87 protein-coding genes, 3 tRNA genes, 4 rRNA genes and 1 pseudogene (2 of these 95 only partly in view) are annotated in these 115343 nt (G+C 59.6%); 45 read left to right on the forward strand and 50 right to left on the reverse strand.

The genetic code is table 11. From position 1 onward, the window contains the following. Positions 1-710: the 5' portion of a CitMHS family transporter gene (locus AAGQ88_RS00540; protein ID WP_285422720.1), read on the reverse strand. The gene continues 598 nt to the left of window position 1, outside the view; the window shows 710 of its 1308 coding nt (coding positions 1-710); the start codon lies at positions 708-710; its stop codon lies off the left edge, out of view. A gap of 322 nt (positions 711-1032) precedes the next feature. Here AAGQ88_RS00540 and AAGQ88_RS00545 point away from each other — a divergent pair, with 322 nt between their 5' ends. Then, complete coding sequence (locus tag AAGQ88_RS00545; RefSeq protein ID WP_342654153.1) at positions 1033-1449, forward strand: GFA family protein; 417 nt, start codon at positions 1033-1035, stop codon at positions 1447-1449. A 71-nt stretch (positions 1450-1520) separates the two neighbouring features. On the opposite strand, the gene AAGQ88_RS00550 is transcribed toward AAGQ88_RS00545, so the two are convergent. The 10 genes from AAGQ88_RS00550 to AAGQ88_RS00595 all read right to left on the reverse strand — a co-directional run bounded on the left by AAGQ88_RS00550 (position 1521) and on the right by AAGQ88_RS00595 (position 11391). Continuing rightward, complete coding sequence (locus AAGQ88_RS00550) at positions 1521-3482, reverse strand: DUF4105 domain-containing protein (protein WP_342654154.1); 1962 nt, start codon at positions 3480-3482, stop codon at positions 1521-1523. After that, positions 3479-3799, reverse strand: a complete 321-nt coding sequence (locus tag AAGQ88_RS00555) for a DUF2388 domain-containing protein (RefSeq protein ID WP_093466710.1) — start codon at positions 3797-3799, stop codon at positions 3479-3481. Before AAGQ88_RS00555 ends, AAGQ88_RS00550 begins: the two co-directional genes overlap by 4 nt. A 36-nt stretch (positions 3800-3835) precedes the next feature. Beyond that, the gene (locus AAGQ88_RS00560) at positions 3836-4141 is read right to left on the reverse strand and encodes a DUF2388 domain-containing protein (RefSeq protein WP_342654155.1); all 306 of its coding nucleotides are present in this window, start codon (positions 4139-4141) and stop codon (positions 3836-3838) included. A 105-nt stretch (positions 4142-4246) separates the two neighbouring features. Beyond that, the gene (locus AAGQ88_RS00565) at positions 4247-4564 is read right to left on the reverse strand and encodes a DUF2388 domain-containing protein (RefSeq protein WP_093466714.1); all 318 of its coding nucleotides are present in this window, start codon (positions 4562-4564) and stop codon (positions 4247-4249) included. Positions 4565-4938: 374 nt separating this feature from the next. Continuing rightward, entirely contained in the window at positions 4939-5154 is a 216-nt protein-coding gene (locus AAGQ88_RS00570; RefSeq protein ID WP_342654156.1) for a DUF1127 domain-containing protein, read from the reverse strand. A 319-nt stretch (positions 5155-5473) separates the two neighbouring features. Next, a complete protein-coding gene (locus tag AAGQ88_RS00575) occupies positions 5474-6967 on the reverse strand; it encodes an acetyl-CoA hydrolase/transferase family protein (RefSeq protein WP_342654157.1) in 1494 nt (497 codons plus the stop codon). A 189-nt stretch (positions 6968-7156) separates the two neighbouring features. Beyond that, entirely contained in the window at positions 7157-8602 is a 1446-nt protein-coding gene (locus AAGQ88_RS00580; RefSeq protein ID WP_342654158.1) for an NAD(P)(+) transhydrogenase (Re/Si-specific) subunit beta, read from the reverse strand. Next, the gene (locus tag AAGQ88_RS00585; protein ID WP_093466722.1) at positions 8602-8925 is read right to left on the reverse strand and encodes an NAD(P) transhydrogenase subunit alpha; all 324 of its coding nucleotides are present in this window, start codon (positions 8923-8925) and stop codon (positions 8602-8604) included. Before AAGQ88_RS00585 ends, AAGQ88_RS00580 begins: the two co-directional genes overlap by 1 nt. A gap of 11 nt (positions 8926-8936) precedes the next feature. Next, entirely contained in the window at positions 8937-10058 is a 1122-nt protein-coding gene (locus tag AAGQ88_RS00590) for a Re/Si-specific NAD(P)(+) transhydrogenase subunit alpha (RefSeq protein WP_342654159.1), read from the reverse strand. Between the two features lie 436 nt (positions 10059-10494). Next, positions 10495-11391, reverse strand: coding sequence for a LysR family transcriptional regulator (locus tag AAGQ88_RS00595; protein WP_342654160.1), 897 nt, complete (start codon positions 11389-11391; stop codon positions 10495-10497). Positions 11392-11564: 173 nt separating this feature from the next. Between AAGQ88_RS00595 and AAGQ88_RS00600 the strand changes: the two genes are divergently transcribed. The 8 genes from AAGQ88_RS00600 to rrf (AAGQ88_RS00635) all read left to right on the forward strand — a co-directional run bounded on the left by AAGQ88_RS00600 (position 11565) and on the right by rrf (AAGQ88_RS00635) (position 19998). Beyond that, on the forward strand, positions 11565-12746 hold the full coding sequence (locus tag AAGQ88_RS00600) for an acyl-CoA dehydrogenase (RefSeq protein WP_342654161.1): 1182 nt from the start codon (positions 11565-11567) through the stop codon (positions 12744-12746). A gap of 11 nt (positions 12747-12757) precedes the next feature. Further along, entirely contained in the window at positions 12758-13978 is a 1221-nt protein-coding gene (locus tag AAGQ88_RS00605; protein WP_342654162.1) for a CaiB/BaiF CoA-transferase family protein, read from the forward strand. A 596-nt stretch (positions 13979-14574) separates the two neighbouring features. Further along, positions 14575-16111 (forward strand): 16S ribosomal RNA (locus tag AAGQ88_RS00610). Positions 16112-16175: 64 nt separating this feature from the next. Further along, a tRNA-Ile gene (locus tag AAGQ88_RS00615) sits at positions 16176-16252 on the forward strand. A 26-nt stretch (positions 16253-16278) separates the two neighbouring features. Next, positions 16279-16354, forward strand: a tRNA-Ala gene (locus tag AAGQ88_RS00620). 256 nt (positions 16355-16610) lie between these two features. Then, positions 16611-19503 (forward strand): 23S ribosomal RNA (locus AAGQ88_RS00625). A 157-nt stretch (positions 19504-19660) separates the two neighbouring features. Next, a 5S ribosomal RNA gene (rrf, locus tag AAGQ88_RS00630) occupies positions 19661-19776 on the forward strand. Positions 19777-19882: 106 nt separating this feature from the next. Further along, positions 19883-19998: ribosomal RNA gene (rrf, locus tag AAGQ88_RS00635) — 5S ribosomal RNA — on the forward strand. The 16S, 23S and 5S rRNA genes sit together here with 2 tRNA genes alongside, the layout of an rRNA operon. 169 nt (positions 19999-20167) lie before the next feature. Here rrf (AAGQ88_RS00635) and AAGQ88_RS00640 read toward each other — a convergent pair. From AAGQ88_RS00640 to AAGQ88_RS00705, 14 genes are all read right to left on the reverse strand, one after another. Further along, positions 20168-22591: a TonB-dependent siderophore receptor gene (locus tag AAGQ88_RS00640; protein WP_342655721.1), complete on the reverse strand. Its 2424-nt coding sequence runs from the start codon at positions 22589-22591 to the stop codon at positions 20168-20170. A gap of 168 nt (positions 22592-22759) precedes the next feature. Beyond that, positions 22760-23755 carry a FecR family protein gene (locus AAGQ88_RS00645; protein WP_342654163.1) on the reverse strand — a complete coding sequence of 332 codons (996 nt, stop codon included), beginning with the start codon at positions 23753-23755 and terminating at the stop codon, positions 22760-22762. 10 nt (positions 23756-23765) lie between these two features. Beyond that, positions 23766-24266 carry a sigma-70 family RNA polymerase sigma factor gene (locus AAGQ88_RS00650; protein ID WP_285423663.1) on the reverse strand — a complete coding sequence of 167 codons (501 nt, stop codon included), beginning with the start codon at positions 24264-24266 and terminating at the stop codon, positions 23766-23768. A gap of 139 nt (positions 24267-24405) precedes the next feature. Next, the gene (locus tag AAGQ88_RS00655; RefSeq protein WP_342654164.1) at positions 24406-24894 is read right to left on the reverse strand and encodes an SRPBCC family protein; all 489 of its coding nucleotides are present in this window, start codon (positions 24892-24894) and stop codon (positions 24406-24408) included. A gap of 40 nt (positions 24895-24934) precedes the next feature. Next, entirely contained in the window at positions 24935-28387 is a 3453-nt protein-coding gene (locus tag AAGQ88_RS00660) for a non-ribosomal peptide synthetase (protein ID WP_342654165.1), read from the reverse strand. Continuing rightward, entirely contained in the window at positions 28384-29328 is a 945-nt protein-coding gene (locus AAGQ88_RS00665; protein WP_342654166.1) for a diiron oxygenase, read from the reverse strand. The genes AAGQ88_RS00660 and AAGQ88_RS00665 overlap by 4 nt, the downstream gene beginning before the upstream one ends. 48 nt (positions 29329-29376) lie before the next feature. Then, positions 29377-30153: a DUF3050 domain-containing protein gene (locus AAGQ88_RS00670; protein ID WP_093467950.1), complete on the reverse strand. Its 777-nt coding sequence runs from the start codon at positions 30151-30153 to the stop codon at positions 29377-29379. Positions 30154-30883: 730 nt separating this feature from the next. Continuing rightward, entirely contained in the window at positions 30884-31639 is a 756-nt protein-coding gene (locus AAGQ88_RS00675; RefSeq protein ID WP_093467953.1) for an alpha/beta fold hydrolase, read from the reverse strand. Between the two features lie 172 nt (positions 31640-31811). Then, complete coding sequence (locus AAGQ88_RS00680) at positions 31812-32555, reverse strand: GntR family transcriptional regulator (RefSeq protein ID WP_285423657.1); 744 nt, start codon at positions 32553-32555, stop codon at positions 31812-31814. A 431-nt stretch (positions 32556-32986) separates the two neighbouring features. After that, entirely contained in the window at positions 32987-33991 is a 1005-nt protein-coding gene (locus AAGQ88_RS00685; RefSeq protein WP_285423656.1) for an aldo/keto reductase, read from the reverse strand. Between the two features lie 233 nt (positions 33992-34224). After that, positions 34225-35400, reverse strand: coding sequence for an MFS transporter (locus AAGQ88_RS00690; protein ID WP_342654167.1), 1176 nt, complete (start codon positions 35398-35400; stop codon positions 34225-34227). Between the two features lie 229 nt (positions 35401-35629). Further along, positions 35630-36451 (reverse strand): ABC transporter substrate-binding protein, encoded by an 822-nt coding sequence (locus AAGQ88_RS00695; protein ID WP_093467964.1) that lies wholly within the window; start codon positions 36449-36451, stop codon positions 35630-35632. Between the two features lie 22 nt (positions 36452-36473). Beyond that, positions 36474-37238 carry an amino acid ABC transporter ATP-binding protein gene (locus tag AAGQ88_RS00700; protein WP_285423676.1) on the reverse strand — a complete coding sequence of 255 codons (765 nt, stop codon included), beginning with the start codon at positions 37236-37238 and terminating at the stop codon, positions 36474-36476. Positions 37239-37274: 36 nt separating this feature from the next. Beyond that, complete coding sequence (locus AAGQ88_RS00705) at positions 37275-38153, reverse strand: amino acid ABC transporter permease (protein WP_342654168.1); 879 nt, start codon at positions 38151-38153, stop codon at positions 37275-37277. Between the two features lie 309 nt (positions 38154-38462). On the opposite strand from AAGQ88_RS00705, the gene AAGQ88_RS00710 reads away from it, so the two are divergent. Next, entirely contained in the window at positions 38463-39428 is a 966-nt protein-coding gene (locus AAGQ88_RS00710; protein ID WP_285423654.1) for a LysR family transcriptional regulator, read from the forward strand. 124 nt (positions 39429-39552) lie between these two features. On the opposite strand, the gene AAGQ88_RS00715 is transcribed toward AAGQ88_RS00710, so the two are convergent. From AAGQ88_RS00715 to AAGQ88_RS00730, 4 genes are all read right to left on the reverse strand, one after another. Continuing rightward, positions 39553-41997 carry a TonB-dependent receptor gene (locus tag AAGQ88_RS00715; protein WP_342654169.1) on the reverse strand — a complete coding sequence of 815 codons (2445 nt, stop codon included), beginning with the start codon at positions 41995-41997 and terminating at the stop codon, positions 39553-39555. A 132-nt stretch (positions 41998-42129) separates the two neighbouring features. Beyond that, complete coding sequence (locus AAGQ88_RS00720; protein ID WP_342654170.1) at positions 42130-43095, reverse strand: FecR domain-containing protein; 966 nt, start codon at positions 43093-43095, stop codon at positions 42130-42132. Then, positions 43095-43601 carry a sigma-70 family RNA polymerase sigma factor gene (locus AAGQ88_RS00725; protein WP_285423651.1) on the reverse strand — a complete coding sequence of 169 codons (507 nt, stop codon included), beginning with the start codon at positions 43599-43601 and terminating at the stop codon, positions 43095-43097. The genes AAGQ88_RS00720 and AAGQ88_RS00725 overlap by 1 nt, the downstream gene beginning before the upstream one ends. Before the next feature lie 210 nt (positions 43602-43811). Beyond that, positions 43812-44504 carry an HAD-IA family hydrolase gene (locus AAGQ88_RS00730; RefSeq protein WP_342654171.1) on the reverse strand — a complete coding sequence of 231 codons (693 nt, stop codon included), beginning with the start codon at positions 44502-44504 and terminating at the stop codon, positions 43812-43814. 228 nt (positions 44505-44732) lie between these two features. On the opposite strand from AAGQ88_RS00730, the gene AAGQ88_RS00735 reads away from it, so the two are divergent. After that, positions 44733-46220 carry a YdgA family protein gene (locus AAGQ88_RS00735; RefSeq protein WP_342654172.1) on the forward strand — a complete coding sequence of 496 codons (1488 nt, stop codon included), beginning with the start codon at positions 44733-44735 and terminating at the stop codon, positions 46218-46220. Positions 46221-46292: 72 nt separating this feature from the next. Here AAGQ88_RS00735 and AAGQ88_RS00740 read toward each other — a convergent pair whose 3' ends face one another. The 14 genes from AAGQ88_RS00740 to tssA form a co-directional block, all read right to left on the reverse strand. Beyond that, positions 46293-47423 carry a mechanosensitive ion channel family protein gene (locus tag AAGQ88_RS00740; protein WP_093467984.1) on the reverse strand — a complete coding sequence of 377 codons (1131 nt, stop codon included), beginning with the start codon at positions 47421-47423 and terminating at the stop codon, positions 46293-46295. 170 nt (positions 47424-47593) lie between these two features. Further along, positions 47594-47989, reverse strand: a complete 396-nt coding sequence (locus AAGQ88_RS00745) for a hypothetical protein (protein ID WP_342654173.1) — start codon at positions 47987-47989, stop codon at positions 47594-47596. Between the two features lie 59 nt (positions 47990-48048). Further along, positions 48049-48336: a hypothetical protein gene (locus AAGQ88_RS00750; RefSeq protein WP_342654174.1), complete on the reverse strand. Its 288-nt coding sequence runs from the start codon at positions 48334-48336 to the stop codon at positions 48049-48051. 9 nt (positions 48337-48345) lie between these two features. After that, positions 48346-52716: an RHS repeat-associated core domain-containing protein gene (locus AAGQ88_RS00755; RefSeq protein WP_342654175.1), complete on the reverse strand. Its 4371-nt coding sequence runs from the start codon at positions 52714-52716 to the stop codon at positions 48346-48348. Positions 52717-52746: 30 nt separating this feature from the next. Continuing rightward, positions 52747-53181, reverse strand: coding sequence for a DcrB-related protein (locus tag AAGQ88_RS00760; RefSeq protein WP_342654176.1), 435 nt, complete (start codon positions 53179-53181; stop codon positions 52747-52749). 27 nt (positions 53182-53208) lie between these two features. Then, positions 53209-55152 (reverse strand): type VI secretion system tip protein VgrG, encoded by a 1944-nt coding sequence (locus tag AAGQ88_RS00765; protein ID WP_342654177.1) that lies wholly within the window; start codon positions 55150-55152, stop codon positions 53209-53211. A gap of 60 nt (positions 55153-55212) precedes the next feature. Beyond that, positions 55213-57891, reverse strand: coding sequence for a type VI secretion system ATPase TssH (gene tssH, locus AAGQ88_RS00770; protein WP_342654178.1), 2679 nt, complete (start codon positions 57889-57891; stop codon positions 55213-55215). Next, on the reverse strand, positions 57884-58963 hold the full coding sequence (tssG, locus tag AAGQ88_RS00775) for a type VI secretion system baseplate subunit TssG (RefSeq protein ID WP_342654179.1): 1080 nt from the start codon (positions 58961-58963) through the stop codon (positions 57884-57886). Before tssG ends, tssH begins: the two co-directional genes overlap by 8 nt. Next, on the reverse strand, positions 58927-60786 hold the full coding sequence (tssF, locus tag AAGQ88_RS00780) for a type VI secretion system baseplate subunit TssF (RefSeq protein WP_342654180.1): 1860 nt from the start codon (positions 60784-60786) through the stop codon (positions 58927-58929). The genes tssG and tssF overlap by 37 nt, the downstream gene beginning before the upstream one ends. Beyond that, positions 60783-61295 (reverse strand): type VI secretion system baseplate subunit TssE, encoded by a 513-nt coding sequence (gene tssE, locus AAGQ88_RS00785; protein WP_342654181.1) that lies wholly within the window; start codon positions 61293-61295, stop codon positions 60783-60785. Before tssE ends, tssF begins: the two co-directional genes overlap by 4 nt. A 290-nt stretch (positions 61296-61585) precedes the next feature. Then, the gene (locus AAGQ88_RS00790; protein WP_285423639.1) at positions 61586-62074 is read right to left on the reverse strand and encodes a type VI secretion system tube protein Hcp; all 489 of its coding nucleotides are present in this window, start codon (positions 62072-62074) and stop codon (positions 61586-61588) included. Between the two features lie 72 nt (positions 62075-62146). Continuing rightward, positions 62147-63640 (reverse strand): type VI secretion system contractile sheath large subunit, encoded by a 1494-nt coding sequence (gene tssC / locus AAGQ88_RS00795; RefSeq protein ID WP_342654182.1) that lies wholly within the window; start codon positions 63638-63640, stop codon positions 62147-62149. Positions 63641-63655: 15 nt separating this feature from the next. After that, on the reverse strand, positions 63656-64186 hold the full coding sequence (tssB, locus tag AAGQ88_RS00800; protein WP_342654183.1) for a type VI secretion system contractile sheath small subunit: 531 nt from the start codon (positions 64184-64186) through the stop codon (positions 63656-63658). Positions 64187-64286: 100 nt separating this feature from the next. Further along, entirely contained in the window at positions 64287-65303 is a 1017-nt protein-coding gene (tssA, locus tag AAGQ88_RS00805; RefSeq protein ID WP_342655722.1) for a type VI secretion system protein TssA, read from the reverse strand. A 393-nt stretch (positions 65304-65696) separates the two neighbouring features. On the opposite strand from tssA, the gene tagH reads away from it, so the two are divergent. The 12 genes from tagH to tagQ all read left to right on the forward strand — a co-directional run bounded on the left by tagH (position 65697) and on the right by tagQ (position 82840). Then, complete coding sequence (gene tagH, locus AAGQ88_RS00810; protein WP_342654184.1) at positions 65697-67046, forward strand: type VI secretion system-associated FHA domain protein TagH; 1350 nt, start codon at positions 65697-65699, stop codon at positions 67044-67046. A 51-nt stretch (positions 67047-67097) separates the two neighbouring features. Further along, on the forward strand, positions 67098-67601 hold the full coding sequence (tssJ, locus tag AAGQ88_RS00815; protein ID WP_342654185.1) for a type VI secretion system lipoprotein TssJ: 504 nt from the start codon (positions 67098-67100) through the stop codon (positions 67599-67601). Positions 67602-67616: 15 nt separating this feature from the next. After that, positions 67617-68951, forward strand: a complete 1335-nt coding sequence (gene tssK, locus AAGQ88_RS00820; RefSeq protein ID WP_342654186.1) for a type VI secretion system baseplate subunit TssK — start codon at positions 67617-67619, stop codon at positions 68949-68951. A 6-nt stretch (positions 68952-68957) separates the two neighbouring features. Further along, entirely contained in the window at positions 68958-70271 is a 1314-nt protein-coding gene (locus tag AAGQ88_RS00825) for a DotU family type VI secretion system protein (protein ID WP_342654187.1), read from the forward strand. Continuing rightward, positions 70268-73771 (forward strand): type VI secretion system membrane subunit TssM, encoded by a 3504-nt coding sequence (tssM, locus tag AAGQ88_RS00830; RefSeq protein WP_342654188.1) that lies wholly within the window; start codon positions 70268-70270, stop codon positions 73769-73771. Before AAGQ88_RS00825 ends, tssM begins: the two co-directional genes overlap by 4 nt. Then, positions 73768-74418 carry a type VI secretion system-associated protein TagF gene (gene tagF, locus AAGQ88_RS00835; protein WP_342654189.1) on the forward strand — a complete coding sequence of 217 codons (651 nt, stop codon included), beginning with the start codon at positions 73768-73770 and terminating at the stop codon, positions 74416-74418. The genes tssM and tagF overlap by 4 nt, the downstream gene beginning before the upstream one ends. Further along, positions 74419-75150 (forward strand): protein phosphatase 2C domain-containing protein, encoded by a 732-nt coding sequence (locus tag AAGQ88_RS00840; protein WP_342654190.1) that lies wholly within the window; start codon positions 74419-74421, stop codon positions 75148-75150. A gap of 11 nt (positions 75151-75161) precedes the next feature. Next, positions 75162-78185, forward strand: a complete 3024-nt coding sequence (locus AAGQ88_RS00845) for a protein kinase (protein ID WP_342654191.1) — start codon at positions 75162-75164, stop codon at positions 78183-78185. Beyond that, the gene (locus AAGQ88_RS00850; RefSeq protein WP_342654192.1) at positions 78185-78901 is read left to right on the forward strand and encodes an ABC transporter ATP-binding protein; all 717 of its coding nucleotides are present in this window, start codon (positions 78185-78187) and stop codon (positions 78899-78901) included. The genes AAGQ88_RS00845 and AAGQ88_RS00850 overlap by 1 nt, the downstream gene beginning before the upstream one ends. Beyond that, complete coding sequence (locus tag AAGQ88_RS00855) at positions 78901-80103, forward strand: FtsX-like permease family protein (protein ID WP_342655723.1); 1203 nt, start codon at positions 78901-78903, stop codon at positions 80101-80103. The genes AAGQ88_RS00850 and AAGQ88_RS00855 overlap by 1 nt, the downstream gene beginning before the upstream one ends. Then, the gene (locus tag AAGQ88_RS00860) at positions 80096-81826 is read left to right on the forward strand and encodes an SUMF1/EgtB/PvdO family nonheme iron enzyme (RefSeq protein ID WP_342654193.1); all 1731 of its coding nucleotides are present in this window, start codon (positions 80096-80098) and stop codon (positions 81824-81826) included. The genes AAGQ88_RS00855 and AAGQ88_RS00860 overlap by 8 nt, the downstream gene beginning before the upstream one ends. An 84-nt stretch (positions 81827-81910) precedes the next feature. Further along, complete coding sequence (gene tagQ / locus AAGQ88_RS00865) at positions 81911-82840, forward strand: type VI secretion system-associated lipoprotein TagQ (protein ID WP_342654194.1); 930 nt, start codon at positions 81911-81913, stop codon at positions 82838-82840. A 292-nt stretch (positions 82841-83132) separates the two neighbouring features. Here tagQ and AAGQ88_RS00870 read toward each other — a convergent pair. Then, positions 83133-83209, reverse strand: a tRNA-Arg gene (locus AAGQ88_RS00870). Between the two features lie 341 nt (positions 83210-83550). Here AAGQ88_RS00870 and gabD point away from each other — a divergent pair. From gabD to AAGQ88_RS00890, 4 genes are all read left to right on the forward strand, one after another. Then, positions 83551-84993, forward strand: a complete 1443-nt coding sequence (gabD, locus tag AAGQ88_RS00875) for an NADP-dependent succinate-semialdehyde dehydrogenase (protein WP_285423623.1) — start codon at positions 83551-83553, stop codon at positions 84991-84993. Positions 84994-85290: 297 nt separating this feature from the next. Then, on the forward strand, positions 85291-86571 hold the full coding sequence (gene gabT / locus AAGQ88_RS00880) for a 4-aminobutyrate--2-oxoglutarate transaminase (RefSeq protein WP_342654195.1): 1281 nt from the start codon (positions 85291-85293) through the stop codon (positions 86569-86571). A 154-nt stretch (positions 86572-86725) separates the two neighbouring features. Beyond that, positions 86726-87949: an HDOD domain-containing protein gene (locus AAGQ88_RS00885; protein ID WP_342654196.1), complete on the forward strand. Its 1224-nt coding sequence runs from the start codon at positions 86726-86728 to the stop codon at positions 87947-87949. 194 nt (positions 87950-88143) lie between these two features. Then, a complete protein-coding gene (locus AAGQ88_RS00890) occupies positions 88144-88584 on the forward strand; it encodes a hypothetical protein (RefSeq protein ID WP_342654197.1) in 441 nt (146 codons plus the stop codon). A gap of 48 nt (positions 88585-88632) precedes the next feature. Here the strand turns inward: AAGQ88_RS00890 and AAGQ88_RS00895 are convergent, their stop codons facing one another. Further along, complete coding sequence (locus AAGQ88_RS00895) at positions 88633-89610, reverse strand: sensor domain-containing diguanylate cyclase (protein ID WP_285423620.1); 978 nt, start codon at positions 89608-89610, stop codon at positions 88633-88635. Between the two features lie 298 nt (positions 89611-89908). Beyond that, the gene (gene desA, locus AAGQ88_RS00900) at positions 89909-91093 is read right to left on the reverse strand and encodes a delta-9 fatty acid desaturase DesA (protein WP_342654198.1); all 1185 of its coding nucleotides are present in this window, start codon (positions 91091-91093) and stop codon (positions 89909-89911) included. Between the two features lie 177 nt (positions 91094-91270). Between desA and dibA the strand changes: the two genes are divergently transcribed. The 6 genes from dibA to AAGQ88_RS00930 all read left to right on the forward strand — a co-directional run bounded on the left by dibA (position 91271) and on the right by AAGQ88_RS00930 (position 97662). Beyond that, entirely contained in the window at positions 91271-93193 is a 1923-nt protein-coding gene (dibA, locus tag AAGQ88_RS00905) for a phosphodiesterase DibA (RefSeq protein WP_342654199.1), read from the forward strand. A 289-nt stretch (positions 93194-93482) separates the two neighbouring features. Next, positions 93483-93665, forward strand: a complete 183-nt coding sequence (oscA, locus tag AAGQ88_RS00910) for a sulfur starvation response protein OscA (protein WP_081565193.1) — start codon at positions 93483-93485, stop codon at positions 93663-93665. Between the two features lie 99 nt (positions 93666-93764). Beyond that, a complete protein-coding gene (locus AAGQ88_RS00915; protein ID WP_342654200.1) occupies positions 93765-94775 on the forward strand; it encodes a sulfate ABC transporter substrate-binding protein in 1011 nt (336 codons plus the stop codon). Between the two features lie 188 nt (positions 94776-94963). Beyond that, positions 94964-95785 (forward strand): sulfate ABC transporter permease subunit CysT, encoded by an 822-nt coding sequence (gene cysT, locus AAGQ88_RS00920; RefSeq protein ID WP_285423617.1) that lies wholly within the window; start codon positions 94964-94966, stop codon positions 95783-95785. Positions 95786-95796: 11 nt separating this feature from the next. Beyond that, on the forward strand, positions 95797-96669 hold the full coding sequence (cysW, locus tag AAGQ88_RS00925; RefSeq protein WP_342654201.1) for a sulfate ABC transporter permease subunit CysW: 873 nt from the start codon (positions 95797-95799) through the stop codon (positions 96667-96669). Positions 96670-96672: 3 nt separating this feature from the next. Beyond that, complete coding sequence (locus tag AAGQ88_RS00930; protein ID WP_285423616.1) at positions 96673-97662, forward strand: sulfate ABC transporter ATP-binding protein; 990 nt, start codon at positions 96673-96675, stop codon at positions 97660-97662. A gap of 68 nt (positions 97663-97730) precedes the next feature. On the opposite strand, the gene AAGQ88_RS00935 is transcribed toward AAGQ88_RS00930, so the two are convergent. After that, positions 97731-98267, reverse strand: a complete 537-nt coding sequence (locus AAGQ88_RS00935; RefSeq protein ID WP_342654202.1) for an Mpo1-like protein — start codon at positions 98265-98267, stop codon at positions 97731-97733. A gap of 137 nt (positions 98268-98404) precedes the next feature. On the opposite strand from AAGQ88_RS00935, the gene AAGQ88_RS00940 reads away from it, so the two are divergent. Next, the gene (locus AAGQ88_RS00940; RefSeq protein ID WP_342654203.1) at positions 98405-99082 is read left to right on the forward strand and encodes a Crp/Fnr family transcriptional regulator; all 678 of its coding nucleotides are present in this window, start codon (positions 98405-98407) and stop codon (positions 99080-99082) included. A gap of 12 nt (positions 99083-99094) precedes the next feature. Here AAGQ88_RS00940 and AAGQ88_RS00945 read toward each other — a convergent pair whose 3' ends face one another. After that, the gene (locus AAGQ88_RS00945) at positions 99095-100102 is read right to left on the reverse strand and encodes an AraC family transcriptional regulator (protein ID WP_285423613.1); all 1008 of its coding nucleotides are present in this window, start codon (positions 100100-100102) and stop codon (positions 99095-99097) included. Positions 100103-100213: 111 nt separating this feature from the next. On the opposite strand from AAGQ88_RS00945, the gene AAGQ88_RS00950 reads away from it, so the two are divergent. The 4 genes and pseudogenes from AAGQ88_RS00950 to AAGQ88_RS00965 all read left to right on the forward strand — a co-directional run bounded on the left by AAGQ88_RS00950 (position 100214) and on the right by AAGQ88_RS00965 (position 104095). Continuing rightward, entirely contained in the window at positions 100214-101296 is a 1083-nt protein-coding gene (locus AAGQ88_RS00950) for a fatty acid desaturase (RefSeq protein WP_342654204.1), read from the forward strand. Between the two features lie 273 nt (positions 101297-101569). Beyond that, a complete protein-coding gene (locus AAGQ88_RS00955) occupies positions 101570-102151 on the forward strand; it encodes an alpha/beta hydrolase (RefSeq protein WP_285423611.1) in 582 nt (193 codons plus the stop codon). 132 nt (positions 102152-102283) lie between these two features. Beyond that, positions 102284-103099: pseudogene (locus AAGQ88_RS00960) on the forward strand (sigma 54-interacting transcriptional regulator); the annotation flags it as partial. A 207-nt stretch (positions 103100-103306) separates the two neighbouring features. Beyond that, on the forward strand, positions 103307-104095 hold the full coding sequence (locus tag AAGQ88_RS00965; RefSeq protein WP_342654205.1) for a MetQ/NlpA family ABC transporter substrate-binding protein: 789 nt from the start codon (positions 103307-103309) through the stop codon (positions 104093-104095). Positions 104096-104471: 376 nt separating this feature from the next. On the opposite strand, the gene AAGQ88_RS00970 is transcribed toward AAGQ88_RS00965, so the two are convergent. After that, positions 104472-104624 (reverse strand): hypothetical protein, encoded by a 153-nt coding sequence (locus AAGQ88_RS00970; protein WP_285423609.1) that lies wholly within the window; start codon positions 104622-104624, stop codon positions 104472-104474. Positions 104625-104888: 264 nt separating this feature from the next. Here AAGQ88_RS00970 and AAGQ88_RS00975 point away from each other — a divergent pair, with 264 nt between their 5' ends. The 4 genes from AAGQ88_RS00975 (at position 104889) to AAGQ88_RS00990 (ending at position 108807) form a co-directional block, all read left to right on the forward strand. Further along, positions 104889-105785: a TauD/TfdA family dioxygenase gene (locus tag AAGQ88_RS00975; RefSeq protein ID WP_342654206.1), complete on the forward strand. Its 897-nt coding sequence runs from the start codon at positions 104889-104891 to the stop codon at positions 105783-105785. A 69-nt stretch (positions 105786-105854) separates the two neighbouring features. Next, positions 105855-106697, forward strand: a complete 843-nt coding sequence (locus AAGQ88_RS00980) for an ABC transporter ATP-binding protein (RefSeq protein WP_285423673.1) — start codon at positions 105855-105857, stop codon at positions 106695-106697. 136 nt (positions 106698-106833) lie between these two features. After that, positions 106834-107700, forward strand: a complete 867-nt coding sequence (locus AAGQ88_RS00985) for an ABC transporter permease (RefSeq protein WP_285423607.1) — start codon at positions 106834-106836, stop codon at positions 107698-107700. Between the two features lie 87 nt (positions 107701-107787). After that, positions 107788-108807, forward strand: coding sequence for an ABC transporter substrate-binding protein (locus AAGQ88_RS00990; RefSeq protein ID WP_342654207.1), 1020 nt, complete (start codon positions 107788-107790; stop codon positions 108805-108807). A 377-nt stretch (positions 108808-109184) separates the two neighbouring features. Here AAGQ88_RS00990 and AAGQ88_RS00995 read toward each other — a convergent pair whose 3' ends face one another. Continuing rightward, the gene (locus AAGQ88_RS00995) at positions 109185-110351 is read right to left on the reverse strand and encodes an AAA family ATPase (protein WP_285423605.1); all 1167 of its coding nucleotides are present in this window, start codon (positions 110349-110351) and stop codon (positions 109185-109187) included. 159 nt (positions 110352-110510) lie between these two features. Here AAGQ88_RS00995 and AAGQ88_RS01000 point away from each other — a divergent pair, with 159 nt between their 5' ends. The 3 genes in view from AAGQ88_RS01000 to AAGQ88_RS01010 are tightly spaced (each overlapping or abutting the next) and all read left to right on the forward strand, a layout consistent with a single transcriptional unit that may run on beyond the window. Next, on the forward strand, positions 110511-111638 hold the full coding sequence (locus AAGQ88_RS01000) for an efflux RND transporter periplasmic adaptor subunit (RefSeq protein ID WP_342654208.1): 1128 nt from the start codon (positions 110511-110513) through the stop codon (positions 111636-111638). Then, on the forward strand, positions 111635-112705 hold the full coding sequence (locus AAGQ88_RS01005) for an efflux RND transporter periplasmic adaptor subunit (RefSeq protein WP_342654209.1): 1071 nt from the start codon (positions 111635-111637) through the stop codon (positions 112703-112705). The genes AAGQ88_RS01000 and AAGQ88_RS01005 overlap by 4 nt, the downstream gene beginning before the upstream one ends. After that, positions 112702-115343, forward strand: the 5' portion of a protein-coding gene (locus AAGQ88_RS01010) for an efflux RND transporter permease subunit (RefSeq protein WP_285423602.1). It continues 496 nt past the right edge of the window; only the first 2642 of its 3138 coding nucleotides appear in the window; it begins with the start codon at positions 112702-112704; the stop codon falls past the right edge of the window. The genes AAGQ88_RS01005 and AAGQ88_RS01010 overlap by 4 nt, the downstream gene beginning before the upstream one ends.

The raw sequence follows: 115343 nt of genomic DNA on the forward strand, positions 1-115343 counted from the left end.
GCTGCGTTGAACCAGATCAGCTTGGGACGGCGGGCGTCCGGGAACTGCGAAACGCTGATCTCGCTGTGGTCGACTTCGTCGCCCGGCAAATGCAGCTCGCCCAGACGCGCACGCTCGCGTTTGCCGTAAAAATAGGCGATTACCAGAATCGCCACGACACCCGCCAGCATGGCCGGGATCATCGGCACGAAAATGTCCGACGGGTCGACGTGCAGGGCGCTGGCAGCACGGGCGGTCGGGCCGCCCCACGGCGTCATGTTCATGACACCACCGGCCAGAATGATCAGGCCGGCCATGATTCGCGGGCTCATGCCCAGGCGGCTGTACAGCGGCAGCATCGCGGCGACGCAGATCATGTACGTGGTGGCGCCGTCGCCATCCAGTGACACGACCAGCGCCAGCACTGCCGTGCCGACGGACACCTTGACCGGGTCGCCTTTCACCAGCTTGAGGATTTTGCGCACGGCCGGGTCGAACAGGCCGGAATCGATCATCAAGGCGAAGTACAGAATGGCGAACATCAGCATCACGCCGGTCGGCGCGAGCTTGGTGATGCCCGAGAGCATCATGGGGCCGATGTCCGAGGCAAAGCCGCCGAACAGGGCGAAGACGATTGGAACAAGGATCAGGGCGATCAACGCCGACAGGCGTTTGCTCATGATCAGGTACATGAAGGCGACGACCATGGCGAAGCCGAGGAAGGTCAACATAGCAATACTCCAGCGTTACGCGAGGTGAAAAAGACGAGACGAAGTCATCAGCTCAGAACGAGCGGCGCGTGGAGTTGGGGGGCGAGCGAGGGGTACATCGCAGTGCAAGCAAGCATCAGAATCACCTAATTGTTGTTGTAGATGGGCCGGCGAACGTCAAAAGACGTCCGTTCTGGCTACCGGTCTGTCGCCGGCGATGACGGGATGCTAAAGGGATAAGCTTTCAGCCAGCTTTCGCGGGTGATACGTCGCACGCTGGACAAAAAATGAAGCGATTGGCTTGAGCGGCAGTCACATCCTGAACCAAGTCGGGAGAACATCCATGAATGAGATGCACACGGGCGGCTGCCATTGCGGCAATTTGCGTTATCAGTTCGAGGCGCCGCTGTCGGATATTGCCCACTGTCACTGCTCGATCTGCCGACGCACCTCCGGCGGAATCGTCGTGACCTGGATCACCGTGCCGCTGGACGCGTTCAAGTGGTTGGCAGGCAGTCCTGCGGCTTACGATTCCGGTCCGACATGTGTGCGTTATTTCTGCAACAACTGTGGGGCACAGGTCGCGCTGTTCAGCCGCAACAGCCCGCAGACCATGGACGTGACCATCGGCACGCTCGATCAGCCGGAGCTGGCGCCGGCTGCCCGGCATATCTGGACTGACAACCGCCTGCCCTGGCTGCATCTGGACGAGCACCTGCCGGGCGAGCCGGAAGAAACGGCGGCCCATCGCTGCGGATGAGCGGGCTCAGGGCTAACGGAGAGGTTGCGGTTTTCCGATCGCCAGCACGCTCACCCTTGGCGCTCAAGCTGTCACGGCAACTCCAGTCCGCCCGCAGCTTTGTGCAGTGCGCGCAGATGTTCGCCCACCTGCTTGAGGTTTTCATCGGTGGCGGCGATCTCAGCGGCGCGATCAGGCTCCAGCAGCGCTCGCACTTCCGTGTCCAGATCGCCGGTCAGCCGCTGCAGCTGCTTTTGCCGCTGGGTGCTTTCTTCTTCCAGCCGTTGCCACTCGCCTTGTTGCGGAAGGCCATAACCGCCGCTGCCCAGCAGTTCTGCCGGGCGACTCAAGAAGCCGCTGTTTGCCAGAATGTCCTGCAACGTTCCAGTGGCTTTGGAGACGCCGTTGTCCTTCTTCTCCACCGCGCTCAGATAACGCTGCTTCACCTCATCCTGCGCGAGCAAGAGCTGACGACGCTGAGCCGCCTGTTCCAGCAGCAGCATTGCGGCGCTGGTCCGCAGGTCGGCCTTGGCAAAGTAAGGCTGGCGCTCCTTGGCAGGCAATGTCAGCCAGTCCTCGACGGTGGTTTGCTTGACGTCCGTGGTTTTGCGCAGCACATCGAACATCGCCTGATAGCGGTCGCGATACGAGTCGAAGCGATACCCCAGGCGCAGGGCTTTCTTCTGATCGTCGAGCACACTGGTGTCGGCCAGCCCTCGCCCTTTCAACACTTCCAGCAAGCCGTTGGGCATGATGCTGTCCAGACCGACCAGACGTGGATCGTTCGTACCGCTGCGCAGCAACTTCAGATTCTCTACCGCGCAATTGTTCGACAGGAACCAGTAATTGCCGTCGTACGCCCAGTGCATTTCAGCGGCATGTTGCACCAGCCCGTCTATTTCTTCGCGAGACAGCTTGAGTGGCACTGACGCCAGGCTGCGAAGCTCGGTCTTGGTGTATTCGTCGATGACCTGACCCAGTGGCAGCACGAACAGCCGTGAAGGATAGGCGCCCGTCAGACCACTCCAGCTGGACAGCTGCAGGTCATTGACGAAGGCGCGATAGGACAACACCAGATGCTGATCAAGATCGAGCCGGCAATCCGGGCCACGTGGCCGGCCGGGTTTGCAGATCACCAGACGCAACATGCTGTGACCCCAGCGACTCACCAGGTTCTGATTGGCTTCGGCCAGCAGATAGTCCACTTCATAGACGCGCTCGGGGTCGAGCTTGCCGAGCGGCTCGCGGGCAAAATCGTTGCCGGCATTCAAATACGGGTAAGACGTGGGGCAGTCATCCTTCGTGGCAGGCGCCCAGTCGAACTGCTTTTTGTAGTAGTCATACAGTGCCGGTCGGCGGCAGGCGTACGCCGGATCGAGCAGAAAATACTCCATGTTCACTGCCACGAACTCCAGCGGACTGCTGATTTCGTAGATATCAGGGCTTCGGGCGACCTGGCCGTTGCGCTCTTCGCGATCCCCTCGCCGTCCGACGTACTGTGGCCAGCCGGCCAGGTCCAGCAGTCGCGGGTCGTCGCTGAGCGTGAAGCGCCGTTCGGTCTGTCCTCGACAACTGTCACGCAGACCGATCTTACCGACGCTGTTGCCCTGCCGCGCGCACGCAATGATCAGCTTGCGTTCCTCGGGTGACCAGAGCTGGGCGTGATCGTAAATGTGGGTCAGTTCATGCAGAACCGTTGCGAGCATTTCTTCGCGCACGGTGCCGTGGGGGCGATTGGTTCGGGTGGTGGCGGCGCTGCCGTCGGTCAGCCCCGACAGCAGACGCTGATTGAGGTCCAATCGATACGGGCCGTCCGCGCGTCCGTAGGCATTGGACGGCATGTCGTCGGTCCAGTGGACTTCGACCTTGCGATCCAGTTTGCTGACGAACATCGGCGGCAGAGCGGCCATTGCTTCATCCAGCAGCGCCTGGCTGGCTTTCTGTTGTGCAGCATCAAGCCCGTCGGTGTGCAGCGACAGGCTCAGGTCGGCGAAGGCGCTCGTGCAGATCAGCGAGAGTGCCGACGCCAGCAGCCAGGCGGCAACGCGCCTCACAATGCGAGAATGGCTTCAGCGAGGTCCTGATCACTTGCATTGCGGGCTTCTGGCAGACGCTCGCGCAGCGTCGCGAATGCGGCGTCCAGTCGGGCAGCGTGAATGTTGCCATTGCTGGCCACATAGCTGGCGGCATCGTCCTGGGCTTCGATCACCATTTTCCAGTTACGCACCGATGACGTGGTGTCCGAGGTGAAGTCGACGCTGCGGCCAAGCGCGCGGACAACGATGTTACTGGTGGCTTTGAGGGTTTGCGCGTGCGCGACATCGGTCAGCAACAGCAGGCCGAGGGCGGCGGCGATCAACGGGGTACGCATGGAACGGCTCCAGAATACAGAAGGTGCAAAAAGTGACTATTGGACGAGGATTGCCTGCGCCAGTTCAAGGTCGCTGGCATGAAGTTTTGGCTGGGTCTGGCGCAGATACATCAACGCCGATTCCAGCTGTGCTCCTCGCAGTTGGCCTTCACTGGCAATGAACGCTGCTGCATCATCCTGGGCGGCAAGTATCAGTTTGTTATCGAAAGGCCCGGTCGTCACCTGGCTGGTGGCGTACCCGCTTTTGATCAGGCTTTGTGTGGTTGTGTCGAATGCTTGAGCCTGGCTGGTACACATCAGGCTGGCAGTCATCGCAATCAACAGGCGAGACAATGAACGCATGAGTCTTCGGTATCGGCAAAACAAGTGGCAAGGCTAGCGCAACACCCGGGCCAGAGCTAGTGCGAACGCTCGGGTGTGCTGGTTCGAAGCTGTCGCGATGCTGAATCAGATAGCAAGAATTGCCTGAGCCAGTTGTGCGTCGGACGCCTGCAAGCCGGGTGCGATTTCACGAATGTGCTGGAACGCGCCTTCAAGCTTCACGCCGCGGATTTCGCCCTGACTGGCCACGAAGCTGGCCGCGTCATCGCGGGCAGCCAGAACAATCTTGTCATCGTGAAAGGACGAAGAGATCTTGGAGGTTGCATTGGACGATGCATCCAACGCGCGAACGATGGTGTCAGTCGTCACGACGAAGCTGGAAGCCTGGACGCCGGTAGCCGCGATGGCGAGAACTGCAGCACTCAAAAGATGAAGGCGGGACATACGTAGACTCCAGTGAACAGATTCAATGACCGCATGAGCAGATGGCGTGCGATGAGCAAGCCTGCGCAGGCGGCGGTTAAGAAGGTGCTGCAAGACTAACGTAACGAGCGGAGGTGGAATAGCAGGGCGAAATGCCACATGCCGTCACCGTGCAATACAGAATGGTTGGAGCGCACACCAGATGAAATTGTACGGGTCTATTGAGTAGATAGTTCAACTGTATCGGTTATTGCTTAGGCGCCTGGAGAATCACAGCAATCGATGAAAGAGCCCTGTAAATGACAAGACCCGTCGCAGTTGCCTGCGACGGGTCTTGTTTGAACAATTCGGGTTGCTGGTGAGAGGCTCGTAGCCTGGGACCAGCAGACGCTTACTTAGCGCCAGAACGGCTTGCTCAGCTCTTCGTAGCGCTGGGATTCGCTGATACCGGCGTCGGCCAGCAGACGAGCATCCAGACGGGCCAGTTGATGGCGGCTGGACAGGCGACGCTGCCAGAGCATCAGGTTGGCGAACACGCGCAGCGGCAACGAGGCTTGAGCGGTTTTTGAGGTGTCTTCGTAGAACAGTTCGGAACTTACGGTGCGTTCCATGGTGCTTCTTCCTTCCGCTTGTGGCGGGATTAGATAGTGGCTTGATTGGTGACAATCTTCCTCTCGTTGCCCCTCTCTCTCCAGACACAGTTCACTTGTATTGTGCTGCTCCAGTTAACTGTGATCAGGCACTGTTTTGTTCGGATTTGGGGCAACTGTATGGGTCGGCACACTATTGGTGCATTTCCTGCGCAGTAATGATGAAAAGAGGGATTTCGGAGGGGAAAATGACCGGTACAGCAGAACAGTTTTTGAATTATTTCCGTTCAGTTCGTTGAAGGTGGCGACGAAAGGTCGTCGTCACCTCCAAACTGTTTTCTCACACGGCCAGCATGCGACCGGTTTCTTCAAGGTTCAGGTGCCAACTGAGTGCGTCGCGCAGTACATGTGGCGTGTGGCCGCCGATTGCACAGGCTTTACGGAAATAGTCGTTCAACGCCTCGCGATACGCGGGGTGGACGCAGTTGTCGATGATCACTCGCGCCCGCTCGCGGGGCGCCAGACCGCGCAGGTCCGCCAGTCCGATCTCTGTCACCAGAATGTCCACATCATGCTCGGTGTGATCCACGTGGCTCACCATCGGAACCACGCTTGAGATCGCGCCGCCTTTGGCAATGGACTTGGTGACGAAAATGGCAAGGTGGGCATTGCGCGCGAAGTCGCCCGAGCCGCCGATCCCGTTCATCATCCGGGTGCCACCCACGTGCGTGGAGTTGACGTTGCCGTACAGGTCGAACTCCAGGGCCGTGTTGATGCCGATGATGCCCAGGCGACGCACGACTTCAGGGTGGTTGGAAATCTCCTGAGGGCGGAGCAACAGTTTCGATCTGTACTGCTCAAGATTGTTGTAGACCGCGTCATGCTTGCGTTCGGACAGGGTCATGGAGCAGCCCGAAGCGAAGTCGAGCTTGCCTGCTTCGAACAGATCGAATGTGGAGTCCTGCAGCACTTCGGAGTACATCGCCATGCCATGGAACGGCGAGTCGATCAGGCCGGTCATGACTGCGTTGGCGATGGTGCCCACGCCTGCCTGCAGCGGCATCAGCTGGTTGGTCAGGCGATTCTGGCGCACTTCGTTCTTGAAGAATTCGACCAGATGTCCGGCGATGGCCTGGGTATCGCTGTCGGCGGGCAGTACAGTTGAAGGTGAGTCGGTCTGGTCGCTGAAAACGATCCCGACGATTTTCGCTGGGTCGATCTTCACGGCCTGGCTGCCAACGCGGCTATCGGCTTTGAGTACGGGAATTGGCAGCCGAGTCGGCCGGTACGTCGGTATATAAATGTCATGGAGCCCTTCGAGCTCCAGCGGCTGAGCGATGTTGATCTCGACGATCACCTTTTCGGCCAGGATGGCGAAGCTCGCCGAGTTGCCGACCGAGGTGCTGAGCACCAGGTGGCCTTCTTCGGTGATCGCCACGCACTCGATGACCGCGATATCGACCGCCTTGATCTGGCGATTGCGCAGTTGCTCAACGGTGTCGGACAGATGCTGGTCGATGAACATGACCGTGCCGTCGTTGATAGCCTTGCGCAGCGTATTGTCGACCTGAAACGGCATGCGACGGGACAGCACGCCCGCTTCAGTGAGTTGTTTGTCCAGATCATTGCCCAGGCTGGCGCCGGTCATCAGGCTGATTTTCAGCGGCGACGCCTTGGCTCGTTCGGCCAGCGCTTTGGGCACAGCCTTGGCTTCACCTGCGCGGGTAAAGCCACTCATACCGACGGTCATGCCGTCCTTGATCAGGGAAGCGGCATCTGCCGCGCTCATTACCTTGCTCAGCAGCGAAGGCAGACGGATACGTTCACGGTGCATGATGTTCTTATCTCGGGACGAGGATGCGAGTGAGCAGTCTAGAGAGTTGGTGTTTTTTCGTCCCGCTACCAAGGTCGCATTCGAGGCCTCTAATTAGCGGGTTTCAGAGCAAAACACTTTTACGCCAGATGTAAAAAACCCCCTGCGCCAGAACGCGCCGGGGGTTCTCTGTGGAGCGGGCCAGAGCGTTTACTCGACGGCTTTGACCATGTCTTCGATGACCTTCTTGGCGTCGCCGAAGACCATCATGGTTTTGTCGAGGTAGAACAGCTCGTTATCCAGACCTGCATAACCGCTGGCCATGGAGCGCTTGTTGACGATGATCGTCTTGGCTTTGAAAGCCTCCAGGATCGGCATGCCCGCGATAGGCGACTTCGGATCGTTTTTCGCAGCCGGGTTGACCACGTCGTTGGCGCCCAGCACCAGCACCACGTCGGCCTGGCCAAACTCGGAGTTGATGTCTTCCATTTCGAAGACCTGATCGTAAGGCACCTCGGCCTCGGCGAGCAGTACGTTCATGTGCCCCGGCATGCGACCTGCGACGGGGTGAATCGCGTATTTCACGGTTACGCCGGCATGGGTGAGTTTCTCGGTCAGCTCTTTGAGCGCGTGTTGAGCGCGCGCTACCGCAAGGCCGTAGCCAGGCACGATGATCACCGTGTCGGCATTGGTCAGCAGGAAGGTCGCGTCATCAGCCGAACCGGATTTCACCGGACGTGTTTCTTTCGCCCCATCTGCTGCGCCAGCATCTGCTGCGGCGCCGAAACCGCCGCCGATCACGTTAAAGAACGATCGGTTCATCGCCTTGCACATGATGTAGGACAAAATCGCACCGGACGAACCCACCAGCGAGCCTGCGATGATCAGCATCGAGTTGTTCAGCGAAAAGCCGATACCCGCCGCCGCCCAGCCCGAGTAGCTGTTGAGCATCGACACGACCACAGGCATGTCCGCGCCCCCGATCGGGATGATCAGCAGCACGCCGATCACGAATGCCAGGATCAGCATGACGCTGAACGCGAACAGGCTGCCCGTGAACATGAAGGTCAGGCCGAAGAACAGCGTGGCCAGGCCGAGGATCAGGTTCAGCTTGTGCTGCCCGGCGAACTGTACCGGTGCTCCCTGAAACAGGCGGAACTTGTATTTGCCCGACAGTTTGCCGAAGGCGATGACCGAACCGGAAAACGTGATCGCACCGATGGCCGCGCCGAGGAACAGTTCCAGGCGGTTGCCGGTAGGGATCGAGTCGCCCAGGTGCTGAACGATGCCCAGCGACTGAGGCTCGACCACGGCCGCGATGGCAATGAACACCGCCGCCAGACCGATCATGCTGTGCATGAAGGCAACCAGCTCCGGCATCTTGGTCATTTCAACGCGCTTGGCCATGATCGAACCGGCCGTGCCACCGACGAGCAGACCCACGACGATGTAACCGATGCCTGCGCTGGCGCCGTCGGTGGACAGCGCAGCCAGTTTGAACACCAGGCCAATCGTCGTCAGCACGGCCAGGCCCATGCCGAGCATGCCGAACAGGTTGCCGCGACGCGAAGTGGTCGGATGCGAAAGGCCTTTGAGCGCCTGAATGAAGCAGATCGCCGAAACGAGATACAACAGGGTGACGAGGTCCATGCTCATTACTTCGATACCTCGTCTTTCGTTTTAGGCGCTTTCTTCTTGAACATTTCCAGCATGCGGCGGGTGACCAGAAAGCCACCGAACACGTTAACGGCCGCCAGCGCGACCGCCAGGGTGCCCATGGTCTTGCCCAGCGGGGTGACGGTCAGCGCGGCAGCGAGCATGGCGCCGACGATGACGATCGCCGAAATGGCGTTGGTCACGGCCATCAGCGGGGTGTGCAGCGCAGGGGTGACGTTCCAGACCACGTGGTAGCCGACATAGATCGCCAGCACGAAGATGATCAAGTTGTAGACGCCATGAGAGATCAGCATGTCTTCCATTGTTTTTATCCTCAGCCGTTCTTGCGGACGATCTGGCCATCGCGGCACATCAGGCACGCGGCGACGATGTCGTCTTCGAGGTTGATCTCGAACTGTCCTTCCTTGGTGAAGACCAGCTTCAGGAAGTCCAGCAGGTTGCGTGCATAAAGAGCAGAAGCGTCTGCCGCGACCAGCGCTGGCAGGTTGGTGTGCCCCACGATCGTGACGCCGTGCTCGATCACCACCTGGTCAGCCACGGTCAGCGGGCAGTTACCGCCCTGGGCTGCCGCGAGGTCAATCACTACCGAGCCCGGTTTCATCTGCGAGACCGTCTCGGCACTGAGCAGCACCGGCGCCTTGCGACCCGGAATCAATGCTGTGGTAATCACGATGTCCGCCTGCTTGGCGCGCTCGTGAACGGCTACGGCCTGACGCTGCATCCAGCTGGCGGGCATCGGTCGTGCGTAACCGCCGACGCCGACCGCGGCTTCGCGCTCTTCGTCGGTTTCGTAAGGCACATCGACGAACTTGGCCCCCAGCGATTCGATCTGCTCCTTCACTGCCGGACGCACATCGGACGCCTCGATCACTGCACCAAGACGCTTGGCGGTCGCAATCGCCTGCAAGCCAGCAACGCCCGCGCCCAGGATCAGCACGCGAGCAGCCTTCACCGTCCCTGCGGCGGTCATCAGCATCGGCATGAAGCGCGGATAGTGATGCGCGGCCAGCAGCACCGATTTGTAGCCGGCAATGTTGGCTTGCGAAGACAGGACGTCGAGGCTTTGCGCGCGCGAGGTGCGCGGTGCAGCCTCTAGGGCGAACGCAGTAATGCCGCGCTCGGCCATCTTGGCGATGATCTCGTTATTGAACGGGTTGAGCATCCCGATGACGACAGTGCCGGACTTGATCAGCGCCAGTTCACTGTCGCCAGGTGCGACGACCTTGAGGATCAGCTCGGCGCCGAAGGCATCGGCAGCGCTGCCAATCGATGCGCCTGCCGCTCCATAAGCGCTGTCCGTCACGCTCGCAGTAATGCCTGCGCCTGACTGGACAGTGACCTTATGACCCTGGCCAACGAGCTTCTTGATGGTTTCCGGAGTTGCAGCAACCCGAGTTTCACCGGACTGGGTTTCTAGAGGGACTCCAATGTGCACGTCAAATCTCCTGCGTGATCTTTTTATCTTTTAAAAATAGGCCAGCGCGCTGCGGATGGCGCGTCTGGGGCAGCGATCACCACGTCCCCGCCAGACAAGACGGGGGCGCGGCATTTTGCAGGGGGAAATGTGGGGCTTCAAGGAATTCTGTAACGCGACGTGTATTTAACTACAAGTCACCCTGTGACCGTTTGACGCAACAAATCGCTACAGGCCGTACAGTTAAAGGCGTTGAGCGACTTCAGACGCGCTCGAAGTTTTTTTCGTATTGATGGGAAGAATGGCTGTAAATAACGCTGAAAGCCACGTGCCATAACGCGTACAGCCCGTTTTGTATTCACAACGGAAGTGTTTCTAAAATGCGACATTGGCAGATATATGTAGTCTTTGACTCTGGCTGACTACAGGGTCAGGAAAGATCGAAATCAGCTCCGAATCAAGGCAGGGCGTAGGTTTCAGCCTGATGCACAAGCCAATCGCGGAAGGCCTTTAATGACGCAGATTCGACTTTTCGCTCCGGGATCATCAGGTAGTAAGCTTTTACGCTCGCTAGCGCTCGGGCATTAGCGATCACCAAGCGCTTTTCTGCCAGCTCCCGCTGGATCAGAAAGGGTGGGATCAGCGCCACGCCCATCTCATGCATGGCCGCCTGTGCGAGCATGGAGAATAGTTCGTATCGCGGCCCTGTCATGTCTCGCGCGACGTTTAGGTCCATCGAGTTAAACCATTGTCGCCACGCGTAGGGACGCGTCGTCTGCTGCAACAACGGCATATCGGCAAGTTCGCGCGCGCTGAACTGTGCCTTGTGGCCAAGTAATTCAGGACTACACACCGGCATCGGGTTTTCACTCATCAGCCGATGCGATTCCGTACCTGACCAGTCGGCATCTCCGAAGTAGATAGCTGCGTCGAACTCGGTGTCGGCAAATAGAAAAGGCCTGGTGCGATTGGTCAGGTTGATCGTCACGTCTGGATTTTTCTGTTGGAAATCCTTCAGCCTCGGAAGCAGCCACTGCGTTCCGAAGGTCGGCACGACTGCCAGTTCGATGACATTCGCACCCTGATGCCCCATCACCGATAACGTGTCGCGCTCCACCGCGTCGAGCTGCGTGGCGACGCGTCGGCTGTAGGAAAGGCCCGCCTCTGTCAGCTTGACCCCTCTGCGCGATCGTCGGAACAGCTCCACGTTAAGGAATTCTTCCAGGCTGCCTATCTGTCGGCAAATGGCGCTTTGGGTGAGGGAAAGTTCGTCAGCGGCCTTGGTGAAGCTTTCGTGCCGGGCGGCTGCTTCAAAGCTGATGAGAGCGGCGGTGGATGGGATTCTGCGGCGCATGTACGTCTACCTCACTCATCAGGACCGTAAATGGCCATTTAAATTGTTTCGGAGTGAGAAATTAGCACAACACTGTTCGAAATCGTCGTTTGCCGTCTACCGAGTCCAGGCCTAGGATCAATTCACGACTTTTCCGGCATCGTCCGGAAGCATCACTCAGCGAGGAGAACGTCATGGGCGGCAAGGCAAGCTTCAACTGGATTGATCCGCTGTTGCTGGATCAGCAGCTCACCGAAGAAGAGCGCATGGTTCGTGACAGCGCCGAGCAATTCGCCCAGGACAAGCTGGCCCCTCGCGTCCTCGAAGCGTTTCGTCACGAACAGACCGATCCGGCGATCTTTCGCGAGATGGGCGAGGTCGGTTTGCTGGGTGCGACCATCCCTGAGCAATATGGTGGCAGCGGCCTGAACTACGTCTGTTATGGCTTGATTGCGCGGGAGGTCGAGCGCATCGATTCCGGCTACAGGTCGATGATGAGCGTGCAATCCTCGCTGGTCATGGTGCCGATCAATGAGTTTGGCACTGAGGCTCAGAAGCAAAAGTATCTGCCGAAGCTGGCGTCCGGCGAATGGATCGGGTGCTTTGGCTTGACCGAGCCCAACCACGGCTCGGACCCGGGCGCGATGATCACCCGTGCCAAGACTGTCGAAGGCGGTTACCGCTTGACCGGTAGCAAGATGTGGATCACCAACAGCCCGATCGCTGACGTGTTCGTGGTGTGGGCCAAGGATGATGCTGGCGACATCCGTGGCTTCGTTCTCGAAAAGGGCTGGCAAGGCCTCAGCGCTCCGGCGATCCATGGCAAAGTCGGCCTGCGTGCGTCCATCACTGGCGAGATCGTCATGGATAACGTGTTCGTCCCAGAAGAAAACATTTTCCCCGACGTGCGAGGTCTGAAAGGCCCGTTCACCTGTCTGAACTCCGCACGTTACGGCATTTCGTGGGGTGCGCTGGGCGCTGCTGAGTTCTGCTGGCACACCGCCCGCCAGTACACGCTGGATCGCCAGCAATTCGGTCGCCCATTGGCAGCCAATCAGCTGATCCAGAAAAAGCTCGCTGACATGCAGACTGAGATCACACTGGCGCTGCAGGGTTGTCTGCGTCTGGGGCGCATGAAGGATGAAGGCACTGCTGCGGTCGAAATCACTTCGATCATGAAGCGCAACTCGTGTGGCAAGTCTCTGGATATCGCGCGTATGGCTCGCGACATGCTGGGCGGCAACGGTATTTCAGATGAGTTCGGCATCGCGCGTCACTTGGTCAATCTTGAGGTGGTGAACACGTACGAAGGCACGCACGATGTTCACGCGCTGATTCTGGGCCGTGCGCAGACCGGCATTCAGGCCTTCTATTAAGGAGACCAGCCATGGGCGCGCTATCGCATTTGCGTGTGCTGGATCTCTCCCGCGTGTTGGCCGGGCCATGGGCAGGGCAGATCCTCGCGGACCTCGGCGCTGAGGTCATCAAGATCGAGCGTCCCGGTAATGGTGACGATACGCGTGCCTGGGGGCCGCCTTTCCTGAAGGATCCTCGCGGCGAGAACACCTCTGAGGCTGCTTATTACCTTTCTGCTAATAGGAACAAGCACTCTGTCACGGTCGACTTCACCCGTCCTGAGGGTCAGAAACTGGTGCGCGAGCTCGCAGCAAGGTCTGACATCGTCATCGAGAACTTCAAGGTCGGTGGGCTCAAGGCATACGGTCTGGATTACGCGTCGTTGCAGGCGCAGAACCCGAGGCTTATCTATTGCTCAATCACCGGCTTCGGGCAGACCGGGCCTTATGCCAAGCGTGCCGGCTACGATTTCATGATCCAGGGGCTGGGCGGGCTGATGAGTCTGACCGGACGTCCAGAGGGCGAGGACGGCGCAGGCCCCGTGAAAGTGGGCGTCGCGCTGACGGATATCCTCACCGGGTTGTATTCGACGTCGGCGATCCTTGCAGCGCTGGCGCACCGGGATCAGGGCGGCCCAGGTCAACATATTGATATGGCGCTGCTCGATGTACAGGTTGCGTGTCTGGCGAACCAAGCGATGAATTACCTGACAACCGGCACTCCTCCTCGGCGCCTCGGCAATGCTCACCCGAACATCGTGCCTTATCAGGATTTTCCTACGGCAGATGGCGATTTCATCCTAACGGTTGGCAATGACAGTCAGTTTCGCAAGTTCGCTGAGGTCGCGGGTCAGCCTCAGTGGGCAGACGACCCTCGGTTTGTCACGAACAAACAACGTGTCGCGCACCGCGCCGAGCTGATTCCCCTCATACGCCAGGCCACGGTATTCAAGACCACCGCGCAGTGGGTCGCCGCTTTGGAGCTTGCCGGCGTGCCGTGCGGCCCCATCAACGATGTGGCGCAGGTATTTGCCGATCCTCAGGTTCAGGCGCGAGGCTTGAAGGTTGAACTGCCTCATTCCCTTGGTGGTGTTGTTCCGCAGGTTGCCAGTCCTATTCGCCTGTCCGAGACGCCTGTCGAGTATCGCCGGGCTCCGCCGCTGCTCGGCGAACATACCGAAGACATCCTCACTAGAGTGTTGGGACTTCAAGAAGCGGAAGTTGCGGCGCTGCGGGAAATCGGAGTGTTGTAGCTTAAGTAATGATCGAGTGTCTGCTGCTCTCTATATAAACAGCTGCAATCACCTGAAATCACAGCTTTTTTGCCTATTTCATAGAAAATTCAAATTAGGTGTTGACGCCCCTCTCAATGTCTCTATAATTCGCCCCACTTCCGGCGCAGACGAAACGGAAAACTCCTTGAGATTCAAAGAGTTAGACGAAGTAAGCAGCGCGGAGGGGCTTCGGTTCAGGTCACTGAATCGGCAGCGGTGAAAAAGGTGGTTGACAGCAGATTGTAACGCTGTAGAATTCGCCTCCCGCTGACGTGAGACGCCAAGTCGAACGAAGCGCAAGTGGTTGAAGTTGCAAAGGAAACTTTGAAAACTTCTGAAAATAACCGCTTGACAGATGATGAGGACGCTGTAGAATGCGCGCCTCGGTTGAGACGAAAAGCTCTTGACCAACCGCTCTTTAACAACTGAGTCAAGCAATTCGTGTGGGTGCTTGTGTCGTAAGACTGAAGTCGCAAGATTATCAGCAACGCAAGTTACTCCACGAGAAATCATGGTTTAACCAACGATTGCTGAGCCAAGTTTATAGGGTTTTCTCAAAACCCGATTGCAGTATTGAACTGAAGAGTTTGATCATGGCTCAGATTGAACGCTGGCGGCAGGCCTAACACATGCAAGTCGAGCGGATGAAGGGAGCTTGCTCCCTGATTCAGCGGCGGACGGGTGAGTAATGCCTAGGAATCTGCCTGGTAGTGGGGGACAACGTCTCGAAAGGGACGCTAATACCGCATACGTCCTACGGGAGAAAGTGGGGGATCTTCGGACCTCACGCTATCAGATGAGCCTAGGTCGGATTAGCTAGTTGGTGAGGTAATGGCTCACCAAGGCGACGATCCGTAACTGGTCTGAGAGGATGATCAGTCACACTGGAACTGAGACACGGTCCAGACTCCTACGGGAGGCAGCAGTGGGGAATATTGGACAATGGGCGAAAGCCTGATCCAGCCATGCCGCGTGTGTGAAGAAGGTCTTCGGATTGTAAAGCACTTTAAGTTGGGAGGAAGGGTTGCTGATTAATACTCTGCAATTTTGACGTTACCGACAGAATAAGCACCGGCTAACTCTGTGCCAGCAGCCGCGGTAATACAGAGGGTGCAAGCGTTAATCGGAATTACTGGGCGTAAAGCGCGCGTAGGTGGTTTGTTAAGTTGAATGTGAAATCCCCGGGCTCAACCTGGGAACTGCATCCAAAACTGGCAAGCTAGAGTAGGGCAGAGGGTGGTGGAATTTCCTGTGTAGCGGTGAAATGCGTAGATATAGGAAGGAACACCAGTGGCGAAGGCGACCACCTGGGCTCATACTGACACTGAGGTGCGAAAGCGTGGGGAGCAAACAGGATTAGATACCCTGGTAGTCCACGCCGTAAACGATGTCAACTAGCCGTTGGAATCCTTGAGATTTTAGTGGCGCAGCTAACGCATTAAGTTGACCGCCTGGGGAGTACGGCCGCAAGGTTAAAACTCAAATGAATTGACGGGGGCCCGCACAAGCGGTGGAGCATGTGGTTTAATTCGAAGCAACGCGAAGAACCTTACCAGGCCTTGACATCCAGTGAACTTACCAGAGATGGTTTGGTGCCTTCGGGAACACTGAGACAGGTGCTGCATGGCTGTCGTCAGCTCGTGTCGTGAGATGTTGGGTTAAGTCCCGTAACGAGCGCAACCCTTGTCCTTAGTTACCAGCACGTTATGGTGGGCACTCTAAGGAGACTGCCGGTGACAAACCGGAGGAAGGTGGGGATGACGTCAAGTCATCATGGCCCTTACGGCCTGGGCTACACACGTGCTACAATGGTCGGTACAGAGGGTTGCCAAGCCGCGAGGTGGAGCTAATCCCACAAAACCGATCGTAGTCCGGATCGCAGTCTGCAACTCGACTGCGTGAAGTCGGAATCGCTAGTAATCGCGAATCAGAATGTCGCGGTGAATACGTTCCCGGGCCTTGTACACACCGCCCGTCACACCATGGGAGTGGGTTGCACCAGAAGTAGCTAGTCTAACCTTCGGGAGGACGGTTACCACGGTGTGATTCATGACTGGGGTGAAGTCGTAACAAGGTAGCCGTAGGGGAACCTGCGGCTGGATCACCTCCTTAATCGAAGACTCAGCTTCTTCGCAAGTTCCCACACGAATTGCTTGATTCATTGAAGAAGACGATTGGGTCTGTAGCTCAGTTGGTTAGAGCGCACCCCTGATAAGGGTGAGGTCGGCAGTTCGAATCTGCCCAGACCCACCAATTACCGGTGCACCCTGTAGCGATACGGGGCCATAGCTCAGCTGGGAGAGCGCCTGCCTTGCACGCAGGAGGTCAGCGGTTCGATCCCGCTTGGCTCCACCATTACCGGTGTTCGGTGGTACCGCGGTACAGACAGTTGTCCTGTGTAGAGCTTAGAAATGAGCATTTGCCTCGCAAGAAGGCGGAATGTTGATTTCTGATCTTTGTCAGAATCGTTCTTTAAAAATTCGGGTATGTGATAGAAAGATAGACTGTGATCCACTTTCACTGGTGGTGATCAGGCTAAGGTAAAGTTTGTGAATGCAAACTTTCGGCGAATGTCGTCTTCACAGTATAACCAGATTGCTTGGGGTTATATGGTCAAGTGAAGAAGCGCATACGGTGGATGCCTTGGCAGTCAGAGGCGATGAAAGACGTGGTAGCCTGCGAAAAGCTTCGGGGAGTCGGCAAACAGACTGTGATCCGGAGATGTCTGAATGGGGGAACCCACCTAGGATAACCTAGGTACCTTGCACTGAATACATAGGTGCATGGAGCGAACCAGGGGAACTGAAACATCTAAGTACCCTGAGGAAAAGAAATCAACCGAGATTCCCTTAGTAGTGGCGAGCGAACGGGGACCAGCCCTTAAGTTGATTTGAGATTAGCGGAACGCTCTGGAAAGTGCGGCCATAGTGGGTGATAGCCCTGTACGCGAAAATCTCTTGTCAATGAAATCGAGTAGGACGGGGCACGAGAAACCTTGTCTGAACATGGGGGGACCATCCTCCAAGGCTAAATACTACTGACTGACCGATAGTGAACCAGTACCGTGAGGGAAAGGCGAAAAGAACCGCGGAGAGCGGAGTGAAATAGATCCTGAAACCGTATGCGTACAAGCAGTGGGAGCCCACTTTGTTGGGTGACTGCGTACCTTTTGTATAATGGGTCAGCGACTTATTTTCAGTGGCGAGCTTAACCGAATAGGGGAGGCGTAGCGAAAGCGAGTCTTAATAGGGCGTCTAGTCGCTGGGAATAGACCCGAAACCGGGCGATCTATCCATGGGCAGGTTGAAGGTTAGGTAACACTGACTGGAGGACCGAACCGACTACCGTTGAAAAGTTAGCGGATGACCTGTGGATCGGAGTGAAAGGCTAATCAAGCTCGGAGATAGCTGGTTCTCCTCGAAAGCTATTTAGGTAGCGCCTCATGTATCACTGTAGGGGGTAGAGCACTGTTTCGGCTAGGGGGTCATCCCGACTTACCAAACCGATGCAAACTCCGAATACCTACAAGTGCCGAGCATGGGAGACACACGGCGGGTGCTAACGTCCGTCGTGAAAAGGGAAACAACCCAGACCGTCAGCTAAGGTCCCAAAGTCATGGTTAAGTGGGAAACGATGTGGGAAGGCTTAGACAGCTAGGAGGTTGGCTTAGAAGCAGCCACCCTTTAAAGAAAGCGTAATAGCTCACTAGTCGAGTCGGCCTGCGCGGAAGATGTAACGGGGCTCAAACCATGCACCGAAGCTACGGGTATCACCTTCGGGTGATGCGGTAGAGGAGCGTTCTGTAAGCCTGTGAAGGTGAGTTGAGAAGCTTGCTGGAGGTATCAGAAGTGCGAATGCTGACATGAGTAACGACAATGGGTGTGAAAAACACCCACGCCGAAAGACCAAGGTTTCCTGCGCAACGTTAATCGACGCAGGGTTAGTCGGTCCCTAAGGCGAGGCTGAAAAGCGTAGTCGATGGAAAACAGGTTAATATTCCTGTACTTCTGGTTATTGCGATGGAGGGACGGAGAAGGCTAGGCCAGCCTGGCGTTGGTTGTCCAGGTTTAAGGTGGTAGGCTGAAATCTTAGGTAAATCCGGGGTTTCAAGGCCGAGAGCTGATGACGAGTGTTCTTTAGAACACGAAGTGGTTGATGCCATGCTTCCAAGAAAAGCTTCTAAGCTTCAGGTAACCAGGAACCGTACCCCAAACCGACACAGGTGGTTGGGTAGAGAATACCAAGGCGCTTGAGAGAACTCGGGTGAAGGAACTAGGCAAAATGGCACCGTAACTTCGGGAGAAGGTGCGCCGGTGAGGGTGAAGGACTTGCTCCGTAAGCTCATGCCGGTCGAAGATACCAGGCCGCTGCGACTGTTTATTAAAAACACAGCACTCTGCAAACACGAAAGTGGACGTATAGGGTGTGACGCCTGCCCGGTGCCGGAAGGTTAATTGATGGGGTTAGCTAACGCGAAGCTCTTGATCGAAGCCCCGGTAAACGGCGGCCGTAACTATAACGGTCCTAAGGTAGCGAAATTCCTTGTCGGGTAAGTTCCGACCTGCACGAATGGCGTAACGATGGCGGCGCTGTCTCCACCCGAGACTCAGTGAAATTGAAATCGCTGTGAAGATGCAGTGTATCCGCGGCTAGACGGAAAGACCCCGTGAACCTTTACTATAGCTTTGCACTGGACTTTGAATTTGCTTGTGTAGGATAGGTGGGAGGCTTTGAAGCGTGAACGCCAGTTTGCGTGGAGCCATCCTTGAAATACCACCCTGGCAACTTTGAGGTTCTAACTCAGGTCCGTCATCCGGATCGAGGACAGTGTATGGTGGGTAGTTTGACTGGGGCGGTCTCCTCCTAAAGAGTAACGGAGGAGTACGAAGGTGCGCTCAGACCGGTCGGAAATCGGTCGTAGAGTATAAAGGCAAAAGCGCGCTTGACTGCGAGACAGACACGTCGAGCAGGTACGAAAGTAGGTCTTAGTGATCCGGTGGTTCTGTATGGAAGGGCCATCGCTCAACGGATAAAAGGTACTCCGGGGATAACAGGCTGATACCGCCCAAGAGTTCATATCGACGGCGGTGTTTGGCACCTCGATGTCGGCTCATCACATCCTGGGGCTGAAGCCGGTCCCAAGGGTATGGCTGTTCGCCATTTAAAGTGGTACGCGAGCTGGGTTTAGAACGTCGTGAGACAGTTCGGTCCCTATCTGCCGTGGACGTTTGAGATTTGAGAGGGGCTGCTCCTAGTACGAGAGGACCGGAGTGGACGAACCTCTGGTGTTCCGGTTGTCACGCCAGTGGCATTGCCGGGTAGCTATGTTCGGAAAAGATAACCGCTGAAAGCATCTAAGCGGGAAACTTGCCTCAAGATGAGATCTCACTGGAACCTTGAGTTCCCTGAAGGGCCGTCGAAGACTACGACGTTGATAGGTTGGGTGTGTAAGCGCTGTGAGGCGTTGAGCTAACCAATACTAATTGCCCGTGAGGCTTGACCATATAACACCCAAGCAATCTGCGACTCGGACGAGCACAGATTGCGGTGACTGTGAAGACGACACGCACCGAAAGTTTGCAACACACAAACACAAAACACCTGATCACATACCTGATTTGCTGAAGCGCGGCCCCTGGCCACGGTTCGGTACCCGAATTTCTTGACGACCATAGAGCGTTGGAACCACCTGATCCCATCCCGAACTCAGAAGTGAAACGATGCATCGCCGATGGTAGTGTGGGGTTTCCCCATGTGAGAGTAGGTCATCGTCAAGATTGAATTCCAGAACCCCATTTGCGAAAGCAGATGGGGTTTTGTTTTAAGTGAAGGTCATAGAATTTCGCTGACACGTTACCCAGTAACGGATCGGCAACAGAATTTCTTGACGACCATAGAGCGTTGGAACCACCTGATCCCATCCCGAACTCAGAAGTGAAACGATGCATCGCCGATGGTAGTGTGGGGTTTCCCCATGTGAGAGTAGGTCATCGTCAAGATTAAATTCCAGAACCCCATTTGCGAAAGCAGATGGGGTTTTGTCGTTTCTGGATCAAGAATACGTGTCAATCCGACAAGCGATCAGCACGTTGAAACCGTAGCGTGCAAAGCCGATAAAAAGGCCAGCCCCCGCGCTCGGGAGCTGGCCTTGTACAGCGAGGCGGCGTTTTAGAATTGATAGCTGACGGTCGCGCTAACGTTGCGCTCCTCGCCCACGTAACAGAAGTTCAAGCTTGCACAGGAAGCGATATAGGATTCGTCGGTGAGGTTATTGGCATTGAGCCGCACATCGACGCCTTTAAGTCCCAACTTACCCAGGTCGTACCCCATCGATGCATCCCAGAGCACGTAGGAGGGCACCGTCATCGTGTTTTCCGCATCGACCCAGCTTGAGCCCACATACCTCAGCCCGCTACCCAGCCGCAGTCCATCAAGGACTCCGCTGCTGAATTTGTAGTCGCCCCAAACCGATGCCATATGCTTGGGGGCCTGCGTGGGCGAATGGCCTTTGTTGTCGGTCTCGCTGACAGTGCTCGGCATCGATTTCGAATAGTCGATGTCGGTTAAGGTGTAGCTGCCCAGTACTTTGAAGTTGTCGGTCAGTTGCATGTGCGCTTCAAGCTCCAGACCTTGAGAGCGGACAGCACCGATCGCGCGGTAAAAGTTTTCCTGAGGGAGCTTGGTTGCCAGGTTTTCCTGATCAATGCGAAACACCGAAGCGGTGAACAGATTGTCGGTACCGGGCGGCTGATACTTGATACCCGCTTCCCACTGCTTGCCGTCCGTAGGGGCCAGAGGGTTGCCGGCGCTGTCGGAGTAAGAGTTCGGGTTGAAGGATTCCGAATAGCTCAGGTAGGGCGCGATGCCATTGTCGAACAGGTAAAGCACGCCAGCGCGGCCAGTGGTCTTGGTGCGCTTGTCGTTGATTTCTGTTCCTTGCGGGCGACCGGCTTCAGTTATCCGATTCTCGTCAGAGGTTTCGACCCAGTCATGGCGCAGTCCCAGGGAAAAGCGCCACTTATCCCATTCGATCAGATCCTGTGCATACGCTCCCGTCTGCTCAAGGCGACGCAGATAACTGGTCGGATCGAAATAGGTAATCTGCGAATCGCCATAAGCCGGATTGAAGGCATTGATCGGCTCCAATGAACCGCTTTGCCAGTCGACCACAGTCTTGCGGCGTTGATAATCCGCGCCGAACAGCGCTGTGTGTTTCGCCGAACCGGTGAAGAACTCGGCCTGCAGCATGTTATCGACGATGTATGAATGCAGGTGTTCATTAGCGCCTGAGTAGTATCGATTGAGTTCGTTGCTGGTCGGCGTGGTCCAGCCATAGCTGTAGACCTGATCCAGACTTACCTTCGAATCCAGATAGCGGAAGTTTTGCCGCGCAGTGAAGACATCATTGAATCGGTGTTCAAACTGATAGCCGACGGACTGCTGGTCGCGGCTATACCCATCGACACCAGGTTCACCTTCGAAGAAGTGCTCGGAGATGCGCTGACCGTTGCGCTGATGCAGTAAACCGTCTGCCGGGTTGCCGCCGTGGTAGCCACCCTCAGGGTCGTGCTGCAGATAGGCTTGCAGGGTCAACGACGTGTCTTCGGTGAAATCGATGCTCAGCGTCGGAGCGAGCGCGTAGCGTTTTTCCTTTGTGTGGTCGAACTGCTTGTCAGATTTATCTGTCAGCCCTACCAATCGGTAAGCCACGCGCTTGTCCTCATCAAGTGGTCCGCTGAAATCGAAACCGACGCCGCTCTGATTGTTCGAGCCTACTGTTGCCTGAATCTGATGATAAGGCTCGTAGAGAGGCTTCTTGCTGGTCAGGGCCACCAGTCCGCCCGGCGAACTGCGGCCGTAGAGGACCGAAGACGGGCCTTTCAGGATGTCGACGCGCTCGAGAAAATAGGGATCGACCTGCATCGTGCTGTATGTGCCGCTGTCGCCCATGGACTTCAGGCCGTCGAGGTAGATGTTGTCAACCGAGCCGTCGTTGAAGCCGCGCATCGCTACGTAGTCGTAACGATGGGTTGCGCCGTATGGATTGGTCAGTACACCGGGCGTGTAACGCATTGCCTGAGCCACCGTCTGCGAGCCTTGGTCATTCATCTGTTCGCGGGTGACGACCGACACGGATTGAGAAGTCTCCAGAAGCGCTGTGCTGGTTTTCGTGGCGATCTGACTGTGGGTTGCGTTGTAGCCCTCCATGCTTCCCAGTGCGTTACCCAGCGCGAACCCGCGCACGTCGGTGCTGGGCAACGACATGGCTTCGCCCTCGGTTCGATGCAACACATAACTGCTGCCGTCCTGGCTCACAGCCTGCAAGCCACTGCTGCCAAGCAGAATGGCCAAAGCCTGATCGACCGAGTAGCTGCCCTGCAGACCCGGAGAGTGTGCGCCGGATGTCTGATCAGGGGTGGCCGAGAGCGTGATGCCAGCCTGGCGCGCGAACTGGTTGAGCGCCTCGTTCAGCGGTCCGGCCGGGATCGAATAGCTGCGCGCCGGACGCAAGACTGCCGCCGATTCCTCGGCCAGCGCATGAAGGGGCAGTACGCAGGTGGTCAATGTGGTCGAGAGCAACGCGGCGCGCATGGCGGTATGCAGCGCGGAGGGTTTGACGTTGGCGTGGCAAGCATTGTGGGTATATAGGCGCTGCGGTGTACGTTGAAGCCGGGTCATTGCGCGATTCCGTTCAAGTCGGTGAAGAGGAGGGTGCTGATCTCTAAGCCGAACCGGGGAGCGAAACCCGCCAAAATATTTTTATGCATTGCGCTGCAGCGTGACCCACCACCGAGTGCGGTATTGCAGACGGACAGGCAGCGTCTGTGGGAGGACCGCCAGCAGCTTGTCGGTGTCTTCGAGCCGGAACACGCCTGACAACCGCAGCCCGGCGATATCCTGATCGCACGCCAAGTGTCCACGGCGATAGCGCGAGACCTCGGCCAGAAAGTCGCCCAGACGCATATCTCGGGTCACGATCAATCCATCGGCCCAGGCACCTGGTTCCATGTCCAGATGAGGCAGCGCATCGGCACGCTGCTCTGTCAGCGAATAGCTTTCTCCGGCCTGAATCGTGATCGCAGAAGCGCCGGGCGACCGAAGACGCACACGCCCCTCGATCACGCTCACGCGTGTGTGGTCCGATTCCTGCCGCACGACAAAGCGCCCTGACTGGCCTTCGAGCACGCCATGCTGACAGCTGACCAGAAGCGGGCCGGGCGCAGGATGTTGTGCGCCGACTGCACAGGTGACGAGGATCTCGCCCTTGGTCAGCTGGATAAGCCGTCGCGTCGCGCTGAAGTCCTGATTCACGGCGCTATCGGTATTCAACTGCAGCCGGCTGCCGTCGGCCAGTTGGAAACTGCTGTGCCGGCCGATCTGTGTTGCGAAATCAGCCGTCCATTGCTGCCACGGCGTGACATCGCGCGCGATCCAAGCGCTTGAGCCTGCGACCAGTAACCCCGTAAGCAGCTTCATTGCCTGCCGACGGCCCATGCGCTGCGCGCTGTTTTCCAGTGCCTCGAAGGCGACGCCGCCCGAAGGCAGCGCCTGAAAACGGTGCTTGAGGTCGACGTTGAGCGACAGCACGCGCTGCCAGGCACATTCATGGTCGGGATGCGCGCCGCGCCACTGTTCACAGCGCTGAATCACCCGGGCACTCGCGGCCTGGTTGTTCAGGCGCAGCATCCATTCGATGGCCTGGCGAACAACGGCGGCAGAGGGCTGGCGATTATCCCGCGCGGGAGAAGGATTCATTGATCACGACTCACGATGCGTAACGCAGCAGATAACAGTGGTACAGGGCATCGGCGACGTAGCGCTCGACCGAACGTAGTGAAATACCCATCTGTTCGGCGATTTGTTGGTGTGTCAGCCCTTCACACTGAGCCAGCAGAAAGGCACGACGTACCTTGGGTTTGAGGCCGTCGAGCATTCTGGCGATGCTTTCCAGCAGCTCGAACACCAGCTCGCGCGATTCGGGCGACGGCGTTTCGTGCGCGGGAATGTTGGCCAGCGCTTCGAGATAAGCGCGCTCCAGTTCTTCCCGACGCCAGTGATCGATCACAAGGCCGCGCGCGACGGTGCGCAAAAATGCACGCGGTGTCTTCAGCTCGAGTAGCTCGCTGCGAGTGAGCAGACGCAGGAAGGTGTCCTGTGCCAGATCCGCCGCATCGGCGGCGTTACCGAGCTTGCTGCGCAGCCAGCCGTTGAGCCAGCCGTGGTGATCGCTGTACAGAGTGCGCAGCGTTGCGTCGTGAGAAAGCATGAAGCTGCGCCGTCCCAGCGCCATTCAAATGATAATTAGTCGCATTGTGGGAAGCGCCGTCATATTTTGCAACTGTCTATCCAAACGGCAAGGCCCCACCCGGCGCGAAGCCGGGCGGGGCAATCAGCCAGCGGGTTGATCACTCAAAGATTTTTTTGACGTTGCCCATGGCGTCATCAGCAAAACCCTGCAAAAAGCTCTGGAACTCAGCAGCGCTTGCAGGGTTGCCCTCGGCAGGCTCGGCGATGATTGTCCAGGTCGCCTTGCAGCTGTGGTCTGCCACGGGAACGACCGTCATCGACGCCCAGAGATGGCGGACACCCAGGTTGTTATGGATCGTCGTCCAGGTCATCGAAAACGCGCGGTCGTCGCGCGAGTTCAGCTGCTCGACCACTTCCAGGCCACCCTCTTTGAATATCTTGTGACGTACAGATCCAACGCCTTCGCCGATCACGCTGATGCTGGCCAGCGCCGGGATGAATTTCTCGAAACCGCCGAAATCGCCAACGACCTTCCACACATCAGCGGCGGGCGCTGCCACTTGCACGGATGAAATCACCGGCGTGCCGTTCGGGTTGGTGATGAGCGTGTCGGGCTTGAGGTCGCTGGGTGTATTGATTGCGTTCATGTCGTTCTCCATTGCGTGAGTAGGTGTTGCGGTGGAAGGATCAGATGAAGTCGATTTCTTTCAGGTAATCGCACCCCTTGCGCAGCAGTGCCGGGGTTTTCTGGGGATAGCGCTCGCCCATGCGCTGAACGCCCGCCTCAGCGTTCTGATAGGCGATCATCGAGATGTCTCCGATGTCCTCCTCAAAGCCGTCGAGGTAGAAACCCAGCACGCCAAACAGCGCGTTGTGGCTATCGACGCGGTTCAACTGCGTCTGCCAGTGCGCAACGCTGACCATCTCGAATTCACTGCCGGCTTCTCGAAATGCGCTGACGTAGCTGTTCCAGCTCAGAGGTTCTGGGTTATGCAGGTTGAACACCGCGCGGGTCGGCTGATAACGGCTGCTGTGGAAACCGATGAACCGGGCAAGGAAATCCACCGGCATCAGGTCGAAGGTCATCGAGAACTCCGGCACCTGACCCAGTTGCATCGAGCCTTTGAGCATCAGCATCAAACGGTTCTTGTGTGGCTGACAGACGCCAGTGACGCTGTTGAAAGCGATGTTGCCGGGGCGGTAGATGTTCACCCATGCGCCTTGCTCGCGAGCGTGTTGCAGAATCCGCTCGGCCACCCATTTGGAAAGGTTGTAGCCATTTTTGATGTAGATCGGCGGCGTCTCGGCGGCCGGTGCCTCCAGCACATTGCCCGCGCTGTCGACGGCACTGGAAGCTGAAAGGGTCGAGACGAAATTGAACACCTTTTTACTGCGGCCCTCGCACAGCCGAAGGCACTCGAAGATGGGCGCAACATTGTCTCTGGCCAGCGTCTCGTAGTCCTGCACGTGGTTCACGTTGGCAGCGTTGTGGACCAGCGCGCCGAATTCGCGATCCAGTCGTTCATACACTTCGTCACTGAGCCCCATCTGCGGGCGGGTGATGTCGGCCGCATAAACGCGCACCCGGGACAAATCCAGATGCTCCAGGCGGTTCTCGCGCAGGGATTGCACGAAGCGATCCTGCGCCGTCATTGCGCCGCTTTCGCGCACCAGACACGCCACTTCCGTCGCGCCCCACGCCAGCAACGCTTCGACGATGTGAACGCCCAGAAAACCGTTTGCCCCGGTGACGATGACTTTGTGAACATCCCCCAGCCTGTCGACCGGCAACACGGCAATCTCGACCGGTGAGTTGGCGTCTTTGATGGCCTGCGGACTGACTGTCCACGCTGACGAGCCATCGCTGTCGAGCAGCGACGCCAGATTCACCAGGGTCGGCGCTTCAATGAAGCGGTTGATCGGAATGCTGCGTCCGAAGTGCTCACGAATCCCGAGCAGCATTTGCGAGAGCAGGATCGAGTGGCCACCGAGGTTGAAGAAGCTCTCGTCGGTTGAAATATCACCGGGCGGCAGTTCCAGCAGATCTGCCCAGAGCGTCAACAACAGCCGCTCATTCTCGTTTTCAGGCTGACGAAGCGGCGCTCGCTCGAGCATGTTGACCGGTAACTGCAAAAGCGCTTTACGATCGATCTTGCCGTTGTTGGCAAACGGCATTTTCGCCAGCTCCGTATAAGCCGCAGGACGCATGTAGTCAGGCAAGAGGCGTTCGACATGGGCCTTGAGCAGCGGGCGTGCAGCGTCCGGCTCGACACCGTGCGGCTGCGCAAGAAACGCCAGAATCCGTCGCTGTTCATCGACCACCACGGCCACCTGCCGATACAGCTGACTGTCGCGCAGGCAATGCTCGATTTCCTCGGGCTCGACCCGGAATCCGCGAATCTTCACCTGATTGTCCCGACGCCCGGACAGCTCGATCCCCTCGGTTGTCCATTTGCCGATGTCGCCGGTGCGATAAGCGCGCAGGCTCTGCTCGCCGCCCACGTCGATCTGCACGTAGCGCTCTTCGGTCAGCGCTGGATTGTGGATGTAGCCCAGGCACACGCCAGGCCCGACGATGTACAGCTCGCCCGAGCTGTGATCGGTAACCGGTTGCAGCTGCTCGTCCAGGATCAGCACCTGACTGTTGGCGATGGGACGGCCCAGATTGCGGTTACTGCTGCCCGGCTGGAATTGTCCGGCAGTGATCAGCACCGTGGCCTCGGTGGGACCGTAAAGGTTGTGGAATTGGCACTGCGCGGCCAGACGATCGATCACAAATGGCTCGCAGACATCGCCGCCGGTGCAGAGGTGTTCAAGCTTGAGCGGCCGGTCGGTCGGCAGAATGCTCAGTAGCGCGGGGGGCAGAAACGCATGGCTGAGATGCTGATCCAGCAACTCGACCAATTGCAGCGGATCGCGGCGCTGGTCTTCGCTGGCGACTACCAGTTCGGCGCCGCTGAGCAGGGTCGGGAAAATGTCGATCACCGACGAGTCGAAACTCAGCGTCGAGAACTGCAGCACGCGGCTGTGCTCGGACAGACCGACATAGTCCGCGTACCAGGCCGTGAAGTGGCTGAGATTGCGCTGACTGAGCATGACCCCCTTCGGGTGGCCCGTTGTGCCGGAGGTGTATAACGCCATGCAAGGCGCGTCGCTTTCCGGATGCCGTTGCATCAGCGACTGAGGCGTCGGGGTGGCATCGATGTCACTGATGTCCAGCCCTGGCAGGCATTGACCGGCCAGCGGATGTTGCCCGTCGTGCAGCAGCAGGCAGGCCCCTGAGTTGTCCAGAATGTACTGCTGGCGCTGCAGCGGCTGGCTGGGATCGAGCGGCAGATAAACGGCGCCGCTTCCGAGAATGGCCAGAATCCCCGCAAACAGCGCGGTAGATTTCGGCAGGCAGATCCCGACCACCGGCGGTTCGCCAGCGGACGACGTGATCAACGTCTGCATGCGCTTCTGGATCGCGATACTGTGCGCGCGCAAGCGGTCATAGCTGATGCGCTCACCGTCGACGGTCAGCGCGATTCGTCCGCCGAAACGGCTGAAGCTGTTGTCCAGCCGCGTGACCAGAGGCTGCTGCGCAATGCTGAGCAAATGCGGCTGCGCGGTCTGATTGGAGCGATGCTCGAATGCCAGCCGGTCAAGCCGTTGCAGACTTTCCTGCCATTCACTGTGAGGTGGCTCGACGCGCGCCAGGCGGGTGAAGTGTTCAGGATCCCGAGAAAAGCGGCTGACCAATAACGCCACGGTTTCAATCAGCATTGCCGTGGCCGCGTCGGCCAGCATGCGACCGTTGCCTGACGATTGAGGCGCCACAGGCTCGCGGACGATCAATCGTTGCGCGGTTGCCGAACCTGCCCAGCACAGCAACTCAAGACACGGCAGACCGGGTTGAAGACCGGCTGTCACGCCGACTCGCAGTCCCAGATGAACGTCCGACCCGATCGCTTTGATGACGGCGTCCGCAGCGTCGAGGGTGCCGTCCTCGATAACGATCGAAGCCTGGCGCAACGCGGTCTGTTCCAGTGGGTGGGTGTCGTTCAGCCGGTGAATGAGATGCCCGTGGGCATCCAGTTCTTCGCTCAGTTCGGCCATGGCGCGGCTGCGGCCAATGAGGACGATCTCGAGGCGTTTCATTGCACGCCTCCTGCCGGCAGATAGTCGGCCAGAGCGTGTTGCACGCAAGCGGATTCAAGCATCGAGCTGGTTCTGAAAAACCGCACGATGTTGCCCACCAACGGGTGATGGCGATTGATCGGGAAACTCATCGCCTGGGTTTCGTCCTTCAGCGCCTGCTTGATCGTCTCATCAATGGGCAAGCTGTCGATCAGCACGAAATCGAAGGACTTTTGAATGTCGTTGGTCAGATATTGAGCAATGAATACCGGCATGATCTGCGCGATGGTCTGCTTGTCCTGCTCAGGCGCGGCGTGCCAGTAGATGCGGACCAGCCGGGCCCAGAAGCCTGAGTGGCGCCCCTCATCGAGCAAGTGATCGGCCATCAGGCCTTTGATCGATTGCTTTACCGTGTCGTCCTTGGCGAACGCGGCAACATCATTGGTCACCGTATTTTCGGCAATGGCAACGCAGATCAGCTCCACGGCGCTGCGCAAGTGGTCCGGCGCCAGATCGAGCGCTGCGGGAATGGCTCGGCTGAGTTCGATCTCCAGCGGCAACTGAATCGGCTGGATGCCGGTCAGTGCGATGGTTTGCTGCATGAAGTCCATGGCAACCAGCGCGTGATAGTCCTCGTCCACCACCACTGTCATCGCGTCATAGCGGCAGGCGAATGGAAAACGGATCGCGAAGTTGTCCTTGGCGATGCTGCGCGCAGTTCTGTCGACGATTTCCGTCTCGAAAATCACCACGTCGTTGATGAACTTGTACAGGCTCTGAACCAGTGCGAAATCGCGCAGTTGAGGGCATTCACGGGTGAACGTTTCGCTGAGCACCAGCGGCTGGCGGCTCAGCGGGTAGATGAGTTTTTCATCATTTTCGACGATGCGGCGCGGGCGAGTGCGGATCGTTGCACGGCCTTCCCAGGCATCGACGAAGGACAGGTAGTCTTCGGCTTTCATGATGTCATCCTTGTGTGGAGAACGAAGGGAACTGACGCAGCGAGAGGGTCATGCGCTGACCTCCCGCGCCGGCTCGCGCATGCTCACGCGCAGCGCGTCCCACAAGGCCAGGCGGCTTTCCACTGCAGTGATGGCGGCGTCGTAGACCTCAAGCTCACGTTGCGCGTCACCGTCCACTAACCGGTCCAGCAGGGACTCGGCGGCAGGGCCGTGATCTTCGGAATCCACCTCGATATGGCGTTCCAGGTAATAGCGAAAGGTCGGTGCCTGATTGGCGGTAATGCCCCAGTCGTCGAGAATGCTCTGAAACATCTGTGGGATAACGCTCTCGCGCCCATGCAGAAAAGCAGCCGCCACTTTGTGGGCAGGCGCGTTGAGTGCGATGTCGAGCGTGTCCTTCACGAAGCGGGAGGCCGCTCGGTTGGCGCCCACGCTGTCCAGCGCCGTTTCGTAATGCACGCCCTCTTGTTGCAGCGCCACGAAACGCTCGACCCGTGCTGTGCTGGCGCCGACTTCTCGCATGGCGTCCAGGTACAGCTCGAAATGACTGTAATGGCCATGATCCAGTCGGTCGTCGGACTCCTCGCCCAGCACGATCTCGTTGATCAGCCGTGCGGCTTTCGGATCCTTGGGTGGAAGCCAGGGCAACTGCGTGCAACTGAGCTCCTGCTGCAAGCGTTTGGTCAGCGACATGAAATCCCAGACGGCGAAAACGTGTGCCTCCATAAACCGTCTTAGAACATCCAATGAATCGATTTCGGAAAATATCGGGTGCGAGCTTAGTTCCGATTTCTTGCGCGATAGAAGTTGCTTTTGTTCGTTCATGTTGACGTCCTTGATAGTATAAATATGCCTCGCGTCGGCCATTGTTTTTGCCATGTCATTCAATGTTCGAGTCATGCGGTTAATACGGGGCATGATTGACTGAACATAAACTTTCGGCGAGCCGGGGCCGCGAACGCTTACTTCGTGAATGGTTGGTACTACAGCTTGGAAGCCCTTGTTTTACAGGTGTTGGCGCTCTTCGGTATGCGGGGCCGGATAAAAGGTCCGCAGGTTTGCAGGGCGACGAGAAAACGTTAATGCACTTTCAAATAAGTCTGCAAACACTTTTTCACACTTTTTTTAATAACCCTAATTCACGCATGAAGTGGGCTGATAAAACTTTAATAAAAAGTTTTATTGGGTCGAGCGCCGCCCTTCCAACTTATTAGAGTCAGAATGGAAATAATGAACGAATACCTCGTTCAGAGCTGCGCTTTTACTGAACAATCGGATTAGGGATTTTTTTTGGTCTGGGCAACGTGAAGGGCTTCCTCCATCGTCCCGCCCAATGCATTGCTCCTTTTCGCAGCTCCATGACGAACGCGTTTGCGGAAACCGACTGCAGACCGGTCCACCGCTCGAGTTTGCCTGAAAGACGAGAGTGCGCCGCATGGCGGCGCGCAGAAATCACTGAGCAGGAAATTCAGGATGTGGGGAAGCGAGCCTCCTGGACATGAGGCTTGCCAGGGAGGAGGGTGAACCGCTGCAGTCGCAGGCCGGCCCGGAATTGTCAGTTGCTGAGCAATCCCAGGTGGGTATTGATGATGTGAAGGAGCCGGTTACGTTGGGATTTGAAGAAGTCATTGGTGCCGGGAAGCTCGATCAGCTCGAACTCGCGACGGGTGAAGCTGCGCCAGTTCATCATGCTGGCGGCGGTGTCGATCTTGTCGTCGCTGCCATAAAGGGCCGTCAGCGGAATGTCCAGGTCCTCGTCAGGGCAACGGGACCAAAGCTCCGCGAGTTTCAGATCGTTGCGCACCATTGGCTCGAACAATGCCATCAGCCGTTTGTCCTGAAGGGTCGTCTGCGGCAGCAGCCCGAGTTTGATCAGTGCCTGGATGAAATCATCCTTGGGCAGCGTATGCAGATAGGGCGACGGCTGCTGGCTGTCCGGGCTGCGGCATCCGGCGATAAAGAGGTGGCGCGTCATGTTCGGGTATTGAGCCTGCGCCAGCCTCGCCATTTCATAGGCGACCCTTGCGCCAAAGCTTTGCCCATAAAACGCATGCGGCTCATTCAGATAGGGCTTCAGAGCTAGGAAAGTGTCCTCGATCAATGGCGCCCATTGATCGTAGGGCGTTTCCTTGCGACGGCTGCCATGTCCAGGCAGGCGCAGTGTGACCAGTTCGATGTGATCGGCGAGGCTGTTCGACCAGTCCCGAAACTGCTCTGGATCGCCGCCGGCGCGGGGAAAGCAGATCAGGCGCGTCCTGACAGGTTGTCCGGAATTGACGACCATCAACCATTTGTTCTTTACGGCGTACACAAGGCTTCCCCAACCTGCCGGGCAGGCTTTTTGAGTGGGGCCGGGTCCTTCGGCGCGAGCGCCGACCAGCAGCGCTCGGTATCCCCGTGCCTCATGCGGTCAGGCGGGCTGACCGCAAGCAGGGGAGCGATAGAGGGAGGGTAAGCAGTCGCCGCTCACTCCCGTTGAACCCTCACTGAGCGAGGGCGCGCTTCCTTGACGCCGTGGCGGGTCTGGCGACTTCCGCTGGACGGTCTTTGAGATAGGTGTTGATCGCTTCCACACCGCGATTGAGGTGATGAGTCAGGGCGTCGACGGTTGCAGCCACATCGCCTGATTCAGCCAGCTGAAGCAGATCCAGGTGGTCATGCTGAGACAACTTGCCCAGATTCATGTACTTGAGATTGAAGCGCAGAAAACGCTCCTCCTCGTTCAAGCCGTCTTCGACGAGCTTGAGCAGCCTTTTATTCGTAGCGCGCGAGTACAGCGTCATGTGAAACAGGCGATTGAACGTGCCCATTTTCGTGTAGTCGGTTTCGGTTTCGAGCTGTTCGATGTACTCACGAGCCTTGCCGATGTCCTCTGCGGTGAGCAACGGAATCGATTGGCGCAACGCCTCTGACTCCAGCAGGATGCGCAGGGCGTAGGCGTCGGTCGCGTCTTCGTTGATCAGCGGTGCGACCACGGCACCTTTGTGGGTTTCTACCCGCAGCAGCGATTGCGCTTCGAGCTGGCGCAATGCTTCGCGCACGGGCATGCGGCTGACCCCGAACAGCGTCGCCAGTTCTTGCTGACGCAGCGCGATACCCGCTGGAAGACGGCCATCGAGAATTGCGCTGCGCAGCTTCTCCTCAATGACAGCACGTGCCAGATGAGCAGGCGGCTGTTCGTCGCCCAGCGTTTCCCGCAGAAATTGTTCTTTCTCAGTCCTGCGCATCGACTAATTCTTCTTCCATTGATCAGGCTTTGGATCCAATAGAACACTAGATTCCTCAGCGAGCGTTGTCAAACCTTGAAACAGGTTTACTGGCCCGTCGGGCGCGGCATTCTACAAGGCTTTCTGGCAGTCATGTGCGTGCGTTGTTTCCTCTCGGGAAAACCATCGCGCGACGGAAATCAGGCGCCAATGCGTTGATTATCAACGCTTGCACGCACAGCCCATCAAAGTCATTGAATCGCAAGCCAATGATCGCCAGATGCCAGTATTCTCGCTTGATTGGTGGGCTTTCAGCGAGTACCTCTGGTCGATCCTTGACCAGCTGGAAGAATGAGTGGGAGCAGAAGTTGTGGCAGGCGTTCAGGCAGGACCGGCGGCAGGTTGGGAATGGGCTGCCGCCAGTAAGTCGCAGGCTGTCAGGCGTGGCCGGGTTACACGTATCGGCCGGTGACGAAGTGCTGCACGTCATTGAAGCCTGGCGTCGAGGCGTGGCCCGGTGTCACCAGCGAATCGATGAACGCCTCGTCCTCAGCCGTGATGTTCACCGACAGGGCCTTGGTGTAGCTGTCCCATTGATCTTCGGTGCGTGGCCCGACGATAGCCGACGTCACTGCTTGATTGTTCAGAACCCAAGCGATGGCGAATTCGACCAGACCGACGCCTTTGTCTTTGGTGTAAGCCTGTAGTTTCTGCGCGATGTGCAACGACTCCTGGCGCCATTCGGTTTCCAGAATGCGCTTGTCCTGACGCCCGGCGCGGGTGCTGCTGTCGGGCGTTACGTCGGGCGCATATTTGCCGCTGAGCACGCCACGTGCCAGCGGGCTGTAAGGCACTACGCCCAGACCGTAGAACTTGGCGGCAGTGATCTGCTCAAGCTCGGCCTGGCGGTTGACGATGTTGTACAGCGGCTGGCTGATCACCGGCTTGTCGACACCCAGACGCTGGGCGACGTTGACCACTTCGGCGATGCGCCAGCCACGGAAGTTGGACACGCCCCAGTAGCGAATCTTGCCTTCGCGGATCAAGTCGCCGATCGCCGAAACGGTCACTTCCAACGGCGTGCTGTGGTCTTCCTTGTGCAGGTAATGAATGTCGATGTAATCGGTATCGAGCCGGCGCAGGCTTGACTCGATCTCGTTGAAGATGTGCTTGCGGTTGAGCCCGCTGGTGTTGGGAGCCGTGTTGCCTGAGCTACTGCCGACCTTGGTGGCCAAGACCCATTCACTGCGACGTTTGGCGATGGCTTCGCCGACGATTTCTTCCGAGCGTCCGGCGTTATAGACGTTGGCCGTGTCGATGAAGTTGACGCCCTGATCCCATGCCTTGTCGATGATGCGCAGGGATTCTTCAGTGCTCGTCTGCACGCCGAACATCATGGAGCCCAGCGTCAGCGTCGATACCTTGAGGCCGGATTGGCCAAGAATGCGGTGATTCATTGCTCGATATCCTTTTCGTCAGGAAGTGGAAATCAGGACAGTCTGGGTCAGGCTCGCAAGAGGTCTTGTAAAGGCCATTCAGACCGACAGCTCTGGGCCGGACATACTCGCCTGTTTGTGACGGATTTGAAAAGTGACAATTTTGCTCCGATCCGATCGTGCAGGGGCGTGGCTTGTCCCGCGAGCATCTGTTCTACAACGACGTTGTCGCCGATCCTGGAGACGCCGCGCTCCTACAAGTAAGTCGCTGGCCTTGCGTTGCGCCCCGCCAGAAAACACAGCGTTCCGCCGACCGCCGTGAGGCACGCGAGCACATAAAACATCGTCGGCGCGGGCGCGTTGATTAATAAGTAACCACAAATGACCGGGCTCATGGCGCCCCCGAAGGCGGCCAGGTTTTGCGCGCCGAGATAGCTGCCGCGCAGATGCTCAGGCGCGATGGTGTCGACAAACAGATATTCGGCCGGGTAGATGATCATTTCCCCCAGCGTGAACACGAACATTGCCACGCACCAGGCAAGCGTCGTGTGGGCGAAGCTAAAGCCGATCAGGCCGATGGCGAACAGCGCCGTGCCCAGGCAGATCCAGTAGGGCAACTGCTCGCGCTTGAGGAAGCGACCGATCTGATACTGCATCAGGATGACGGTCACTGCGTTGCAGGCCAGTACCGCCGAGAGGATCTTGAGCGCCTGCTCCGGGGTGTGAGTGACCAGCAGGAACTGCGACAGATAGAGCGTGTAACGCCCATGCACAATCGTGCTGAGCAAGCTGCCGCCGGTGAACAGAATCAGCGTGCGATCGTTTTTCAACGTGATGAGCGTATCGACGAAGCTGCGCGGCGGGTTCTCTCGATTCCCCGTGGTGGGCGGGATGCCGATCATGAGAAAGACGCTGACGAATGCAATGGCGCTGGCGATCAAGAACGGTGCCAGCGGCAATTGCCCGGCGATCACGACGCCGAGCATCGGGCCTGTCGCATAACCGATATTGGTGAGCGTGTATCGCAGCGAAAACACCTTGGCCCGTTGGCCGATGGGCAAATTCTCGCTGATGATCGCTTTGGAGCCGATCAGAAACAGCGCTGAAGCGGTTTCAGTAATGACCAGCGTCAATGTGGTGAGGTAGACATCGTGGGCGAAGGTCAGCAGCGTGAACCCGACCGAGCTTGAGAGCATGGCGAGGATCAGCAGTTTGCGCTTTTCGAGCCGATCAATGATGTAGCCGCCATACAGCCCGAGCAGCGTCGCGAGGAACACCGCCACGCCCATCAGCAGCCCGACGTCCTGCTGATTCAGGCCGAGCCGGGTACTGAGAAACAGCGTCAGCAGAGGGCTGGTCATCGCCCGGCTCATGACGATGGTGAGCGAGCAGACCATCAGCCGGCGAATGACGAGGGAGTAGGTGGCCACTGTTGTTCCTATGTCCTTGTCCAAACCTTGGCACGACAGGCGACGCATGCCTCAGCGGCTCGCCCGATTGTCGGCGGCCTGGAGGCTGGCGTGGCCTTGAAGGCGCAGGCCTGCTCACGATCGCAATGGGTCAGATACGCAGGGGTTAAATGACACCACGCCATCGCGGGCAAGCGCGCTTCTACCGGCATCGTCGTGCGAAATCGTCCGTGTGGGCTCGCGCCGTTGCTTACTTGCCCTGATTCATCTCGATCTTGCTCACGGCGCCGTGCTCAAGATCCCACTTCTTCAGGATCTTGCCGTAGGTGCCGTCGTCAACCATTGACTGCATCGCTTCGGCGATGGCTTTGGCCAGTTCCGGATTGGACTTGCTGACGCCAAGCCCGGTGAACTGTTTGGATATCGCCACGCCGAGCGGCTTGTACGTGTCCTTCTCCTGAGACATGAGGTACGGAAGGGTTTCGCTGCCTTGCATGGCCGCATCCAGACGACCCTGACGCAGCTGCGCGCGGGCGTCGGCCGAACCTTCCGAACCGCTGACGACGATGGCTGGCTTGCCCTTCGCTTCGCAGTTCTCCTTGCTCCACGCGGCAATCTCCGCCGGCCATGTGGTGCGACGGCTGGTCCCGACTTTCTTGCCACACAGGTCTTCAGGCTGATTCAGCTCGGTATTTTTGGTCAGCGTGTAAAGCTGCGGGCCGCTGGTGAAATAGTCGATGAAGGTTACCGACTTCTGACGCTCGGCAGTGTCGGTCATGCCCGACAGAATGATGTCGAAACGCTTGGTGACCAGACCGCTGACCATCTGCTCGAACGCGGTTTCCTGCCACGTGACTTTCACGCCCAGGCGCTCGGCGAGGGCGTTGCCCAGATCGACGTCCAGACCGGTCAGCGTGTTGGTGCTGGTGTCCTTGAAATCCATCGGCGGGTAGTTCGGCACGATAGCCGCGGTGATTTCGCCTTTGTCCTTGATGCTGGCCGGCACTTGCGCGAATGCCGAGGTGGAAGCCATCAGGCCGAGGAGCAGCGAGGGGATGATGATCTTTTTCATGGTCGTTCTCGTTTGTTCTGGTTTAGGTGCGAACGGCAGAAATAAAGCTTTGGGTTCTTGGGTTTTGTGGACTTATTAGAATGTCTTCGGGGCTTCCGGCCTCCACAATCTGGCCGCCGTCCATGAACACCATGCGATTGGACACTTCGCGGGCGAAGCCCAGTTCATGGGTCACGACGATCATCGTCATGCCGCTCTGTGCTAGGTCGCGCATGACCGACAGCACCTCGCCCACCAACTCTGGATCGAGGGCGGAAGTGGGTTCGTCGAACAGCATCAGTTTGGGACGCATCGCCAGCGCCCGGGCAATCGCGACGCGTTGCTGCTGGCCGCCGGACAGTTCGACGGGATACGAGTGACGCTTGTCCGCCAGGCCGACGCGAGCCAGCAACTCGACCGCCTCGTCGTGAGCTTCCTTGGGCGATCGTTTGAGCACCTGAATCGGCCCTTCGACGACGTTCTGTAATGCCGTCATGTGCGGAAACAGGTTGAAGCGCTGAAACACCATGCCGGTGCTCAGACGCTGGCGCGCGATCTGTGCGTCGGTCAGTTCATGCAGCTTGTTGCCGACGATGCGATAGCCGACCAGCTCGCCGTCGACCCACAGGCCGCCCTTATCGATCTTTTCCAACTGATTGACGCAGCGCAGCAACGTGCTCTTGCCCGATCCCGAGGGGCCGATGATGCACAGCACTTCGCCTTGCTCGACCTCGATGCTGACGTCTTTGAGGGCGTGGAACTGGTCGTAGTATTTGTTCAGGCCGACAGCTTTGACGATGCTTCTCATGTGACTTTTGTTCATGGGGCAGCTCCTGGGCCTGACTTACGAACGCTTGCCGGCGCCGCGCGCAAAACGCAGCTCCAGACGGCTTTGGCCGAACGACAGCACCGTGACCACGGCCAGGTACCAGATCCCTGCGACGATCAGCAGCTCCATGACCCGGGCGTTGGCGTAATAGATGTTCTGCGCGTTGTGCAGCAATTCGGAATACTGGATCACGCTTGCCAGACTGGTCATCTTGACCATGCTGATGAATTCGTTGCCCACCGGCGGAATGATCACCCGCATGGCCTGGGGCAGAATCACCCTGCGCAGCGCTTGCAGGCGTGGCATGCCGATCGACTTGGCAGCCTCGTACTGACCGGTGTCCACCGACAAAAGCCCGGCTCGCACGACTTCGGCGGTGTAGGCTCCCTGGTTGATGCTCAGCCCCAGCAGGGCCGCGACGAAGGGCGTCATCAGGCTCACGGTGTCGAGCTGAAACACGCCAGGAATACCCATCACCGGGAAGATCAGCGCCAGGTTGAACCACAGCAACAGTTGCAGGATCAGCGGTGTGCCGCGAAACAGCCAGGTGTAGGTAATCGCCACGTAGCGCAGGATAGGATTGGCCGACATGCGCATGATCGCAGTGATCACGCCGATCACCACGCCGAGGATCATCGCCAGAATGGACATGATGATGGTGTTGAGCAGCCCCCACAGAATCGCCTGTGAGGTGAGGAATTGGCCGATATAGGCCCACTCGATCTGCCCGTTGGCGAAGGCGCGGGCCAGTCCGGCCAAGGCAACGACGATCAGCGTGGCAAAGAAAATCCGTCCGTAATAGCGACGCGGGACGTGCTCGTATTGAGTGATGTCGAACTCGTTTTCAGTCTTCTTGCGTTCGGCTTGCAAACGTTCCGCCTGGTTCTGGTTCATGGTGAGTCTCCGAAGCTGTGTGCAGGCCGCGCATGATCATCCGCAGCGAAGGCGAGGTCCGGGCATCAAGGGGCGGCGTGAACACGCACCTGAGGCGGGGCATTCGCTGAGGATCCAGGGCAGTTGAGCGTTGCGAGTCCTGATCGAAGTGTCAGGTTTATTATCGTTAGAGTAAGGCCCGGTTCACTGAGCAGGGCGTCGAGCGGATGGTTGCCAATCGCCATTTTCTGTGTTCTTTATTATCTATCGGGCATGTTTTTGTTGTGGGGCAAAGCCTGTTGAATATAACGGGCGAGGTAAATAAGCATTATGGAAACTCCACTTTCCACTTCTGGAAACTTGCCATCCAGACCGGGAAACCGTCCTGCGCTTACTCTGAGCGGGATGGACTTCAAGCTGCTTCGGGTGTTCCAGGCGGTGGTTGAAGCGGGAGGATTCAGCGCTGCGCAGAACGAGCTGAACGTGGGCCTGGCAGCGATCAGCAAGCAGATTTCCGACCTTGAGATTCGCATTGGCATGCGCCTCTGCACCCGTGGCCGGGAAGGGTTTCATCTCACCGAGGAAGGCAAGCTCGTCTATCAGGCGGCCATCGAACTATTTGCCTCTGTGGACAGTTTCAGAGACCGGATAAGTTCGGCGCAGAACGAGTTGATTGGTGATCTGAGTATTGGCGTTATCGACAATACGCTGTCCGATAAAAGTTCATCGTTAATTAACGCGCTCAGAATAATGCACGACGAAGCGCCAAAAGTAAGATTGCGTCTGCAAGCGTCGCAACTCGATGAAATCGAGCGGGGCATGGTCGAGGGGCGGTTGAGTCTTGGCATCGTGCCGGTTTATCAGCGCCGCGAAGAATTCGATTATTTCGAGCTCTATGAAGAAACATCCCACGCCTATTGCGCACAGGGCCACCCGCTGTTCGAGGCCGACGACAGCACGCTGGATATCGACAGCCTGCGCCACTGTCAGGTGGTCAATCATCGCTACGCGATCCATCGCGACAAGGCCAGTTTCGTCAATCACGACAGTCAGTCCGCGTCGGCCTCGCAGGTGGAGGCCGTCGCAATGTTGATCCTGACGGGTCGGTTCATCGGCTTTCTGCCCGAGCACTACGCCCAGCCACTGGTGCGCGATGGGCAGTTGCGCGCGTTGCGCCCTGATCTCATTCACCTGAGCACGCCTTTCAACCTCATCCTGCGCCATAACGCTCCGCGCAGCCCGTTGGTCAAAGCCTTCGCACAGGCGCTTGGCGTGGATCTGAAACGGCTGGTTTGAAGCTGATGGCGTGCGCGCGCACCCTGAGCACGGTCTCCGGTTGCGCTGGATTCTCGACGCCGGCAAGCAAGCCGGAGCGCGTCGGGAATCCCGCTCAGAGAGCTGCGGGACTTGCGCTCAAGGCTTAGAAATCAACGGTCGCCGACACCTTCAACGTCCGCGGCTCACCTTGGGTCAGGTAGTTGTTGGCGGTCGATGCGGAGGCCCAATACGCTTTGTTCGCGACGTTCTCGACGTTGGCGCGCAGCGTGATGTATTTGTCGTCCGCCTTGAAGCCATAACGCGCGCCGAGATCCACCCGCGTCCAGGACGGGATGCTCAAGGTGTTGTCGGCATTGACGTACTCGCCGCCGGTGCGCAGCATCCGCCCGCTCAACGCCGCGCCTTCGATGCCCGGCACATCCCAGTCGGCGCCCAGGTTGTACTGGAAGCGCGGTACGCCGGCCGCGCGATTGCCGTCGGTGGCACCGCCGCTGGTTTTGTCGAGTTCGGTGTGCATGAAGGTTGCACCGGCCAGCAGACGCAAGCCGTCGACAGGCTCGCCGAAGACGTTCATCTCGACGCCTTTGTTGACTTGTTCGCCGTCGACGCTGAATACATTGCTGCGGCTGGTCGAGCTGTTGGGCTGCTCGATGCGGTACACGCCCAGCGTTGCACCGTAAGTGTCCCCATCAAACTTCACGCCCGCTTCAACCTGTTTGCTGCGCTTTGGCGGAAACACCTCGTTGGGATTCGCGGCGCTGGCGGGCGACGTTGGCCCCTGGGCCAGGCCCTCAATGCGGTTGGCGTAGAACGACACATTTTCCCAAGGCTTGACCACCAATCCATACACCGGGGTGGTGATGGATTTGTCGAAGGACGGATTACGCGCCCCGGACGACGTGTTCCACGAGTCGATTTCCATCGTCTGCCGACGCACACCCACGGTCAGCAGCACCCGATCATCGATGAACCCCAGCGTATCGGACACGGCAGCGCTCTTTATGCGGTTTTTACCGACGATCCGCGGATCATGAATGTCGCTGCCAAAGTAGGTGTTGGTCGGCCGGGGAAGCTGCACGGGATCATAAATATTATTCGGCGGACGATTGGCCTGCAGAATCGCCTCGAACGAGGAACGTTGCTCGCCCCAGATGCCTGACAGGCCAAAGTTCATCTGGTGGGTAACCGGACCTGTATTGAAGTGACCGTTCAACCCGGCAATGGCGCTCTTGTTGTCCTCGTCGTGAGGAGAGTAAAGGAAACCGGTCTTGGCCGTGCCGGACTTGTCGCTGACATACAGGGACGAGTATTCGCCGTTCTCACGGGTATGTTTCGCTCCAGCGCCTGCGTAAGCCGTCCAATAGTCGTTCAGGTCGTATTCACCGTTGACCATGCCGTAGGTGTCTTCCAGCTGCGACCACGTCCAGTCTTGAGCGTAATTGTCCTTGGCGGAAGGCGCGTGCGGTACGGCCGTGCCGTTGGGATAAACCACCGAGCGGCCCTGATTGATGCGCTCTTTCTGGTAGCCGAAATCGGTGGACAGACGCAGCCGCTCGCCTCGGTAGTCCAGTGCCACAGCAATCAACTGCGAACGTTTGGTTTCGTCATCAATCGCTGTCTCGCCGCCATGCTGGGCGAGGTTCACGCGGGCGCCGAAACGGTTGTCTTCACCGAACCGCGTGCCCAGGTCCAGGTGGCCACCCACCTGACTGTCGCCGGTGTAGTCCAGCGTCACGCTGCGGGTCGGCTTGTCTTCGGCGCGCTTGGGCACGATGTTGACGCTGCCTCCGATGCCGCTGCCTTGCGGGGCAACACCGTTTACGAAGGCGTTCGGACCCTTGAACAGCTCGACGCGCTCGACCGCCTCAGTGGTGATGATCTGGCGCGGAAGCAGGCCGTACATGCCGTTGAAAGCAATGTCGTCCGTCTGCAGCGGCAAGCCGCGAATCGTGAAGACCTGAGAGAAGTTGCCGAAGCCTGCCGACTGACGCACCGAGGCGTCGTTGAGCAATACGTCGCCCAGCGTTCTGGCCTGCTGATCAGCGATGGTCTTGGAGGTGTAGCTGACCACGCTGAAAGGCACATCTTTGATGTCCTGATTGCCCAGTACGCCGAGCCGAGCCGAGCGCGCGACCTGGCCGCCAGCGTAAGTATCCGCCTGAGCACCCAATTCACCGTCGACAGTCGTCACGCCCAGTTGCACAGCGTCGCCAACGTTGACTTGCGGAGCGACCGTGTAGCCATTGGCGCCGGTGCTGATGAGTGAGAATCCGCTGCCGTTGAGCAGCTGTGCAAAGCCAGATTGCACGGTGTATTCGCCCTGCAAGCCAGCGCTGTTGTGGTCATTGAGCAACTTGGCATCGAACGACAGCGGTACGCCGGACATCGCGGCGAATTGCGCAAGCACATTGCCCAGCGGACCGGGCGCGATGGAATAATTGCGCACCCCGCTGGTTTGTGCAGCCTCTGCCGCCATCACGCTATGGGTCGGCAGCAACGCCGTCAGGACCACGGCCAGACTCAGTGCCTTAACCTTAAAGCGAGTAGGACTCATTCTTGGAGAGTGATGGTGCGGCCTGAAAGTCATTCGGCAATCCTGTCGACGCAAAGAAAGTGTGGGGGTCTCTTGCACACCGAACGACAGGGAAAAAGGTATCAGCGAAAGTCGATATTTTTTGGTATGCAGCCAATCCGGGGCTTGTCAGTCGTGACGACCGGTTCAGCCGCGCGGCTCAACCGCCACCCAATACCGTGTCAGGCTGCTGACGTTGATCGGCATCGTTTGCTGCAACAGGCGCAGGCTGGCGTCGGTATCGCGCAGCGAAAATGCACCGGAAACCCTCAGATCCGCCACCGAATCGTGACAGCGCAAGACACCCGGGCGATAGCGACCCAGCTCCGTCAGCAAGTCCGCCAGGCGCATGTTTGTGGCGACCATCATGCCGTTCTCCCACGTCATGCTCGCCCTATCCAGCGGCTGCACGGGATAGGCGCTGACAGAACCGAACGCGCTTTGCTCGCCTGCCTTGACGATCACCGCCTGACCGCCGCTGACTGGCCGCATTTCCACTGCGCCTTCCACCACCGCCAGGCGACTCATCTGATCCTCGACGCGCACGCTGAAACGCGTGCCCAGCGCCCGGGCCGTGCCGTGCCGCGTCTGAACGATGAGAGGGCGATAGGTCGGCGACGGGTCCTTTGCTGTGGTAATCAGCACTTCGCCGGTGAGCAATTTGATGCGTCGCTCATTGGCGTTGAAAGCGATGTTCAGTGAGCTGCCAGTGTTGATCAGCATTTGCGTGCCATCCGGCAACGTCAGGTTTTTCTGCTCGCCGATGGCGGTGTGCTGATCGGCCATCCATTCCTGCCACGGCAGCTCGCGCTGCGCCAGCCAGATCGCTGGGCCCGCCAGCAGAAACAGGCCGATGCGGTTGAGCGCCTGACGTCTACCGATGCTTTTATTGCGGCCAATGCGTTTGATCGTATCGCTGGCAATCGAGCCTGGCACCGCGCGGAAGTCGCCGATGATGGCTTCTGCCCGCTGCCAGGCCTGAGCATGTTGAGCGCTGCGTCCGCGCCAAAGCGCTACGGCGCGGTGGTCTTCTTCAGTCGCGGCGCCGGATTGCAGCTGCACCAGCCAGTCAGCGGCTTCGCCCAGGATCTGCGGATCGATAGGATGATTCATCACGCCACGCTCAGGCAGGCGAGGAATGCGTCGCGCATGTAGCGCTTGACCGTGATCAGGGACACGTTGAGTTCGCTGGCGATCTGCGCATAGGTCATGCCGTCGATCTGCGACATCAAGAACGCCTGACGTGTCTTTTCCGGCATTTCACGCAGCATGGCGTCGATGCGATACAGCGCTTCGAGAATCAGCCAGCGGGTTTCCGGCGACGGCACTTCAGGCTCAGGCAGGTGGGCAATGGTCTCCAGATACGCGCGCTCGACATCTTGTCGGCGCCAGCGATCGATCACCAGGCCCTTGGCGATGTGCGTCAGCAGCGCACGCGGCTCCGCGCCCAGGTTGGCTGGGCTTTGTCGGGTGAGCAGGCGGATGAACGTGTCATGGGCCAGATCGGCTGCATCGCAGCGATTGCCCAGCTTGCGATCCAGCCAGCGCTGTAGCCAGCCATGGTGTTCGCAATACAGGTTCTGGACATGCAGATTGAGCGATCGATCGATTGACGACATAGGGACCACTAGAACATACCGGGCATCCTTGCCGGATGTAATTAAGAATTGATCGCATTCTATAGTCGACACGAGAGCGCTGGCAATTTCATTCTGCGCAGGCGATATCGTCCGCAAGACGGCTGTTCAAGCAATTCAATGACCGAACAGCCGCGTTGCGAGCGCATTCACAATCTGTGTGCTGCTGGCGTTTTCACACAGCTGGCAGAATCAGTCGCGGTAACCCGGCAGGCCCCAGTCTTCCAGCGGGAATTGCGCCAGTGAATCCAGGATCAGGTCGGCATGGGCATACTGCTCGACGGGCATATGCGAATCCGGAACGGCCACCGCATACATGCCTGCGGTCTTCGCGGCTGTCACGCCGAAAGGCGAGTCCTCGAACACCAGGCAGTCTTTTGGGTCCACGCCCAGGAAGCGAGCGGCGACGAGAAAGATATCCGGCGCAGGTTTGGCAGCTGTCACGTCCTGATGATCAGCCGTCACGACATGCCGAAACAGCTCGAACCACGGACGATGATTGCTCGTTTTCACATTGAAGTAATGAAGCGAGGAGCTGGTGCCCACGGCAATCGGAATATTGTGCTCAGCCAGATGCCGCACCAGAGCCTCGGCCCCAGGCATCGGTTGCGCGTGGGGAAAGCGCTCGTCGAGCATCGGCTGGCGGACGGTCAGGAATTCCTCAGCGGAAATCGGCAATTCCAGAGCGCTGATCACGTAGTCGGCAAAATCCTGTGAGCCACGACCGATGGAATGCTGCTTCACCGCCCAGTCGAAGGTCTTCCCGTGCCAGTTGGCGATGGTGTTGGTCACCTCGGTGTAGATGCCTTCGGTGTCCAGCAACAGGCCATCCATGTCGAAGATCACCGCTTTGATCGGTCCCTTGGGCTTTTGCGCATCGCTCATCTCATCGATCCCGTTTGCAAATTGACGTTCAGCCTAACGTTTCGAGGAACGCTGTGGCTAGGGGCGACTCCCGTTCATCGCGGCTGCAAAACGTCCTCATCAAGTGCTAATCTCGCGGGCTCTCGGCAGCCAGAAATGCTGCCCGGCGCGCGCACCGATGCGCTGAAACCCTGCGGGGTCACGGAAGACACGACCCCTCTTCAAGAACGGACATCTTCGAGTCGACACATGAAAAAATCAGTCAACATTGCCGTAGGCGTCATCGTGGTTGCAGGCGCTCTGGTCACCGCCGGTGCCTGGTATACGGGAGTTCGTCTTGAAGGCGTGCTGGGTGATGTCGTTCAGCAAGGTAACCAGCAGATGCAGGCCGCGCTCGTTGGCCAGGAAGCCAGCGCGAGCATCGAATTGCTGTCACTGGATCGCCATTTTTTCACCAGCACCGCCCATTACAAACTGACGTTCCGCGACCATCAGCTTACTGACGATCAACCCGTGGAACTGTTGTTCGTGGACAACATCGAGCATGGCCCGCTGCCGTGGAGCCGGGTGAAGTCGTTGCAACTGGTGCCGGTCATGGCGGCCAGCAACATGCAGCTGGAAAAGAACATCTACGCCGAGAAATGGTTCGCCATGACCCATGACCAGTCGCCGCTGACGGGCCACTTCAGCATGGGCTACGATCGCGCTGGCTTGGGCCGCATCGACTTTCTGCCATTCGAATTCAGCAATCAGGAAGGAGATTTCAAGTTCTCCGGGCTGACCCTCAACGCCTCAGCCAGCGGCAACGGCGAGAAGCTCGAAGCCAACGGTCTGCTGGGCAGCCTGGATGTCACCGCGACGTCCGAAGAGGGGCCGGTCAAGCTGTCGATGAAAGACTTCACGTTCAACACCGGCGGCACAAAGGGCCAGTCTGGCTTCTACTTGGGCCACAGCGACGCCAGAGTGGGCGCGTTTACATTCCAGGCCGCCGGTCAGCCTGCAATCGAATTCAAAGACTTCGTCAACACCAGCCTGCTGCAGGAAGTGGAAGGCAACCTCAACGCGCAGGTCAGTTACGACGTCGGCAATATCAGCTTCGACGGGCAGAGCATTGGCTCCTCGCAGATGCTCTGGAAGTTTGCCAATTTCGATATCGCCGCGACCAAGTCGCTGTTCCAGCTGTACCAGGAAAAAATCCAGCCACAGGCACAGGCGGCCGCAGCGACAGGCCAGTCCTATACGCCGCATCTGAGCGCAGCGGATCAGGCTCAGATTCAAGCTGAGATCGGCAAGCTGCTGACCGCCAAGCCACACATCGAGCTGGAAAAGTTCTCCCTTAAGACTGCCAGCGGCGAGAGCCATTTCAACCTGTCGATGGACCTGGGCAATCCGAGTTCTCTCGACCAGCCGGGCGCCGCCTTGCTCAAGCAGTTGCTGACCCGCCTGGACGCGCGACTGGTGGTCTCCAAGCCGATGATCCGGGACCTGGCAGCGTTGCAGGCAAAATCGGCGGGCCTGACCGATCCCGCGGCGATTGCCCAGCAAGCCCAGGGCGCCGCCGAATCCGTAGGTGGCATGGCTGTGATGCTGCAGGTGGGCAACGTCGAGGGCGACAACATCGTCTCCAACCTGCATTACGCCGATGACATGGTGGATTTCAACGGCATCAAAATGACCGCCCAGCAGTTCGCAGCGGCGATGATGGGCAAGTTCGTGATGTTCAATCAGGGGCAGTGAGTTCAAGCGGGGCACCGACTCGGCGCCCCGCTGAACATCTCACATCAAGCGCGTCACGCGCCTTGAAGCTGCTCAAACCGGGGGCTGACGGGCAATCTCGGTTGGCGTTTCGTGTCCTTCTCGTTCGGGCTGAACCGTACGCGATGACATCTCGGCGCGCAGCTGCGGCAGATATTGCGGGTATTGCTTGGCGACAAAGCTGATCAGCCGCTCGCGCATGTGGCAGCGGGCGTCCCAACTGCGCGACGAATCGGCCGAACTCAGCAGCACCCGCAGCTGCATGGCTTTGGCGGTGGTGTCCGTGACCTGCAACACGCACACGCGCCCGTCCCACAGATGCGGAATATCCCTGCAGATGCGCTCCGTTTCTTCACGCAACTCTTCCAGCGGCAGTGCGTAATCGACCCATAAGAAGACCGAACCAATCAGGCTCGATGTGCTGCGCGTCCAGTTCTGGAAGGGCTTTTCGATGAAGTACTGCAACGGGATCACCATCCGGCGCTCGTCCCAGATTTTCACCACCACGTACGTGCCGCTGATCTCCTCGATCCGACCCCACTCGCCCTCCACGATGACCACGTCGTCCAGCCGAATCGGTTGAGAGATCGCAATCTGCAGCCCGGCAATCAGGTTACCCAGCACCGGCTTGGCGGCGAAGCCCGCTGCCAGTCCCGCCAGCCCCGCAGACGCCAGCAGACTCGTACCGATCTGCCTGACCGGCGGAAAGCTCATCAGGATCAAGCCCGTCCCGAACAGCAGCACCAGCACGTTCAGGCAGCGAACCAGAACGCGCACCTGCGTCTGAATGCGTCTGGCCTGGAGATTGTCCTCGATATCCAACGGATTGCGGATCGCCACGGCCTCGCCGATCGCTCTCACGCAACTGAGCGCCAGCCAGGTAAAGCCTGCCACCACCAGCATCCCGTTGAGATGCCTGACGCCGTTGATCAACATCAGATCATCCGGCGCGGAAGTCCAGACGGTTTGCAGTGCCAATAACGGGATCAGCCACAAACTGGGCGGCTCGGCGCGCAGTATCAGTTGCTGCGCAAAAACGAAGGAATTGGCGAATCGTCGAAGTACCACCAGTGCGAACCAGCGCCCCAACAGGGCGATGCAGACAGCGGCGGTCGCGGCGATAAGTGTGTTCAGCCATGGCAACGGCAGAGCGTTCAGCCAGGCGTCCGGGAGGACGTGTTCCATACAGGGAGCTCGCTTGGAAGACGGTTCAAAGACAAGAAGTGTGAACCTCCCCGCCGCCCAATCGTTCCCCGGATGCGGGATATTGAGCCGCGTTGGCTTAAGGCTAGGTTCAACGAGGCCCTGCATTCCGGGTTAGTCGGGGGCGTCAGCCAAAGAAAAAACCTGATGTGTCAGAGCTTTTTTACCTTCCAGACTCGACTCGCGGCGGTGAAAGAGATTCCTTTGAAAAAAGAAGCCAACGTCGTCACTTCCTCCCAGGCATAGACACGCGCCGAATTGAGTACCATGGAGCTGTCTTGATTCGAGATCTCTAAAAAATAACGATCTTTTTCATAATCGGCGTAAGCACCCTCTGATAACGCATATCGAGCCGGACGTATCGTGATCACGCAGTCGTCCGCCAAGTACACCGTTTTTTCCAGCTCAGCCACGTCCTGATTCCAAGGGTTTCTGGTGCCAGGCGCTGACTCACCATTGTCAACTAGCAGCGTGTACCAGTGAGCGCTCACCTCGTCCGCTAGCGCTTTCTCCAAATTTGAACTTGAGCGTACAAGGCGCTTTTTCATAACTCTAGTCCATGCACTGAGTTCGGACTTCGGGGGGCTGTGCAGTTAAATTACCGAAATCAGAAAGGTAAAGTCCCTTTGATGGGGCCGAGTTTTTCAATTTCTGCGCCTACCCTTCGCAGGTATTGCAACGCATCTCGTAATTCGGTGAATGTCGTCATTACTTCTTCTGCATAGTCTTCAAAAACATCCAGCTTGGATTCTTCTATTTTCATAAAATAGGTGATGTAAGCGTCTTTCTCTTTTTTAATTGCATATTGGTAAAGATATTGGGTCGATTCGCTTGTGCGGATCTCGTCGTACCCACGTCGCTTTCCTGAATTGAGAGCATTGATCAGGTTGTCCATTGAGGGGCCTCAGCTAGTTATGTCGATGCGGACCATCGTTCCGTCCGCACGTTTGATGTTTATATGTGGGAGTTCGCCGTGTCCTGTTCCTTTTGGATCGTCATGACCAAATACACGTCCGGTCGCTCTGTCGATTGGGTAGTCCTTCCTGTAGCGGACCTTGCCGTCTTTCTTCTTGAACTGCTCCATTTTGAATTTCTTTCTAATACCCGCCGCATCTTGTGAACCAATGCCACGGACTTTCTGAGCGTCAGGAAACGCTTCCATCACAAGTTCGTGAGCTTCACCTTTAGTTTTCACACTCACCGTTGTCTTCTGAGGTCCATTGCGTAGCGCGTCTATGTTTTTGCCACAAGCGGCTAACCCCCAAGGATCCACCCACCCAACCGGATTCGGCGCGTACTGATATAAATTCAGTCCGCCCAGCAACCCGATCGGATCCGGCGTGGTGAAGCGTCCGATATCTGGATCGTAGAACCTGAAGGTGTTGTAGTGCAGTCCGGTCTCGCGATCAAGGTATTGGCCCTGGAACCTTAGGTTTTGCTCCTCGATGAAGTACGGCTCGCGGGTTTCTTCGCAGGTGTTGCCCCAGACGTGATAGCGCGCTTGCCACACGGTGCGGCCGTCGGTTTCGGTGAGTTGTTCGGGCAAGCCGTTCAGGTCGTTGTGGTAGTAGCGAATCGTTTGCAGGGCGCCGCTGCCGTCGATACGGGCGAGGGGTTCGTGGCTGCCGTCTGCATAGACGTACAGGCTGCTCAGGCTGTTGCGCTGTTCGTGCAGCAGACGCAGGCGATCCCACATAAAACGAGTTTCGCCGAGCCGCTGCCCACGCCCGTTGTATTCGCTTTTGCCGATGCGCCGACCCAGTGGGTCGTAGCTCATGCGCACGACATGGCCGTTCGGGTTGTGCACCTCGATCAGTCGGCTTTCTGCGTCGTATGCGAAGCGTTGGATACCGTGACGCATGCTGCGTTTTTCGATCAGCCGCCCGAAGCCGTCGTAGCGATAGCGCTTGTCCTGATAGGTCAGCAATCGGTTATGACGTATCAGGCCCGCCTCTGGATGCGAACCATCGAGCAGGTTGGCCGCAGCGTCGTAGGCAAAGGTTTCATTGTCCCCCCGAATACTGTCCTGACTGGCGATGATTCGGCTTGTCGCATCGTAGTGCAGCAGCGTTCGGCGATCCTGAGGGCGGCTTCGATACAGCCGACCGGTCAGGTTGTCGCACGGATCGTATTGAAACTCTTGGCTGGATTGCGCAGGCAGTTGCGGCGGTTGATGAGTCGGGCGACGCATTCTTGCGCGCAAACGCCCGCAGCGATCGTATTGGCTGCGCGTCGTGATCTGCCCCTGACTGCGCAGCACCTCGCGATGCAGACGATCGCGCTCGAAATCGCTGATGACCTGTCCGTCGAGGTTGATCTGGTGCAGATGACCACTGCCGTAGTGCAGCCGATTGAGCCAACGGCCATCGGGCAAGTGCGTTTGAATCAGATTGCCCAGTTCGTCGTAGTGATGCTGTAACGATCCTCCGGCGCTTCGCTCACCCCGCAGGCGACCCGCCGCATCGTAATCGAAGCCAAGACACTGCTGACCGTTCTGCACATCGGTAAAAGTGACCTCGATAAGCTGATCCAGCGCGTTGTAACGGTATTCGGTGCGGCCATCGGCGGTAATCTTGGCGGTGAGCCGACCTACTGGGTCACGCTCCACCGAATGAACAATCGATGCGGGCATCCGCGGGTCATCATCAGGCGCAGGCAGGTGCTCGACCCGAACCGGATTGTTCAGACCGTCGTAGCTGTAGTGGCGCTGGCTGCCGTCCAGATCCTGTTGCGCGACCAGTCGATCGCCGGCGTCCCAGGCGAAGCGATAGCTTTCACCATTTTCATTACTCAGGGCGTGCAGTCGGCCATAGGCGTCATAACTGAAACGCACCCGGCGATTGTGCGCATCGAGACGCTGGCGCACCTGGCCGCGACGGTCGTACTCATAACGCGTGGTGTGGCCAGCTGGATCGGTATAGCCGGTGAGCAACCCACTGGCATCGCGCAGGTAGTGCTCGACCCGACCATCTGCAAGGTGGCTGCGCAAGAGACGTCCCTGTGCGTCATGCTCAAACGTCGTGCACTCGCCCAGCGCGTCGGTGATGCCTTGCAAGTAGCCGCGCGAGTCGTAGTTGAAGGATGTGGAATAGCCTGAGCAATCCACGTGTTCGGTCAACTGACCGAAATCATTCCAACGCAGTTGCTTGCGTTTGCCGATGGCATCAACGATCTCGACCACCTGACCGCGCTCGTCGTAGCGATAGCGCGTGACGTGGCCCAGGGGATCGGTTTCCCGGGTGCAGTTCCCCCGCGAATCGTAATGGTAGTGCCAGCTGTTGCCCGCGGCGTTCGTTGCCACTCTCGGCAGCGACCAATGCTCCAGCCAGACGGTCGCATCCTGGCGACCCAATGGGTCTTGAGTCCCGATGAGATTGCCTGCGTCGTCATAGCTGTATCGCCATTCTCCGTCGTGTGGATCGACGGCCGAGAGCAACTGCCGCTCGTCATTCCAGATAAACCGCCAGGTCTGGCCCAGCGTGTCTGCGTATTCGGTGATCTGGTGCTGACTGTTCCACAGGCGAGTGCTGCATCGATGCAGGCTGTCGGTGATCCGCGTGCTGCCAGCGTTCAGGTCATAATCAAAGTGGTATTCGTCACCCTCGTCGGTCCAGTGGCGAATCACCCGCCACTCAAGCCCATCGAGCAGCGCCCATTCATAAAAACAGCGCAGGCCCGTCGGCAACCGATGCTCAACCATGCGCCCGCCGGGATCATAGACAAAGTGCCGCTGCACGGCGCCCAGCGCATCACGAACCTCAGCCAGATCACCGCATGCATCGTAGGCATAGCTCGCCAGAAGCTGGCGGGTCTGGTCGTCGAGCGTGCGTACGATGCGCTCGACCCGACTCGGCCACTGTCCGGAATACACCAGCGATACGCGAAGCAGGTCGAACGTATCTCGCAGCTCAATCAGCCTTCCATCACTGTCGTAGTTCAGATAAATACGGTTGTCGTTGCGATCGCCTAACTGGGTGAGGCGCAGGTACGTGGCGTCGCCTGGTGCGGGCTCGAACAGCCGATATATCCCGTCCTGACTTTCGATCAGCAACTGCCCGTCGTCATGCCGCCGCACCGCAAGCCCCTCGCCTGCGCTGAAGACAGCGCCGCCCGGCGGGACAGAGCCCATGTCGATGGACCGAGCTTGCTCATCGATGTAGAGCAGGCGCTCACCGCCGTCTGGATGAACGTCGATACGCACGTTGACTTCGTAGGCGACGCTCCAGCCAGTGCCGAACATCCCGTTTCGGCGTTCATCGCGGCTGTTGTAAAAGCGCTGCCAGTCGATGGGCAGAGTACCTGGCAGCACGAAATCCAGCTCCTCGGCACCGCCCAGGACCTTGGCGCCGGTCGCTGCGTGGACCGGATTTGGCGAGCCAGCGATGGCGTGGGTCAACGCCCCCATCGCCGAACTGACGGCGAAGGCGTTTACACCGCCAAGCAGCATGCAGGGCAGATTGCTCTGAAACGTGCCCCTGCGGCCCTTGAGCATCATCAGCGCGGTGACCGCCAGACCGACGCCGGGCGTCTTGCCGCTGCGGATTTCGCGCACCACGACCTTGCCGCCACCAATGCGCACATTGGGAGAGATCAGCCCCGACGACACGACCGTGGCATCGCACGTGCTGCGGTCGCCGCTGCGCACGGCGGGCTGACCGTTGATGGTGACCTTGGCCGAACCTTCAGCGAGCATTTGCGGCGGCATTGGTGGATGGCGGGTGCAAAGGAGCAGGTCCAGCGGCTTGGGCGCGACGCCCGGCCCGGGTGTCGCAACGGTGGGACGCCACATCTGCGAGAAGAAACCCATGGCCATGTCGAGAAAGCCTGATTCGTCTTCGGGCGTTGCCGCAAGACCATCGGTTTCCGAGCTGCCAGACGAGCCCGCGGCCGCCGGTGTGAACGGTACGCTACCCGCCGCCCTCGCCGCAGGCAGTCCGTTGATGAAGGTGTCGCTGGAGCCGGTAGAAATGTTGGCCTGAACCGTGGCCGGGAACAGCCCGTTACCGATGTCCTCGCATAACGACCCCAAACCTTTATCTGCCCCGGTTTTGCTCATTGCCACGCCGACAACCAGGCCGACCACGGCACCTAGCACGCAAGCGCCGATGCCGCCTGTGGCAATCGTGAGACCGGTCGCTGCAACGACTGCAGCCGTGGCCACTGCACCAATGGCGATGTTCGCAGATACTTCAAGAACCCCGCCGAATACGTCGGCCATCATTGAGGTGTGTGACAACGCATCGCCGACCCGGGCGGCCCAGAGCGCATCAGACATCGGCGACACTCATGAACGAAACCTGACCGCTCATTGGCCGGCGTCGAATTGCAGTGACGCTTTGATCTGCGCCCAGTGCACAGCTTCGGCATCACCCAACGGCTGGGTTTTGACGTAGCTCAGGGCGAGCATTTTGCGGGTCCCGGGGAGTACCAGCGCCAACTGATACTGAAAGATATCCTCGGCGCCTTTGTTGAACTGGCTCCGTAATTCCAGCGCTTCGACTGCCTCCCCAGCGCCGAGCCGAATCAATTGAACGGGCTGATGACGCAGGTTGTCGACTTGTTTTGCCAGCCGCTTGAGCTGGTCATCAAAATTGCTGTGCAAGGTCTCTTCGTCAGTCAGCAGGCTTCGGCTGACGATCAACGACGTCTCCAGCTTCGGGAACGTGAGGATGTTGATCGAGGCGTCCTGCAGCTCAGCGTCGGGCAGGGCGAACTGAAATTCGTTGATGCGATACGTCATGGCGACGGGTTCTCTCAGGCTGGGGTTTTATTGGCCGGGTTTCGGCTCGGGAAACATCGCGTTGACGGCGGCATCGATGCTGCTTTTGTTGCCTTGGCCGTCCGGCGTGGCGCCGGGGCCGCCGCCGATGTTCAAGTGCAGCTGGCCGCCGGTATTGATCTGGGCGCTGCCCTCGGTGTTTACGTTGAGCTGCACGCCTGTAAGGTTGATCTGCCCACTCGCATTGAGCTCCAGCACACTTCTGCCGCAGACCAGACGAAAGTTTTCGCCCACCTCGATCAGGTAACTGCAGCTGACGCTGTCAGCCTTGCGGGCGCCCACCAGCAGAACGTCGTCGTGCTTGACCGCGCGCACTCTGTCCTGACCGATCGTGACCAATTCGTTGTTTGCGACACCTTTACGACGGTCATGCCCCACCCAATGGCTTTCATCCACCTCGACCACGATGTCCTGATTGCGCTCGGCGTGGATGTACAGTTGCTCGGCGCCTTTTTTGTCTTCCATGCGGATTTCGTTGAAGTTGGCAGGCGTGCCGCCTTTGCTCGAGCGGCTCTTCATGCCGCTTTGAGTGGCGTTGGCGGGCAGGTCGTAAGGCACCGCCTGCTCGGCGTTATAGACGCGGCCGGTAATGATCGGCCGGTCGGGATCGCCTTCCAGAAAGCTGACGATGACTTCCTGCCCGATGCGCGGAATCTGCATCGACCCCCAGTTTTTACCGGCCCACGCTTGAGACACGCGAATCCAGCACGAGCTGTTTTCGTTGGATTGGTCGTGACGGTCCCAATGGAAATGCACCTTCACCCGGCCAAATTGGTCGGTCCAGATCTCCTCACCGACGGGGCCGACCACCACGGCTGTCTGCGGCCCTTTGACAATGGGGCGGGCGGTGGTGGGCAGCGGGCGGAAGCTCTGCTGCGCGTCCACGCAGGTCAATGCGCTGTCGAACTGCGCGCCTGCGCAGTGGGCGCCGCTTTCCAGACGCTCTTGGGCAATCTGGTAGCGCGAGCCGACGATCAGGTATTCGCGGTTCTGGTCCTGACGGCTGAATCCAGTCAGGCTGAATACGTGACCGACGCCCAGGCCACGCGCATTGCCGCTCAGTTCGACCCGTTCATGCAGGCTGTGAATCGCCTCGATGCGCGTGCGCGCATAGTGCTCGCCGTCCTCGCTGTCCACGTAGGTGCCGGGATAGTCGTACAGTGGATAGTCGCCGGCGCTGTGTGGCTGCGGTATTTGCGACCGCACGTCGATGCGGGCGCTTGGCCGCTGAAAGTCATAGTCGTTGAGCTCAAGCGAGCCTGGCTGGACCTGCTGGGCCAGATGCCAGTCGCTAATGTGATCGCGCTCGCGATGCTGCCCATCCGGCGGGAAGAACGGTACGAACTCGTAACCGGGTGCTGGAAGATGCGCGCCATAGGCATCGGCCAGCACCAATACATGGCGATCCTTTTCGTGACGGAAGAAGTAGTAGATACCCTCCTGCTCCATCAAGCGGCTGACAAAATCGAAGCTGTTTTCACGGTATTGAACACAGTATTCCCACTCGCGATAAGGCCGGCTGAGGGCGTCTTCGAAGTCGGAAAAACCAAGATCGCGGAACACCTGTTTGATGATCTGCGGGATGCTCAGATGCTGGAAGATCTTGCAGTCGGAGGTGCGAGTCAGCAGCCACAGCCAGGGCCGCAGCGTGACCTGATAGCTGGCGAACTGACCGATGTCGACGTTCTGGCTGCAGCGTGAAACCACCCCATGAAAATAGCGGCTGCCGCCATTACTCAGTTGCAGCGCCACGCTCATCGGCTTGCCCAGCAGCTGGTTCAGGTCGATCGCGTGGTCGCTGGACGTCAACTGCAACTCATACTCGAACAGACGCCCCAGCTCCTCGGCGCCGTCCATGTGTTTCAAGAGCAGGACGTCCGGGCCCAGCGGGCTGCTGACCTGGGCCTGACGCGTTATCTGGGTGAATAGCATGGGTTATCTCAATACCGTTGTGGCCGGCGCAGGGGGCGGGCGGGTCTGTAACAGCGGCGGTCAATCGACATCGCTGAACTGGTAATCCAGGCGGTTATCTCGGACGCGGATCTGCACTTCGGCCATCGGCTTGCCTTCGAGCATTCGGGTCAGGAACTCGCGGCTCATGTCAGGCAGCAATGTGTTGGTGAGGATGGAGTCGATCATTCGCCCGCCGCTTTCGGTTTCGGTGCACCGCGAAACAATCAGGTCAACCACCGTGTCGTCATAGGCAAACGCCACCTTGTGCGTGGCTTCCACTCGGTTTTTGATGCGATCGAGTTGCAGACGGGTGATTGCCTTGAGCATCGCGTCGTTGAGCGGGTAGTACGGGATCGTCACCAGACGCCCCAACAGGGCAGGCGCGAAGATCTCAAGCAGCGGCTCACGCAGGGCTTTAGCGATGTCTTGCGGATTCGGCACGTTCCCGGTGTCCTGGCACAGATGCGAAATCAGCTCAGTCCCGACGTTGGTGGTCAGCAGGATCAGCGTGTTCCTGAAGTCGATCAACCGGCCTTCGCCGTCCTCCATGACGCCCTTGTCAAAGACCTGGAAGAACAGCTCGTGCACGTCCGAATGGGCTTTTTCCACCTCGTCCAGCAGCACGACGCTATACGGTTTGCGCCGCACCGCTTCGGTCAGCACGCCGCCTTCGCCGTAACCGACGTACCCGGGCGGTGCGCCCTTGAGGGTAGAAACGGTGTGGGCTTCCTGAAACTCGCTCATGTTGATAGTGATGAGGTTTTGCTCACCGCCGTACATTGCTTCGGCCAGCGCCAGTGCGGTTTCGGTTTTGCCTACGCCTGAGGTCCCGGCAAGCATGAACACCCCGACGGGTTTGCCCGGATTATCCAGGCGGGCGCGGGAGGTCTGGACACGCTTGGCGATCATCGCCAGCGCGTGGTCCTGTCCGATGATGCGCTTGCTCAGGTAGCGATCAAGATTGAGCACGGTCTGCAGCTCATTGCGCGCCATGCGACCGACCGGAATGCCGGTCCAGTCGGCGACCACTGAGGCCACGGCCTGATAATCAACGGTCGGCTGAATCATCGGGTTTTCGCCCTGCAGGGCACTCAGGCGCGATTGCATGACGATCAGCTTTTCGCGCAGTGCGTGACGCGGGTCTGCGTCGTCATCCGGGTTCGCGACGCCTGCGAGTGCCTGGAGCTGCTCGCGCGTGGCCAGCAGCTCATCCACCTGCGACTTTTCCTCAAGCCAGCGAGTTTCCAGCTCGGCCAGACGTGCGCGCTCGCGGCTCAGGAGGTTGGCGCTGTCCCCGTGACGCGTGCCCGTCTCGACGCCCAGGGCATGTTCTCGCGCGATGATCCGCACCTCGGTTTCCAGCGCCTCAATGCGTCGGCGGCTGTCGTCCACTTCGGCAGGCACCGCATGCAGACTGACAGCAACTCGTGCGCATGCGGTGTCGAGCAGGCTGACGGATTTGTCGGGCAGTTGCCGGGCTGGGATGTAGCGCTGTGAAAGCTTGACCGAGGCTTCCAGCGCCTCGTCGAGAATCTGCACCTGATGGTGATTTTCCATGGCGCTGACAACCCCACGCATCATCAGCAGCGCCTTGTCTTCCGAGGGCTCATCGACCTGCACCACCTGGAAGCGGCGGGTCAGGGCAGGGTCTTTCTCAATGTGCTTTTTGTATTCGGTCCATGTCGTCGCGGCTACCGTGCGTAAGGTGCCACGCGCCAGCGCAGGTTTCAGCAGATTGGCCGCGTCGCCAGTGCCCGCCGGCCCGCCCGCGCCAACCAGCGTATGGGCCTCGTCAATGAACAGAATGATGGGTTTCGGTGATGCCTGAACCTCCTCGATCACGTGGCGCAAACGCTGCTCGAACTCGCCTTTCATGCTTGCGCCTGCCTGCAACAGGCCGACATCCAGACTGCGCAGTTCGACATCTCTGAGCGCGGGCGGAACGTCTCCAGCGACGATGCGCAATGCGAAGCCTTCCGCCACCGCAGTCTTGCCAACCCCGGCCTCGCCAGTAAGGATCGGGTTGTTTTGTCGACGACGCATGAGGATGTCGACCATCTGCCGGATCTCCTCGTCGCGTCCGACAATGCGGTCAAGCTTGCCGCTGCGCGCCAGCTCGGTCAGGTCCACCGTAAAACGCTTGAGCGCTTCCTGCTTGCCCATGACGCTGGGCGCGATCGCGCCGCTGGCCTCACCCGGCGCGGCCCCTGCACTGGAACCATCGCTGGCGCTCAGTGCGTTTTCCGGGGAATCACCTACGTATTCGTCAAAGCGCTCGCTCAACGCCTCGACTTTGATCTTTTCGAACTCGCAAGACAGATCCATCAGCGCGCGACGCAAGCTCGGCGTTTTGAGAATGCCGACCAGCAGATAGCCTGTTCGTACCTGCGCATCGCCAAACATCAAGCTGCCGTAAACCCAACCACGCTCGACCGTTTCCTCGACGTGTGAGGACAGATCAGTGATCGATGTAGAACCTCTTGGCAGGCGATCCAGTGCCTGGGTCAGGTCTTGGGCCAGGCGCGCCGGTTCGACCTCGAACTGCCGCACGATCCGGTGCAGATCCGAGTCCTGCAATTGCAGCAGTTGATGAATCCAGTGGGCCAGTTCCACATATGAATTGCCCCGCAACTTGCAGAACACGGTAGCGGATTCGATGGCCTTGTAACCAAGGCTGTTGAGCTTGCCAAACAGCGCTGCGCGACGGATTTCACCCATATTTCATGCTCCTTGCGTGAGGGTCTTTGGAAGTTGCGGACGGCGGCTGCATCGAGCGCGCCTGTTCGGCGTAATGACGGGCCAGAATCAGGTTCTGGGCATCTTCTGAGGGCTGGCCGAGCCAGGTGTTGAAACCCAGGCGGAACTGGCCGTCGAGCCGTAAGGCGGGGACGTGCGCTTGTCCGAGAATCAGATTCAGGTCCCAGTCCAGCTCATGGCCCAAGTACTCGGCGACCCAGACGACAAGGTGCGCAAAGGCTTCGCCGTCGGGCAGCATGCTCATGTACCCGTCGAGCTTGAGCGGACCAAGGTGCAACCGAAACGTGTGCTGGCGATCCCAGACCTGAGCGCCCAGACAGAAATCGACGCCCAGTTGATTGGCGCTGACTCCCAGGAGACTGCGCTCGGGCAATTCCAGCCACTGGCCGACGTACTCTTCGATTTCAACCGGCAATCCGAAATAGTCCTCCAGAATTGCCTTCAGGCCGTCCGGGTAACGGGTCTGCGCTGCCAGATGGCCGCTGAAGTGCAACTTGGCGGTGTCCGGAATCAGCCCCTGGTCAAGCAGGCTCGGCATGCCGCGACCGCTCAAGGCGGCGAGACGCGCGGCCCAGTAATCATCATCCGGCCGGTCTTGGCTGACGGCAGGTCGTGCTTCGGCCCACGCCCGATAGAACAGGCTGAGCAGGCGATGATGGAAGATGTCGAGAAAACGCTTGCTCGTGCTGTCGGCATGGTTGCGCTGGCGCTCGCGCACGTACTCGGTCAGATGCAGCGGTAATGGGCCATTGGGGCCACCGAGGCCGAAAAAAAGCTGCTCCAGCCGCGCCGGCTTGTCGTCTTCTGCAGGTGTCAGCGCTGCCAGCGTCGAGGGCGCGAAGGCGCAATCGGGTTGCTGGCCCATGCGCAGTGGATCGTCGGCCAGCCGCAGGGAATGGCCCAATCGTGGCAGCTGCGGTGACTGGCATTCGATGCGTCGCAGCGCCTGGAAAAAATCATATTCCCACGGTTCGACTGGTGTAGCGGTGAGCGTGCTCACAGGACCGGACGGCGGCCGGGCTTGGCTTTCCATCGCATGATCTCGCCGCGTTCGCTGGTGCGAATAACGGTCTCCGTAAAACTGTTGATGGATACGTAGCGCGCCACGAAGCGTTCAAACACGGCGCCGAGCAAGAACACACCGGTGCCGCGAAAAGCGTTTTCGTCGAACTCCAGGGTGATTTCCAGTCCGCGCCCGAACGCGATCGGTCCCGGCATCGGCAAGCGACGGGTGCACGCTTTACTGCTGACCTCGCGCAGGCCTTCGATCTGCAAGGCCAACGCGGCGTCATTACTGTCGCCGTATAAGCGGAGCAGTTCGCGAAGCGCAGCCGCACCCTGGCCGTGCTCGCTCAGCGACAGGTAATTCAGCGAAAGCTGACTGATCAGGCGCCAGGCTTTCTGGTCGTGGGCGTGGCTGGCGCGGGGCCGGCTCGGTGCGATCAGGCAACGAATCGACACCACGGGTGCGCTGTCGGCGAGCGTGAAGTCGGTCTTGCCACCGCCGATCGTCATGAACAGCGGCAGGTCGCGATTCGTGCACAGCGCACTGATACCCAATTGGCGCAGGTCGGTGCGCCAAGGCGCTTGATTGCTGTCCGCGAGACTGATGAACGTCTCACTGCCCACGTAGGTTGAGCGTGTGCCGGTGCGACGCTGCTCACTGGACAGCACGCGGTGCTCACGACGCAGGGTGTAAAAGGCGGTGTTGCGCCCATAGCGTGAGGGATCGCGCACGGCGTAGAACGGAAGGAACGGCTGTTCAGGCCCGGCGCCGTGCCCGGTCACGCCGGTGATCGAGTGAATTTCGAAATCCATCGGCCGCGTTCGATCGGCGATGACATGATGCTCGTTGACTCGATCAGACACGTGAACTCGGTCGACGCGTCGCGCAAACAGGTTGATCGCCGGTGTGCAGAACGGCACAAACTGTTGAGGCCCGACACTTCCTTCCAGGCTCTGGTCAAATCGGTCGAAAAGTACGACCAGTTCCAGCTCTTGACCTGCGCACCGGCTTACCGCTGTGCCGAGCCCCGTGACGTCGACGAACAGGTAGCGTTGCGGCAGCGCGAAGTATTCCTGCAGCAGCCGATAACCCTGAAATGCTTGCGGGACCACAGGCATCGCCGCCTCGCGGTCATCGAAACCGCAGGGCTTCAATGCGTCGACAGGCAGGCGCTCGATCCACTCGCCGTCGGGCTGGCGCGCAAATGCCGCGCAGGCATTGCCGAGCAATTGCTCGTACAGCTTGAAGGGCTGCTCATCCGCGCCGTTGAGATAGAGCGGCAGATGTTCGAGGCCCAAGCTGTTGATCGGCAATTCTGCGCCCGTACGCAGCGTGAGGCGCAGTCCAGCCTTGGCTCTCGGCTCGCCGGCGGCCACTCTGCCCAGTACGGTCGCGGGATTGCCGAAATACTCAGCCTGACTGACCTTCAACGGCCACAGGGTTACAGGATGAGCGCTGCGGTATTCGCAGGATGTCTGGGAGTCGCGGCCTAGCGTGGCGCGTAGAATGCTGTCGCGAGGCAGGGTGAAGCCACTGCTCAAGGAGCCGTCATCCGGGTCGATCTGCATCTGCACCACAGTCATCGACGGTGTCGGCGCGAGGTAGTGCGGGTAGGCGATTTCCAGCAAGTTGTGGGTGAATGTCGGGTATTCGGCATCGAGTTTGAGCTGCACCCGAGCCGTGAGATACGCAAAGCCTTCCAGCAGGCGCTCGACGTAAGGGTCGGCGCATTCGATCCCGGACAGCGTCAGGCGCCCGGCGATCTTCGGGTATTCCCTGGCAAACTCCGCCGCACTTTCGCGCACGTGCAGCAACTCCTGGTTGTACAACTCCAGCAGGCGCGGATTCATGGGCGCCTCCGTTGTTCGGCCGGGGCGACCTGTACATGACCGGACTCCAGGTCCAGGTCGGTGCGAAGCAACAGTGGTAACGCAACCGGCTGGGCCCACAGATCGCCTTCGATCTCGAAACTCAACGCGTTGTGGTTCATTCGATTGGGCGCGGCCTGAGCGCGAACGCGCAGCGTGTGCCGCAGAATCCGGGGCTCGAACGTGGCGATGGCTTGATGAATCAGCCGTTCCAGAAGGCTGACGTCTATGTTCGACGCGCTGGTCCCGGTGAGCGGAGGCAGGCCGAAATTCACCACTGACGTGCCCGCCTGCGTGTTCAGCGTGGCATCGGCGTCCAACAGCGAAGTGGTGTTGAGCAGCCACGTCAGGTCACGCAATACCGACGCCTTCAACTGGTTCAGGGTGAGGACGCGTCTATCGGCGCCTTCTTGAAGATTGCCGGGCTCGTTATCGGTCAGACGATCGAGGAGTGAAGGCTGCAGACGCTCACGCAGGGTCAGGCTGTTCACCCGTTGAGCTGCCAGGTGAAGTCTTTTTGATCCCAAAACCGAGGCAGACATGCAACCCGGCGTATGGACGCTGTTTCTATCATGTCTTTCCAGTATCGGATGGGCTGCATGCGTGTCGCCTTGTGGTTTTCCCGAGGGCCAATGCAGGGATTGCCGTCTGGGCGGCTCGTCGGAACCTCGGAACAGGCTCTCCACAAATTGATAAACGAAGGTCTCGCCACGGTTTCTGCATCCTGCGGATAAGTCGGTGTGGAATACGCGCCCGGCAGATACCCGGGCGCGTAAGGGGATCAGCGTTTGGTGTTCGTGCGGATATTCCAGCCGTACTTGACCGGGCCACCGTCCTTGGTGCCGTCAGCTTTCTGTGGCTGGTAATCAACCAGTACCTGAGCGAAGTTCAGGCAGACGTTCTCCGTCATCCGGTCCGCCGATCCCGAGCCGCCGGTTTCCAGGGAGGTGACGATGACCTCTTCAAGATTGATGACCAGATACTCGACCTGGCTCTCGCCGCCCGCCTTGCGAACGGTCAGGGTGACTTTGTCGATGTGCTTGCCGCTGGAGCACAGCATCATCAGGTTCGGAGTGGACTTGTCGACGTGTTTGGTGAACGACAGGTCGCGAATGTTGACCTTGCCCGCGCCGCCGCCACCGCCTGTGTGCATGTTCCCGGACTGGGTCATGCCCCAGCTCCAGTTCAATACATCGATCTCGTCCTTATGGGTCTCGTCCATGGACTCGCCCTTGATGTCGCCGATCTTGATGAAGATATCAACTGCCATGTTTTCTCCAATGTGGTCTTCACCACGTTGATTTCGGTCAGGCCGCAGAATGCGACCCGTCCAGTTTTATGATCAGACGCCCTTGGCTAACGGCAGCCGGGAAACCAGACGTAACGACACAGTCAGGCCCTCCAGCTGATAGTGCGGACGCAGGAAGAATTTCGAGTTGTAGTAGCCGGGATTGCCCTCGACGTCCTCGACCACTACCTCGGCTGCGGCCAGCGGATGCTGGGCCTTGGTGGTTTCGCTCGAGTGCGCCGGATCGCCATCGACATAGTTCAGAATCCAGCCCTGCAACCAGCGCTGCATTTCGTCCTTCTCTTTGAACGAGCCGATCTTGTCGCGCACGATGCACTTGAGGTAATGAGCAAAGCGGCAGGTGGCGAAAAGGTACGGCAGGCGCGCGGCCAGATTGGCGTTGGCAGTCGCGTCCGGGTCGTCGTATTCCGCAGGTTTCTGCAACGACTGCGCACCGATGAATGCCGCGAAATCCGTGTTTTTCTTGTGCAACAGTGGCATGAACCCGTTTTTGGCCAATTCGGCTTCGCGACGGTCGGAAATCGCGATTTCAGTCGGGCACTTCATGTCCACGCCACCATCGTCGGTGGGGAATGTATGGGCGGGGAGGTTCTGCACTTCGCCTCCGGATTCGATGCCGCGAATCCGTGAGCACCAGCCGTAGTGCTTGAACGAGCGATTGATGTTTACCGCCATTGCGTAGGCTGCGTTCGCCCAGGTGTATTTGGCGCTGTCGGCGCCATCGGTGTCTTCTTCGAAAGCAAAGGCTTCCACCGGATCGGTCTTGGCGCCGTAAGGCAGACGCGCCAGGAAGCGTGGCATCGTCAGGCCGATGTAGCGCGAATCCTCCGACTCACGCAGTGAGCGCCAGCCGGCGTACTCCGGTGTTGTAAATATTTTGGTGAGATCGCGCGGGTTCGACAGTTCCTGCCATGAGCCCATGCCCATCACCGTCGGCGAGGCTGCTGCGATGAACGGTGCGTGCATCGCTGCGCAGGTCTTGGACAGCTCGCCCAGTAGCTCGACATCTTTGGGCGACTGGTCGAAGTAGTAATCGCCGACCAGACAGCCGTAAGGCTCGCCGCCGAACTGGCCGTATTCCTCTTCATACATTTTTTTGAAGATCGGACTCTGGTCCCATGCCGTGCCCTTGAATTTTTTCAGCGTTTTGTGCAGCTCCGGCTTGGAAATGTTCAGTACGCGAATCTTCAGCTGCTCGTCGCTTTCGGTGTTGTTAACCAGGTAATGCAGGCCACGCCAGGCGCTTTCGAGCTGCTGAAACTCCGGGTGGTGAATGACCTGATTCACTTGTGCAGTGAGCTTGGCGTCGATGGCCGCAATGATCGATTCGATCGAGGTGATCGCGTCGTTAGAGATCAGATCGGTCTGTGCCAGCGCCTGTTCGGCCAGCGTGCGAACCGCGGTTTCGACCGCTTCGCGGGCGCGCTCTGTCTTGGGTTTGAATTCTTGCAGCAGCAACGAGGCGAACTCGTTGGCATTGTCAGTGAAGCCCGGCTGAGCCGCCTGCTCATTGAGTGACTGAGTCATGTTCGTTCGTCCTGATTACGCTGTCGGCTCGGTGGAATGAGCATCGATATCCTGAGGTTTTGGCGCACTCGCCAGGGCCTGCAGAAGGGCCGGATCCCTGATCGCTTTCATGATGATTTCTTCCGCACCCGTCTTGCCGTCCATGTAGGTCAGCAGGTTCGCCAACTGAGTGCGGGCGTCGAGCAACTGATTGAGCGAATCGACCCTGCGTGCGACCGCAGCCGGGCTGAAGTCGTCCATGCTCTGGAAGGTGATATCCACGCTCAGGTTGGCTTCGCCGGTCAGTTCATTGGGGACGTGAAAGGCGACACGCGGCTGCATGGCTTTCAGGCGCGAGTCGAAATTATCAACGTCGATTTCCAGGAACCTGCGTTCAGCCACGGCGGCCAAGGGCTCGGCGGGCTTGCCCGCAAGGTCTGCCATCACGCCCATCACGAACGGCAGCTGGACCTTTTTTTCCGCGCCATAGAGCTCGACGTCGTACTCGATCTGGACGCGCGGGGCGCGATTGCGCGCAATGAATTTCTGAGAACTGCTGTTCGCCACGTTGCTCCTCCTGGTCGCTCTTGCGACGTGATTGCCGTCATCGGTCGTAACCGGTCACGGGGTTGTGTGCTTTCCCTGATCGACTTGCCGTCGCGTTCGCTCAATGTGCGTCGGGGCCTTGCAGATGTTCGAGCTGGGAAAACCCGTCTGGAATCAGGTTGCGCACGATGGTCGCGAAGTCCGCGTGGGCCAGCGTCTTCGCCCGGTTCAACAACACGGGCAGCGGGCTCGACGGTTCGTGGCGGGCGTAATAGTCAAGGATCCGGTCCAGGCTGCGAACCACGTCCTCCCGGCCGGAAATCTCAGCGTCCGGGCGCGATTCGGTCGCGGGGCCAGGCGGCGTCTCGTCACAACACGGGCTGACGCGCTCTCGATTCATTTCGCCCACGCTTGCGTCCGGCGCGTGCTCGGCGAGGATGTGCAGGGCTTGTTTGAGCAGCACTTTCAGCGCTGAAAGATCGACCCCGTGCGCACCGCCCACCTGTTCACTGACGTAGTGCTCGATGGCGTCGACGGTGCTGTGAGCCTGGCGCACTGTGGAGCGCAGCGCATTGAGGTGCTCCGGATCACTGTCACGCAGTGCCCCGCAGAGCTCCTCGGATTTGAGGGTTTCGTCGGAGAAAGTCTGCAGGCCTGAGGCGTGGAGCGCGGCACGCAGACTGATCGGGCCAAAGGCGCGTGAGTTCGTCAGTTCGCTCTCGCGCAGCAAGCGAAGGTTGGTTTCGCGGGCAATTGCAGTGAGCGCGTTGATGCGGGCAGTGGGATCGTTGCCGTCTTCAGCGTCCAGACGCGGGTGGATGATCGGCCAGTACTGGCCCAGCAAATCGTGGACCAGCGTCAGGGCACTGGCGAGACCGTGAAACCCTTCAAGGGCCAGCGCGCTCTGCAGCAGGAAGTGGGTGATCCGCAGGTCTTTGCTGCGCTGCAAAAGTGCAGTGGCGGACTGTGCGACATGCCGCCATTGGGGCAGTTCTTCAGGGTGAATGGCGTCACCCATCATGCGTGCCGGCTTGCCTTGAGCGTCGCGTTCCAACTGCAGAAAATCCGCGTCGTATTCCAGATCATCGCCACAGGAAGAGTGATCTGAAACTGCGGCGAGTAGCAATGGAATATCCAACACAATCGATATCCTTATCGGCTGAAGGCATAAAAATCAGTTATTGAGGAAACTTCCTACAATAACTAGAGATTGTTCTGACTTTTATAAGTCGGAATATGTCGCTAGGGCTTGGTAATGTTTAACAAGTTGTGCATTTTTGTTGTGAAAGTTATCCGTTGTCAAGGTAAGCTATGTTTCCTCGTTGAAAGTTTTGATAGGACTGCCGCCTCTCTTTGTCGAGATTCGATTGCAGTTCAGAGCGCTGGGCCAAGGCGTACCGAGTGTGCTGAAAAGGTCCGTAACAGACCGACAAGGTTGTTCATTTCCGAGGTTTTTCCGCGCGATGCCGGGCCGTCGCGTGCAGGTGGAACTGTCTGTGCGAACGTCGCGCAGTGCGAGCAAGGAGGCAAAGTGTCACTCTTTATGACGATAACCAGTTATCAAAAGATAACCCCTGGCCAACTGTCCGAGAAAACCGTGGATAACGGGGTGATGGCTATTGGCCGGGGAAAAGAGTGTGACTGGATATTATCGGATCCGGAGCGTTTGATTTCTTCCCGGCATTGCATCGTTCAATTCAAGAACGGCCGCTATTACCTGACGGACTGCAGTACTAACGGCGTGGAGCTTGTTAATGCGGGTATTCGCTTGCGGCGCGGCAACAGTGAGCCCATTGAAGACGGCGAAGTTATCCGCATTGGTGAATATGAGATTCTCGCGCGCATTAACGTCGATATGAAACTGTCCAGTCCGGCGTCCTCAAATGCTGACTTCGCCAGCAGCTTTGAAGCGCTGATGGGGCAGCAGATTCCGGCTTCACCGTTCCTCGCCGCTGCTGATCCGGCCGCGTGTTTTCAAGGGCCTGGCGCACAGGACACGCTTCCTGATCTGTTCGATTTCCTGACCTCTCCAAAAGCGCCTGCTGCCACTCAGCCGGACCATGTGCCTGTCGAGCGCCACGCTTTCCGTCCACCTGAGCCTCTGACGCCGTCTGTCTCGCCCGATGCCCCAGCGTCGGCTTCGTTCGTGAACGTTATTCCTGAGGACTGGGACGTGTCTTCCTCAACGTCCGGTCCCGCTTGCGCTCAACCCGTCGAAGCAGGCATCGCAGATCCGGGCAACTCGCCTCCGACCGCTGCCACTGCCGCTGTCGATCCGGCCGCACCCGACGACCCGTCTGATCTTCTCAAGGCTTTCTTGCGCGGCGCAGGGCTTGAGCGGCTGCGGATAAACCCGGCTCAAGCGCCCGCCCAAATGGCATCGATCGGCCGTAGCTATCGGTTGATGGTCGAGGGCCTTATCGACGTTTTGCGTGCGCGCAGCAGTCTGAAAGGCGAGTTTCGGATGCAGCAGACCCTGATTCGCCCGGTTGAAAACAATCCCTTGAAGTTTGCGCCCAATGCCGATGAGGCGCTGCTGTTGCTGCTCCGTGATGGTAATCAGGCTTTCCTGCCGCCAGATCAGGCGATTGCCGACAGCTTCGACGATCTGCGCGCGCACCAGCTTGCCGTGATGGCAGGTGTCGAGGCGGCGATCAAGTCGCTGCTCAAACGGTTCGAGCCCGCTGAGCTTGAGGTGCGCATGGGCAAATCAGGTGCCCTGGCGAATTTCTTTGGTTCGCGGCAAGCGCAGAACTGGCAGCAATTCACCGAGCTGTACGCGCGCATTTCCCGTGAGGCAGAGGAAGATTTTCAAGACCTGTTCGGTCGCGAGTTCAGCCGTGCTTACGAAGCGCACAGCGCGCGGCTGGGTCGCTCGTAAAAGCAGTTCAGGAAAAACGGACAGAAAGTCAGTACGTCATGAGGACGAAGGATGTTTGGAAGAGTTGTAGCGGCAATCGCCACGGCGTTGCTGCTGGTTTCCTGTGCGAACAATGCACTGACCCCGCCGCCGGTCGAAGCGCCGGTTGAGGCCACCACTGTTGCGCTGCACTTTACGGCAGGCGCAGGGCTTAACCCGGGCGTCAGTGGTGTCGCAGCGCCCGTTCGAGTGCGCATTTTCGAACTGAAGAACATCGCAAGTTTCGCCCGTGCCGATTATTTCGCGCTGGTCGAACGCACGCAGTCGACCTTGGGTGCCGACCTGCTCGATCAGGACGAGCTTCTTCTCCAGCCGGGCGAGCAGTTGACCGTCGAGCGTGGGCCGCACTCGGCTGCCCGGCACATCGGCCTGGCGGTGGGGTTTCGCGAAATCGATCAGGCGCAGTGGCGCGCCGTGCTCACTGTCGCACCGCACCAGGCCTCGGATTTTCATATTGCCGTGGATGCTCGCGCCATCAGTGGCGTACCCGCCGCCAACCCAAATCGTCACCACTAGGCAATCGGAGAACCTATGTCCTGGAACAATCGAGTGGTCTGGTCGGAAGGCATGTTCATCGCAACGCAGCACTTCCAGCAGCATGACCGTTACCTGGAGAACCTGATCGACGCTCGTTGCCGCCCACTGTCGGCCGCATGTTGGGGGTTTTCCGAGCTGATGCTGGATCAAGGTCTGCTGGCGCAGGGCAAGCTCGCGATCGTGTCGGCGCGGGGATTACTGCCGGACGGCACGCCGTTCAGTATTCCCGACGACGATCTGGCGCCTAGCCCTCTGACCGTCGATGAAGACCTGCGTGACGGGCTGGTTTACCTGGCGCTGCCGCTCAAGCGGGTGGGCCAGCGTGACACGGTGGACGAAGGGGAAGCGCTGGCTGGCGCGCGTTATGTCAGCCGGGTTCGGGAGGTCCGCGATGACAACGCGCCCTTCGAAAACCGTACGCCGATTGCCGTCGGCGCGCGCGCCTTACGGTTGGTGACGTCCAGGGACGGCTTGAGCGACTACGCGGCCCTCGGGCTGGCTCGCATCAAGGAAAAGCGCGCCGATCACGCCGTTATTATCGACGACACCTACATCCCGCCGGTGCTCGATGTCACCGCGTCCAGACATCTGAGCGCGTTGTGCAGCGAACTGCTGGGTCTGCTGCATCAGCGTGGTGAGGCCTTGGCGGGTCGGGTTGTGGCGTCCGGCGCAGGCGGGGCTTCGGAAATCGCTGATTTCATGCTGCTGCAACTGGTCAATCGCGCCGAGCCGCTGATCAATCATCTGACTCAGTTGAGGCCGCTGCATCCCGAGCGTCTCTACAGCGAGCTGGTCAGCCTAGCGGGGGATTTCGCCACGTTCATCGCGTCAGGACGCCGGCCTGATCCGTTCGGGCCGTATCGACACGACGAGCTGGCGCTGAGCTTCGCGCCCGTCGTGGAGGCGCTTCGTGAGGCGCTGTCGACGCTGATCGACAGCAAGGCCACGCCGATTCCGATTGAAGAAAAAACCCATGGCGTGCACGTGGCGATGCTTAACGATCGCAGCCTGATCGACAACGCCAGTTTCGTGCTGGTCGTGCGCGCAGACATGCCCAGTGAAACACTCCGCGCGCGCTTCGGACAGCAGAGCAAGATCGGCCCGGTCGAGCACATTCGTGATCTCGTCAATTTGCAATTGCCGGGCATTGGCTTGCTGCCGTTGCCCGTGGCGCCACGGCAGATCCCGTTTCACGCAGGTTCGACCTACTACGAACTCGATCGCGGCAGTGAGCACTGGAAGCAGTTGGCAAATTCCGGAGGCTTTGCCTTTCACGTCGCGGGTGAGTTTCCAGGCCTGAGCCTGGCTTTCTGGGCGATACGGGGATAAGACGCGATGCCTTTGCTCAATGACCCGCTCAGCACGCCGTCGTTCTCCAACGACCGCACGCAATTCATCCCGCGTCCCGGCGGCCGAAGTTCGCAACCGGCGGGTGCTCCCGAGCCGTTATCGGTGCCGGCGCCGCCCTTGCAGATTGGCAGCGCGCAGGGTCTTAACCCGCTCGAATCGGCCGCAGCCCCTTTGCTTGCGCTGCTGCCTCGCCTGCGCAACACCATCGCTCATCCTGCGCCGAGCAGTTTGCGTGCTCAGTTGCTCGGGTACCTGCGCCAGTTTCAGGCGCGTGCGGAAGCTGCCGGGATTGCCCGCAGCGAAGTGCTGTTGGCGCGATATGTCTTGTGCACCGCGCTTGATGAAGCGGTGCTCAGTACCCCTTGGGGCAGCAGCAGTGACTGGGGCAAGCAGAGCCTGCTGATTACGGTGCACAACGAGGCCTGGGGTGGCGAAAAGGTATTCCAGTTATTGGAGCATTGCCTGCAAAGCCCCCGCGAGCGCCTGTATTTGCTGGAGGTTCTGTATGTGTGCATGTGCCTGGGTTTCGAAGGCCGTTATCGAGTAATGAACGACGGCCGTCGACAACTGGATGCCCTGCGCGAGCGCACCAGTGCGGCCATTCGCAGCACCCGTGGCGAGTTTGAGCGTGATCTGTCGCCGCATTGGCGTGGCCACGAAGGAATGCGGGATCGGCTGTCACAGTTCCTTCCGCCGTGGGTGGGCGTCGCCATCGGACTGGCGTTCCTGCTGGTTCTGCTGTTCGGTTTGCGCCTTGAGCTGGCGTCCGAGGCTGAGCCGGTGTTCGGGGATATCCATGCCTTGGGCGAGATTCCGGTTCAATCCGTCATCCCTGCAATTGTGCAGCCCAGAGCTGTCGAGCGGCCTCGATTGGCAGGCTATCTGATTGAAGACATCCGGCTCGGTCGGGTGGCCGTTGAAGACGCCGTGGACCGGTCGGTGGTGACCCTCCGAGGCGATCAGGTGTTTTCCTCGGCCAGCGCCGCCATCGTTGACGATCTTGAGCCACTGATGCTTCGCATCGCCGATGCCATCGCCAAGGTCAAGGGCCAGGTGCGCATCACCGGCCACAGCGATAACCGTCCTATCGCCACCCTGCGGTTCCCGTCGAACTGGGCGCTGTCCCGCGCGCGCGCCGAGCAGGTCATGCACATTCTGGCAGCCAGGACCGGACAGCCCGAACGCTTCGCTGCCGAGGGACGTAGCGATACCGAGCCATTGGCTTCGAACGCAACGGCTGAAGGGCGAGCAAAAAATCGGCGGATAGAAATATCGGTATTGGCGGAGGGGGTCGAGTGAAGGCGTTTTTCAAATGTATCTTTCGCTGGGCGGCGCCCGTCCTCGGTCTGCTGGCGCTGAGTCTGATCATCTGGTTCGTCGGACCCTCGCTGGACCTGCTGATCCCGGAAGCTCGGCGCTGGGCGTTGATCTTCATGCTTTTCGCCGCAGGGATCGGATGGCGGGTATATCGCGTGATTCAGGCGCGACGTAAGGCTGCTCGAGTAATGGAAAGTCTGGCTGCGCAAACCCCTCTAGATCCGGCCAGCATCGCTACGGCCGAGGAACTGGCCACGTTGCGCCAGCGCATGGACGACGCCCTCAAGCTGCTGAAAAAAGCGCGCCTGGGCGGTGACGAACGACGCAACCTTTACGAGCTGCCTTGGTACGTGATCATCGGGCCTCCGGGATCGGGCAAGACCACGGCGCTGGTCAACTCTGGTCTGCATTTTCCGCTGGCCGCGCACATGGGCGAGCAGGCGATTCGCGGTGTGGGCGGCACACGCCATTGCGATTGGTGGTTTACCGATCAAGCGGTTCTGCTCGACACCGCTGGCCGATACACGACGCAAGACAGCCACGCGCAGGTCGATAAGGCCGCCTGGCTTGGCTTTCTCGATCTGCTCAAGAAACAGCGTGCGCGCCGGCCCATTGATGGCGTGTTCGTCGCCATCAGTCTGGGCGATCTTTTGTCCGGCAGTGACGCCGAGCGCGCCGCTCACGCGGCTGCCATTCGCGCAAGGGTTCAGGAACTCTACAGCCAGTTGGGCGTGAGGTTTCCGGTTTACTTCATGCTGACCAAGCTCGACCTGGTTCCGGGCTTCATGGAGTTTTTCGATGCCCTGAGCAAGGAGGAGAGGGCGCAGGTGTGGGGCATGACCTTCGCGCTGGATGACGGCCAACACAGCGCCAGCCCGCTGACGCATTTTCAGCGCGAATTCACCCTCATCGAGCAGCGTCTCAATGCCCGGCTGGTCGAGCGTCTGCAGCAGGAGCGTGACCCGGCGCGGCGAGACCTGATCTACGGTTTCCCGCAGCAGTTCGGTGCACTGAAAGACACGCTGCAAAGCTTCCTCGAGGATGTGTTCAAGCCCAATGCGTTCGAAGACCGGTCGCTGCTGCGGGGTGTTTATTTCACCAGCGGCACGCAGGAAGGCAGCCCGATCGATCGGCTGATTGGCGCGATGGCTCAGAGCATGAATCTGGATCGTCAGCATCTGGCGCGGCAGACCGGCACAGGGCGCAGTTACTTTATCGAAAAGCTGTTCACCGCAGTCGCCTTCGCGGAGCGCGGGCTGGTGGGCGTCAACGTCAAGGTCGAGCGTCGGCGCAAGTGGTTGGGCCGAGGCGCGTTGGCGGCAACCGCGGCGCTGGTCGTGCTGATCAGCGTGTTATGGCTGGTCAGTTATCGCGCCAACCAAGCGTACATCGCCCAGGTCGACCGCAAGGTCGCGTCGTTGGGCCAAGCGGTTCAGCGACTGAGCCCAGCGCAGCGCGGCGTATTGTCAGTGCTGCCGCTGCTTGATGGGGCGCGCCATCTGGCGAGCACCCCGCCCGATATGACTCAGGGCCTGGGTTTGTATCAGGGCGACATGCTGGAAGCGGAATCAGCAGGCGTGTATCGCAAGCTGCTGATCGCCGTCTTTGCGCCACGTCTGGTGGCGCGCATCGAAGAGCAATTGCGCAGCGGCGCCAGTACCGACTTCCTCTATGAGGGACTGAAGACGTATCTGATGTTCGCTGACGGTGAACATCACGCGCCCGACTTCATCAAGGCATGGATATCGCTGGATTGGGATCAGACTTTGCCTCGCGACCTTGCGCCTGACCAGCGCCAGGCGCTGAGCGCGCATTTGCAGGCGCTGTTCGAACGTCGCCCACCGGACGCCCGCCTGGATCAGCGACTGATCGATGATCTGCGTCGCCAGCTGCAACAACTGCCGGTGGCGCAGCGCGTCTACGAGCGCATCAAGCGACAGAAACTGCCCGAAGGTGTGCCGGACTTCCGTTTGACCGAGGCCGTGGGACGCGACGCCGCGCTGGTGTTCCGGCGCAAGAGCGGTAAGCCACTGGACGATCCGCTTAGCGGGTTCTTCACCGTCAAGGGCTACCGCGAGGTGTTCCTGGCGAGCACCCTGAAGCAGGCGGCAACCCTTGCCGAGGAACAATGGGTGTTGGGCATCGATCCCGCTGCCCGGCAGAACGCCGCCAGCCTTGCAGCCGATGTGCGTCGTCTCTACTTCCGGGATTACCAGCGTCAGTGGGATGCCCTGCTGGAAGATATTGATTTGGTGTCGATCACTCATGTGGCGCAGGCGGCCGATCTGCTACGGCTGGTCTCCGGGCCCAACTCGCCGCTGAAAAAGCTGCTGCTGGCCGTGGCCCGGCAAACTCGTCTGCAACAGGACGACAACCTGCTTGCCGAGCAGGGCAAGCAGGTTGAGGGCAGTGTCGACCAACTGAAGAACCGGCTGGGATCGATGTTGGGCCAGGAGCCGGCCCGCCCCGTTTCAGGATCTGGCGCTGAGCAAGATCCGGTCAGCGCGCATTTCGCCGCGCTCGACGCTTTCGTCAACAGGGCCGAAGACGAGCCTGCGGCTATCGATGGCCTGCTGGCGGACATGAACGCGCTGTACGTCCAGATCAGCGCTCTGGTCGATGCCAGCGGCGAGGCATTGTTGGGCCAGGCAAGAACCTCGGCCAGTGCCGCAGCCACACGGGTCGGTCTGAATGCCGACCGGCAGCCACCGGTTGTCCAGCGGCTGGTCAGGTCCATGGTCAGTGCTTCCACCAACACCATGATGGGTGGGGTGCGTAATCAGTTGAACGCCGCGTGGGTCAGTGACGTGGTGAACGTGTACCGCCAATCCCTGAGCGGTCGTTATCCGCTGACCCCCGGCAGCGCCCGAGACGCGACGCTGGACGACTTCGGCCAGTTCTTTGGCGTCGGCGGGGTGATGGATAACTACTTCCGCAAGTACCTGCAGGACTATGTCGACACCTCGGCATCGACCTGGCGGTGGCAACCGGGGGCCGCGCAAAAACTCGGTATCAACCCGTCCGTGCTGCAGACCTTCCAGCGTGCCGCTGCGATTCGCGAGGCGTTGTTCCGCGCCGGTGGCATGCAACCCGCGGTGCGTTTCGAGCTCAAGCCAGTGACGATGGATGCTTCGGTCAATCAGTTCCTGCTCGACCTGGACGGTCAACAAATCAGCTACGACCACGGCCCGAGCCGCTCCGCCGCGATGCAGTGGCCCAACCCCGGCAGCATTGGCGTGGTGCGCCTATCGATTTCCCCGCCTGCGGCCGACGGTCGGTCCGCATCGACGCTGGAAGGGCCGTGGGCGTGGTTCCGGTTGCTGGATCAGTCGGATCTTGTTTCCGGTGGTTCGCCAGACCGCTTCACACTTCGACTGCGGGTTGGCAGCGCGGGCATTTCCTATGAGCTGCGGGCGAACAGCGCCTTCAACCCGTTCAAGAGCCGTGTGCTGAGCGGTTTCAGCTTGCCGGAGCGGTTATGACGAAGCTGGGTTTCTACGGCAAGGTGCCCAGTCGCGGTGATTTCGTCAGCCGTGGTCTGCCGGAAAGCTTCATTCGGCCTTGGGATGCCTGGCTGGCGGCAGGCTTGCACACCAGTCTGCAGCAGTTGGGCGACGACTGGCTCAGTGCCTATTTGATCAGCCCGTTGTGGCGCTTCGCCTTGGCGTCAGGTGTCTGTGGTGTTGATGCCGTGGTCGGCGTGTCGATGCCGAGCGTTGATCGGGTCGGTCGCTATTTTCCGCTGACCGTCGCACAGCTCATCGAGCCCGAACAGTCGCTGGCGGCCTTGGTGGGCGGCCCCGAGGATTGGTTCGAGCACGTTGAGGCCCTGCTGTTGGCGACTCTTGAAGAGGGTGCTGACTTCACGCAGTTCGAGGGCGCTGTCGCCGCGCTGGGTTGTTTGTCGACGACGTCAACTCAGCCAGTGCATCAGGTTGCCAATTTGCAGCACTCAGGCGCCGCCGATCCGCGTTCACGGCAGCAAATGCTCGCCGACCTTGCCTGCGACGGAGTGAGTCTCTGGTGGGGTAAAGGATCGGAGCGCATCGCGCCGGGACTGATGCGCTGCTCAGGGCTGCCGGATGTCGCCTCTTTCAGCTGTCTGCTCGGGCAAGGAGGGTGTGTCTAGATGCTCGCTCGACGTGAAACCCTTCAGTGCCGCTCCGCCAGTTGCAGTCATGTGGGCATGGTGCGGCAGATCAACGAAGACGCGTTTCTGGAGTTGCCCGAGAACGGTCTCTGGGTCGTCGCCGACGGGATGGGCGGGCACGCGGCGGGAGATTATGTCGCCAGCCTGATCGTCGACAGCCTGCGGCGCGTTGCGCCTGTCGACGCGCTGTCACGGTATACCCACGCGCTGCGGCAGGCGCTGGCTCACGTCAACACAGCCGTACGCGAGGAAGCAGTGCTGCGTGGACTCGGCGTGATGGGCAGCACGGTGGTGGCGTTGGCGGTGCAGGGCGACCGAGGTGTCTGCCTCTGGGCGGGAGACAGTCGCCTTTACCGCCTGCGCAACGACGAGCTGCAAAGCATTTCGCGCGACCACAGCTACGTCCAGGACCTGCAAGACAGCGGCTTGCTCAGCGAAGCCGAGGCTCGCGTGCATCCCCGGGCCAACATCGTGACTCGCGCCGTCGGCGTGGAGGGCACGCTGGATCTGGCGGCGATCAACCTGGAGATCCTGCCCGGCGACACCTATCTGCTGTGCAGCGATGGCCTGAACAAGACCGCCGAAGACCATGAAATTTGCGATGTGCTGCGTCATCCGGACCCCTATCAAGTCGTGCGCTGCCTTGTGCATATGGGGCTGGCTCGTGGCGCACCCGACAACATCACGGCCATCGTCGTCAAAGCCTCGTGAAGACCTCAGCAATGGACATACTGATACCCGGATTCGACACCGTGGCCGAGATTGGCGAAGGCGCCATGGCCACCGTCTACCTCGCCACGCAACGCTCACTGGAACGTCAGGTCGCGCTGAAGATCATGGCAGCGGCGCTCTCGGCGGATTCAACGTTCTGCGAGCGCTTTCTGCGTGAAGGCAGGACGCTGGCGCGGCTTTCTCACCCTCACACCGTGACGATTCACGATATCGGCAATGTCGGGGATCTGTACTACATGGCCATGGAATACCTGCCTAATGGCACGTTGAAAGAGCGTATCGCGGCGGGCATGAGCGCGGAACAGGGCCTGATCTACGTTCGCCAGATTGCCTCGGCGCTGGGATATGCCCATTCGCAAGGGCTCGTTCATCGCGACGTCAAACCGGCCAATATTCTCTTTCGCGCCAATGGCTCGGCGGTGCTCTCGGACTTCGGCATCGCCAAATCGCTGGATGATCGCACGCAATTCACTCAGGCCGGGCTAGCCATCGGCACCCCCAGCTACATGAGCCCTGAACAGGCGCGGGGGCTGGAGATCGATGGGCGCGCCGACCTGTACGCGCTGGGCGTCGTGTTGCACGAAATACTGGTCGGCAGCTTGCCGTATAGCGGCACGGATGCGTTGTCCACGGTGCTCGCGCATCTGACCGAGCCGCTTCCGGAGCTGCCGATTCAGCACGGACGCTATCAACAGATCCTCAGCAAGCTGCTGGCCAAGGAGCGTAACGATCGCTTTGCCGATGCTGCCGAGCTGATCGCCGCGCTGGACAGTCTGCCACCCGAGCCTGCCGACGCGACGATGATTCATCCAGTGCCGTTGCGGCCTGACGACGTGATGACTGAGCCTGCGCCGAAAGAGGGCTCTAATCACATCGCGGACGCGTCGGCTGCGCCGTGGACGTCACCGGGTGAGCACGATCCGCTCCACAAAACGGGGAGCGGATCTGAATGGCGCAAAGGGCTGGCTGTGGCATTGCTGGCAGTCGCGATCGCTGCGGCGCTGGGGCTAGGCGTTTATGGGTGGCTGAGTGAAGACAGGGCCAAGGCCGCGCCAATCGTTGCCGCGTCCGACGCTTCCGAGCCTTCGCTGGCCTCTGCGCCTGGGATCCCGGCCGAACCGGCGCAGCCTTCCGTTTCAGAGCTGAACGCCGGCAGCCGTCCGCTGCTGATGGCGGGAAAGAAGACCCTGTTTCAACGCGTGCTGAGCAAGCCCGGCGCGACGCTTTCCAGCAATGCGGGTGCGGCAGCGGGCAGGCAGCCGCTGCCTGCGTTTTCGGTGCTGTATGTGTACCAGCGCAAAAAACTTGCCGGCAGTGAATGGTTGCAGGTCGGTTCGGCCAGCGATGGCCGCACTGAAGGCTGGTTGTCGGCCGATCAGGTCAGCGACTGGAAGCAGAGTCTGGTGCTGAAGTTCAGCGAGCGCTCCGGGCGGGCGCCGGCCATGTTTGTGCGCGACTCCCGCGAGGTAGAGCGGCTGCTCAATGACCCGGAAGCAGCCAGGACACTGCTGTTCAACGCGCAGCAGAACGCCGATGAGTCGAGCCAGGTGCTTGCGCTTGAGCCCGCTGACAGTGCCGTGCCGCACGGTCAGTTCTATTTGCTGCCGATCTTCGATGCCAAAGAGGCCTTCGACCCGAACGGCCAGCCTGTTCAGTTGCTAAAAATCGCATCCATCGACCCTGGTCATACGCCACAGCAGAACGACGCAGGCACACCCCTTAAGCCTGCAGCGGCGAGCGATGCTTTCCGCACCGGGGTAGTGCTTGTCGTGGATACGTCTGTGTCGATGCAACCCTATATCGATCAGGTGCGAGACGTGGTTGCCGAACTGCAAAGTCAGCTGGCCCGGCATGGCGAGCTGGACAACGTCAGCTTCGGGCTCGTGGGTTATCGAAACGATGTCAGCAAAACGCCTGGCCTTGGTTACCTCAGCAAGACCTTGATCACGCTGGATCAGGGCCGCGATCCGGCGCATTTTCTGAGACTGGCTCAGCAGATCAAGGCCACTACCGTCTCCAGTCATTCTTTTAACGAAGACGCGTTCGCCGGCGTGATGCAGGCCGTCAACGGCATGGACTGGTCGGGCTACGGCGGACGCGTGATCTTGCTGGTCACCGACGCGGGGGCACTGCGCAAGAATGACCCCTATGGCAGCACCCGGATGAACGAGGCCGAAGTGCGCCAGGCCGCGCTCGGCAAGCAGATCAAGATTTACGCGCTGCATGTGAAAACCGACGCGGGCAAGAGCAATCATGCCTTCGCCGAGCAGCAATACCGCACGCTGACCGCCGACGACAATCCGCAGATCGGCGACCTGTATGTGCCGGTTCCGGGGGGCGACGTAGAAAAGTTCGGTCAGCGGGTGTCCGAAATCGGTTCGGTGTTCGCGGACCTGGCTTATCAGGTCCGCAACAATAAGACGCCCACCGTGCCTGCTCTGTCAGCAACGCCGAGCGTGGCCGACAAATCGTCGGCCATTGGTTACGCCATGCGCATGGATTTCCTCGGCAAACAGTCCGATGTCCGCGCGCCGCAGCTCGTCAGCGCCTGGACGGCTGATCGCGACCTCACCGATACAACGCTGCCGCAATTCCAGGTCTGCGTGATGCTCAGCAAGCTGCAACTCAACGATCTTCAACAGTCGCTGAAATTGATCGTCGATACCGCGCGCAAAACCCTGAGTTCGCCTAAGGATTTCTTTCAGGAAATCGCCAGCGCCAGTGCGTATATGAGTCGGGATCCCGCAGCGCTGACCAAGGGCGGCAATCTCGCCCAAGGTGGCGTGCTCGGCGAATATCTGGAAGGGCTGCCATACCGCAGCAAATCACTCAGTATGAGTCAGGATTTATGGCTGTCGCTCAGTGTGGCCGAGCAGGAAGATTTCATCGACGAGCTGGATTCGAAAATCCGCCTCTACGAAACCTTCCACAACGACCTCGCCAATTGGGTCCGTTTTGGTGATGCCGGGCCAGGTGACGCCCTGTATCGCGTGCCGCTGTCGACGTTGCCGTGATGATGAGTCTGCGAAATGTGCGAAAAACGCGAGGCCAGGGCAGCCAGCGTTACAGCCTGGTGGTTGCACGGCTGAATCTGGCTGCCGGCGACCAATGGGCTGTGGTCGGTCCCAGTGGCTGTGGCAAGAGCACGCTGCTGGAAATACTGGCGTTGGTGCTGTCGCCGGACGATTGCGAGCGTTTTGAATTCGCCACCGATGAGGGCGCCGTCGACATCGCCAGCCTTTGGCGTCGTGGACAACATAGCCGCCTCGCCGCAGTGCGCAGCCACCAGATGGGCTATGTGCTGCAAACCGGCGGGTTGCTGGATTACCTCACGGTGCGCGACAACATCGGGCTGTCCCGACGAATACTGGGTTTGCGCGACGATGGCAGCGTAGGGCGGCTGGCGGCGCAACTCGAAGTGACCGAACAGCTCGATAAAAAGCCCCGGGCCCTCTCGGTCGGGCAGCGTCAGCGCGTCAGTTGCGCTCGAGCGCTGGTTCACGATCCACGGCTGCTGCTGGCCGACGAGCCCACCGCTGCACTTGATCCTCTCAATGCCGTGCGAGTGATGAAGTCGTTGTTGCAGCGCGTCCGCGAGCACGGCGCTTGCTGCGTTGTCGCGACCCATGACGCGCGCCTCGCCCGAGAAAGCGGAATGCGCATTCTGCGCCTTGATTGCGTACGCGATGCCGATGGCGGTGTCACTGCCACGCTTGAGGACGAATGCTGATGCGAATGGCGGTGCTGACATCTCTGGCCTGGCAGGACTATCGCGCCGATGCGCGACTTTCGGCTTGCACGGTGCTGGCATTGGTTGCCGTGATCACACCGCTTATGGTGCTGTTCGGGCTCAAATTCGGGCTGATTGGCAGTCTCACGGATCGGCTTGAGCGCGATCCGGCCGTGCGGGAAGTCATTCCCATGGGCGGCGGGCGCTTCAGTGCTGCGTTCGTTGAAACCCTTGGACGCAGGCCCGATGTGGGTTTCGTCGTGGGCCGCAGCCGTCAGATTGCTGCCACCGCCGATCTGTCATTGGCCCCGAAGGCGTCCGTGGTGAATGTCGAAATGATCCCGACCGCCGCCGGCGATCCGCTGCTGGGCGATATTCTTCCTCCCGCCGAACCGAACCGGATCCTGCTCAGCCAGACAGCTGCCGAAAAGCTCGGTGCCAAAGCGGGTGACTGGCTCGACGCGCGATTCACTCGGCAGAAGTCGGGCGTCGCACAGGCACAGCACGTTCGATTGCAGGTCGCATCGGTGTTGCCGCTGGACGCATTTGGCCGTGACGGAATGTTTGCGCCAGTGGCGTTGCTGGAGGCGGTCGAGGATTACCGCGACGGCCAGGCCGTGGAGGCTTTCGGCTGGACCGGGGATGTGTCTGCGAGCAGCCGACAACGTGTTTACCCGGCGTTTCGCCTGTACGCTCGCAATCTCGATGACGTCGAACCGCTGCGCCTGTACTTCGCGCAGAACAGCGTGCTGGTCTCAACTCAGACGCAGACCATCTCACAGGTCAAATCCCTGAGCCGCAACCTCACGATCGTGTTCTGGGTCATCGCGGCGTTGGCGATGTTGGGCGCCGTAGCCGCAGTGTTCGCCGGCGCGCTGGCGGCGGTGGAGCGCAAGCGTCGAGAGCTCTCAGTGTTGCGCCTGCTGGGTTTGAGCACCGGCGCGCTGCTGCTGTTCGTCGTGCTGCAGGCCTTGTACAGCGGCGCGTTGGCGGCGCTGATCAGCATCATCCTCTATGGACTGGCCGAGCGCGGCCTCAACGACCTGTTCATGCCGGCATCCGGCGAATACGCCAGCCACCTGCTGATGCGCCACTACAGCGCGACGGTGCTCGCTGTGCTAGGCGCCAGCGCGTTGGCCGCAGGGTTGGGCGGCCTGCGCGTCGCCCGTATCGAGGCGGCAGAAGGGATCAGAGATGTCTGAGCGGTGTGGTGCTTTTCAAGCGTTGGCCCTGGCCACACTGTGCATGTCGCTGGGCTATGGGGTGCCGACATTCGCCGATAACAGGAGCACGGCGGACAACCCTAAACCGATGACGGGTGATGTTTTCCTGCCGTTACCTTGCGGCGGTGAAATGGTGCTGCGCTACGTCTACGTGTTGGCCCAGGGCTCGCTGGACGATCGCGAGGTGAGCCTTGGTTACCCGTTCAGCGAAGACGAGCCGGGTTACAAGCAGTCCTTCATTTCAGGCTACCGACGCGACTTCATCAACGGCCAGTTCACGCCCGACGATCTGCCGGCCGCCTGGCGCAAGACCATCAAGCCGCTCCTGCCAAAGACCGACGCTTCCACGCCCCTCAAGCCAATGCTGTATTTCATCGGGAAGTACGAAGTCACCGCGCGGCAGTACGCGCACGTCATGTCGCAGGCTCGATCGCCCGCCAGCGGTGAATCGTCGCCGGTATGCCAGGACCCTGAGGGCATGCTTGGGCGCTTGCCGAAGGTCAGGCTGTCGCGCTTTGAGGCCGAGCGATTTGCTGCGGTCTACAGCGGCTGGCTGATGAGAAATCACCCCGACCTGTTGCCGGTCAGCGGGCGAGGCCAACGCGATGACGGCGGGGTCGGTTTCGTCCGCTTGCCCACGGAAGTCGAATGGGAATATGCCGCCCGTGGCGGCCAGGCAGTGACTCGTCAAGAACTGGAAGGCCGACTGTTCCCTCGCCGCCGGGAAGGCAGTGAAGAAGACGGGCCGCTGGGCGATTGGGCGGTGTTCAATCAAGTGGCAGGCGGTAACGGGCAGGCTGCGCGATTGATGCCCGTCGGCACTCGCCAGCCCAATCCCATCGGTCTGTTCGATGTCATCGGTAACGCCGCGGAAATGGTCCAGGAGTCATTCCAGCTGGTGCATGCCGGGCGTCGCCATGGCAGTTACGGCGGCTTCATCGCCAAGGGTGGCAATTACCTGGAAGGCGAGGGCACGCTGTTCACCGGGATGCGCCGTGAGTATCCGCTGTTCGCTGCCGACGGTAGTGAGCAGCGCAACGAGACCACGGGTTTACGTATCGCGATCGGTGCGCTATCGGCGCCGCGTTCGCGCTACAAGGAGCTCTTCGAGCAGTGGCAGAAAGAAGGGAGGCTGGCGTCGCTCACCGACGCCATCGATGACGCCGAAGACCCGACCAAGCGCCTGGACAGCATCATCGCCGCCAGCGCCGACCCCGAGCTCCAGGCTGAACTGGGGCGGGTGAATGAAGAGCTCAAACGCAACGTCTCGCTGATCGCCCGGCAGCGCGAGGAGGCGGCTGGCAACCTGATTCAGTCCTCCGCGTTGGTCGCCGAGACCATCAGCAACTACAACATCCGCCTGACCAATCTGCGCAACAGCCAGCAGCTTGCGACCGACGCCAACGACCACGCCAGCGCCAGGCTGTTCGCCGCCGCCATCCGCAACGGCACCAGTGCGCTGGACGGCGCGGTCGCCATCTATCTCGACAACCTTGCCACCGGCACCCGCTACACCGATGCGGTCATTCGCGCGCAATTTCAGCGGGTCCGGGAAGACCTTATTCGCAAGCCGATACTGGGCAAAAGCTTGGTGGCGCGGGCCACGCTTTTCGTCAGTCATGTGGAGCATTACCGCCAACAGAACCGAGCGGATCCACAAAAAATTCTAAAGGAGTTGCTCGCGTCGGCCAGTCAGCCATGACGGCCATCGTTCAGCGAGCTGAAAGGGAGTCCGGGCGGCCTGTTGCCTACCGGCGTTGTAAAAACCAGAAAAGAGAGCATCACCATGCAGTTTCCTCGTAACTTCGTTATTTCGACCTCCACCTGTCGCGCGCTGCTGCTGGCCTGTGCCGGGTTCAGCGCCGTGCTGACGGCAGGCTGTGCCAGCTCGCCGGTTTCCAAAGTCGGCGCGAGCACTCAAGTCGAGTACTACCCGACCTGCTACGAACCGGTGAAGCATCTGCGAGGCACCGATTCGGACACCACCCGATCGATGTTCGGCGGCGCTGCCGTCGGTGCAGTGGGCGGCGCCTTGGCGGGTGCATTGGTCGGCAATTCCGAAGACCGCGCCCGTAATGTCGCCATCGGCGCCGCAGGGGGCGCACTGGTGGGCGGAGCTGCGGGGTACTACACCGAGAAACAGAAACAGATCGTCGATGACCGTCAGCGCATCGGTTCCTATGCCACCGACATCAACCACAGCGCGGCCGATCTTGATCGCAGCACTGCCTACGCCCAGGCATCTCAGTCTTGCTATCAGGGTGAGTTCACCCGATTGATAAGCGCCCGCAAGGCCAAGACCATTGATGACACCGAGGGTCGCAAGCGACTGGCTGAAATCGTCGCGGGCCTGAAGGAGTCCAACGACCTGATAGCGGCGGTTAACGGCAAATCGGCTGAGAGCCTGGACAGTTACACCCAGGCGTACGAAAAGGATCTGCATACGGTAGGCGTTCAACGCGCTGATGTGGTGGTCATCGCAGCCGCAGACACCGCCCCACCCGCTGCAAAGACTCACAAGAAAAAGGCGGCGGTGAAGAAAAAACGGCCGAGCGTCCCGCAGGAAGCGGTGAGCACCGAGAAGACTCTGCAGGACGCCAAGGTCAAGCAAGCTGCAAGCGAGCAGATCGCGGCCAGCGGACAGTCGCAGGTCAATGCCATGTGCAAAAATGCGGATCTGGGCGACTGGGCCCCGGTGCCTTGCCCGAACGTCTGATCAGGCGTTCCTGAACGGTAGCTCGTCCATCCACGCCGGCCCTGTCTCATCGGCAGCGCCGGTTTGAGCGCTTTAAAGCTTCACGTTCATCGTGATCCGCGCTGTGGATCGCCCGTCGCCCATCGGCATTAAACCTTTCCACAGCCGTCAGCGACCGAAGCGGCAAGCGCTATCTGGAAGCTAGAACGCCCCGCGACGCCCCGATGCGTCGGCCACAAAAAAGCCCGCACATCGGCGGGCTTCTTTATATACGGCGGTTTTCAGAACGTATCGAACGGCCTGAAATCAAAAATGGCGCACTTGGCGGGATTCGAACCCACGACCCCTGCCTTCGGAGGGCAGTACTCTATCCAGCTGAGCTACAAGTGCAACGCGGGCGCCATGATACTCATCTGACCTGCGTGCGTCCATGCTGGCGAGTGACTGTTGTCGATTTCGCACGTTTGCGCGTGTCAGAAGTGACGTTGATCAGAAAATTTCGGGATTGCCGGGGTTTGCGTTCTTTTTTTCGAACGGAGTATTGTCCTTTACCCCTGTTGTCCCTAGGATTCGTTTGAGATTTCAAACGCTCACCTTCGGTTTCTCTGCGCTTTACCTTTCTTTGCGCGCAGGTCCGACCCCTGTTTTCCTGACGGCAGCCTCGGTCGAGGCGCCTTTGAATAATCAATAAAATTCGCTCCGCCGCGCGCGGTGCTGTTTAGGAGGCCGACATGCAGCTCAAAGATTCGAAGTTGTTCCGCCAGCAGGCGTACATCAATGGCGCCTGGGCCGATGCCGACAGTGGCCAGACCATCAAGGTCAACAACCCGTCCAACAACGAAATTCTTGGCACTGTTCCGAAGATGGGCGCTGCCGAAACCCGCCGCGCCATCGAAGCCGCTGACAAGGCGCTGCCGGCCTGGCGCGCGCTGACCGCCAAGGAACGTGGCGCCAAGCTGCGTCGCTGGTTCGAGCTGATGATGGAAAACCAGGAGGACCTCGGTCGCCTGATGACCCTTGAACAAGGCAAGCCGCTGGCTGAGGCCAAGGGCGAAATCGCCTACGCCGCTTCGTTCATCGAGTGGTTTTCTGAAGAAGCCAAGCGCGTCTACGGCGATGTCATTCCGGGCCATCAGCCGGACAAGCGCCTGATCGTGCTGAAGCAGCCAATCGGCGTGACAGCCGCCATCACGCCATGGAACTTCCCGGCGGCGATGATCACCCGCAAGGCCGGCCCCGCGCTGGCCGCTGGCTGCACGATGGTCCTCAAGCCGGCTTCGCAGACGCCTTACTCGGCGTTGGCGCTGGCTGAGCTGGCCGAGCGCGCAGGCATTCCGGCTGGCGTGTTCAGCGTCGTGACCGGCAGCGCAGGCGACATCGGCACCGAGCTGACCAGCAACCCGATCGTGCGCAAACTGTCGTTCACCGGCTCGACCGAAATCGGTCGTCAGCTGATGGCAGAATGTGCCCACGACATCAAGAAAGTCTCGCTGGAGCTGGGCGGTAACGCGCCCTTCATCGTGTTCGACGACGCCGATCTGGACAAGGCAGTTGAAGGGGCGATCATCTCCAAATACCGCAACAACGGTCAGACCTGCGTGTGCGCCAACCGCATCTACGTGCAGGACTCGGTCTACGATGCGTTCGCCGAAAAACTGAAGGCGGCGGTCGCCAAGTTGAAAGTCGGCGACGGCATGACCGAAGGCACCACCACCGGCCCGCTGATCGACGAGAAAGCCGTCGCCAAGGTCAAGGAGCACATCGCGGATGCGCTGGGCAAAGGTGCGAAGGTGCTGAGCGGCGGCAACAGCCTGGAAGGCAACTTCTTCGAGCCGACCATTCTGGTGAACGTGTCCAAGGACGCTGCCGTGGCCAAGGAAGAGACCTTTGGTCCGCTGGCGCCGCTGTTCCGCTTCAAAGACGAAGCCGAAGTCATCGCCATGGCGAACGACACCGAGTTTGGTCTGGCGTCGTACTTCTATGCTCAGAACATGAGCCGCGTGTTTCGTGTCGCTGAGGCGCTGGAATATGGCATGGTGGGCATCAACACCGGCCTGATCTCCAACGAAGTCGCCCCGTTTGGTGGTGTAAAGGCGTCGGGCCTGGGCCGTGAAGGCTCCAAGTACGGCATCGAAGATTACTTGGAAATCAAATACCTCTGCCTGAGCGTTTGAAGCTGCTGCGCTCGGTGAGGCTGCGTTGGCAAGGTTCGAAAAAATACTCATTGGCTGGAGCCAACTCCGTTTTTTTCAAACCTTGCCGCCTTGCCTGACCGTCGCTCGCGACGCTTCAAATAGCGGTAGAAGATTCAACCCGCGCAGCGCGAGAGCGACGTTACGCGGGTGTTTTTAGCAGCAAAACCCATTTGCTGGCCGGGAGGCCGCGGCAGTCGATCATCGTATGCTGCCGCTGTTGAACCCGCCGCTTGATCCTTGAACCACGCCGCCCGATGAGCGGCGAATGAGGAAAACATGAGCAAAACAAACGCATCCCTGATGAAACGCCGCGAAGCCGCTGTTCCGCGTGGCGTTGGTCAAATTCACCCGATCTTCGCCGATTCCGCGAAAAACGCGACCGTCACTGACGTTGAAGGCCGCGAGTTCATCGATTTCGCAGGCGGCATCGCGGTGCTCAACACGGGTCACCTGCATCCGAAAATCGTTGCCGCGGTACAAGAGCAACTTAGCAAGCTGACGCACACCTGCTTCCAGGTGCTGGCCTACGAGCCATACGTTGAGCTGTGCGAAAAAATCAACGCCAAGGTGCCGGGCGACTTCGCCAAGAAAACCCTGCTGGTCACCACCGGTTCCGAAGCAGTAGAGAACGCCGTCAAGATTGCTCGCGCTGCCACTGGCCGTGCTGGCGTCATCGCGTTCACCGGCGCGTACCACGGCCGCACCATGATGACCCTGGGTCTGACCGGCAAGGTCGTGCCTTACTCGGCCGGCATGGGCCTGATGCCAGGCGGCATCTTCCGCGCGCTGTACCCGAACGAGCTGCATGGCGTGAGCGTTGACGACTCCATCGCCAGCATCGAGCGTATCTTCAAGAATGACGCCGAGCCGAAAGACATTGCAGCGATCATCATCGAGCCGGTTCAGGGCGAAGGTGGTTTCTACGTCGCGCCTAAAGCGTTCATGGTTCGCCTGCGCGAACTGTGCGACAAGCACGGCATTCTGCTGATCGCTGATGAAGTGCAGACAGGCGCTGGCCGTACCGGCACTTTCTTCGCCATGGAGCAGATGGGCGTTACCGCTGACCTGACCACATTCGCCAAATCCATTGCAGGCGGTTTCCCGCTCGCTGGCGTCTGCGGCAAGGCCGAATACATGGACGCGATCGCGCCAGGTGGTTTGGGCGGTACCTATGCCGGTAGCCCGATTGCCTGCGCGGCTGCGCTGGCCGTCATGGAAGTGTTCGAAGAAGAGCACCTGCTGGACCGCTGCAAGGCTGTCGGCGAGCGTTTGGTGACGGGCCTGCGTGCCATTCAGGCCAAGAATCCGGTAATCGGCGAAGTCCGTGCCTTGGGCGCGATGATTGCTGTCGAGTGCTTCGAAAACGGCGACACCCATAAGCCCAACGCTGCAGCGGTGGCTCAGGTGGTCGCCAAGGCACGCGACAAGGGTCTGATCCTTCTGTCGTGCGGTACCTACGGTAACGTGCTGCGCGTTCTGGTCCCGCTGACCTCGCCAGACGAGCAACTGGACAAAGGCCTGAAAATCATCGAAGAGTGCTTCGCTGAAATCGCGTGATGGAAGCGGGTCGCGTTTGATCAAAAAGTGACCAATTCATCAGAAAAGACCTGCTTCGGCAGGTTTTTTCGTTTATTGACGTCAGAAAAAGCGCTTTAAGCCTGTCTCCCGCCGTTCTCTTTGACTAATGTACGAAGACTGATGCCGGAGAGTCATGATGACCGTTGTTGAGGCGCCTTCCGTTCCTCGTGTATTGATTGCTGAAGCTGACCCTTGGGCTCGCGAGATGCTCAATGAACTCGTTCTGGATGTGCGCTGCGACGCACAACTCGACGTGTGTTCGGACGGGAAGCAGGCGGTTGAGCTCATGCGCGGATACATCCCCGATCTGGTAATTGCATCCCGCGAGCTGCCGGGCGTCGACGGGCTCAGCCTGTTACGCGGCGTGCGCCTGCTAAGACGCCAGCCCCCGGTCCGTTTCATTCTGCTGAGCAACCGCAATGACAGCGCCAGCGTGCGCGAGGCGGTGCAGCTCGCACCGACTGCCTATCTCACCAAACCCCTGAATATGGAAGGCCTGCGGCATCGGCTTGAGACGCTGCTGTTGCAGGACGGCGCGCAGGTGGCGTGCGAGGTTCCGGCACTGGCGCCGGGCGTCGGGCTTGACGGGTTTCTGGAAAAGCGTCGGGAGGTTGCGGACGGCGGCCCGCTGTTCGTAGATGTCGCGCAGGCCGTTGCCCGTAGCAAGGGTGCCGCCGGTGTCGATCTGAAGCTCTTGGAGCAAGAGCTGATCAACGATCCTCATGTCACGGCGGTTTTGATTGCTGCCGCCAACAGCGCTTCGCAACATCAAGGCAAGCCGCAACAGACACTGGGTCAGGCGCTGGCGCTGCTGGGCGCTACCCAGAGCGCGAACCTCGTTCAGGGGCTGGCGCTCAAGCGTGGCGCGATCCTGACCGACCCTTCGCTGATACTTCAGGCGAGCGAGATCTGGGATGTCTCGCGGCGTACTGCCGGCTACGCGCGCATTCTGGCGCGCACACTCGAATTGGACCACGAACGTTGCTACTGCGCCGGATTGCTCAGAGGTCTTGGCGATCTGGCCGTCATACGTTGCCTGCAGGACTGGCTGCACGCGGGCGGTACGCTGGACGATGCGACCATTGCCCGCGCGCTCGAGCAGTACTCGGCGGCGTTCGGCTCGGCGCTTCGCACCCGCTGGCGCCTGCCGCTGGAGTTGCGTGAATTGATCGCGGCGGTCTATCAGTACAACACCGGCGTGTACACCCGCGAAGTGCTGGCGATGAATCTGGCCGGACAAATGGGGCGGTTGGGTGTGGAGGATCCGCTGGAGGCACTGGCCAAGAGCAAGTCGGCGCGGCTCCTGAAAATCGGTGCCTCGGATCTTGAGCGGGTGCGAAACAAGCTGGTGGCTTGAGTCTGCCGCGAAGGCGATCAGAAAGGTTTCACTGCTTCGAGGACAGCCTTTGAAGTGGTTTGTGTATGAAATCTCCGTCTGGTGATGGCTGACAGCGCCTACTTTCTGTTCGGAAGTGTCTGACTTTTTTTTCCGTATTCCCTCTCCATAGTTGCGCCGCTGCAACTATCTGATCATGAGCAAGGGATACACAGATGAAGAAATTATGGACATTGGCCGCAGTCGGCACATTGATCGCAACCACGAGTGGTTGCGTGAGCTACAACGTCAGCCAGCCTACCGCGCCGCTCTCGGGTGAAGTCAGAACTGACTTGAAAGCGGACGTAAAAGTGGGCGAGGCCATCAGCGGCGAATCCTCCACCAATATTCTGTTTGGATGGCTGGCGCTAGGCGGCGACAACAAGTTTGCCGACGGCGTGACTTATGGTGCAGGCAGCGGTTCCGCAATGGGTCTGCCTCTTCCTGACCCAGTCTCCAACGCAAAGGCCGCCGCTGCTTACAAGGCGGTGAAGTCTTCGGGGTCGGACCTGATCGTTGCCCCTCGTTACGAGGTCACGGTCAATGATTACTTCATCTTCAAGCAGGTGAAGGTCAAGGTCACGGGCAACAAAGGCAGCATCCAGAACATACGCTGATCGTTGAGAGGCTGGCGGTGGTGTCTTGCTGGACTCACCGCCTGGCTTTTACACCAGCACGATCTGATTCTTGCCCTGACGTTTGGCCTGATACATCGCCGCGTCTGCGCGAGCGTACAGGGCTTCCAGGCTTTGATCCTGAGTGCCCAGGTTGGTCAGGCCCTGACTGGCTGTAATTCCGAATGTCTTGTCGTTGCACTGGAAGCTCAGACGCTGAATCTCCCGCTGCAGCCGCTCGGCGATCTGCTTGGCCATGTCCGGCGCGCAGCCCGGAAACACCGCCGCGAACTCCTCGCCTCCGATGCGCCCGAACAGGTCGCCACGACGCAGGGTCTTGCGCCCGCATTCGGCGATGCGCTGCAGCACCGTGTCGCCTTCCTGGTGACCGTAGGTATCGTTCACCAGCTTGAAGTCATCCACGTCCAGCAGCAGAAACGCCATGGGCGTGCCTTGCAGACGTGCCTGTTCGAACTCGCGCTGAGCGCACTCGAAGAAATGACGACGGTTGCTGCTCTGGGTCAGCACATCCGTGGTGGCCAGCCGCTGCAGCTCGTCTTCCAGTTGTTTCTTTTCAGTGATGTCTTCAGCGATCCCGACCACGATCAGCCGCTGGCCGTGTTCGGCCTGATGACTGACGAAGCATTTGTCGCTCAACCAGCGCACCTGGCCATCGGCGCGAATGATGCGGTATTCGCGGTCTTCGATGGAGCCTTTTTCCAGCACTTCGCTCAAGCTGCGCTCGGCGTAATCCAGATCGTCGGGGTAGATGCTGTCACGCCATTCGCCGAAGTCTGCGAGCAACAGGCCGGCGGAGCGGCCGAAGATTCGCTCGTAAGCGGGGCTGACGTAGATCATGCGCTGGGTTTGCCAGTCGAACGCCCACAACACCGCGTTGACGCTGACCAGCAGAGAGCTGAAGAGCTGCTCCCGCTCGCTGAGCCGGGCCACTTCAGCCTGGGCGTGCATCAGCGCCAGCAGGGTTTCTGCTGCTGCGGGAATCTCGATAGAAGCGTTCTGGTTGTCCATGAGCACTGCATCTCAAAATAAGGTGCGGCGCACAGCCACAACATGTCACACAAAGCATAGTGCGAAGGTGCTAATGAGATTGATCCAGAGGCAGGAAGTTCCGACAGGCGCGCAGCCGGCCAGACTGACTGAAAACGACTCCGCTTGATGATGCTACGCGGAAAACAGGCGAAAAAGGCTCATTTAGAGCGGCCGGAGTCGAGTCGCGACCCCGGTCGTTTTTCGCCTGATCTGCCTTGCCTCATCTTCGCGGATGACGTTTTCTACCTCATCTGGAGGAAGGAGCCGATCAACGGCATCAGGCGTGATGCGGGCGAAGCGAGTAAGTCTTGAGCTGGTCGGCGAAGTCGCGCAACGACTGGATACCGCTGGCCTCGGCTTCGTGGACCCAGTCTTTGATGGCCGCCAGCATGTCGTGACCGTTGCTGCTGGTCTTCGCCCAGATCTGCTGAAGTGCCAGACGCTTCTCGTAGATCACTTTCAGCGCCTGACTGTGCTCGAGCATGGTCTGGATGCGCAGCTGATGCTTGTCTTCCAGCAGGCTGGTTTCGCGGGACAGCAGGCGCTTGGCGCGACGGAACTGGTGGCGGACGGACTCGTCGGCCTTGGCCAGTTCCTGCTTGACCAGCGGTGCGATTACCAGCTTGCGGTACTGGGCCATGATCTGGAAGCGGTTATTGAGGATCGCCATCGCGGTGTCCATGTCCAGATGGCCCTTGCCTTCGACCCGGTGGGCGATCGGCGCGACCCGCTGGACCTTGGCCAGACGCAGCCAGCAAAACAGCTTGATCCACGCCCAGCCCATGTCGAACTCCCAGCGCTTGACCGACAGCTTCGCTGAGTTGGGATAGGTGTGATGGTTGTTATGCAGCTCTTCGCCGCCGATCAGGATGCCCCAAGGCACCAGGTTTGTCGCAGCGTCCCGGCATTCGAAATTGCGATAACCGACGGCGTGCCCCAGACCATTGACCACACCGGCCGCCCACACTGGAATCCACATCATCTGAATTGCCCAGACGGTGATGCCGATCACGCCAAATAACGCCAGATCCAGCGCGCCCATGATCATCACGCCCAGGCGTGGGTAACGAGAATAGAGATTGCGTTCGATCCAGTCCTCAGGGCAGTTCTTGCCGTAGATGCGCAGGGTTTCCGGATTCTCGGCTTCGGCGCGGTACAGCTCGGCGCCTTTGCGCAGCACCGTCGAGAGGCCCTTGATGACAGGGCTGTGCGGGTCATCGGCTGTTTCGCATTTAGCGTGGTGTTTGCGGTGGATGGCGGTCCACTCGCGGGTGTTCTGCGCCGTGGTTAGCCACAGCCAGAAACGGAAAAAGTGCTTGAGGCCGGCGTTGAGTTCCAGCGAGCGGTGAGCGGAGTAGCGATGGAGATAGACCGTGACGCTGACGATAGTGACGTGTGTCATCGCCAGAGTGACTGCGACCAATTGCCAGACGGAAAGGTCAAGCAGACCGTTGTTCCACATAGGCTGAGTTGCCCTCGGTTGTAACGCGTGCGAGTGTGTGGGGTCGAGAGTGCGACCCCGGTGCGGCAGCGCGCATTATCACTTAGCCACCAGATAAAACCAGTCGGTGTTTTAGATAAGAGTCGCAAGATGTTTCTTACTCTATAATCCCGGATTTTCGTAAGGTCTTTCCTTTTTATGTCGACCATTACCCGAGATGCGCTCCGAACCGCACTGTTGTATGGGCTGCTGTCGATCATCTGGCTGGGGATCACCGACTTCTTGCTGCCCCGGCTGATCGAAGACCCGGTCCAACTGGCTCGCGCCCAACTGATGAGCGGCTATGCCTGGCTGGCCCTCAGCGCGCTGCTCGTCTACCTCGCCAGATCCCGGCTGTTGAGTTTCATGGGCGTCAAGGCGCCGGTTCGCAGTGATCAGGACATGCAGCGCCTGCGGCTGGCAGCCGCGGTATTCGACACCACGCTGGAAGGCGTGCTGGTGACCGATGCCAATGGCGTGATCGTGCACGTCAATCGGGCGTTCATGGAAATCACGGGCTATCAGCAGGACGAAGTGCTGGGCGAGAAGCCGAACACGTTCAAGTCAGGGCGTCATGGGCCTGAATTCTACGAGCGCATGTACAAGAGCATCCTCAGCGCCGGGCAGTGGAGCGGAGAAATCTGGAATCGGCGCAAGAGTGGGGAGATCTATCCGCAGTGGCAGAGCATTCGCTCGATCAAGAATGATCGCGGCGAAATCACTCATTTCGTGGCGGTGTTTTCTGACATCTCCACCGTCAAGCATTCCGAGCGCGAATTGGCCCACCTGGCTCATTACGACGCGCTCACCGGTCTGCCGAACCGGCTTCTGTTTACTGAGCGGACCGAACAGGCGCATACCCAGGCGCGCCGAAATCGCCAGAGTCTGGCGCTGCTGCTGGTGGATCTGGATCACTTCAAGCACATCAACGACAGTCTGGGTCACAACATCGGCGACGAAGTGCTCAAAGCCGTCGGCGAACGACTGAAAAGCCTGTTGGAGAAAGGCGTGACGCTGGCCAGGCTGGGCGGTGACGAATTTGCCGTCTTGCTCGAAAACGCGCAGCAAGCGGCACAGGCTGCCGAAGTGGCGCAGGGGATTCTCAATGGCCTGCGCGAGCCCTTTTTCGTCAACGGCCAATCGCTGTTTCTGACGGCCAGCATCGGTGTCAGCGTTTTCCCCAACGATGCCGAGAACGCTGAGCAATTGCTACGCAACGCTGATGCTGCGTTGTTTCAGGCCAAGAATCAGGGGCGGGAGAGCTACGCGCTGTACACCGCCGAGTTGACGGCCCATGCCCAGCGACGTGTCGAGTTGACCAACGAACTGCGTCAGGCGATCGCGCAGAACCAACTGCGAGTGTTTTATCAGCCAATCCATAACCTGCACAATCGCGGGATCGAAGGCGTCGAGGCACTGGTTCGCTGGCAGCATCCGGACCGAGGCATGGTTTCGCCGGGTGAGTTCATCCCGATCGCCGAGCAGAGCGGCCTGATTGCCGACATCGATAACTGGGTGTTGACCCAGGCGTGCCTGCAAATGCGCCACTGGCTCGAAAGCGGCATACAGATAGCCTTCGTGGCGGTGAACGTTTCCAGTCGGCTGTTCGCCCGGGGCGATCTTGATCGTCGAGTCGCCCGGGTCCTCGCAGAAACAGGGCTGGCGCCTGAACATCTGGAGCTCGAGGTCACCGAGAGCGCGATCATGGATGACCCCGATCAGGCTATCGAGCAGATGCATCGTCTGCGCGAGCTCGGCCTGAAACTGTCCATTGATGATTTCGGCACGGGGTATTCCTCTCTTCTGCGTCTCAAGCGCATGCCTGTGCAAAAGTTGAAGATTGACCAGGGGTTCGTTGCGGGCCTGCCGGACGACGAGGACGACGTGGCGATCGTGCACGCGATCATTGCGCTGGCACGGGCCATGGGGATGCGCGTGCTGGCCGAGGGAATCGAGCAGGCCGGGCAGGCTGACTTTCTGCTGAATAATCAGTGCGAGCTGGGTCAGGGCTACTGGTTCGCCCGGCCAATGCCAGCCGAGCAGATCAACTGGCAGCATGCGCCGGTTTTTGGGTTGATCTGATCGTCAGATCGCCGAGCCCCTACAGGGAAAATCGTGCTGATCTTGTAGGGGTGAGCTTGCTCGCGATGGCGCTGGGTCAGTCTGTCGTTTACTGACGGAAAAAACGCTATCGCGAGCAAGCTCACTCCACAAGGTTTCGAGCCGCTTAGAACACCAAATTCACTTTGGTTATATCTGCATTCTTAAATAGTATTTTTAAGAATAACCCTCCCTCTCTAATATCGCGCTTACGCCACGAGCAGCCGCTTCTCCCACGCCGCTGCGGGCAAACCTTTCAAGGAGCACGATCATGAGCGCATCTCTACGTAGCGTCGATGGCCAGGACGAAGCAAGCATTCTGCGTGAAATTCAGAGCGCTTTGCGTGACCTGCGCTTTGGCGCGGTTGAAATCACTGTGCATAACGCACAAGTGGTACAGATCGAACGCAAAGAAAAATTCCGTCTGCAGAATCCGGGCAAACAGCAAGGCTGAGGGACGCTTCAGCGCGCGCGGCCATGGGTTACCGATTTGCTTGAACCGAAATCAAAACTAGAAAAAGCCAACAACACATAAATTCCAGGAGCTTGATACATGTCCATTCGTCGTTACGCGCTGGCCGCTCTCGCCAGTGCCGTGTTTGCCGGTTCTGCAGTCGCAAAGGATTACACGTTGTTGAACGTGTCCTATGACCCGACTCGCGAGCTTTATCAGGACTACAACGCCGAGTTCATCAACTACTGGAAAAAAGCCCATCCGGACGACACCGTCAAGATCAACCAGTCCCACGGTGGTTCGGGCAAGCAGGGTCGGTCCGTCATTGACGGTTCGCCTGCGGACGTCGTGACGCTGGCGCTGGCTGGCGACATCGACGAAATCTCCAAGCTGGGGAAATCGATCCCTGAAAACTGGCAGACCAAGCTGCCGGACGCGAGCACGCCGTACACCTCGACGATCGTCTTCCTGGTTCGCAAGGGCAACCCTAAGGGCATCCATGACTGGGCGGATCTGATCAAGAAAGACGTTGCCGTCATCACGCCAAACCCTAAAACCTCTGGCGGCGCCCGCTGGAACTTCCTTGCCGCGTACGCCTACGGCCTGAAAGCCAACGGCGGCGATGAGAACAAAGCCAAGGAGTACATCAAAACGCTGTTCGAGCACGTTCCTGTGCTGGACACCGGCGCGCGCGGCGCAACCATCAGCTTCACCAACAACGGCCTGGGCGACGTCTTGCTCGCGTGGGAAAACGAAGCCTTCCTGTCGCTCAAGGAAGACGGTGGCGCTGACAAGTTCGACATCGTCGTACCTTCGCTGTCGATCCTGGCCGAACCTCCGGTGGCCGTCGTCGAGAAGAACGCCGAGAAACACGGTACGACCGAAATCGCCACCGAATACCTGAAGCACCTGTACAGCAAGGAAGGCCAGGAAATCGCCGCGAAAAACTTCTACCGTCCTCGCGACAAAGAAGTGGCCGCCAAGTACGAGAAGCAGTTTCCGAAACTGGAACTGGTGACCATCGACAAGGATTTCGGCGGCTGGAAGTCGGCTCAGCCCAAGTTCTTCAACGATGGCGGTATCTTCGACCAGATTTACATTCCTAAATAAGCCTGTAGGAGCGCTTGCCCGCGAGACGGTGTGTCAATGAATGCGATTGACATGGACAGATCGCCATCGCGGCATGCGCGCTCCTGCATGAAACGTCCCGGGATCTGATAAATTCCGTGACGTTTTCCACGGCGAAAAACCAATGACCCGGACACGTTCCGGGTTACGTGTATCAACCAAGGACACTTATGTCTCGACGCATATCCCCCGTCATACCCGGCTTCGGGCTGACGCTGGGCTACACCTTGGTGTACCTCAGCTTGATTGTGCTGATACCGCTTGCGGTGATGTTCATCCACGCCTCCCAACTGAGCGCTGAACAGTTCTGGACCATCGTCACGGCGCCACGTGTGCTGGCTGCGCTGAAGCTGAGCTTCGGCACTGCGTTCTATGCGGCCATCATCAACGGCATCATCGGTACCCTGCTCGCCTGGGTGCTGGTGCGTTACACCTTCCCGGGCCGCAAAATCATCGACGCGATGATCGATCTGCCTTTCGCCCTGCCCACAGCCGTGGCGGGCATCGCGTTGACAGCGCTGTACACGCCCGCAGGCCTCGTCGGTCAGTTCGCCACCGACCTGGGCATCAAGATCGCCTACACGCCTTTCGGTATTACGCTGGCGCTGACGTTCGTCACCATGCCCTTCGTAGTCCGGACCGTGCAGCCGGTGCTTGCCGACATCCCGCGTGAAGTCGAAGAAGCGGCGGCGTGCCTTGGCGCGCGGCCGATTCAGGTGTTCCGTTACATCCTCGCGCCTGCATTGCTGCCTGCCTGGCTGACCGGCTTTGCGCTTGCGTTCGCGCGGGGCGTCGGTGAATACGGCTCGGTGATCTTCATCGCCGGCAACATGCCGATGAAGACCGAAATCCTGCCGCTGCTGATCATGGTCAAGCTCGATCAGTACGATTACGCGGGGGCAACGTCCATTGGCGTGCTGATGCTGGTGGTCTCATTCATTCTGTTGCTGCTGATCAACCTGCTGCAGCGACGTATCGAAACCCCTAACTGAGGAGGCGCATCATGTCCGGTCCATCGCTTATCGCCGCTTCTTCGGCCAATGCATCCCGTCGTGGCAGCGCAGTGTCGCGGCGTATTCTTATCGGCCTCGCGTGGCTTGTGTTCGCGCTTTTTCTGTTGCTGCCGCTGTTCGTGGTCGTGAGTCAGGGCCTGAAGAACGGCATCGGCGGCTTCTTCACGGCGATTCTTGAGCCCGACGCGCTGTCGGCGCTGAAACTTACCGTGTATGCCGTGCTCATCTCTGTGCCATTGAACGTGGTGTTCGGCGTGGCTGCCGCCTGGTGCGTGAGCAAATATTCGTTCCGCGGCAAAGCCATTCTGGTCACGCTCATCGACCTGCCGTTTTCGGTCTCCCCGGTCATTGCCGGTCTGGTCTACATCCTCATGTTTGGCGCGCGCGGCGTTTTCGGGCCGTGGCTGCAGGATCACGACATCCAGATCGTGTTTGCGCTGCCCGGTATCGTTCTGGCGACCATCTTCGTGACCGTACCGTTCGTGGCGCGTGAACTGATCCCGCTGATGCAGGAGCAGGGCACGCAGGAAGAAGAGGCCGCCCGGCTGCTGGGCGCCAATGGCTGGCAGATGTTCTGGCACGTGACCGTCCCGAACATCAAATGGGGCCTGATCTACGGCGTGGTGCTGTGCACCGCCCGGGCGATGGGTGAGTTCGGCGCGGTGTCGGTGGTCTCCGGCCACATTCGCGGCGTGACCAACACCCTGCCGCTGCATGTCGAGATTCTCTACAACGAGTACAACCACGTGGCTGCTTTTGCCGTGGCGAGCCTGTTATTGATCCTTGCGCTGTTCATCCTGCTGCTCAAGCAGTGGAGCGAAGCGCGCATTAGCCGTCTGCGCCAAAGCGTGGCGGAGGAATAATTCATGTCGATCGAAGTCCGTAACGTCAGCAAGAACTTCAATGCCTTCAAGGCCCTCAACAGCATCAGTCTGGACATCCAGAGTGGCGAGCTGGTGGCTTTGCTGGGGCCCTCAGGCTGTGGCAAGACCACGCTGCTGCGCATCATCGCCGGGCTTGAAACCCCCGATCAGGGCAGCATCGTATTCCACGGCGAAGACGTCTCCGGTCACGATGTGCGTGATCGCAACGTCGGGTTCGTGTTCCAGCATTACGCGCTGTTCCGCCACATGACGGTGTTCGACAACGTCGCGTTCGGCCTGCGCATGAAGCCCAAGAACCAGCGGCCGAACGAAAGCCAGATCGCGGCGAAAGTGCATGAGCTGCTCAACATGGTCCAACTGGACTGGCTCGCCGATCGCTACCCCGAGCAACTGTCGGGCGGTCAGCGTCAGCGTATCGCGCTGGCGCGGGCGCTGGCGGTAGAGCCGAAAGTGCTGCTGCTGGATGAGCCGTTCGGTGCGCTGGACGCCAAGGTGCGCAAGGAATTGCGTCGCTGGCTGGCGCGCCTGCACGAAGACATCAACCTGACCTCGGTTTTCGTGACCCACGACCAGGAAGAAGCCATGGAGGTCGCCGACCGCATTGTGGTGATGAACAAGGGCGTGATCGAGCAGATCGGCTCGCCGGGCGAGGTGTACGAGAACCCTGCCAGCGATTTCGTGTATCACTTCCTCGGGGATTCGAACCGCTTGCACCTGGGCGAAGATAACCACGTGCTGTTCCGGCCGCATGAAGTGTCGTTGTCGCGTCATGAAGTGGAAGGGCATCACGCCGCTGAAGTGCGTGACATCCGCCCGCTGGGCGCAACCACCCGCGTGACCTTGAAGGTCGAAGGTCAGCCGGAGCTGATCGAAGCCGAGGTGGTCAAGGACCACGACAGCCTGATCGGCCTGGCCCGCGGCGAGACGCTATTCTTCAAACCGAAGGTCTGGCAGAAGGTCGAGAGTATCTAAGTCGGTTCTGGCCGAACGCCGAACTCTGTAGGAGCGCGCTTGCGCGCTCTGCAAAAAGGCTGTGTTTGCTACACAGCCGCCTTCTTCAGGTTGCGCTTGTGTGTGCGGCCCGCTTTACCCTCGATGCTGTTCTGCAACTTCCTTCTCATTCCCATCAGAAAGGCCGCTTCGGCGACCACGAACAGCGGGCCGATGATCAGGCCTGTGACGTCATCGACGAACGCCGGTTTGCGACCTTCGTAATAATGGCCCACGAACTGGATCGCCCAGCCGACCACGAACAGCCCGACGCCTGAGCCGAGCCACACCATCGTGCTCTGCTGCGCCAGGTGCGCTCCGATCCACAGAAACAGCGCAAGCACGATGCCCATGGCGATGCCGAAAGGCCTGTCCAGCCGCAGGTAGAACGCCGTGGCCGCGACCGTTGCCAGCAAGGCCGGTGAAATCCACAGATCGGCCAGCGACCAGCTGCTCCAGCCCGGCCGGGACAGCAGTATCGCCACGGCCAGCACGATCAGTGGAACGCCGACGAAGTGGGTGGCGATATTTCGGGTGTCGCGATGGTAAGACGCGTATTGGCTTAAGTGATCGACGAGGTTTTTCATTGTTATTCCTCTGGTGATGCGTGGATCATGCCGCTGATTTTTGGATGAGCCGCGACTGCCGGTTCAGCCTGCAATAAAACGCTGCTGATAAAAAGGAGATTCACATGACGAATGGAACGCAATGGAGCTCTTGGTTGATGAACGACCGATGGTTCACCGAGTTGCCCGCCTCATTGCAGGATAGCCTGCTGAGCGGCATGCAGCAGCGACGCTTCACATCGGGCAGGACCGTGTTCGAGCGCGGTCAGCCGGTCACCGGACTGTACGCGCTGCTGGATGGATCGATCCGCTTCGGCGATCCCGCTCAGCAATGTCATGACCTTCCCCGTCCCGTTGGCAAGCGGCCTTACTGGTTTGGCGAACGGGCGCTGTTTGACGATCAGCCCAGCGCGCTGGACGGCTTTGCCGAAGGCTCGATCATCCTCCTGCACATGCCTCACGCGCCGATCAGGCAACTGCTGCAAGAGCGCCCGGCGCTGTGGCGTCACTTTTGCGCGTTGCTGAGTCAAAAACTCGGTCTGCTGGTTCCGCTCCCTGAACAGATGACACTGTTGCCGACCGTCGAGAGAGTAGCGTTTCGTCTGTTGATGCTGACCGAGGGATACGGCGAGCTGGACCGCTCCGTGCGGGTCGTAGCGCTCTCGAACATGGCCTCGCAGCGTTGTCTGGGACTGAGCGGTGAAGTGGTCGAGCGCGTGCTGGGGGAATTGGCCGAGCGCAACATTGTGCGGCGCGAAGGTGACTTGATCCACGTGCTGGACACCGGTCGGCTGCGCCGTGCGGCGTTGCACCGGCTGACGGAAGAGAAGACCTGACTGGACTAGATGTCAGCGCAACAGGCCGTCGCGGTACTGACTGGGCGTCATGCCGGTCCAGCGCTTGAATGCGCGGCTGAAACTGCTGGTGTCAGAGAATCCCAGCAGGTAGGCGATCTCGCTGAGCGACGTACCAGGCTCGCGCATGTGCTGCAGTGCCAGGTTCTGTCGACACTGGTTAAGCAGCAGATCGTAACTGCAGCCCTCGTCTGCCAGATGGCGCTGCAAGCTGCGCAGGCTCAAGTGCAGGTTCTGGGCAATGCGCTCGGCTGACGGCTCACCTTCCGGCAGCTGGGTTTCGATCGCTCCACGCACTTTGCGCTCCCACGTCAGCGGGCTGAGCTGCTCCAGCGTGCGATTGAGGACCGCTTCGTTATGCTCGGCGAGTTCCGGGTTGGCATCGTCCAGATGGCTGTCGAAGTCGGCGCACGCAAACTCCAGCAAATTTTCCCGCGCGGCGAAATGCAGCGGCGCCCGAAACACGTCGTGCCAGGGCTTCGGGTCTTCGGGTTGAGGGCGCATCAGGTGAACGGCCAAAGGTGCGTAATGCCGCCCGAGCCGGTTACGGCAGGTCCGCACGTAGATGGCGGCAAACGCGTCCATTGCCTCGTTGGCCGGCATTGGTCCGCCCTCCGGCACCCGAAAACGGAACGCGTAGTGATCCCCCTCACGCACGAAGCTCAGATCCAGCGCGTCACTGACCACCGGGTGGTAACGCACGATGCGCTCGAACACTTCGCGCAACGAGCCGCTGGCAACCAGTGCATAGCCGAGTGCGTGAAAAGTGGTCGGGCTGACGAAGCGCGACACGCGCAAACCCAGCGCGGGATCGCCGCTCGCTTGCACGGCCAGTTGCCAGAAACGGGTCGTGGCTGCCACCGGATAGCGCGCGTTAGGGTCGTCCATCAACTGTGAGTCCAGGCCCGCCGCTTCGCTCAGCGCGAGACTGTCCAGGCCCAGAGCGTCGAGTTGCTTGCGCAGGGCGCGGGTCCAACTGGCGAGAATGCTCGGCTCAGGCATACAGATTGGCGCTTCCGGTCAACAGGTTGGCGTTCACGGCAGGGCGGTTGCGCGCCGCGCTCGGCACAGTGATGTCGTGTTTTTCTGAATCATAAAACCGGAGATGGAAGCATGCACGACACTTCTGCAAGTGCAGCCGGACGGAATGCACAGCAGCGATCAGCCCATATTCGCGCGGCGGTCATGGCCCATGGCGAGATCCTGCGTGCGCGTTATCCGATCCTTCGACATCAAGATGCCATTGGCGTGAGCATCCTGATGTTTGCGCTCGGCGGCATGACGCTCAGCGCGGCGCTCTACATCGAGGGCCACGTCGCGTGGTGGGCCTGCATGTTGCTCAATGCGTTCTTTGCGTCGCTGACCCATGAGCTGGAGCACGACCTGATTCACAGCATGTATTTCCGCAAGCAGCGAGTGCCGCACAACCTGATGCTGGCGTTGGTGTGGATGGCCCGGCCGAGCACCATCAACCCGTGGATTCGTCGGCATCTGCACTTGAATCATCACAAGGTATCCGGCACCGAGGCCGACCTGGAAGAACGCGCGATCACCAACGGCGAACCCTGGGGGCTCGCCCGATTGTTGATGGTCGGCGATAACGTGATGTCGTCGTTGATCCGGATGTTGCGTGCGAAAACCTGGGCGCACCGGTTCAGCATTCTCAAGCGGACACTCCGGGTTTATGCCCCGCTGGCCTTGCTGAACTGGAGCGCCTGGTATGTGTTTCTGGGCTTTCACGGGATCAACGGCGTCGCGGCCCTGGCAGGTAATCCGATTGACTGGTCACAGAGCACGCTGGCATTCATGCACGCCATCGACGTTGCAGTGGTGGTGATCGTCGGGCCCAACGTCTTGCGCACTTTCTGCCTGCATTTCGTCAGCTCGAACATGCACTACTACGGTGATGTCGAACCCGGCAATTTGATGCAACAGACTCAGGTCCTCAATCCTTGGTGGATGTGGCCGCTGCAGGCGTTCTGCTTCAACTTCGGCAGCACTCACGCCATTCACCATTTCGTGGTCAAGGAGCCTTTTTACATCCGCCAGATGACGGCGCCCGTAGCGCATAAGGTCATGGCGCAAATGGGCGTTCGGTTCAATGATTTCGGGACGTTCGGTCGCGCCAACCGGTTCACCCCCTCGGGCATGAAAACGGGCGCGGCCTCTAGGCGCGGGCTCGCGCGCGAAAGCTGATATTCAGGCGGCGTTCGGGATTTTTCGTCGATAAAAAATTCTGTAACAACCCGCCCGTATTCTTCACTCATCCCCGGCGAGCTGGGGGCAGACAGCGTGATTTATCAGGGCCACTCCTTAAGGCAGGGGGTGGCCCTCTTTTTTTGCGCGCAGATGCCTGAGGCTGCGGCATATGTATTTTAGCTATTAATAAATATCTTCTTATTCTTTTTCGAATATATGTCTCGTCCCTATACTCGCCCCCATAAACGCAACATGCAGGAGGCGAAGGCCATGCATAACGAATCGATCCGTTACCTGATCGTGCCAGGCTGGCAAGGATCTGCCGACGACCATTGGCAAACCCATTGGCAGAACAGTCTGCCGAACAGTGTGCGTGTGGAGCAGGCCGACTGGCTCAAGCCACGCCGCGAAGACTGGGTGGGTGAGCTGCAGCGCGTGATCGCGGCGGACAGCTCGCCCGTTATCCTCATTGCCCACAGCCTGGGTTGCGTGACGGTTGCCCATTGGGCGCAACTGGCGCCTCTGGAAACCCTGCGTCAGGTGCGCGGTGCGTTGCTGGTGGCACCTGCTGATGTCGAACGTGCGAACTGCCCGCCTGCCATTCGCAATTTTGCGCCGATCCCCGAACACCTGATGCCGTTCCCTGCTCAGGTCGTCAGCTCTGACAACGATTCGGCCGTGAGCGCCCTGCGAGCCATGGAAATGGCGCGCAACTGGGGCGCCGAGATCGGCATCCTCAGTGGCGCCGGGCACATCAACGTCAAATCCGGGCATCAACGATGGGAACAGGGTTTTGCGTATCTTTACCGCTTGCAAGGACGCATCGAACAGCTGACCCGGCGTCGCGCGTGAAGGCATGTCGCTCGGCTGTCGGCACGTCTGAGCCTGCATTGATGATCACTTTTTTGGCCGCAGCGAACGCACAGGCGCTGCGGCCTTTTTTTTAACGCTCAGGTCATCGGAAGGCTTGGGCGGGAGACTGCCATGAGCCATCCTGATGTTTTGAACAACCCGCTGCTGACCTTCCCCGAAGCCGAAAAAAGCCCCCTCAGTATTCGCGCCAAAGCGCTGGTCTTCATCGATCCACGCTCGCGTCAGCTGCGTGAAGAGATGGAGCAACTCGCGCCGCTTGAACTGCCCGTGTTGATCCGAGGAGAGCCGGGAACCGGCAAGGAGTTGCTCGCCAGGCACATTCATCGTGGCAGCGACCGTTCGGGTTTGTTCGTGTCCGTGAACTGTGGAGCCATCAGCCCGACGTATGCCGATGCCGAGCTGTTCGGCCACGCCGCAGGCGCTTATTCCGGATCGGCCAGCAGCCGCGCTGGCTGGTTCGGCTCGGCCACCGGCGGCACGCTGTATCTGGATGAGATTGCCGATTTGCCGCTGTCCATTCAGATCAAGTTGCTGGCAGCGCTCGAAAATCGCGAGGTCACCCGCGTGGGCGCGTCTCAGCCAAGCCCGGTGGACGTCAGACTGGTTGCGGCCACCAGCATTGACCTGAGGCTGGCCGTCGCGGCGGGAAAATTTCACGAGCGCCTGTATCGGTATCTCAGCGAAGGTCGGCTAGACCTGCCGGCGCTCAGGGAACAACCGGGCAACATCCTGCCATTGGCTGAATACTTCCTCGGCATCTACAGCCAGCGTCTGGACTTTCCGATGCCGCTGATCAGCGATGCGGCTCAGCGTGTGCTCGAAGCGCATTACTGGCCAGGAAACACGCGGGAACTTGAGAACGTCATTCACTTTGCGCTGCTGGTGAGCAGCGGGGCAGAAGTCTTGCCGGAGCATCTGAATCTGCCTCAGCGCTAGCTGCAAGAACGCCGGCTGCACGCTGGCTCCGAATGACCTACCAAATCGGTATAAGCATTCGATTAAAAAGTCTTTTAATGGAATAAGAAATCCGGGTAATGTTCGCCCCACGCCGCCGTGCTGCGCGATTGCGACAGTTCGGCGGCGACCACTTTCCCTTCATCGCCATCAGAGCGATCGGATTACCAAGGACATTGCATGAAAAAGACGTTTTTGTTCACCGCATTGGCGGCTGCTCTTTCTCTCGGCATCAGTGCTGCGCAAGCGGCCGAGAAACTGGTTGTCGGCGCAACTGCCGTTCCGCACGCCGAAATCCTGGAGCTGATCAAGCCTGAGCTGGCCAAAGAAGGCGTGGACCTGCAGATCAAAGTCTTCACTGACTACGTGCAGCCAAACGTGCAACTGAACGAGAAGCGTCTGGACGCCAACTACTTCCAGACCAAGCCATACCTGGACGGCTTCAACAAAGGGAAGGGCGCGACGCTGGTTACCGGCGTTGGCGTACACGTCGAACCGTTCGGCGGCTACTCGAAAAAGTGGAAGTCCATCGACCAGCTGCCTGAAGGCGCAACCGTTGCCATCCCTAACGAGGGCAGCAACGCCGGTCGTGCTCTGTTGCTGCTGCAGAAGAACGGTCTGATCACCCTGAAAGACCCGACCAATGCGCTGGCGACCCCGAAAGACATCGCCACCAACCCGAAAAAACTGAAATTCCGCGAGCTGGAGTCCGCTCTGCTGCCACGCGCTCTGGATCAAGTCGACCTGGACCTGATCAACACCAACTACGCGCTGGAAGCCAAGCTGAATCCGAAGAAAGACGCGCTGATTCTGGAAGGTTCTGATTCGCCGTACGTGAACTACCTGGTGACCCGTACCGACAACGCCCACACCGACGCGATCGAGAAGCTGTCGAAAGCGCTGACCAGCCAGCAGGTCAAAGACTTCATCAACAAGAAGTACGACGGCGCGGTATTGCCAGCGTTCTGATGGGGCAGGGGCGCAGTGACCACTGGCAGGGTAAGCCAACGGTCGTTAATGCCCCTCGATCAACGGCGTAATACCTGACGCCTTCCCGGCTAAAGCCGGTCCTACGAAAAGTTTGCAGCGTCTGTAGGGTCGGCTTCAGCCGGGAAGAGGCTGGCGTGTCTGGTGAAGATCTGGCGGCTGGAAGTCAGTCTTCGCAAGCAAGCTCGCTCCCACGGGATTAGTGTCTGCCCAGAGAGTTTGGGTATGCCTGGAGATCCGTGTAGGAGTGAGCTTGCTCGCGATGGTGGCTTGATGAGTCACCATTGCAGCGTCTGACCCGGCGCTTCGCGAGCAAGCTCGCTCATGCATGTCTGGCGCAAGCCGGAAAAGAGTCGGATTACTGACCCACGTTTTTCACGCCGACGGCCTGTACCTGCGTCGGCGTTTTTGCATGTGTGCCCAGCGCGCGACGCAGCGCGATCAGCAATTTCATGTTGTCTTCGAGAAGTTTGTCTTGCGAGTGGTCATTGAAGCTGGCGCGTTCCGGCATGATTGGTCCTCTTTTTGTTATCCCTGACATCTGCTCCAGCGCAGGCAATGCCCGCTGCGAGATGCGGAATAGACCGCAATCATGCGCGTCAGGTTCGCATCCAAAGATAAGAATTTGGTATCGATGCGGTTACCGATAATGGCACTAAGCCGCTGCTAGTTCGTTCGGCGCTATGCATATGCTCTAACGATATTTAAATTTATCTTCTTATAGCTTTAAAGTTCCGACTCTTCAGTCACACGCCTTTTTGGAGTCGGAGTTCTCATGCCAGCAGCCTCCCAAGCTTCCACGTCCGCGCAAGCGCCGGATCAGCAGTTCGATGTGCGTCCATTCGCCGAAAAGGTGGGCGCGGAAATCGTCGGGCTGGATTTGTCCCGTCCGCTCAATGACGCTGACTTCGCGCGCTTGCATCGTGCTCATCTGGATTACCACGTGGTGGTTTTTCGCGATCAGCAGATCACCCCGCAACAACAGATCGATTTCAGCCGTCGTTTCGGCGTGCTGCAGATTCACGTCCTCAAGCAGTTTCTGCTCGCCAACCATCCGGAAATTCTGATCGTTTCCAACATCGTCGAGAACGGCCAGCCGGTCGGCCTGGGTGACGCCGGTAAGTACTGGCACTCGGATTTGTCTTACAAAGAGCTTCCAAGCCTGGGCTCGATGCTCTACGCCCAGGAGCTGCCGAGCGAAGGCGGCGACACGCTGTTCGCCGACATGCATCTGGCTTGGGACACGCTGCCTGAGCATCTGCGTAAAGCGGTCGAAGGCCGCAAGGCCGTCCACAGCTACACCTCGCGTTATCGCGATGGCCGTAACGCCGAAAACTGGCGTCCGACCCTCAGCGCCGAGCAGTTGGCTCAAGTGGCGGTGGTCAGCCATCCGATCGTGCGCACGCACCCGGAAAACGGACGCAAGGCACTGTTCGTCAGCGAAGGCTTCACCACGCATATCGTGGGTATTCCAGAAGACGAAAGTCAGCAGATTCTCACCGAGTTGTACGCACACAGCGTGCGCCCCGAAGGTGTCTACCGGCATAAATGGCAGGAAAACGACATGGTGTTCTGGGACAACCGCTCCCTGATTCACTTGGCCGGTGGGACCCCGGACCATCTTCGCCGTCGTCTGCATCGCACCACCATTCAGGGCGATGCGCCGTTCTGATTTACGCCGTCCTGATCCGGAGACCGTTCCATGAACGCTGTTCTGCAAAGCCACACGGCTAGCGATCGCTTGAATGCGCAACAGGCCAATCAGCCTACCGCTGAAGCGCTGTTGCAAGTCCAGGGCGTAAGCCTTGAATACCGCACCCCGGAACGCGTGGTGCGCGCCACTCATCAAGTCAGTTTCGAAATCGATCCTGCAGACCGTTTTGTCCTGCTCGGCCCATCGGGCTGCGGCAAGTCGACGTTGCTCAAAGCGGTTGCCGGCTTCATTCAGCCCAGCGAAGGGCAGATCCGTCTGGCCGGCCAGCCTGTCAAAGAACCTGGGCCGGACCGCATCGTGGTCTTCCAGGAATTTGACCAGCTGCCACCGTGGAAAACGGTGATCGAGAACGTGATGTTCCCGTTGCTGGCTTCGCGCACGCTCAAGCGCCGGGACGCAGAAGAGCGCGCGCGGCATTACCTGGAAAAAGTGGGCTTGAGCGCGTTTGCCGATGCGTACCCGCACACCCTGTCGGGCGGCATGAAAGCGCGCGTGGCCATTGCGCGTGCACTGGCGATGCAGCCGAAGATCCTGTTGATGGACGAGCCGTTCGCAGCGCTCGACGCCCTGACCCGTCGCAAGATGCAAGAAGAGCTTCTCGAGCTGTGGGAAGAGGTGCGTTTCACGTTGTTGTTCGTGACTCACTCCATCGAAGAAGCGCTGGTGGTGGGCAACCGGATTCTGTTGCTGTCCCCGCATCCGGGACGCGTGCGGGCCGAGATCAACAGCCATCAGTACGATCTGAAAAGCCTCGGTGGCGTGGATTTCCAGGCGTCAGCGCAGCGCATCCACCGGCTGCTGTTCGATGAAGGCGAAGCGCCCGCAGTGGAGCAAGACCTGCGGTTTCAGGATATTCGTATCGCCTATTAATGCGCCAACTTTCACTCTTGTAGGAGCGCGCTTGCCCGCGATTGCGATGTGCCTGTGACGTTTAGATCGCCTGACACACCGTTATCGCGGGCAAGCGCGCTCCTACAGAGGACGTTGGCCCAAATGAGACAAGACCATGAGCCTTTCACCTCCGATTCGCGAGGAATACGAAGTTGCGCTGGAGCCTTTCACTCAGGAAGACCTGGCCCGCGACATTCCGCTTGTTCAACGCATCTGGCAATTGAGCTGGGTTCGCAAAGCCGTGATTCTCGTCCTGCTGGCCGTGATCTGGGAAATCGCCGCGCGCATCCAGGGCAATGACCTGTTGCTGCCGAGCTTTCTGCAAACCGCGCAGGCTTTCATTGACGGCATCGTAACCGGCGAACTGCTGGGCAAGGTCTGGATCTCCCTGACGGTGCTGGTCAAGGGTTACCTCATTGGCATCGTCCTCGCGTTCGGCCTGACCACACTGGCGGTTTCTACCCAGTTGGGGCGGGACTTGCTCGGCACGCTGACCGCGATGTTCAACCCGCTGCCGGCTATCGCGCTTCTGCCGCTGTCGCTGCTGTGGTTCGGTCTGGGCGAGAACAGCCTGATTTTCGTCCTCGTGCACTCGGTCCTGTGGGCGCTGGCGCTCAACACCTACGCAGGTTTTCTCGGCGTTTCGGAAACCCAGCGCATGGCCGGTCGCAACTACGGGCTCAAAGGGCTGCGTTTTGTCTGGTACATCCTGATTCCGGCGGCGCTGCCGTCGATTCTGGCGGGCCTGAAAATTGGCTGGGCGTTCGCCTGGCGCACCCTGATCGCTGCCGAGCTGGTGTTTGGCGCGTCGTCGGGCAAGGGCGGACTGGGCTGGTACATCTTCCAGAACCGCAACGAGCTGTACACCGACAAGGTGTTCGCGGGCCTCGCGGCTGTGATCATCATCGGTCTGCTGGTGGAAAACCTGCTGTTCAGCAATGTCGAGCGCCTGACCGTCAAACGTTGGGGCATGCAGCGCTGATCGCTTATTAGAAGAACATTTCGCTGAGTGGACCGGATCGCCGGACATGAAGCTTTCCAACACTTTCGCTTTCATTGTGAGGAATTCATGGGGACTTCAAACAAACGTCCAGTGCTCACCGCACTGGCAGCCACGGTCGGTCTGTTCGGCGCACTGTTGAGCAGCGGCGCGCACGCTGAAGGCAAGATCAGCATCGCCCAGCAATTCGGTATCGGCTACCTGATCCTCGATGTCGTGCAGCAGCAGAAGCTGATCGAGAAGCATGGCAAAGAGCAGGGCCTGGACATCAAGGTCGACTGGAACAGCATCTCCGGCGCAACGGCAATGAACGAAGCGCTGCTGGCTGGCGCGCTGGATGTGGTATCGGCAGGCGTGCCGCCGATGCTGACCATCTGGGACCGCACCAAGGGCAAACAGAACGTCAAGGCCATCGCCTCGCTGGGTTCGATGCCGAACTATCTGCTGAGCAACAATCCGAACGTGAAGACGGTCCAGGACTTCACCGACAAGGATCGCATCGCTGTGCCGGCAGCGGGCGTGGGCTTCCAGTCGCGTACCCTGCAGATCGAAACCGCCAAGCTGTTCGGTAACGACAATTACAAGAAATTCGACAACATCTCCGTGAGCCTGCCGCACCCTGACGCCACCTCGGCGTTGATCGCGGGCGGTTCCGAGATCAGCGCGCACTTCTCCAGCCCGCCGTTCCAGTATCAGGAACTGGAAAACCCGAACGTGCATAAAGTGCTGAGTTCGTACGACGTGCTGGGCGGCCAGGCGACGTTCAACGTCCTTTACACCACACAGAAATTCCACGACGAGAACCCGAAAACCTATAAAGCGTTCTATGACGCTTTGGCTGAGGCCGAAAAGATCATCAAGGCCGACAAAAACGCAGCGGCGAAGACCTACATCGAGGTCGAGAAATCCAAGTTGCCATTGCCGCTCGTGGAGAAGATCGTCAACGACCCGGAAATCGACTTCACCGTCGTGCCGCAACGCACCTTCATCTATGCCGAGAAGCTGCATGAAATCGGCGTGCTGAAGAACAAGGCCGACAGCTGGAAAGATTTCTTCTTCGAAGAGGCCCACGGCGGGGCGGGTAGCTGATGCAGGCCATTGATCTCGGGATCAACCTTGGGATGAGCTTGCTCACGAAACGTCCGGTCATGCTGCGATAAATTCATCGCCTGACCCACCGCCTTCCCGGCTAAAGCCGGTCCTACGAAAAACTCGCAGCGTCTGTAGGGCCGGTTAAAGCCGGTGCAACGAAAAGCTTGCGGCGTTTGTAGGGCCGGTTAAAGCCGGTACAACGAAAAGCTTGCGGCGTTTGTAGGACCGGCTTTAGCCGGGAAGAGGCCGGTGCATGCCGTGGGAGCCGCAGCGAACCGGCATCAGTCTTCGCGAGCAAGCTCGCTCCTGCGGGTTTTAGGGTGTATCGCCGAACGGTGCTGCCACCGCGATCTCGGTGGAAGATCCCGCGATGTTCAATCCGGCCAGTGCCACGCCGGTTCATCCAGCCTGCCCTGGCCCACAATGCCGGTCTGGCCCAGGTCCTTTTCAAGCACGATGCAGTTGCACTCAGGATCTTGTTCCAATGCGGCGATGAGCCGGTTGGCGTGGGAGACGACCCAGACCTGACAGCTGTGGGATGCGCGCATGATCAGCCTCGCCAAAGCGGGCAGCAGATCCGGGTGCAGGCTGGTCTCGGGTTCGTTGAGCACCATCATGGTGGGCGGTCGGGGCGTGAGCAGCGCAGCGATCAGCAACAGATAGCGCAGCGTGCCGTCCGACAATTCTGCCGCTGACAACGGGCGCAGCAATCCGTGTTGATGAAACTCAAGCGCGAACAGCCCGCCGCCTTGAGCGTTGATGTGTATGCGTGCGCCGGGGAAGGCGTCGCTGATGGCGGCGTCGAGCGCCTCGGGCTCGCCGATTTCCCGGATGGTTTGCAACGCGGCCGCCAGATCGCGCCCGTCGTGATGCAGAACGGGCGTCCGCGTGCCCAATTGAGCCTTGCGAGCGGGCGCATCGGCGTCGCTGCGAAAGTGATCATAAAATCGCCAGCCGCGAATGTTTTCGCGCAACTGCAGCACTTCCGGCGACGAGCGAAGGTTGCCCACTTGGTCGAACAGGCTGTCAAACGTTGGCGTGTGTTGCGCCAGCACATCCCAACTGCGTCCCTCGCGGGCCCGGATCATGGGGCCGGCCCGGTCGACCAGCAGGCTTGCCGGACGATACACGGGACCTGCCCAGATGCATTCACGCTTGATCTCCGGGTCCAGTGCAAAGGCCGTCGGTGCCGCTGGCGGTGGGGGCAGGCCCAGCGAAATGGCGTAACTGAAGTCCTCGGCAGCGAACCCCAGCCGCAAGCGCACGACCTCCTTGCGCGGACCTCCCTGAATATCCACTTCGCCATTGCGCATGCGCCGGCTGATGTTTTCCGGCCCAGCCCAGAAGGTCGATTTCAGGCCGCCTTCCCGGGCCAGCGCATTGATGACGCCGCCTTGTGCGGTCTCCGCCAGCAGCCGTAACGCTCGATACAGGTTGGATTTGCCGCTGCCGTTGGGCCCCGTGATGAGATTCAGTCGTTGCAACGGAACAACCAGCGTGTTGATTGATCGGTAGTTGGCGACGGCGAGGGTGGTGAGCATCGAGCATTCCTTGCTGTGTGCAGGCAGGAGGATCTGCGCAGTTTAGCGGCGTAAGGAACCCTGATCTACGCTCATAGTCGCATGATCATCGCGGCGCAGACCCAAGCATGAAAGGGGTGCCGATGACTGTATGCAACGGCATTGGCACAAGGAGTCTGCATGCCCGCTCAACCCTCGGTAATTCATTCCAGCCTGGCTGCGCTGGCGCTCGGCCTGTGCGTGGCTGTGCTGCCCGGCTGCGGCAAGGAAAAACCCAAGGAGCCCGTTCGTCCGCGCGTGCAGGCGCAAGAAGTCAAAACGGCCGAATTCGCTGCCGATGTTGCCCTCACGGGCGACATTCAGGCGCGCGTGCAGACTCAGCTTTCGTTCCGCGTCGGCGGCAAGATCATTCAGCGCTCGGTCGATGTCGGCGACAGAATCTCGGCCAAACAGGTGCTCGCCAGGCTCGACCCCAAAGACCTGCAGACCAACGTCGACTCGGCCATTGCCGCCGAAGCCGCCGAGCAGGCCCGCGTGAAACAGACCGCCGCTGCATTCGTGCGTCAGGAAAAACTGCTGCCCAAGGGCTACACCAGCCGCAGCGAATACGATTCGGCCCAGGCTGCCCTGCGCAGCAGCCAGAGCGCGTTGCGGGCGGCCCAGGCCCAGTTGGCAAACGCCCGCGAGCAGCTGGGATACACCGCGTTGATCGCCGATGCACCGGGCATCGTCACGGCGCGGCAGGCCGAGGTCGGGCAGGTGGTTCAGGCGACCATGCCGATTTTCAGTCTGGCCCGCGACGGCGAGCGTGATGCTGTGTTCAATGTGTACGAATCCCTCTTCGTCAACCCGCCAACCGACCAGCCGGTCGAAGTCACCTTGCTAGATAACCCGAAAATCAAAGCCACCGGGAAGGTGCGTGAAGTCACGCCTGCGGTATCGGCACAGACTGGCACGCTGCAGGTGAAGATCGCGCTGTCGTCGCTGCCGCCTGGCATGGAGCTGGGTTCGGTGGTCAGTGCTGCCTTGAGCGTGCCGGCCAAGGCGAGTGTCGAGCTGCCGTGGTCAGCGTTGACCAAGGGCCTTGGCGATCACCTCGGGCAGCCAGCGGTCTGGGTGGTGGATGAGCAGAACAAGGTGAGCCTGCGGACGGTCACGGTCGGGCGTTATCTGACAGGCAAAGTGATCATCGTGGACGGTCTGAAAAACGGAGAGAAAGTGGTCGTTGCCGGTAACCAGTTGCTGCACCCGGACATGCAGGTCGAACTGGCCGATGTCTACAAGGACCTGACGGGAGCGCCGCAATGAAGCGACTTTCGGGGATCCTCCTGAGTGGTTTGTTACTGGGCGCCTGCAGCAAGGAAGAGCCGCCGCCCGAGCCCGTGCGTCCCGTGCTGTTCGTGGAGGTCAAACCCCAAGCCGAAGAAAGCCTCGGGCGCTTCGCTGGCAATATCGCCGCACGCTACGAGAGCACGCTGGGTTTCCGGGTTTCCGGTCGCATTGCTCAGCGCAGCGTCGATGTCGGCGCACAGGTCAAAAAGGGCGACATGCTCGCCGTGCTCGATCCGACCGATCAGCAGAACCAGGTGCGCTCCACCCAGGGCGATCTGGCGCGGGTCGAGGCGCAGTTGATCAACTCGCAGGCCAATGCCCGGCGGCAGCAGGAACTGTTTGATCGGGGCGTGGGCGCGCAGGCCGCGCTCGATGTCGCGGTCACGGATCTGAAGACCACTCAGTCTTCTTACGATCAAGCCAAAGCCGCTTTGCAACAGGCCAAGGACCAGTTGAGCTACAGCGAATTGCGGACCGACCACGATGCGGTGGTGACCGAGTGGAAGGTCGAAGCCGGCCAGGTGGTCAGCGCCGGCGAGCAGGTCGTGACCCTCGCGCGGCCTGACATCAAGGAGGCCGTGATCGACCTGCCTGCACAGCTTGCCGATCAACTGCCCAAGGACGTCGTGTTCAAGGTCGCCAGTCAGCTTGAGCCGGACATCAACACCACCGCCACCGTGCGAGAGCTCGAGCCGCAGGCAGAAAGCACGACGCGCACCCGTCGCGCTCGACTGAAGCTGGCCGACACGCCGCCGTCCTTTCGCTTGGGCACGGCGATCAGCGTCACCCTCAGCTCGGCGATTGAGCCTCGCATTCAGTTGCCCGACACGGCGCTGCAAGAGGTTGATGGCAAGACGCAGATCTGGGTCATCGACCAGCAGAACCAGACCGTTTCGCCGCGCCCGGCCAATGTCGTCAGCCGCGCCAGCGGCAGTGTGGTGCTGGCAGGTGGCGTGAAGGGCGGTGATCTGGTCGTCACTGCCGGGGTAAACAGCCTCAAGCCGGGGCAGAAAGTCAAAGTCGATAAGGAAAGCCCGCGATGAAAGGGACGTTCAACCTCTCCGATTGGGCGCTCAAGCATCAATCCTTCGTCTGGTACCTGATGTTCGTCGGTCTACTGATGGGCGTGTTTTCCTACATGAACCTCGGTCGCGAGGAGGACCCTTCGTTCACCATCAAAACCATGGTCATCCAGACCCGCTGGCCGGGCGCTACGGTGGATGAAACCCTGGAGCAGGTCACTGACCGCATCGAGAAAAAGCTCGAAGAGCTCGATTCCCTCGATTACGTGAAGAGTTATACCCGCCCCGGCGAGTCCACGGTTTTCGTCTACCTGCGCGACACCACCAGCGCGGGCGCGATTCCGGATATCTGGTACCAGGTGCGCAAGAAGATCGACGACATTCGCGGCACGTTCCCACAGGGGCTGCAAGGGCCGGCGTTCAACGACGAGTTCGGGGACGTCTACGGCTCGATCTACGCCTTCACGGCTGATGGCCTGACGCTTCGCCAGTTACGCGATTACGTTGAAGAAGTGCGCGTGCAGATCCGCGACGTGCCCGGACTGGGCAAGGTCGAGATGATCGGCCAGCAGGACGAGGTGCTGTACCTCAATTTTTCCACGCGCAAACTCGCGGCGCTGGGGCTGGACCAACGGCAAGTCGTGCAAAGCCTTCAGTCGCAGAACACCGTCACGCCAGCAGGCGTTATCGAGGCCGGGCCTGAACGGATTTCGGTGCGCACCTCCGGACAGTTCGCTTCGGAAAAGGACCTGGAGACGGTCAATCTGCGCCTCAACGACCGGTTCTACCGCCTGAGCGATATCGCCGAGATCACGCGCGGCTACGTTGACCCGCCCAAGCCATTGTTCCGTTTCGATGGCAAGCCGGCGATCGGTCTGGCCATCGCCATGAAGAAGGGCGGCAACGTTCAGGAATTCGGCAAACAGCTGCACGAGCGCATGGATGCGGCCACGGCCGACTTGCCCATTGGCGTGGGCGTCCACAACGTCTCGGATCAGGCACAGGTGGTCGAGAAAGCGGTAGGCGGCTTCACCAGTGCGCTGTTTGAAGCGGTCGTGATCGTGCTGATCGTGAGCTTCATCAGCCTGGGCATGCGCGCCGGGCTCGTGGTGGCCTGCTCGATCCCTCTGGTGCTGGCGATGGTCTTCGTGTTCATGGAGTACAGCGGCATCACGATGCAACGGATCTCGCTGGGCGCGCTGATCATTGCGCTGGGGCTGCTGGTGGATGACGCCATGATCACCGTGGAGATGATGGTCTCGCGTCTGGAGCTGGGCGACAGCAAAGAGCAGGCGGCGACCTTCGCTTACACCTCCACTGCGTTTCCAATGCTCACCGGCACGCTGGTGACGGTCGCAGGTTTTGTGCCCATCGGCCTCAACGCAAGTTCGGCGGGCGAATACACCTTCACACTGTTCGCCGTTATTGCCGTTGCCATGCTGGTGTCCTGGGTCGTCGCGGTGCTGTTCGCGCCAGTGATCGGCGTGCACATCCTCAGCGAAAAGGTGAAGAAAAAAGACGAGCATGCCAAGCCGGGCCGCATCGCCCGGGCTTTCAACGGGTCGATGTTCTGGGCCATGCGCAATCGCTGGCTGACCATCATCATCACCATCGCGCTGTTTGCGACGGCCTTGTTCTGTATGCGGTTCGTGCAGAACCAGTTCTTCCCGTCGTCGGACCGTCCCGAGATTCTGGTGGACCTGAACCTGCCGCAGAACGCTTCGATCAACGAAACGCGCAGGGCGGTGGACAAGCTGGAGGCTTCCCTCAAGGACGATCCGGATATCGTGCGCTGGAGCACCTACATTGGTCAGGGCGCCGTGCGGTTTTATCTGCCGCTCGATCAACAACTGGAAAACCCGTACTACGCGCAGTTGGTGATCGTCAGCAAGGACCTGGAAGCGCGCGGCGCGTTGATGGCGCGCCTCAACAAGCGGCTGAGGGATGAGTTCGTCGGCATTGGCACCTACGTTCAGCCGTTGGAGATGGGGCCGCCGGTCGGGCGTCCGATTCAGTACCGGGTCAGCGGGGAAAACATCGACAAAGTGCGCCAGCATGCCATCGAGCTCGCCACGCTGCTGGATCAGAACCAGCACATCGGCGAGATGATTTACGACTGGAACGAGCCGGGCAAGGTGCTGCGCATCGATATCAACCAGGACAAGGCGCGGCAGCTCGGGCTGTCGTCCGAAGACGTTGCGCAGCTCATGAACAGCATCGTCACAGGCTCATCGGTGACTCAGGTACGCGATGATATCTACCTGATCAACGTGGTGGGTCGGGCCGTCGACTCGGAGCGCGGCTCGCCGGAAACCCTGCAAAACCTACAGATCGTCACGCCACAGGGCACGTCGATTCCGCTGCTCGCCTTCGCCAATGTCCGTTACGAGCTGGAGCAGCCACTGGTATGGCGTCGCGATCGTAAGCCGACGATCACGATCAAGGCGGCGGTACGGGATGAGATGCAGCCGACCGATCTGGTCAAAGAGCTCAAACCTGAGATCGACAAATTCGCGGCCGGTTTGCCGGTGGGCTACAAGATCGCCACAGGCGGCACGGTGGAAGAGAGCGGCAAGGCTCAGGGTCCGATTGCCAAAGTCGTCCCGCTGATGATCTTCCTCATGGCGACTTTTTTGATGATTCAACTGCACAGCGTGCA

Origin of the sequence: Pseudomonas sp. F3-2, assembly GCF_038804275.1 — a bacterium.
Lineage (GTDB): Bacteria > Pseudomonadota > Gammaproteobacteria > Pseudomonadales > Pseudomonadaceae > Aquipseudomonas.

Bases quoted from the DNA above. Each gene is read 5' to 3' on its own strand.
- AAGQ88_RS00745 (WP_342654173.1), bottom strand. From the start codon at position 47,989: ATGAAAAAGCGCCTTGTACGCTCAAGTTCAAATTTGGAGAAAGCGCTA.
- AAGQ88_RS00715 (WP_342654169.1), bottom strand. From the start codon at position 41,997: ATGACTTTCAGGCCGCACCATCACTCTCCAAGAATGAGTCCTACTCGC.
- AAGQ88_RS01000 (WP_342654208.1), top strand. From the start codon at position 110,511: ATGCCCGCTCAACCCTCGGTAATTCATTCCAGCCTGGCTGCGCTGGCG.
- tagQ (WP_342654194.1), top strand. From the start codon at position 81,911: ATGCAGTTTCCTCGTAACTTCGTTATTTCGACCTCCACCTGTCGCGCG.
- AAGQ88_RS00660 (WP_342654165.1), bottom strand. From the start codon at position 28,387: ATGAAACGCCTCGAGATCGTCCTCATTGGCCGCAGCCGCGCCATGGCC.
- AAGQ88_RS00945 (WP_285423613.1), bottom strand. From the start codon at position 100,102: ATGCCTGAGCCGAGCATTCTCGCCAGTTGGACCCGCGCCCTGCGCAAG.
- AAGQ88_RS00940 (WP_342654203.1), top strand. From the start codon at position 98,405: ATGAACGACCGATGGTTCACCGAGTTGCCCGCCTCATTGCAGGATAGC.
- AAGQ88_RS00555 (WP_093466710.1), bottom strand. From the start codon at position 3,799: ATGCGTACCCCGTTGATCGCCGCCGCCCTCGGCCTGCTGTTGCTGACC.
- AAGQ88_RS00695 (WP_093467964.1), bottom strand. From the start codon at position 36,451: ATGAAAAAGATCATCATCCCCTCGCTGCTCCTCGGCCTGATGGCTTCC.
- AAGQ88_RS00760 (WP_342654176.1), bottom strand. From the start codon at position 53,181: ATGACGTATCGCATCAACGAATTTCAGTTCGCCCTGCCCGACGCTGAG.
- AAGQ88_RS00720 (WP_342654170.1), bottom strand. From the start codon at position 43,095: ATGAATCATCCTATCGATCCGCAGATCCTGGGCGAAGCCGCTGACTGG.
- AAGQ88_RS00740 (WP_093467984.1), bottom strand. From the start codon at position 47,423: ATGGAACACGTCCTCCCGGACGCCTGGCTGAACGCTCTGCCGTTGCCA.
- AAGQ88_RS00750 (WP_342654174.1), bottom strand. From the start codon at position 48,336: ATGGACAACCTGATCAATGCTCTCAATTCAGGAAAGCGACGTGGGTAC.
- AAGQ88_RS00860 (WP_342654193.1), top strand. From the start codon at position 80,096: ATGTCTGAGCGGTGTGGTGCTTTTCAAGCGTTGGCCCTGGCCACACTG.
- AAGQ88_RS00585 (WP_093466722.1), bottom strand. From the start codon at position 8,925: ATGGAAGACATGCTGATCTCTCATGGCGTCTACAACTTGATCATCTTC.
- AAGQ88_RS00790 (WP_285423639.1), bottom strand. From the start codon at position 62,074: ATGGCAGTTGATATCTTCATCAAGATCGGCGACATCAAGGGCGAGTCC.
- AAGQ88_RS00565 (WP_093466714.1), bottom strand. From the start codon at position 4,564: ATGTCCCGCCTTCATCTTTTGAGTGCTGCAGTTCTCGCCATCGCGGCT.
- AAGQ88_RS00970 (WP_285423609.1), bottom strand. From the start codon at position 104,624: ATGCCGGAACGCGCCAGCTTCAATGACCACTCGCAAGACAAACTTCTC.
- AAGQ88_RS00600 (WP_342654161.1), top strand. From the start codon at position 11,565: ATGGGCGGCAAGGCAAGCTTCAACTGGATTGATCCGCTGTTGCTGGAT.
- AAGQ88_RS00605 (WP_342654162.1), top strand. From the start codon at position 12,758: ATGGGCGCGCTATCGCATTTGCGTGTGCTGGATCTCTCCCGCGTGTTG.
- AAGQ88_RS00895 (WP_285423620.1), bottom strand. From the start codon at position 89,610: ATGGACAACCAGAACGCTTCTATCGAGATTCCCGCAGCAGCAGAAACC.
- tagF (WP_342654189.1), top strand. From the start codon at position 73,768: ATGACGAAGCTGGGTTTCTACGGCAAGGTGCCCAGTCGCGGTGATTTC.
- gabT (WP_342654195.1), top strand. From the start codon at position 85,291: ATGAGCAAAACAAACGCATCCCTGATGAAACGCCGCGAAGCCGCTGTT.
- AAGQ88_RS00560 (WP_342654155.1), bottom strand. From the start codon at position 4,141: ATGCGTTCATTGTCTCGCCTGTTGATTGCGATGACTGCCAGCCTGATG.
- tssJ (WP_342654185.1), top strand. From the start codon at position 67,098: ATGTTTGGAAGAGTTGTAGCGGCAATCGCCACGGCGTTGCTGCTGGTT.
- AAGQ88_RS00975 (WP_342654206.1), top strand. From the start codon at position 104,889: ATGCCAGCAGCCTCCCAAGCTTCCACGTCCGCGCAAGCGCCGGATCAG.
- AAGQ88_RS00885 (WP_342654196.1), top strand. From the start codon at position 86,726: ATGATGACCGTTGTTGAGGCGCCTTCCGTTCCTCGTGTATTGATTGCT.
- dibA (WP_342654199.1), top strand. From the start codon at position 91,271: ATGTCGACCATTACCCGAGATGCGCTCCGAACCGCACTGTTGTATGGG.
- gabD (WP_285423623.1), top strand. From the start codon at position 83,551: ATGCAGCTCAAAGATTCGAAGTTGTTCCGCCAGCAGGCGTACATCAAT.
- AAGQ88_RS00765 (WP_342654177.1), bottom strand. From the start codon at position 55,152: ATGCTATTCACCCAGATAACGCGTCAGGCCCAGGTCAGCAGCCCGCTG.
- tssC (WP_342654182.1), bottom strand. From the start codon at position 63,640: ATGACTCAGTCACTCAATGAGCAGGCGGCTCAGCCGGGCTTCACTGAC.
- AAGQ88_RS00845 (WP_342654191.1), top strand. From the start codon at position 75,162: ATGGACATACTGATACCCGGATTCGACACCGTGGCCGAGATTGGCGAA.
- AAGQ88_RS00640 (WP_342655721.1), bottom strand. From the start codon at position 22,591: ATGCGCGCCGCGTTGCTCTCGACCACATTGACCACCTGCGTACTGCCC.
- AAGQ88_RS00890 (WP_342654197.1), top strand. From the start codon at position 88,144: ATGAAGAAATTATGGACATTGGCCGCAGTCGGCACATTGATCGCAACC.
- AAGQ88_RS00700 (WP_285423676.1), bottom strand. From the start codon at position 37,238: ATGAGAAGCATCGTCAAAGCTGTCGGCCTGAACAAATACTACGACCAG.
- tssH (WP_342654178.1), bottom strand. From the start codon at position 57,891: ATGGGTGAAATCCGTCGCGCAGCGCTGTTTGGCAAGCTCAACAGCCTT.
- AAGQ88_RS00855 (WP_342655723.1), top strand. From the start codon at position 78,901: ATGCGAATGGCGGTGCTGACATCTCTGGCCTGGCAGGACTATCGCGCC.
- AAGQ88_RS00955 (WP_285423611.1), top strand. From the start codon at position 101,570: ATGCATAACGAATCGATCCGTTACCTGATCGTGCCAGGCTGGCAAGGA.
- AAGQ88_RS00850 (WP_342654192.1), top strand. From the start codon at position 78,185: ATGATGAGTCTGCGAAATGTGCGAAAAACGCGAGGCCAGGGCAGCCAG.
- AAGQ88_RS00670 (WP_093467950.1), bottom strand. From the start codon at position 30,153: ATGAACGAACAAAAGCAACTTCTATCGCGCAAGAAATCGGAACTAAGC.
- AAGQ88_RS00685 (WP_285423656.1), bottom strand. From the start codon at position 33,991: ATGAATCACCGCATTCTTGGCCAATCCGGCCTCAAGGTATCGACGCTG.
- AAGQ88_RS00915 (WP_342654200.1), top strand. From the start codon at position 93,765: ATGTCCATTCGTCGTTACGCGCTGGCCGCTCTCGCCAGTGCCGTGTTT.
- AAGQ88_RS00680 (WP_285423657.1), bottom strand. From the start codon at position 32,555: ATGCGCAGGACTGAGAAAGAACAATTTCTGCGGGAAACGCTGGGCGAC.
- AAGQ88_RS00580 (WP_342654158.1), bottom strand. From the start codon at position 8,602: ATGAGCATGGACCTCGTCACCCTGTTGTATCTCGTTTCGGCGATCTGC.
- AAGQ88_RS00930 (WP_285423616.1), top strand. From the start codon at position 96,673: ATGTCGATCGAAGTCCGTAACGTCAGCAAGAACTTCAATGCCTTCAAG.
- cysW (WP_342654201.1), top strand. From the start codon at position 95,797: ATGTCCGGTCCATCGCTTATCGCCGCTTCTTCGGCCAATGCATCCCGT.
- AAGQ88_RS00730 (WP_342654171.1), bottom strand. From the start codon at position 44,504: ATGAGCGATGCGCAAAAGCCCAAGGGACCGATCAAAGCGGTGATCTTC.
- AAGQ88_RS00655 (WP_342654164.1), bottom strand. From the start codon at position 24,894: ATGAACGCAATCAATACACCCAGCGACCTCAAGCCCGACACGCTCATC.
- AAGQ88_RS00950 (WP_342654204.1), top strand. From the start codon at position 100,214: ATGCACGACACTTCTGCAAGTGCAGCCGGACGGAATGCACAGCAGCGA.
- AAGQ88_RS00995 (WP_285423605.1), bottom strand. From the start codon at position 110,351: ATGCTCACCACCCTCGCCGTCGCCAACTACCGATCAATCAACACGCTG.
- tssG (WP_342654179.1), bottom strand. From the start codon at position 58,963: ATGGAAAGCCAAGCCCGGCCGCCGTCCGGTCCTGTGAGCACGCTCACC.
- oscA (WP_081565193.1), top strand. From the start codon at position 93,483: ATGAGCGCATCTCTACGTAGCGTCGATGGCCAGGACGAAGCAAGCATT.
- AAGQ88_RS00575 (WP_342654157.1), bottom strand. From the start codon at position 6,967: ATGCACCGTGAACGTATCCGTCTGCCTTCGCTGCTGAGCAAGGTAATG.
- cysT (WP_285423617.1), top strand. From the start codon at position 94,964: ATGTCTCGACGCATATCCCCCGTCATACCCGGCTTCGGGCTGACGCTG.
- AAGQ88_RS00735 (WP_342654172.1), top strand. From the start codon at position 44,733: ATGAAAAAATCAGTCAACATTGCCGTAGGCGTCATCGTGGTTGCAGGC.
- AAGQ88_RS00825 (WP_342654187.1), top strand. From the start codon at position 68,958: ATGCCTTTGCTCAATGACCCGCTCAGCACGCCGTCGTTCTCCAACGAC.
- tssF (WP_342654180.1), bottom strand. From the start codon at position 60,786: ATGAATCCGCGCCTGCTGGAGTTGTACAACCAGGAGTTGCTGCACGTG.
- AAGQ88_RS00650 (WP_285423663.1), bottom strand. From the start codon at position 24,266: ATGCTTTCTCACGACGCAACGCTGCGCACTCTGTACAGCGATCACCAC.
- AAGQ88_RS01005 (WP_342654209.1), top strand. From the start codon at position 111,635: ATGAAGCGACTTTCGGGGATCCTCCTGAGTGGTTTGTTACTGGGCGCC.
- AAGQ88_RS00665 (WP_342654166.1), bottom strand. From the start codon at position 29,328: ATGAAAGCCGAAGACTACCTGTCCTTCGTCGATGCCTGGGAAGGCCGT.
- AAGQ88_RS00840 (WP_342654190.1), top strand. From the start codon at position 74,419: ATGCTCGCTCGACGTGAAACCCTTCAGTGCCGCTCCGCCAGTTGCAGT.
- AAGQ88_RS00725 (WP_285423651.1), bottom strand. From the start codon at position 43,601: ATGTCGTCAATCGATCGATCGCTCAATCTGCATGTCCAGAACCTGTAT.
- AAGQ88_RS00965 (WP_342654205.1), top strand. From the start codon at position 103,307: ATGAAAAAGACGTTTTTGTTCACCGCATTGGCGGCTGCTCTTTCTCTC.
- AAGQ88_RS00990 (WP_342654207.1), top strand. From the start codon at position 107,788: ATGGGGACTTCAAACAAACGTCCAGTGCTCACCGCACTGGCAGCCACG.
- AAGQ88_RS00710 (WP_285423654.1), top strand. From the start codon at position 38,463: ATGGAAACTCCACTTTCCACTTCTGGAAACTTGCCATCCAGACCGGGA.
- desA (WP_342654198.1), bottom strand. From the start codon at position 91,093: ATGTGGAACAACGGTCTGCTTGACCTTTCCGTCTGGCAATTGGTCGCA.
- AAGQ88_RS00595 (WP_342654160.1), bottom strand. From the start codon at position 11,391: ATGCGCCGCAGAATCCCATCCACCGCCGCTCTCATCAGCTTTGAAGCA.
- AAGQ88_RS00985 (WP_285423607.1), top strand. From the start codon at position 106,834: ATGAGCCTTTCACCTCCGATTCGCGAGGAATACGAAGTTGCGCTGGAG.
- AAGQ88_RS00705 (WP_342654168.1), bottom strand. From the start codon at position 38,153: ATGAACCAGAACCAGGCGGAACGTTTGCAAGCCGAACGCAAGAAGACT.
- AAGQ88_RS00935 (WP_342654202.1), bottom strand. From the start codon at position 98,267: ATGAAAAACCTCGTCGATCACTTAAGCCAATACGCGTCTTACCATCGC.
- AAGQ88_RS00545 (WP_342654153.1), top strand. From the start codon at position 1,033: ATGAATGAGATGCACACGGGCGGCTGCCATTGCGGCAATTTGCGTTAT.
- AAGQ88_RS00645 (WP_342654163.1), bottom strand. From the start codon at position 23,755: ATGAATCCTTCTCCCGCGCGGGATAATCGCCAGCCCTCTGCCGCCGTT.
- AAGQ88_RS00755 (WP_342654175.1), bottom strand. From the start codon at position 52,716: ATGTCTGATGCGCTCTGGGCCGCCCGGGTCGGCGATGCGTTGTCACAC.
- AAGQ88_RS00570 (WP_342654156.1), bottom strand. From the start codon at position 5,154: ATGGAACGCACCGTAAGTTCCGAACTGTTCTACGAAGACACCTCAAAA.
- tssK (WP_342654186.1), top strand. From the start codon at position 67,617: ATGTCCTGGAACAATCGAGTGGTCTGGTCGGAAGGCATGTTCATCGCA.